This is a genomic window from Neisseria chenwenguii (genome assembly GCF_002216145.1).
Lineage (GTDB): Bacteria > Pseudomonadota > Gammaproteobacteria > Burkholderiales > Neisseriaceae > Neisseria > Neisseria chenwenguii.
In genome coordinates this window covers 113018-228360 of the sequence record NZ_CP022278.1, presented here as the reverse complement: position 1 = coordinate 228360, position 115343 = coordinate 113018, and the positions used below count along the sequence as shown (strand labels likewise).

Sequence of the window (115343 nt, the reverse complement as noted above, 5' to 3'; positions counted from 1 at the left end):
TCCGCGAAAAAGGGGTTGTGGCCGGCGAGTTTGAGTGCTTGGGCGTAGGCGGGCAGGGGGCGGTTTTCGGAAATCGGGTCGTGGAGCAGATAAACGTGTTCGACGCGGCATTCGGCCATGAGGTCGAGGAAGTTTTGCTGTACGGTGCCGATGTGGTCGGCGGGCGAGAGTGTCCAAGCGTAAACCAGCGGCTCGACTTCGAATGCGCCGTCGGCGGCGTTGAAGCCGAACAGGATTTTTCCGCCCTGCTGTGCGGCGGCAACCACGCCGACGCGCGGGCTTTGCAGGCGGACGGCGCGGATGGCGTTGGCGGCGAATACGTCCATCGCCATGCGCTGGCGCATGTGGCTGCCTTCGGTCAGGGCGTGCAGCGGCGCGTCGGGGGAGAGGGGATTGACGAACAGGGTAACGCTTTGTTTGGACAGACTTTCCTGCCAAATCTGCATCAGCGGCAGGCCGGCATCGAGCAGGTTGCGGCCGAGCGCTTCGCGGATTTCGGCGCCGCCGTAGCCGAGCGCGTAAACGACGTGTACGGATTGTCCGTCTGGCAGGGATAATTCAGACGGCCTGAAGCGCCGGGCAAACGCCTGCGCGGCTTCGATATTCTGTTTGGCGGCAAACCACGCGCCGGCGTCGATGTCGCTCAAATCGGCGGAGGGAACGAGAAACGGCAGCCATTGGGCGCGGTTGAGCGCGCGCAGGTGGGGATGTTGTTCCAAACAGGTTCGCAGCGCGGCGGCGGGAACGCCCAATCCGAGCGGCTGCGCCTGATTGCAGCCGGCGACCAACACCAGCGGCATGGCAAACCATTGGATTTCTTCGTCTTTTTCGGCGTTTAACACGTCGGTCAAATTTTCCAGTAAAACGCGGTAAACGGCGGCGCTTTCAGCCATGCTCATGGCGACGGAGAGGCCGAGAAAATAGTTTTGCTGCAACATGCCGCAGATTTCGGCGTGCAGCGATTCCTGCGAGAGCTTGCGCTGCGCAGGCGATGCGCCCTCGGCCAGCGCTTTGGCGTGGATCAGCAGATTGTTTTTGACGGGGGTTTCGGGGTAGGGGCGGGTATCGGGGAAGATGAATGCGCTCATATTTCACCTTGTGTCGTTTTGTGCGGAACAGGCGCCGATTATAGCCTGCCCGCAGGAATAATTGGAACGTTTGCACCCGATTTATCAAAACCCGCAACTCGGGTACAATACCTGCTTTCCGAAAGCCTTTTTCAGACGGCCTGTGATGCCGTCTGAAAACCAATTATCCAGTCATCCGCAGGCTCAAACCATGCTCAACAAAGACCAATTCGCCGACAACCATTTCATCCGTACCATCATTGAAGAAGACCTCGAAAGCGGCCGCTATTCTGCCATCCAAACCCGTTTCCCGCCCGAGCCGAACGGCTATCTGCACATCGGTCACGCCAAATCCATCTGCCTGAATTTCGGTTTGGCCTATGTTTACGACGGCAAATGCAACCTGCGTTTCGACGACACCAACCCCGAAAAAGAAAATCAGGAATACGTTGATTCCATTAAAGAAGACGTGAAATGGCTGGGCTTCGAATGGAGCGGCGAGCCGCGTTATGCCTCGGATTATTTCGACCAACTGTTTGATTACGCGGTGGATTTGATTAAAGCGGGTAAGGCGTATGTGGACGACCTGACGCCCGAAGAAATGCGCGAATACCGCGGCACGCTCACCGAGCCGGGCAAAAACAGCCCCTACCGCGAGCGCAGCATCGAAGAAAACCTTGATTTGTTTTACAAAATGCGCGACGGCGAATTTCCCGACGGCAGCAAAACCCTGCGCCTGAAAATCGACATGGCCTCGGGCAACATCAACCTGCGTGATCCGGTGATTTACCGCATCCGCCGCGCCCACCACCATAACACCGGCGACAAATGGTGCATCTATCCGATGTACGACTACACCCACGCCATTTCCGATGCCATTGAAAACATTACCCATTCTTTGTGTACGCTCGAATTTGAGGCGCACCGCCCGCTGTACGATTGGGTGGTTGAAAACGTTGCCGCGCCGAGCAAGCCGCACCAATACGAGTTTTCCCGTTTGGAACTGCTGTATTCGATTACGTCAAAACGTAAATTAAACCAACTGGTTTCAGACGGCCACGTTTCTGGCTGGGACGACCCGCGCATGCCCACCATCTCCGGCATGCGCCGCCGCGGCTACACACCCGAAGGGCTGCGCCTGTTTGCCAAGCGCGTCGGCATTTCTAAGTCTGAAAACATCGTCGACATGAGCGTGCTCGAAGGCGCCGTGCGCGAGGATTTGGAAACCGCCGCCCCGCGCCTGATGGCGGTGTTGAACCCGCTCAAAGTGACGCTGACCAACTTCGACGAAGCCCGAACCGAAAGCCGTTTCGCGCCGTACCACCCCAACCGCGAAGACTTCGGCGGCCGCGACGTGCGCATCGGCCAAACCGTTTACATCGAGCAGGACGATTTCGCCGAAATCCCGCCCAAAGGCTTCAAACGCCTGACCCTCGGCGGCGAAGTGCGCCTGCGGCACGGCTATGTAATCCGTTGCGACGAAGCGGTGAAAAATTCAGACGGCCAAGTGGTCGAACTCAAATGCAGCATCGACTACGACACGTTAGGCAAAAACCCCGAAGGACGAAAAGTCAAAGGCGTGATTCACTGGGTGGCCGCCGAACACGCCGCGCCGATTACCGTGCGCCTGTATGACCGCCTGTTCACCGAACCGCGCCCCGATGCCGTGCGCGGCGAAGACGGCGAATACCTGCCGTTTACCGATTTCCTCAACCCCGAATCGGTGAAAGAAATCCGTGCCTACGCCGAAGACGTGGTTAACACGCTGCCCGCCGAAAGCCGCTGGCAGTTTGAGCGTACTGGCTATTTCGTCACCGACCGCAAAGACCATGCCGAGGGCAAACCGGTGTTCAACCGCACCGTGTCGCTGAAAGATACTTGGCAGGCGAAAGCGTAAAATCAGGCCGTCTGAAATGCTAAGCAAAGCCAAAGCATTGCAGACGGCCTCAAAACCAAACAAAAAATCCAACCGAAACGGAATTTCATCATGAGTAAAAAACGCGTCCTTACCGGCGTTACCACCACCGGCATCCCGCATCTGGGCAACTACGTCGGCGCCATCCGCCCTGCCGTCCGTGCCGCGCAGGCAGACGGTACCGAGTCGTTTCTGTTTCTTGCCGACTACCACGGCATCATCAAATGCCATGACCCCGAGATGATCCACACCTCGACCCAAGCCGTCGCCGCCACATGGCTCGCCTGCGGACTCGACCCCGAGCGCACCACGTTTTACCGCCAGAGCGACATTCCCGAAATTATGGAGCTGAACTGGATTTTGGGCTGCATCACTGCAAAAGGTCTGATGAACCGCGCCCACGCCTACAAAGCCGCGGTGCAGGAAAATCTCGACAAGGGGCAGGAAGACCAAGACCACGGCATTGAAATGGGTTTGTACAGCTACCCGATTCTGATGAGCGCCGATATTTTGATGTTTAAAGCCAACGAAGTCCCTGTCGGCCGCGACCAAATCCAACATGTCGAAATGGCGCGCGACATTGCGGGGCGGTTTAACCACCGCTTCAAAGAAGTGTTTACTCTGCCCGAAGTGAAAATCGATGAAAACATCGAACTCTTGGTCGGCCTCGACGGTCGTAAAATGAGCAAAAGCTACGGCAACACCATCCCGCTGTTTGAAACCGAGAAAAAACTGCAAAAATCGGTGAACAAAATCATCACCAACCTCAAAGAGCCGGGCGAACCCAAAGGCACCGACGAAAGCCCGCTGTTTGAAATCTACAAAGCCTTCGCCACCGCCGACGAAACCGCCGCCTTCGCCCAAGCCCTTTCAGACGGCCTCGCCTGGGGAGAAGCCAAAAAGCTGTTGTCCGCCAAAATCAACGCCGAATTGTCCGACAAACGCGAGCGCTACAACGAGCTGACCGCCAACCCCGCGCAAATCGAAGACATCCTGCAAGCCGGCGCCGCCAAAGCGCGCAAAGAAGCGCGGGTGTTGCTCGACGAAGTGCGCGATGCGGTCGGGATTCGGGCTTTGCGCTGACCAAACCGACAAAACACGTCTCTCAAGGGAAGTGTCTTGTTTTGTATGGTATTCCGGTGTCGGAAACCGCCGTATGCCGCCCGAAAAACAGTTGGCAGGCTCTCGGGGATTAACTAGGCGTTCCCCATCACGGTTTCAGACGGCCTTTCCATCTATAAGGAACACAAAATGCTTACCCCCGCCAGCTGCGACTTATTCAATATTCCGTTTTTCCAGTTTGCCCAGCTCAAAAAATACCAACCCGAAGCCATTCCGCAGATTAAGGCCGATTACAAAGCGCATTGGCAGGTTTGGCAGGCGCTGGTGTCGGAAGTGGCGGCGGATTTGGGCGAACCGTTTGCCCCGCCGCACATCGAGCGCTGGTGCAACGGCTGGCAGGTCAGGGCGCATTTTTTTGCTTATTTCAAATACGCGCAGTATCGGGATTCCGCCGCGATTATTTCGTTGCTGCTCAACCGCCGCCGCCTCACCGTCAGCCTCGACTGGCATTGCTACAAAGCCGGTGTTTCGCCGATTGCGCTGCCCGAATACAACCAATGGCTCGACGGTTTGGACACTAAAAAATACGCGGACTTCGACGTTTGGCACGGCTCTGAAAGCGAATACGCCGATTACCAAACCCTTGCAGAACAGGGTTCAGACAGCCTCAAATTGCAGTCGCCCGACGATTTTTTCTGCATCGGCAAACACATAGAGCGCGACGATTTGGGCAGGCAGAACGAAGCCCTTTGGATTGCCGACACCGTGCGCGCGCTGATTCCGCTTTACGAGGCTTGTTACCGCTGAAGTCTGTCGGTATAGCCTGTTTCATTCGAATAACACGTTTTTTAACAGAAGGCTGTCTGAAAACTGAAGACCGTAGGTCGGGCTAAGGCCCGGCCTGCTGCATGACAATCCGGTTGCTGAGCATGGTCGAAATATTCAGACGGCCTCAAGAAAGACCCCGAAAAAATGACCGAAACCGCCTCACTCAACCTCGCCAAACAACTCATCGCCCAAGCCTCGGTAACGCCCGATGACCAAAACTGCCAGCAGATTCTGGCCGAACGCCTGCAAAAAATCGGTTTCACCGTCGAAACCCTAAACTTCGGTGAAACCAAAAACATTTGGGCGCGGCGCGGCACGCAGTCGCCCGTGTTCTGTTTTGCCGGACACACCGACGTCGTGCCGCCCGGGCCGTCTGAAAAATGGGATACGCCGCCGTTTGAGCCGACCGAGCGAAACGGCCGGCTGTACGGGCGCGGTGCGGCGGACATGAAAACCAGCATTGCCTGTTTCGTGACCGCCTGCGAGCGTTTTGTCGCCGAAAATCCGAATCACGCGGGCAGCATTGCTCTGCTGATTACTTCCGACGAAGAGGGCGATGCGCACGACGGCACGACCAAAGTGGTGGACGCATTAAAAGCGCGCGGCGAGTTGATTGATTACTGCATTGTCGGCGAACCGACTGCGACCAAAACCTTGGGCGACATGTTGAAAAACGGCCGCCGCGGCTCGCTGTCGGGCAACCTTACCGTCAAGGGCAAGCAGGGGCATATCGCCTATCCGCATCTGGCGGTCAACCCCGTGCACACGTTTGCTCCTGCGCTGCTCGCGTTGACGCAGGAAGTTTGGGACAACGGCAACGATTATTTTCCGCCCACCAGCTTCCAGATTTCCAATATCGGCGGCGGCACGGGCGCGACCAACGTGATTCCGGGCGAACTCAACGTCAAATTCAATTTCCGTTTTTCCACCGAATCCACCGAAGAAAGCCTGAAACAGCGCGTACACGGCATTCTCGACCGCTGCGGCGTACACTACGATTTGCAATGGTCTTGCTCCGGCCAGCCGTTTCTGACCCAAGCAGGCCGCCTGACCGATGTCGCGCGCGCGGCGATTCAAAAGGTTTGCGGCGTGGAAGCCGAACTTTCCACCAGCGGCGGCACTTCAGACGGCCGTTTCATCAAAGTCATCGCCGCCGAACTGATTGAACTGGGGCCAAGCAACGCGACGATTCATCAGATTAACGAAAACGTATTGCTCGACGATATTCCCAAGTTATCAGCCGTTTACGAAGGCATGATGGCTCAGTTGCTGAAATAGGAAGTTGAGGCCGTCTGAAAACCAATCGGGCGGAAAGCTTGTTTTTAAACCATCAGCACCCTGTTCCCCGTCCCGCCGGCGGGAAGGGGTTAGGGGAAGGGTGGCTTTGGGCGGTTAAAGCCATTGATCCATCACCGCCACAAGAAAAAAAGCAGCAATGATTGCGTCCTGCAACTTAAAACAAACCGCATATACCGTTGAAAACAGATAAAAAAGGCCGTCTGAAATGAATCCGACCGATTTGCGTTTCCCCCATAACGACGGCTTTCCCGCCGTTTTGAACGTAGCGCGGCTGGACACGCCTGTCGGCACAATGCTGGCAGTATTCGGCAGCGAAGGCTTGAGTTTGCTTGAATTTGCCGACCAGAAACATCTGCAAAGGGAAGTCAATCAGCTTCACGCCGCGCTTAAAGCCAATTTCAGTTGGCAGAAAAGCGCGTATCATGATGTTTTGCAAACCGAATTGGCCGAATATTTCGCAGGCCGTCTGAAAACTTTTTCTACGCCGCTGCACATGGTCGGCACTGATTTTCAGAAACAGGTTTGGCAGGTTTTATCGACCATTCCCTACGGCGCAACGCTGAGCTATAAAGAAGAGGCGCGGCAGTTGGGCAACCTTAAAGCCGTCCGAGCCGTTGCCGCCGCCAACGGGCAAAATAAAATTTCGATTCTGATTCCGTGCCACCGCGTCATTGGCAGCGACGGCAAACTGACCGGCTACGCCGGCGGCATCGCGCGCAAAAGGTTTCTGCTCGACTTGGAAAGCGGTATGGAGCAGGGAGTGCTGTTTTAACGTTTCAGACGGCCTTGCCTTTCATCAGGCCGTCTGAAAAAATATTTTGAAATCCATTTGAAAACATGATGACAGAGAGAACGAAATGAACCTCAAAAACCGCCATTTTCTCAAGCTCTTAGATTTTACCCAAGACGAAATCCTGCATTATCTGCAACTGGCCGCCGAACTCAAAGCCGCCAAAAAAGCAGGTAATGAAGTGCAGAAAATGAAAGGCAAAAACATCGCCCTGATTTTTGAAAAAACCTCTACCCGCACGCGTTGCGCGTTTGAAGTGGCCGCGCGCGATCAGGGCGCGGGCGTAACCTATCTCGAACCGACCGGCAGCCAAATCGGGCATAAGGAAAGCATCAAAGACACTGCGCGCGTGTTGGGGCGCATGTACGACGGCATCGAATACCGCGGCTTCGGGCAGGAAGTGGTCGAAGAACTGGCGAAATACGCAGGCGTGCCGGTGTTCAACGGCCTGACCAACGAGTTCCACCCCACCCAGATGCTGGCCGACGCTCTGACCATGCAGGAACACAGCGACAAACCGTTGAACCAAGTAGCCTATGCCTACGTCGGCGACGCGCGCTACAACATGGCCAATTCGCTGCTGATTTTGGGCGCAAAACTGGGCATGGACGTGCGCATCGGTGCGCCGAAAGCCTTGTGGCCGTCTGAAAACATCATCGCCCAAGCGCAGGCCGTGGCCGCCGAAACCGGCGCGAAAATCACGTTGACCGAAAGCGCGGAAGAAGCGGTAAAAGGCGTGGACTTTATCCATACCGACGTGTGGGTCAGCATGGGCGAGCCGAAAGAAGTATGGCAGGAGCGTATCGACTTGCTCAAGGCCTACCGCGTTACCCCCGAACTGATGGCGGCTTCGGGCAATCCCGACGTGAAATTCATGCACTGCCTGCCCGCGTTTCACAACCGCGAGACTACCGTCGGCGAATGGATTTACGAAACCTTCGGCTTAAACGGCGTGGAAGTGACGGAAGAGGTGTTTGAAAGCGGAGCCAGCATTGTGTTCGACCAGGCCGAAAACCGTATGCACACGATTAAAGCGGTGATGGTCGCGGCGCTGGGGAATAAGGCCGGGGCTTTGCAAAATCAAAAGGCCGTCTGAATATTTTCAGACGGCCTTTGCTTTTTAAACGCTTAAATCACATTACTTTTTTGCTTCGCTTGCGTTTTTGCCTTCAGCGGTTTTTTTGTCTTCTTCGGCAAAATATTTGGCGTGAATTTTGTCGTATTCGCCGCTTTCGCGTACTTTTCTCAGCGCATCGTTCAGCATTTTAACCGTGGCCTCATCGCCTTTGCGGGCGGCGATGCCGTAGTTTTCAATGGTGAAATCGGGCAGTGTCAGGAAGTCCATGCCTTTGGTCGGATTGTTTTTCACATAGTTGGCGATGACGGCGCTGTCGCTGACAACGGCATCCAAACCGCCGTTTTCCAGCTCTTTAATCACGAGCGGTACGGTTTCGAAGCGGGCGATTTTCGGGTTGTCGTTGCCCAAAAGTTTGGAAACGGAAAAGTCGCCGGTGTAGCCGGTAACGACGCCGACTTTATTCAGTTTTTTCAAATCTTCCGAAGAGGCGACTTTTTTGCCCTGCGGCACCAAAACCACTTGGGTGATTTCAAAATACGGATCGGTAAAATCTATAGACTGTTTGCGCTCGTCGGTAATGGTGACGCCCGACATGACCAAATCGGCATCGCCGTTTTTCAGCGCGGGAAACAGGCTTTCCCAGGGTTGGTGTTTGTATTCCACTTTGAAGTTGCCCGCTTTGGCCATGGCGTTCATCAAGTCGATGTCGAAGCCTTCGATTTTGCCGGCGGAATCGCGCGATTCAAACGGCGCAAATTCGGCGTTCATCGCCACGCGGTAGGTTTTGCCCGGTTCGGCGGGGGCCGAGGCGTCTTTACTTTGGCCGCCGCAGCCGGCGAGCGCCAGCGCCGAGCAGGCCAAGGCGGCGGTAATCCATTTTTTCATGTTCATAAACAATCCTTTGGAAGTGGAAAAATAAAACACGATTTTAGCATAAGTTAACAAAAAGCCAGCGCTTTTATTGCATCACGGTTAACGTTCTTTTTCGCGGAAAAACGCGTAGGTTACGTCGTGGAACAAATCCGTGTGCGGGCTGTCTTCGTAGCTCAATTCTGCCAGCGCGTCTTCAAAGGCGAATTGGATGGATTCGACCGCGTCGTTGGCAGTTTCCGGCGGCAGCGCGCGAATCAAGCCCTTGAGCGCGGTCGCGAGCACATGGTTCTGCATCCGCAAAACATCGTTGGATTCTTCCAAATATTCGAGGCGCTCTTCGATGCTGTTCATGATAGTTCCTTAGGAATCTGATAAAATGCCGATTATAGCAAACCGAGCGGTTTGCCTGTTTTTTATGGGTCAGAAAATGAGCAACGAACACACCGAATCTTCCGCACAAACCGAAGAAGAAAATTTCGACTGGGAAAGCCGGCTGGAAAAGCTGCGCCAGACCCGCCAAATCAACGCCCCCTACACACACGCCCCGCTGATCAAAGCCTCGCCCGAGCCGAGCGCTCGCGAGCGCGAACGCGAAGCCCGCAAGCTCGACGCGCGCGAGCGTGAAAAAGTGCTGCACGAATACCTGCTCAAATGGCAGGAAGAGCACAACGCCGAGCTGGCTCAGGAAGAAAACGTCGAAACCGACGATATGGTGCTGCTTCAGGAAAACTGGGTTAGCGCGCAAAATTCGCTGCAAATGAGCGCATCGGAAAAACAAATCGAGTCTACGCGCACCGTTTGGTTCAACCCCAAGCGCCAAACCGTCGAATTTCCCGAGCCGCAAAACAGCGAAATCACGTTTGACGAAACCGAGCAAACCCTTTCAGACGGCAGCGACGTGCCCGATATGCCCATCGCCGTTCCGATTAACGTTTTGAATCCGCAGGTTATCGGCCGTAAAGAAGTGTTCTGCCTTTCCGAGCAGGAATTGACCGAGCGCCTCATCAAACGCCTGCGCCCGCACCTGACCGACGCCGTCAACGGCATGATCCGCGTCGCCCTTCAAAAGCAGATGGCGTTGTTTACCTACCAGCTTCAGCAAAATCTCAACGAGCAGGCGCCGCAGTTGGTTGAAGAAGTGTTGGAACACAACCTCAAGCGCGTGATGGCCGACATCAAAAGCGAAATGAAATTCAAGCGTTAAGCCATGAAACAGACTCAAAAATGGATACTGATTGCCGTCGCCGCGCTGGCCGTGTTCGGCTATCAGAAGTTTCTCAGGCCGTCTGAAAACCGCACGCCCGCGCAGCAGACGCAGGCCGTTTCCCAACGACCGGGCGGAAATTCAGACGGCCAAACTGCGCAAAGCGGCGGTTCCGACGGTTTCGAGCAGATTTTGCAGGAAGCGTACGACAAGCAGCGCAGCAACATCCAAATCGAAGGCGAAGGCACGGTTGCCAAAACCCTGCCCGACGACAACAAAGGCTCGCGCCATCAGCGTTTCATCCTCAAACTTTCCGGCGGGCAATCTTTGCTCGTTGCCCACAACATCGACCTCGCCCCCAAAATCAAAGGCTTGAAAAAAGGCGACACAGTCGCGTTTAACGGCGAATACGAATGGTCGCAGCAAGGCGGCGTCATTCATTGGACGCACCACGACCCGCAAGGCCGTCACGCCGACGGCTGGCTGAAACACAACGGGCAGGTTTATCAGTAAAACATCAGGCCGTCTGAAAAATCCGATTACGCGGGTAATCGAATTTCAGACGGCCTTTTATTGCGGCGCAACTGCTCGACAAAATCCGGAGAAGCCTTGAAACCCTGTTCAAACAGGCGCAAAATGTTAACAATTTAATCAGCCGTCGGCGCATTCTGTTTTCAGACGGCCTCCGTATCAAGATTCAGATTGGAACAACGATGACCAAAAAACTCCACCCGCAAACCCTTGCCATCCGCGGCGGCAAAGAGCAGACCGAATACCGCGAACACAATCAGGCGCTGTTTCTGACCAGCAGTTTTATGTTTGACAGCGCGGAACAGGGCGCGGCATTGTTTGCCAAAGAAATCAAAGGCTTTACCTACACCCGTACCGCCAATCCGACGATTGCGGCATTTGAGCAGCGCATTTCGGCACTGGAAGGCGCAGAGCGTTCGGTGGCAACTTCGACGGGGATGTCGGCGATTTTGGCGTCGTTGCTCACTTTTTTGAAAGCAGGAGACCATATCGTTTCCAGCCGCAGCCTGTTCGGCACGACCGTGGGTTTTCTCAACGGTGTGGTGGCGAAATTCGGTATTGAAGTGACCTATGTTTCGCAAACCGATTTGGCCGAATGGCAGGCGGCGTTGAAGAAAAACACCAAGCTGTTTTTCTTGGAAACGCCGTCCAATCCGCTGGGAGAAGTGGCCGATTTGCGCGCGCTGGCGGATATGGCGCACAAAGCCGGCGCACTTTTGGTGGTGGACAACAGCTTTATGTCGCCCTACGGCCAGCAGCCGCTGGCGCTAGGCGCGGATATTTCGGTGCAGTCGGCGACGAAAGCGGTGGACGGTCACGGCCGCGTGATGGGCGGCGTGTTGTCGGGTTCGGACGAACTGATGACGCAGGTTGCGGTGTTCAGCAATGCCTGCGGGCTGGCGATGTCACCGTTTACCGCATGGACGCTGCTGAGCGGCGTGGAAACGCTGTCGGTGCGCATGGAAAAACAGTTTGCCGGCGCGCTGAAAGTGGCGAAATGGTTGCAGGCGCAGCCGCAGGTCAAAGCGGTTTACTATTCCGGCATGCCCGACCATCCGCAGGCGGATTTAGTGAAAACGCAGCAAAACGGCGGCGGCATCGTGGTCGGCTTTGAAGTCGCCGACCAAGCCGCGGCGTGGAAAGTCATCGACCATGTGGAACTGTTTTCCAAAACGGCCAATCTGGGCGACGTGCGCTCCACCATTACCCACCCGTGGACCACTACCCACGGCCGCATGAGCCCCGAAGACAAGCAGGCTTCGGGCATTCAGCCGGGCTTGCTGCGCCTTGCCGTCGGTTTGGAATATACCGATGATTTGATTGCCGATTTGCAGCAGGCGATGGCTTAAGTGGGCAGGCCGTCTGAAAAATGGAAACGGTTTTTCAGACGGCCTTTAAATTATAGTGAAATAAAATAAGAAAGATACAAGGCGGCAAGGTGCAGACAACACGGTTAGTACGGGACAGATGAACTTGGCGCTTCGGCGCCTTAGTGAATCGTCCTCTTTGAGCCCTGCCGCAGCCAACGAAGTGGATTTTTTATTTTAATTCATTAAAAATTCATACACATCAAAAGGATAATGCAATGAGTGAGGCTGAGTTTTCCGATTGGGCGCTGAAAATCTGCCTGACGGGTTTGATTTTGTTTTTGGGTTTTATCGTCTGGAAGCTGGGTAAAGAATCGAAAGCGGGCAAATTCGGGATGTTTATGCTGTTTTTCGTCTTGGGCTTCGGCGTGTTCGGCTTTATTTTTAAGAATGTTTTGATTGAGTTTTTTGTGTTGAACAAATGAAGATTGAGCCCGTCTGAAAAGCCGGGAAACCGGTTTTCAGACGGCTGTTTGTTTGCGGGCTTGGTTGCATTTTTGTGCGGGTTTCCCTGTAAACAATTTTTGTCCGCGTAGAGGTCGTTTTGATAAAGATTTGAAATATAAGGCCGTCTGAAAAGTTTGAACGTTGTTCGTCAAACTTTTCAGACGGCCTTTTGAGATGCCGAAACGACTTAAAAAAACTGTGTAGGCCGGGTTTCAGCCCGGCAAAGTAAGCGGGTACGCCAAGCTGAAGCCCGGCCTATAGTGGTTTGTTTTGCCGGCAATTTTAAGATGAAATCAAATAGTTACTTAGCCGGCTGAAGCGCGGCCGCTTCTTTGGCCAGCTTGGTAATGGTGTTCCAATCGCGATTTTTTACGGCGTCTTTCGGGGTCAGCCATGTGCCGCCGACACACAATACATTAGGCAGGGCGAGGTATTCGGGGGCGGATTGGGGGGTGATGCCGCCGGTCGGGCAGAAGCGCACGTCGGCAAACGGGCCGTAGAGGGCTTTGAGCATGGCTTTGCCGCCGACGACTTCGGCAGGGAACAGTTTCAGGGTGTCGATGCCGTGTTCCAAAGCCAGCATCAGTTCACCCGGGGTGGCGATGCCGGGAATCATGTGGATGCTGCCGGCCATGGTTTGCGCGGCCTGGGCGAGTTTGATGTTGAAACCCGGGCTGATGGCGAATTCGGCGCCGGCGTCGGCCACCTGTTTGAGCTGTTCGCCGTTGACGACGGTACCGGCGCCGACAATCGCGCCTTTGACTTCGCGTTTGATGCGGCGGATGGCTTCGAGGCCGTGTTCGGTGCGCAGGGTAATTTCGAGGGTGGGGATGCCGCCTTCGACGAGGGCGTGTGCCAAATCGACGGCAGTTTCGATGTCGTCAATCGCGATAACGGGAACAACACGGCCTGCTTGCAGGATTTCGCGCGGGGTCAGTTTGGACATATCAATACTCCTGAATAAAGCGGTAAAGTAAAAATGAGGCGGTAAAAAAATTCAGACGACCTGATGTCGATAATGGCCGTCTGAATGTTTGGCATCAGGCAAATTCGCCGCCGAAGCTCATGGCGCCGGTTTCTGCGCTGCTGGTCATGCTGCGGAAATTGGCAAACAGTTCGCGTCCGCAACCTTGCTGGTTGGCGCTCAGGTCGATTTTTTCGGCTTCGCGCGCGTTCCATTCGGCTTCGTTGACCAAGATGTTGAGTTCGCCGGTAATCGAATCGAAACGGATTAAATCGCCGGTGCGGATTTTGGCAATGTTGCCGCCCATCAGGGCTTCAGGGGTCATGTGGATGGCGGCGGGTACTTTGCCGGATGCGCCGGACATACGGCCGTCGGTCAGCAGCGCAACTTTAAAGCCGCGGTCTTGCAGAATACCCAAAGGCGGGGTCAGTTTGTGCAACTCGGGCATACCGTTGGCACGAGGGCCTTGATAGCGGACGACGCAGACGAAGTCTTTTTCCAGCTCACCGCGTTCGAATGCGGCCAATACTTCGCGCTGGTCGTTGAACACGATGGCAGGCGCTTCAATCACGCGGCAGCCTTCGCGCACGGCGGACACTTTAATCACGCCGCGGCCGATGTTGCCTTTCATCAGGCGCAAACCACCGTCGGGCGAGAACGGATTGTCGGCTTTGCGCAGAATGTCGTCGTTGCCGCTTTCTGCGGGCGCTTCGCGCCATTCGAGTTTGCCGTCAATAAGGAACGGCTCTTTGGTGTAGTGGTGCATACCGCGGCCGACCACGGTTTCGACGTCGTTATGCAACAGGCCGGCATTGAGCAGCTCGCGGATGACAAACGGCAAACCGCCCGCCGCAGTAAAGTGGTTGACGTCGGCTTTGCCGTTGGGGTAAACGCGGATGAGCAGCGGAATGATGGCTGAGATTTCATCGAAGTCATCCCAGTTGAGAATCACGCCGGCTGCGCGCGCCATGGCGACGAGGTGCATGGTGTGGTTGGTCGAGCCTCCGGTGGACATCAGGCCGATCAGGGCGTTGATGAAGGATTTTTCAGTCAGCATTTCGCCGAGCGGCACGGCGGTGCCGTTGCGGATGCCTTGCGCCAAATGGGCGGCGCCGTAGCGGGTTAGCGCTTCGCGCAGGTCGGTGTAGGGATGGACAAACGCGGCGGCAGGCAGGTGTACGCCCATCATTTCCATCATCATTTGGTTAGAGTTTGCCGTGCCGTAGAAAGTGCAGGTGCCGGGGCTGTGGTAAGAACCCATTTCGCTTTCCAACAGCGCATCGCGGCCGACTTTGCCTTCGGCAAACAGCTGGCGGGTGCGGGCTTTTTCTTTGTTGCCGATGCCACTGGACATCGGGCCGGCGGGCAGAAAAACGGCAGGAATATGGCCGAACGACAATGCACCGATCATCAAGCCCGGTACGATTTTGTCGCACACGCCCATATACAGGCCGCCGTCGAACATTTGGTGCGACATACCGACGGCGGTACTCATGGCGATTACGTCGCGGGAAAACAGCGAAAGCTCCATGCCGGCATAGCCTTGCGTGATGCCGTCGCACATGGCGGGTGTGCCGCCGGCGACTTGGGCGGTGGCGCCGTTTTTGTGCGCTTCGTCTTTAATCCAGTCGGGAAAATCTTTAAACGGCTGGTGGGCGGAAACCATGTCGTTGTAGGCGGTAATGATGCCTAAATTGGGTACGGTTTCCTGCAACATTTCGATTTTGATGGTTTTGGGCATGGAAGCGTAGCCGTGCGCCAAGTTGCTGCAACCGAGCTGGTTGCGCTCCAAGCGGCCGACCTGTTTGGCGCTGTGGATTTTGGCGAGGTATTTCTCGCGGGTTGGGCGGCTGCGCTCGATGATACGCTCGGTAATTTCGGCCAGTTTAGGATGGATAGACGGAAAATTCATGATGGCATTCCTTTCGGAAGGTAGCAGGTTTGTGGCGGCTTAAGGCCGTCTGAAAATTAGTTTACCAATATTATAGTCCCAATTTTGTAATTTAGTTACATGGAAAACAAAATAAAAACACATTATTTGATTTAAATCGTGGTTTGATGTTTTTTCAAAAAATGCGTCAGACAAAACCCACGGAAACTTTAAACTAAGTCAAATAATTTCCCCAAAAGCGCATAGACAAAAAGAGTAGCCGTGTGTAGGATTACTACCAATTTTCGTGTCGCAAGATTTTGTGCCGCAGCAGCCAAAATATTAATAAGAGAATCAAACCGTTCGGGTCTGCATGCTGCGGTTGAAAATATTGATAAACATTTTGATAACAAATGATTAATCCGGCGCAAGCCGCTTTTGATGGAAGATGAAATATGAGTACCCAGACTAATTTTGATTTGGTTTTGTTTGGCGCCACCGGCGACTTGGCAATGCGAAAACTGCTGCCCTGCCTCTATCAGGCGCACGTTGCCGGCCTGCTGCACCCGCAGGGCCGCATTTTGGGCGTGAGCCGCAGCCAGTTGGATGCCGAGGGCTTTTTGTCCAAGGTGGAAACCAATTCTAAAATCCACGTCAAACAAAATTTTTCAGACGACCAATGGGCATCTTTCATCAAGCGTCTCCATTATCTGACGGTGGACGTTACCAATGCTGCGGATTTTGATGCGCTGGCAGCAACCGTCAAAGCGCGTACTGAAACCGAAAACGTGATTGTCTATCTCTCGACCGCGCCGAAATTCTTCGCCCAAGCCTGTGAAAACCTTGCCAACGTTGGCCTGAATGCCGCTAACGTTCGCGTGGTTTTGGAAAAGCCGCTGGGTACGGATTTGGCGTCTTCGCAGCAAATCAATACCGACGTGGCGCGTTACTTTAAAGAAGAACAGATTTACCGCATCGACCATTATCTGGGTAAAGAGAGCCTGCAAAACCTGCTGGCGCTGCGTTTTGCCAATGTGATGTTCGAGCCGCTGTGGAACAACAAATACATCAAAAGCGTACAGCTGACCATTGCCGAACAGCTTGGTGTCGAAGAGCGCGGCGAGTTTTACGATATCACCGGCGCCCTGCGCGACATGATTCAAAACCACTTGATGCAGATGCTGTGTATGACCGCGATGGAAGCACCGGCGAGCTTGGATGCCGACGATGTGCGCGATGAAAAAGTCAAAGTCATCAAATCGCTGAAACCGCTGACCGTCGAATCCGTCAACGAAAACGTCGTCCGCGGCCAATATACCGCCGCCGCAGGCATGAACGGCTATCTGGAAGAATTGAACGTCCCCGCCGGCAGCTTTACCGAAACCTACGTCGCCATCAAGGCCGAAATCGAAAACGAGCGCTGGAAAGGCGTGCCTTTCTACCTGCGCACCGGCAAACGCATGGCGGGCAAAGTGGCCGAAATCGTGTTGAATTTCCGCGACTTAGGTGACCATATTTTTGAAAACAGCCAAGCCGCGCCCAACCGCCTTGTTATCGAATTACAGCCCAACGAATCCGTGCGCCTTTACACTCAGGTGAAAACCCCGGGCGCGGGTTTCAAAGTCGAAACCGCCGCATTGGGCATAGACTTGGGCAAAGCCGTTGCAGGCCGCCGCCAAGAGGCTTACGAGCGCCTGCTTCTGGATGTGATCAACGGCAAACTGGGCTTGTTCAACCGCCGCGACGAGCTCGAAGCCGCATGGGAATATGTGATGCCGATTTTGGAAAACTGGGCAGACAACACCCAAGCGCCGCACGGCTATGCTGCCCATTCCTGGGGGCCCGAAGCCGCCCGCGAACTCTTAGCACGCGACGGCAACAAGTGGCACGAAGAGCAGTAATCTGTTTTTCAGACGGCCTGTGTGGCAACACGACAGGCTGTCTGAAAAATATAGTGAAATAAAATAAAAAATCTACTTCGTTGGCAGCGGCCGGGCCCAAAGAGGATGATTCACTAAGGCGCTGAAGCGCCAAGTTCATCTGTCCCGTACTGTCCGCGCCTTGCCGCCTTGTATTTTTTTATTTTCTTTCCCTATATCCAGCGCGCCAATGCAGCGGTATTGTTTGAACCTGATTTTCAGACGGCCTGAAACCCATCAGGCCGTCTGAAAAAAACGAAAGGAATCCATCCATGTTTACCTGGCACGAAAACGAAAATGCGGCGGTTGCCGCGCAAAATTTGGCCGATGCCGTTGCCGCAGCGCTGCAAACCGCGCTGAACCAAAAAGGCCATGCGGTTTTGGCGGTATCCGGCGGGCGCTCGCCGATTGCATTTTTTGAGGCGCTGTCGCAAAAGGATTTGGATTGGGCAAACATCAGCATCGCATTGGTGGACGAGCGCATCGTGCCGACCGACCATGCAGACAGCAATACCGGTTTGGTGCGTGAATACCTGCTGAAAAACAAAGCGCGTTCTGCAACGTGGATTCCGATGGTGGAAGACGGTAAGACCGCAGAAGTGCTGACTCCGGAAGCAACGTTGGCTTATGCGCTGGCGCATTACCGGCAGCCCGATGCGCTGGTATTGGGCATGGGGGGCGACGGGCATACCGCGTCGCTGTTCCCTCGGGCGCCGCAGCTTTCAGACGGCATCGACTTGGCGCGCCGCGAGCCACTGCTGCATACCACGCCCGTTACCGCGTCGCACGAGCGCATCAGTATGAGTTTGGCGGCGATTGTGAAAACGCCGGCGGTTTTTCTGGCGATTCAGGGCGCAGAGAAAAAAGCCGTGTTCGACAAGGCCGCCGCAGCCGCAACATTAGAATATCCGACCAGCCTGGTTCTCAATAATGAAAGAGCAAACTGTCATGTCTTCTACGCAAACTAAAGCCAAAGCCGTAAAAACCGAATCCGCCGAATGGCCGCGCCTGATTGCCGACATCGGCGGTACGAATGCGCGTTTCGCATTGGAAACCGCCTCCCACGTTATCGAACAGGCGGAAGTTTTGCCCTGCGCCGATTACGATACCATCGTCGATGCCATGCGCGAATACCTCAAGCGCGTCGGCAATCCGAAAATCAGCCATGCGGGCGTAGCCATCGCCAATCCGATTTTGGGTGACTGGGTACAGATGACCAACCACCATTGGGCGTTTTCCATCGAAACCACCCGCCAGTCGTTGGGTTTCGATACGCTGGTGTTTATGAACGACTTTACCGCGCAGGCATTAGCGATTACGCGCGTGGACGAAGCGGATTTGGTGCAGGTTGGCGGGCATGAGCCGGTGGCGAATGCGCCTAAAGCCGTTATCGGCCCGGGTACGGGCTTGGGCGTGAGCGGCTTGATTCCGAGCAATTCCGGCTGGGTGCCGCTGGCAGGCGAGGGCGGTCATGTGAGCTTTCCGCCGTTTGACGATGCAGAAGTGATGATTTGGCAATATGCCAAGAAAAAATACGGCCACGTTTCGGCCGAGCGTTTTTTGAGCGGCGCGGGGCTGGCCTTGATTTATGAAGCGCTTGCCACCAAGGAAGGCATCAAGCCGAAAAAACTCAGCCCGGCGGAAATCAGCGAAAGCGCGCTGAGCGGCTCTTCGCCCTTGTGCCGCCTGACTTTGGACATTTTCTGCGCCATGCTGGGTACGGTCGCTTCCAATCTGGCGCTGACGCTGGGCGCGAGCGGCGGCGTGTATCTCTGCGGCGGTATTATTCCGCGCTTTATCGAATACTTCAAACACTCGCCGTTCCGTAACCGCTTTGAAAACAAAGGCCGTTTTGATGCTTATCTGGCGGCGATTCCGGTGTATGTGGTGTTGAGCAAATACCCGGGTCTGACCGGCGCGGCGGTGGCTTTGAACAACCACCTGCTCAATGCCTGCAACAATGTCAATGCATTGGGCGGGGCAGGGCGGAAAGCCTGATTGCGGCGCGGTTTGGTTTTTCAGACGGCCTGTTTGCAGACGGCATTTGTTTCGGGCGGACTGTCTTTCAGACGGCCTCGCGGTGTTCGCGTGATGCAGCACAAATAAAATGGGAAAATTATCATGTTAAGCAAAATCAGTGAATCTTTGTCGGGCCTTTCGGGCGCGGAGCGCAAGGTGGCGGAATCGGCGCTGGCCGAGCCGAAATGGTTTGTCCATGCCGCTGTGGCGGAAATTGCCGAAAAGGCGTCGGTGAGCCAGCCGACGGTTATCCGTTTCTGCCGCAGTCTGGGTTATAAGGGGCTGCCCGAATTCAAGCTTGCACTGTCGGCCAGCATCGGCCACGAAGGCATGCCGTATGTACACGAAGAGCTGAACGCCGATGACGACATGGGCGTGGTGGTGGAAAAAGTGTTGTCCAACGCCGCCGCTTCCATTTTGGGCGAACGCCGTTTCCTCAAAGAAGACGAGCTGGAAAACGCCATCGCCAAGCTGATGCACGCCCGCCGCGTCGAGTTTTACGGCGTGGGCAATTCGGGCATTGTCGCGCAAGATGCGCAGCATAAGTTTTTCCGTTTCGGCATTTCCACCGTCGCCTACGTTGATCCGCATACCCAATTGATGGCGGCTTCGGTGTTGAGCAATCAAGACGTTTTGGTGGCGATTTCCAATACCGGCTCTTCTATCGAGCTTTTAGACGCCGCCAGCATCGCCAAAGAAAACGGCGCGTCTGTGATTGCCGTAACCCGCGCCGATTCGCCGCTGGCACAGCTTGCCGACTGCGTTTTGAGCGTGGCCACGCAGGAAAACGCTGAGCTTTACACGCCTATGGTTTCCCGTCTGCTCCAGCTTGCCGTCATCGACATTCTCGCTATTGGTCTGGCGCTGCGCTTGGGCGACGAAGCCAGCCTGCAACTGCAAAAGAGCAAGAAAAGTATTCACAACAAACATATTGGTTTTAACAAGGATTGAACGCCATGAAACATCTTCACGACCTCCCGACATGGTCGAAACTGTGGAAACACTTCGACGAAACCAAAACCAACCATATGCGCAAAATGTTCGAGCAAGATCCCGATCGTGCCAAGCGCTACTGGCTGGAAGTCGGCGGACTGACTTTGGATTATTCCAAAAACCGCATTACCGACGAAACCTTGTCGCTGCTGACTGATTTGGCGCGCGAAGCCGGTTTGCCCGAGCGTATGCAGCAGATGTTTCATGGTGAAAAAATCAATACCACAGAAAACCGCGCCGTTTTACACGTCGCCCTGCGCAACCGCACCAATTCCCCGATTATGGTCGATGGCGAAGACGTCATGCCCAAAGTCAACCATGTGCTGCACCGCATGGGCGAGTTTGCCCACGAAGTGCGCAGCGGCAACTGGCTGGGTTATACCAACCAAGTGATTACCGACGTCGTGAATATCGGCATCGGCGGCTCCGATTTGGGTCCGCTGATGATGTGCACCGCGCTGCGCCCGTTCGGCCATCCGCGCCTGAATATGCACTTCGTTTCCAATGTTGACGGCTCGCAGCTGCGCAGCGTGTTGGAAAAAGTCCACCCCGAAACTACGCTGTTCATCATCGCCTCCAAAACCTTCACCACCCAAGAAACCCTGACCAATGCCCTGACCGCGCGCCAATGGTTTTTGAGCCATGCCGACGACGAAGCCGCCGTCGCCAAACACTTCGTCGCCGTTTCCACCAACAAAAAAGCCGTGTCCGAATTCGGCATCGACACCGCCAATATGTTTGAATTTTGGGACTGGGTCGGCGGCCGTTACAGCCTCTGGTCTGCCATCGGCCTGCCGATTATGCTGTATCTGGGCGAAGAAAACTTCATCGAAATGCTCAACGGCGCCCACCTGATGGACCAACACTTCATCAACACCCCGCTCGAGCGCAATATGCCCGTCATCCTCGCGCTGATCGGTATTTGGTACATCAACTACTACGGCGGCGGCAGCCACGTTATTGCCCCCTACGACCAAAACCTCCACCGCCTGCCCAAATTCATCCAACAACTCGACATGGAAAGCAACGGCAAACAGGTAACGCTCGACGGCCAGCCCGTGCAGCACGAAACCTCGCCGATTATCTGGGGTGAAACCGGCATCAACGGCCAGCACGCCTTCTTCCAACTGCTGCATCAGGGCACGCACATCACCCCCATCGACCTGATTGCTTCCCTGCAAAAACGTAGCAACCTCAAAGGCCACCACGAAATCCTGCTCGCCAACGTGTTCGCGCAGGCCGAAGCTTTCATGCGCGGCAAAACGCCCGAAGAAGCCCGTGCCGAACTCAAAGCGCAAGGTCTTGACGACGCACGCGTCGAAGAGCTTGTGCCGCACAAAACCTTCTCCGGCAACCGCCCGACCAATCTCATCCTCATGGACGAAGTCAACCCCCGCAACATGGGTAGCCTGATTGCCCTGTACGAACACAAAACTTTCGTACAAGGCACCATTTGGGACATCAACAGCTTCGACCAATGGGGTGTCGAACTCGGCAAACAGCTCGCCAAAACTATCTTGGCCGAACTGACCGGCGAAACCGAACCGCAGAAACACGACAGCTCCACCGAGCGTCTGATTAGTACTTATCTCAACGCCAATAAATGAGGCAACGGATAAGCAAAGGCCGTCTGAAATTCAGACGGCCTTTTGTTTTTTCGTTTTGGCGCGGACAGAAAAAATGGGTGCCACCATTTTTTGAGCAGCAAACAGCAGTTAAATCTATTATTCCAGCCTGTGAGAATGATGGATTTGGCATTTCAGGCGGCCTTTAGTCAGTATTTGCGAATTTTGCAAAGGTCTCGGTTTAATGCAGAGGCCGTCTGAAAAAATTCAGACGGCCTCTGCTTAGTACGGATGCAAACGGCACTTAAGCCGGAATCGCATCACGGCTTTCCAAAACCTGATCGATCAAGCCGTATTCTTTTGCGTCTTCGGCAGACATGAAATTGTCGCGGTCGGTATCGCGCTCGAGGTCGGCGAGGTCGCGGTTACAGTGTTTGGCCAGCAGCTTGTTGAGTTTTTCCTTGATTTTCAACAGCTCTTTGGCATGAATTTCAATGTCCGAAGCTTGGCCGGACAGGCCGCCGCTGATGAGCGGTTGGTGAATCATGATGCGGCTGTTGGGCAGGGCGAAGCGTTTGCCTTTTTCGCCGGCGGAAAGCAGAAACGCGCCCATGCTGGCGGCTTGGCCGAGGCAGAGGGTGGAGACGTTGGGCTTGATGAAATTCATGGTGTCGTAAATCGACATACCGGCCGTTACCGAGCCGCCGGGGGAATTGATGTAGAAGAAGATGTCTTTATCGGGGTTTTCGCTTTCCAAAAACAGCAGTTGCGCCACGACAAGATTGGCGGATTCGTCGGTCACGGGGCCGACGAGAAAGACGATGCGCTCTTTGAGCAGGCGGGAATAGATGTCGAATGCACGCTCGCCGCGACCGCTTTGTTCGATAACGGTAGGAACGAGATAGTTTTGAATGTCGGTCATGATGTTTTCCTTTTAAAAACAAAGCACCAAAGCACGCTTTGCGCCGCTTCGGTGCTTATCGGTCTTTCAGACGGCCTTAAGCCTGTGCGCCCATAACTTCGTCAAACGACAGTGCTTTTTCGGTTACTTTGGCTTTGCCCAAAACAAAGTCAACGACATTGCTTTCAACAGCCAAAGAAGTCGGGCCTTGCAGACGGCTTTCGTCGGCGTAGTACCAGTCGATCACTTCTTGCGGATCTTCGTAGCTTTCGGCAAAGTTGGCAACGACGGCTTTGATTTGCTCGGGTGTCGGCTCGAGTTTGTGCTCTTCGACCAGTTTGGCCAGAATCAGACCCAGAGAAACGCGGCGTTCGGCCTGGTCTTTAAACATATCGGCCGGCAGATCCAGATTGGCGGCGTCAGCCATCCCCTGATTGACGAAATTCTGTTTCATTTCGTTGGACAGGCGGGCGGCTTCTTCGTTGACCAAAGCAGCGGGCAGTTGCAGCTCTGCGGCTTTGAGCAGGGCTTCCATTACAGAATCTTTGGTTTGGTCTTGGATGCGGCGCTCGACTTCGCGGCCGACGTTTTTCTTCACTTCTTCGCGCATTTTGGCAACGTCGCCGTCTTCAATGCCCAAAGCTTTGGCAAACTGGTCGTCCACTTCCGGCAGGGTGGGCTCGGATACGTTGATCAGGTTGATGGTGAAAACGGCGGTTTTACCGGCAACATCTTTACCGTGGTAGTCTTCGGGGAAGTTGACTTCCACGTCTTTGCTTTCGCCTGCTTTCAAACCGGCAACGCCTGCTTCGAATTCGGGCAGCATTTGGCCTGCACCCAAAACAAACGCGTAGTTTTTGGCAGAGCCGCCGGCAAACGGTTCGCCGTCGATTTTGCCTTCAAAGTCGATGATGACGCGGTCGTCGTTTTTCGCTTCGCGCTCGACGTGGTTATAGCGGGTGCGCTGTTTGCGCAGGATTTCGACGGTTTTATCGACTTCCGCATCGCCCACGGTTGCGGTCACTTTTTCTACTTCTTGGGCAGACAGATCGCCGATGACAACTTCGGGGAATACTTCAAAAACGGCGGCGATTTTTACGGTATCTTTATCATCTTGCTCTTCCACGGCATCAAAACGCGGGAAGCCGGCTACTTTCAGGTTTTCGCTTACGGCAACGTCGTAGAATGCGCGCTGTACCAACTCGTTGATGACTTCGTTTTGCACGCTTGCACCGTACATGGACGCAACCATTTTCAGCGGCGCTTTGCCCGGACGGAAGCCGTCGATTTTGACGCGGCGTTGGGTTTGCTGCAAACGCTTGTCGGTTTCAGCGTTGATATCTGCCCATGGCAGAGACAATACTACTTTGCGTTCCAGATTTTCTAAAGTTTCTACAGTTACGCTCATCGTAAGCCCTTAAATATGGTGTTTGGGGTGTTTAATGGAAACCCGTTGCAAAAGTGTTGGAAACGGCTTTTCTACGGGGATAAATTAGTCGGTAAGTATAGCACAGTTTGCCTTATATAAGGAAAGGCCGTTTGAAAGATTGTGTATGCGCTGGGTGTTGTTTTCAGACGGCCTGACTACTTGTAAAGATTCGGAAACTGATTCTGCGGCTGTTATGGCCGTCTGAAAACAAAGGCCGTCTGAAAATTCCCTGCACAGATGCACACGGAATGTTCAGACGGTCTTGATCGGCGCAAACCCGTTTTACGCGCTGTCTTTCTGCAAGAGGATTTTGCGGCTGCCGCTGACATCGGCAGCGCTGACGATGCCGGCGTTTTCCAGCGCTTCCATCAGGTTGGCGGCGCGGTTGTAGCCGATGCGCAGTTGGCGTTGCAGGGCGGAAATCGAGGTTTTTTTGCTTTCTAAAACGAAGGCGGCGGCCTGGTCGAAAAGCTCGTCGCTTTCGGCGTTCGGATTGACGATATTCGTCGTTTCCAGCGCCGCTTCGCCGCTGAGCAGACCTTCCACATAATTGGTCGGCGCCTGCGCTTTGACGTGGTTGACGACGTGGTGGACTTCGTCGTCGGAAACAAACGCGCCCTGCAAACGGGTCGGTTCGGCATTGCCCGGTTGGAGGAAGAGGGAATCGCCGTATTTCAGCAGCTCGTCCGCGCCCATTTGGTCGAGGATGGTGCGGCTGTCGATTTTGCTCTGTACGGTAAAGGCCATACGCGTCGGAATATTGGCTTTAATCAGGCCGGTGACGACATCCACACTCGGGCGCTGGGTGGCGACAATCATGTGGATGCCGGCAGCGCGGGCTTTTTGCGCGAGGCGGGCGATTTGCTGTTCAACGGCTTTGCGCTCGGTCATCATCAGGTCGGCCAACTCGTCGATAACCACCACAATCAGTGGCAGTTTTTCCAACGGCTCGGGGTCGTCGGGGTTGAGGCTGAACGGGTTGAGCAGCGGCTTGCCGGCGGCTTTGGCGTCTTCGACTTTTTTATTGAAACCGTCCAAATTGCGCACGCCCGCGTGCGAGAGCAGGCGGTAGCGTTTTTCCATCTCGGCCACACACCAGTTCAGCGCCTGACCGGCTTCGCGCATATCGGTGACGACGGGGCAGAGCAGGTGCGGAATACCGTCGTAAATGCTCAATTCCAGCATTTTCGGGTCGATCATGATGAAGCGCACTTCGTCGGGCGTGGCTTTGTAGAGAATCGACATAATCATGCCGTTCACACCCACCGATTTGCCCGAGCCGGTCATGCCGGCGACCAAAAGGTGAGGCATTTTCGCCAGGTCGCCGACCACGGGCGTACCCGCGATATCTTTGCCCAGCGCAACGGTCAGCTTGGATTTGGCTTCGGTGAACACGGGCGAAGAGAGGATTTCGCTCAACATCACGTCTTGGCGTTTGTCGTTGGGCAGTTCGATGCCCATCGTGTTTTTGCCCGCAATCGTTTCCACGATACGCACGGCTTGCATCGACATCGAGCGCGCCAAGTCTTTGGAAAGTGCGACAATCTGGCTGCCTTTCACGCCTTGTGCGGGTTCGATTTCAAAGCGGGTAATCACAGGGCCAGTGGTGGCGGAAACCACTTGCGCGCCGATGCCGAATTCGGAAAGTTTGGACTCGATACGCTCGGCGGTACGCTGCAAAACGGCGGGGTCGATAACCGGCGGTTCGTCCTGGGGCAGGCGCAGCAGGCTCATAGACGGCTTGTGGTATACGCCCGCAACGCGCGGTTCTTCTTCACGGTCAAACAGCGAAGGCTGGATTTTCGGCGGCGGCGCAACTTTGACCTGCACGGCCTTGCGGTTGCTGCTGCTGCCTTCCAAAACAGGCGCAGGTGTGGCGGTAATGCTTTGCGCTTCTTTGGCGGTGCGGCGGGCGTTTTTTGCATCGGGCAGGTCGGCAACGCCTTTGGCCTGTTTGTTTTCCATTTTCCGTTTGACGCCCAACAGCGCGCTGCCGGTGCCGCGGCCGGTTTTCGCCATGATTTCCAGCCATGAAACCTGCGCCAGCAGCGAAACGGCCAACAGCAAAACGACCAGCATAATCAGCAGGCTGCCTGATTTGCCCAGCAGCCAGCTCAAGCCCGCGCCGGCAACGGCACCGACCAAACCGCCTGCGCCGACGGGCAGTGATTCCAACAGGAAATCGGAAAACGCGACGTGTTCCAAAATCGGACTGCAAATCAGCAGCAGAAACAGAGCCAGCGCGGCAACGCCGTGGTTGTAGGGTTTGTGGTGCTCTTTGTCTTGAAACGGGCGGAAGTTTTTATAGAGAAATACGCAGGAAGCAGCAATCCACCACCAAAACGACACGCCGAACAGGTAGTAGCCGATGTCGGAAAAATACGCGCCAAACAGGCCGCCGAAGTTTTTCACGTCGCCGCTGTCGGGTACGCTGCGCGACCATGCGGGGTCGGTCATGTCGAAGCTCAACAGCGAGATGGCGGCATAGACGGTTGCGACCAGCCCCAGCAGCCACAAAGTGTCGTTAATCAGGTTGGCGACGTGCTCGGGGCGCGCTTTTTTTTCCTCGTTTTTTTGCAGCATTTTTGCTGCTTTGAGGTTTTCGGAGAGTTTGTTGGGCTGGGATTTGGCTGCGCGGCGGGCAGCGGGTTTGGCCGTATCCGCTTTGGTTTTATCGGATTTGGAAACGGGGCGGGTAGATTTGGAAGCCATAAAATTCTAGTGTGGAGGCCGTCTGAAAGCAGCGGAACGATAATGTGTGAAGCTTGCGATTATACAGGATATTCAAGGTGGCAGAAATGCAGAGGCCGTCTGAAAAAACGATGGAATTTCAGACGGCCTCTGTTTGATCGGGCGGTTTAAAACAGGTTGCCGGCAAAAATCAGCAGAATCACCAGCGGCACCAGATATTTCACATAGTTAAACCAAATATTGACCGTGGTGTGGTTGCCTTTATACAGCAGCTCGTCTTTGGCTTCGTCTTTCATCACAAAACCGACAAACAGAGCCGAACCCAGCGCAGTCAGCATAAAGAGGATGTTGCCGCTGACGTAGTCAAACGCATCGAAAATGTTTTTGCCGAACACCGAAACGTCTTTCCACGGGCCGTAGCTCAAAATCGAAGGGACGTTGCCGAGCAGGAAAATACCGCCCAAAACCAGCGTAATCGCCGCAGTACGGCGGATTTTGGTCTTTTCCTGAAGCGTGGTAATCAACACTTCGTAAATTGTCAGCGAAGTGGTCAGCGCCGCAATCAGCAAAAGTCCGAAGAAAATCACCGCAAACACCGGCCCCGCCCACATATTTGAAAACACAATCGGCAAGCTTTGGAATACCAGAGTCGGCCCCGAATTCGGCGCAACGCCGAAACTGAACAGCGACGGGAAGATCATAAAACCCGCCAATACGGCAATGACGGTATTGGTAATCGCGGTAATCACGGCCGTCTGAACGAGGTTTTCGTTTTTATCCAAATAGCTCGACAGCGTAATCATTACGCCGAAGCCCAAACTCAGCGCGAAGAAGACTTGCCCTAATACAAATACAAACAGTCCGGCGGTGATTTTGCTGAAATCGGGCTTCAGGTAGAACGTGATTCCTTCCATTGCTCCCGGTAGGGTCACGTTGCGCGCGACCATCGCAATCAGAAAAATAAACAGCAGCGGCATCAAATATTTGGCCGCTTTTTCAATGCCGCCGATAACGCCTTTGACCAAAATCCATTGGTTTACGATAACAAACAGCAGGGTGTAAAACGCGATTTCCCACGGGCTGTTTTCAATGTGTTCCACAAAAAAAGTTTTGGTCAGTTCGCCGTTGACGGGTTGGGAAATGTCCAAGCCGCCGCTGATGATGTTAACGATGTAGCTGATCACCCAGCCGCCCAACACCATATAGTAGGCCATGATGCCGAACGCGCCGAGCAGTCCCATCCAGCCGATCACCTTCCAGATTTTCGGCACGGGCTTGCCGTTCAAACTGCCGCCGAAAGCGTCCAGCGCATTCACGCCTTTGCGGCGGCCGATGACGTTTTCGACCAGTATCATCGGAATGCCGATGACAATCATGGCAATGCAGAACAAAAATACATAAGCGCCGCCGCCGTTTTCGCCGACCAAATAGGGGAAACGCCAAGTGGCGCCGAAACCGACGGTCGCGCCGGCAACGGTCAGGATGTAGGTCAGGCGGCTGGACCAGGTTTGACGGGGGGGGGGTGCAGACATTTTTAGTAATATCGAAATGGAAAAACGGGATTATACGATAAGGCAGGAAGGCTTGCAGGCCGTCTGAAAAATAAAAAGAAACAAGGCGGAACGAGTTTGAGCAGTTTATCTGATAACTTCGGTGATTAAAAATCGGAGATAAAAAAAACCATCTATACTAAAGGGGAAAGTATAGATGGCCAAACACATTACGGGGAAAACGTCTTACTCACTTACTCACTCCTTGCGGAGCAAGTGTTACTCAGACAACCGAATTATATAATAGTTCACGGTTCGTAGTGTTAAGTTAGGTTAAGAAAATACATTATTTTACATCTTGATGATTTTAAAGAATTTTAAAACCCAAAATATGTATTATTTTGCTGAAAATTTTTAGAAATTTCATCCGTCGAGAGAAATTTCCATTCACCGGCGTTTAAATTCTGCGTATCCAAGCTGCCGAAACGGTCGCGGTGGAGTTTTCCCACGCGGTTGCCGGCGGCAGCGACCATGCGTTTGACCTGATGGTATTTGCCTTCGGTAATCGTCATTAAGAGCGTGGTCGGGTTTTCCAAAACCGCGTCGGCAGCGCGGACGGTTTCGTTGCCGTCGTGCAGCAAAACACCGTTTTTCAGGGTTTCGCACAAACTTTCGCCGGCCGGATGTTTCAGTGTGACGCGGTAGCGTTTGGCAACTTTGTGTTTCGGCGAGGTCACGCGGTGGTTGAACTGCCCGTCGTTGGTAATCAGCAAAACGCCTGTGGTGTCCGCGTCCAAACGCCCGACCGCCTGCATTTCGATATTGCGCATATGGTCGGGAAACAGGCTGAACACGCTCGGATACTGCTGCGGTTTGTGCGAGGTTTCGTAATCGGTAGGTTTGTTGAGCAGAATGTAGAAGTAGGGCATGGGCACGACGGTAACGGGTTCGCCGTCGATCAGCAGCGTTTTGACGTCATCAGGCTCGATGTTGCTTTTGGCGTTGTTTTGCAGCGCGCTGTTGATTTCGACACAGTCGTTGTCAATCAGCCATTGGCATTGTTTGCGGCTGCCGAGTCCTTGCGATTGGAGGTATTTGAGCAGTTGCATGGATTTGCTCGGATAAGGGGTTTTCAGACGGCCTTATTTTAATGGAAAACGCGCGAGGCCGTCTGAAAACGTGTCCAAAAAAAATCGCCCCTTATTTCAGGGGCGCAAAAGGAACACAAACCACTACCAAAACTGTTACGGGGCAAACTCTCCTAATTTATATTTATATGTAGCCGGATAAAGGGCTTTTGCCAAATCGTTGGGCGAAAGCGATAAATCTCTGTTGTTGGTGGTCAGGCGGCCTTGTCGGGGCGTCAGCTCCAAAAGGTAATTTGTTGCTGCCTGATGAAATCTGTTTTTCGTACGCTGCATTTTTTGCTGCAAGGCTGCGGTGGCGCGCCGGTAAAGCGAATCTTTGCGTTTTACTTCGCGGGTTTCGGCGACCCAGCTCAGCCGCGCCTGCGTTTCCTCGTCTTCAATCAGAAGGATGCCGGTATGTGTCGGGTTTTCAGACGGCATACAAGGCAGCCAGACGTAGTAGCGTCCTTCGACGGTAACGAAAACCGCATCATGAACTTCGCATTCCGTGCAGCCTTGCGTGGCGATTAACGAGCGGACGGCGCGTTGGTGCAGTCTCAGAATATCGAGAGAAACTTGCTTGAAAATACTTTCCGGCATTTTTTTCTCCTTCCGTTTTCTGTTTGGCCTGCGTTGTTTCGTTGGATTGGATTATACAGATTTTTGCCTGGTTTGCAAATGATAATTGTTACTGTTTTGAATTTAGTTAATAACTATTTGATTTTAAAAGAAATAAAATTTATGAAAAAGGCTGTTTGGCGGAAAATCAGTTTGATATTTTCAGACGGCCTTATTTGAAGGAAAACAAACCGCCCAGGCCGTCTGAAAAATATCTGCCTCAACCGGCAAACCGCCGCCGTTTTCAGACGGCCTTCATTCCCCGTTTTGCCGCCTATACTTTCGCGCCGCCATTTAGTATGATTCATGCCATTCCAACAGGACGACACACATGACCGACCGCCAGATTTTCCTTGATACCGAAACCACCGGCCTTTATCCCGACAGCGGCGACCGTTTGGTCGAATTTGCCGGTTTGGAGATGTCCAACCGCCAGCTTACCGGCAACAGCCTGCATTTATATGTGCACCCCGAGCGCGATATGCCCGAAGAAGCCGCGCGGGTACACGGCCTGACGATTGCGGTTTTGGAGGAGAAAAACGCCCCGCCGTTTGCCGAAGTCGGGCGCGAGATTGCCGATTTTCTGCGCGGCGCGGAACTGATTATCCACAATGCCAAGTTCGACGTCGGCTTCTTAAACATGGAATTCACGCGCATGGGGCTGCCGACCATCGAAGAACTCGGCTGCACCGTTACCGATACACTGGCGATGGCGCGGGATATGTTTCCCGGCCAGAAAGCCAGTCTCGACGCGCTTTGCAACCGTTTTTCCGTTGACCGCAGCAAGCGCGTTTTGCACGGCGCTTTAATCGACTGCGAACTGCTCGGCGAAGTTTATCTGGCCATGACGCGCCAACAGTTCGACCTGATGGGCGGTGCGGAAGAGGAAGTAGAAAAAACCGGCAAACCCGCAGCCGTCGCGGAAACCAAGCGCTCCGCACATTTGAAAGTCATCAAAGCCGATGCGGAGGAATCGGCCGCACACGAAGCCTATCTCGACGCCTTGGGTGACGATTGCGTGTGGCGGAAAGAGGAAGCGGAGGCGTAATGCTGGTATTGAAAATCAACAGAGAAACCGCATCCCCCACGTTTTCAGACGGCCTCACGCAATGTACCGGCTTGAATATCGACAACTTAGCCGCCCGTTTTTTCCCGACGCTGCCGCCGTCGGAACAGCATTGGGAAAACGCTATTATGACCGTAGAAGACGCGCTCGCCCCGTTTTCCGAAGCCGCGCGCAGCGAACAGGTTTTGCGGATTGAAGCGGGCAGTTTGCAGAACTTGGCCGCAAACCGCAAAATTTTCCGCGCGTCGGTCGAACAGATTTCCCAGCAGCTCAGCCGTTATGGCAGGGCGGCGGAGCTTGCGGAAAATGCTGAAATTTATGCGGAATTTCTGATTGTGCGCGAATTTTTGCACCACATGGATTTCAGCGGAGCAGAATGGGCGGATAGCAAATGAGCCGCAACATCGCCCTGATTCCCGCCGCCGGCGTCGGCAGCCGTTTCGGCGCGGGCAAGCCCAAACAATATGTCGAAATCGGCGGCAAAACCGTGTTGTGCCACACGGTAGAAATCTTTGCGCAACATGCGCAGATTGATTTTACCGCCGTGATTGTTTCGCCCGACGACGGATTTTTTCAGACGGCCTTAAACCTTGATGCTGCCGATTCGGCCAAAATCCGCGTATTTAAAGTCGGCGGCGAAACGCGGGCAGAGACGGTGCGCAACGGTATAAATGTTCTTTTGGAACAAGGTATTGCTGCCGAAAGCGACAATATTCTGGTGCACGACGCTGCCCGCTGCTGCCTGCCGTCTGAAGCGCTGACGCGGCTGATTGCCGAAGCGGGCAATGCAGCGCAGGGAGGGATTTTGGCCGTACCCGTTGCCGACACGCTCAAGCGCGAGGATGCGGACGGCGGCATCGCCGAAACCGTTTCCCGCAGCGGTTTGTGGCAGGCGCAAACCCCGCAGCTTTTTCAGACGGCCTTACTGCGCCGCGCGCTGGCGGCAGGTTTGGACGGTATTACCGACGAAGCCTCGGCGGTCGAGCGTTTGGGCGTGAAACCGCTGCTGGTTCAGGGCGATACGCGCAATCTGAAGCTGACGCTGCCGCAGGACGAATTTATCGTGCGGCTGTTGTTGGGTAATGAGGCCGTCTGAAATTCTGAATGAAGGCGGACTTGACTGTCTGTCATTTGAACGGCGGCACAATAATAAATGCCGTCTGAAAAACCTTTCCTCAAGTTTTGAGACGGCCTGTGGTCTAACCGCCAATTAGGCCGGTTTAACCATAAATCCGATGCTGCTACTTGTATTGCCGGGCTGAAGCCCAGCCTACGCAGTTCGGTCGCTTTACTATTTAAACGGCGCATACTAAATATAATGCCGTCTGAAAAACCGTCCCCAAAATTTTTCAGACGGCCTGAATCCGCTAAGGAACCCCCATGAATATCCGTATCGGACAAGGTTACGACGTCCACCAACTGACCGAAGGCCGCGATTTAATCCTCGGCGGCGTGAAGATTCCGTTTGAAAAAGGGCTGCTCGGCCATTCCGACGCCGATGCGCTGCTGCATGCGCTGACCGATGCGCTGCTGGGTGCGGCGGGTTTGGGCGACATCGGCAGCCATTTTCCCGACACGGCGGCGGAGTTTAAAGACGCCGACAGCCGCGTTTTGCTGCGCAAAGCGTATGAGGGCGTGCGGGCGTTGGGCTGGCGGGTGGTGAACGTCGATACGACCGTGATTGCGCAACAGCCCAAGCTTGCGCCGCATATTTCGGCGATGCGCGCCAACATCGCGGCGGATTTGGAATTGCCTGAAAATTGTGTCAACATTAAAGGCAAGACCAACGAAAAGCTCGGCTACCTCGGCCGCATGGAAGCGATTGAGGCGCAGGCGGCGGTGCTGTTGCAGGCCGTCTGAAAAGGCACATTTATGTCCTGCCGTATTTGGCGGCAGGGCAGACGCGCAAGCCGCGTTGATTTTCCGGCGGTCTGTCCGGGCTTGCCCCGTTTTTCAGACGGCCTTTCATTTTCCACAGGAGAAACTTATGAATCAAAACGATTTGAAACGCCTTGCGGCGGAAAAAGCCGTTGAATTTGTTCCCGAAAACGAATACATCGGCATCGGTACCGGCTCGACCGTCAACTTTTTCATCGAAGCTTTAGGCAAAAGCGGCAAACAGATCAAAGGAGCGGTCTCGACCTCGAAAGAATCCAGCGCACTGATGGCGCAATACGGCATTCCCGAAGTCACTTTGGGCGACGTGACCAAGCTCGCGGTTTATGTGGACGGCGCGGACGAAGTCAACCACATGCTGCAAATGATCAAAGGCGGCGGCGGCGCGCTGCTTAACGAAAAAATCGTCGCCAGCGCGTCGGAAAAATTCGTCTGCATCGCCGACGAGAGCAAATACGTCGCACGTTTGGGCAAATTCCCGCTGCCCGTCGAAGTGATTCCGCACGCCCGTTCGCTGGTGTCGCGCAAACTTCTGGCCATGGGCGGACAGCCCGAGCTGCGCGTCGGTTTCGCCACGTTTAACGGCAACCAAATCGTCGATGTCCACAATTTCCCCATCGACCGCCCCGTGACCACCGAAGACGAAATCAACAAAATCTCCGGCGTCGTCGAAAACGGCATCTTCGGCCATGCCGCCGCACACGTTTTGGTGTTGGGCACAGCCGAGGGCGTGAAAGTGATAACGCCCGGGCATTAAGCGGGTTGAGCGTGTTCAGGCCGTCTGAAAAAATCCAGTCAGATTTCAAACGGCCTGAACACGCGCAAGCCAATCAAAAGGGCGGGTTTCCATACCCGCCCAAAAATATGGAAACACATGATGAACCTTAAACACCTCGCCGCCGCCGTTTTCCTCGCCGCCGCAAGCGCATACGGCGCAGGCAGAACGGACTGGCTGCAAACGGGCTTGGACGTTGCCAAACAGGTCGGCGGCAAAGAAGTTTTGCAGAATATTTCGCCCGATTGGGGCAGGCTGGCCGATTCGTTGCTGAACAGCCAGAAATCAGACGGCAGCAAGCGCCGCCAAAGCGCGAATGCCTATACCGGCCGCGTCAGCAAGGTTTCAGACGGCGATACGCTGCACGTTACCGACGGCAACGGCCGCAAACACAAAATCCGTCTGGCCTATATCGACGTGCCGGAATTGCAGCAGCTCTACGGCACGCGCTCGCGCGACAGCCTGCGCGCAGCAGCAGAGGGCGAAACCGTGCAGGTCAGGGTGTTCGAACACGACCGCTACAAGCGCGAAGTGGCGCGGGTGTCGAAAGACGGCACGGATTTGAACCTGATGCAGCTTCGCAACGGTGCGGCGTGGCATTATGGAAGTTATGCCAAAAAACAGCAGGAAAAATCCGCTTACGCCGCCTATGCCGCCGCCCAACGGCAGGCACGGCAGGCGCGGGAAGGGCTGTGGCGCGCCAATAACCCCCAAGCGCCGTGGGATTACCGCAAAGCGCAACGCGAGGCGCAGGGCGGACAAAACCGGCAGGGAAATGTTTGGGATTTGTTCGGGTTGTGGTAGAAAATGATAAAGGCCGTCTGAAAGTTTTCAGACGGCCTTCGACAGATTCAAAGACTCATTTACCGGACGCAGCTTGAAATCCAGATTTGGCGTTGTTGCGGGGTAAGCAGATGGTAGAAACGGTATTGGATGGAGAGTTCGTCCACTGCAAAATCCATGCTGGAGAGATAGCGGTCTTCAACATAGTCGCGCGCTCTGTTTTGATCGAAACTGTCGTCGGAGAGGATACGCATGATATTTTGACGGCGGGTCCGGTCGGTGCGCTGCGCCTTACGGTAGGCTTTTTCAGTGGCAGCGCGGTAATCCGAGCGGATGCGGCGCAGGGCGTTGTGCTGGGACTGGCTCAGATTGAGCTGGCGGATGTCGCAGTTGGGGTAGAAGTCGTCCAATGTATTGGGCGCGGCAGATACGGTGCCGCTGCCTGCGGCAAACAGCAGGGGCAGTAAAAATACGGCGGTAAGGCGGGATTTTGATGCGGCTGACACTTTATTGTTTTCCTGATACTCGGCACGGGGCTGAATATAGCGGATAAGCATGTCAACGGCGGTATCGGCATGGTTAACTTTAGTTAACTGTCGCAACGGGTATGTTATCTAGCATATTATTTACATACATAACTGATTGTATTTAAATGGTGAAAACAGAGTTTTTCAAACGGTACCGGTTTTGCGCTAGAATAAGTTCCCTTCTTTATTCTGGCCGTTTTGGCCTATAGGAGCAGCCATGACCGCCTACCGCATCGCCCCCAGTATTTTATCCGCCGACTTTGCCCGCTTGGGCGAGGAAGTTTCAAATGTTGTCGCGGCGGGAGCCGATTTGATTCACTTTGACGTGATGGATAACCATTATGTGCCCAATCTGACTTTCGGGCCCATGGTCTGCGCGGCGCTGAAGCCTTATGCGGCGGTGCCGGTGGACGTGCATCTGATGGTCGAACCGGTTGATGATTTGATTCAGTCGTTTGCCAACGCGGGGGCGGACATCATTACTTTCCACCCTGAGGCCGGCCGTCACGTTGACCGCAGCCTGAGCCTGATTAAAGATGCGGGTTGTCAGGCGGGCTTGGTTTTGAATCCGGCGACGCCTGCAAACGTCTTGGAAAACGTGTTGCACCGCTTGGACATGGTGCTGCTGATGTCGGTCAATCCCGGTTTCGGCGGGCAGAGCTTTATTCCGCACACGCTGACGAAAATCCGCCAAGTGCGGGCGTTGCTGGACGCTTTTGAAGCGCAGACGGGCAAACGGATTGCGCTGGAAGTCGATGGCGGCATCAAGGTTGAGAATATCGCCGAAGTGGCGGCGGCGGGCGCGGATACGTTTGTGGCGGGTTCGGCGGTGTTCGGGCAACCGGACTACAAGGCCGTAATCGACAAGATGCGTGCAGAACTGGCGCGGGTTTAATCAGGATAAGAAACAGGCCGTCTGAATTTTCAGACGGCCTGTTTTGTATAGTGAAATAAAATAAGAAAGATACGAGGCGGCAAGGCGCGGACAGTACGGGTAGTGCGGGACAGATGAACTTGGCGCTTCGGCGCCTTAGTGAATCGTCCTCTTTGAGCCCGGCCGCAGCCAACGAAGTGGATTTTTTATTTTAATTCACTAAAAAAACAGAAATTCAGGCGGTTTCAGACGGCCTCGAAAAAATCAGCGTTTCAACGCCTGCGCCTGATGCTGCACCAATTCGGCGATGCCTTTTTGCGCCAGTGCAATCAGTTTGGTCAGTTCGTCCACCGAAAACGACTCGCCTTCGGCGGTGCCCTGAATTTCAATCAGCTTGCCCGAAGCGGTCATCACGATGTTCACATCGCTGTCGCAGCCTGAATCTTCGGGATAATCCAAATCCAGCAGCGGCACACCGCCGACGATGCCGGCGGAAACGGCGGCGACGGCTTCGCGGATAGGATTTTCGGCGACGCGGCCGTCTGAAAGCAGTTTGCCCACAGCAAGCTGCAAGGCGACGAAGGCGCCGGTAATCGAGGCCGTGCGCGTGCCGCCGTCGGCTTGGATAACGTCGCAGTCAATCAGAATCTGGCGTTCGCCCAGTTTGCCCATATCGACCACGGCGCGCAGCGAGCGTCCGATTAAGCGCTGGATTTCCTGCGTACGCCCCGACTGTTTGCCGGCGGCGGCTTCGCGGCGCATCCGCGAGGCGGTGGAGGCGGGCAGCATGCCGTATTCCGCCGTTACCCAGCCCTGCGCTTTGCCGCGCAGAAAGGGCGGAACGTTTTCGTCGATGCTGGCGGTGCAGATGACTTTGGTGTTGCCGCACTCGATTAGGGCCGAGCCGTCGGCGCGGGGCAGGAAATTCGGGGTGATGCGGATGTCGCGCAGGCTGTCGGCGGGGCGGGAGGTGCGGATATAGGCGGTCATGGCGTGCTTTCTGGGAAATATTCGGAACTCGGATTATAACGGGTTTCGGCGGAGAGGGCCGTCTGAAAATGTTCAGACGGCCTCGCGCCCAATCCGCTATAATTGCAAATATTTTATTTCAAGGACATCAAATGAACCGTTCGTATCCGCACCCGATTATCGCCCGCGAAGGCTGGCCGTTGATCGCCGGCGGCCTGATTGTCAGCCTTTTGGTCTGCAAACTCAGCGGCTGGTGGTCGCTGCCGTTTTGGCTGTTTACCGTGTTTGCCTTGCAGTTTTTCCGCGACCCCGCGCGCGAAATTCCGCAAGACGCCGATGCGGTGTTGAGCCCCGTTGACGGCAGAGTCGTGGTGGTGGAAAAGGCCGAAGACCCTTACCGCAAGGTCGAGGCGCTGAAAATCAGTGTGTTTATGAACGTGTTTAACGTGCACTCGCAAAAATCGCCGGTTGACTGCCGTGTCGATAAAGTCGAATACAGCGCGGGCAAATTTCTCAACGCGGATTTGGACAAAGCCAGCACGGAAAACGAGCGCAACGCCGTCTTGGCGACCACCGTGTCAGGCCGCGAGATTACTTTCGTACAGGTGGCAGGTTTGGTGGCGCGACGGATTTTGTGCTACACCGCTGAGGGCGCCAAACTCGCACGCGGCGAGCGTTACGGCTTTATCCGCTTCGGTTCGCGCGTCGATATTTACCTGCCTTTGGACGCGCAGCCGCAAGTGGCCATCGGCGACAAAGTAACCGGCGTGCGTACCATTCTGGCGCGCCTGTCTGCTGCGTCAAATGATGCTGCCGAACCGGTTCAAACCGTTGAAACGCAGGCTGTTTCCGCTGCTGAAGCGAAGTCGGAAACGCAGGCCGCAGAAGTTGTTACCGGCGCCGATGTGGCGCAGGCCGACATTGAAGCCGCTGCGGAAAAAGTCCGTGAGGCAGCGGCAAAGGAATTTCGTTAACCGCTGCGGCGGAGCGTTTTTCAGACGGCCTTACGCGGTGAGGCCGTCTGAAAATTTATGGGAAAAACAAAAGCAGGGGTTTTCACGAAAGTAGGGAGGTCGGGGGCTTTGGCGAAAACCTGTCGGAAGGCCGTCTGAAACGGTTAATTTCTCAAACGACGTTATTCCCTCCTGCGCGGGAATAACGTCCGTGAAAGTCTGGTTGCTGGGCGTAGCCGAAGCGCTTGGACTGGGCGTAGTCGAAGTGTCAGACGGCCTTCAGGCCGTTTTGAAAAATCTCAGGCCGTCTGAAAAAAAAAGGAATCGAATTGGCTAAACAAACCATGTTCCGCGTTGATAAATCGCTGGAAAAACCCGAGCGCGTGATGCTGGTCGGTGTGATGCTGGCGGCGGATTTTTCGGGGGCGAACGAAACGCGCGAGCGCGCGTTTCAGACGGCATTGGCGGAAGCGGCGGATTTGGTGTGCTCGGCAGGCGGCGATTTGGTGCATACCGAAACCGCCAAGCGCGACAAGGCGCAGACGGCGCTGTTTGTCGGTACAGGTAAAACCGAGGAGCTGGCCGAGGCGGTGAAGCAGCACGGCATTGAGCTGGCGGTGTTCAACCACGAATTGACGCCGACGCAGGAGCGCAACCTCGAGCGCGCGCTGCAATGCCGCGTGCTCGACCGCGTCGGGCTGATTCTGGCGATTTTCGCCAAGCGCGCGCAGTCGCAGGAGGGTAAGCTGCAAGTCGAGCTGGCGCAGCTTTCGCATCTGAGCGGACGGCTGGTGCGCGGTTACGGGCATTTGCAGAGCCAGAAAGGCGGCATCGGCCTGAAAGGGCCGGGCGAAACCCAGCTGGAAACCGACCGCCGCCTGATTAACCAAAAAATCACGGCGTTGAAAAAACAGCTTCAAAACGTGCACAAACAGCGCATGACCCGCCGCAAAGCGCGTATGGACGGCCGTCTGAAAACTTTTGCGATTGTCGGTTATACCAACGCGGGAAAATCCAGCCTGTTCAATCGGTTAACCAAAGCCGATGTCTTGGCCGAAAACCAGCTTTTCGCCACGCTCGACACCACCGCGCGCAAGCTCTACCTCTCGCCCGAGGCAAGCGTGATTCTGACCGATACGGTCGGCTTCGTGCGCGATTTGCCGCACAAACTGGTGTCGGCGTTTTCCGCGACTTTGGAGGAAACCGCGCTGGCGGATGTTTTACTGCACGTCGTCGATGCGTCCAATCCCGATTTCGAGCGGCAGATGGACGATGTGGACGAGGTTTTGGAAGAAATCGGTGCGCATGAAATTCCGCAATTGGTGGTATACAACAAAACCGATCTGCTGCCCGGGGGCGGGCGCAAACCCGGCATTTTGCGCGATGCGGCGGGTAGGGCGGTGGCGGTGAATATTTCGGTTACAAAGAATTTGGGTTTGGATGCTTTACGTGAGGCGATGATCGAGCGGGCAGCGGAGGCCGTCTGAAAGTCGGTTTACGGTATCGGATTTTTAGACGGCCTTTAGACGGACGCTTCTGATTTTTGCAAAGGTCTTAGCCTTCAGGCCGATGTTTCTTCAAAATCCGCATCAAAATCCCGACGCAAAAAACAGTTCGGCCGTCCGAAAACAGCGGCAAACCAGGGAGAAAGTTTGCAGGTATTTCAGACGGCCTGAAGACTAAAATCCGGCGGATGTGTTTAAAACTGAAAACATCAAAATCCGAAAAAAAACCGAAATCAAAAAGACGGGCAGGATTTACGCGGAAACGTGTTTGCCTGTTGCGTCTTTCTTTTTGGAATGGACGAAATTATCGTAGATCATCCAAGCGGCCATGCCTAAATAAGCGGCGCTGGATAGGAGGCCGATAACGGCAAAGATGGGCATAATGCGGTCTAACATAAGTTGTTTCCCCGTAGAAGGTTTTGGTTAATCGTAATGTGGATTTAAGGTATTTAGCGTGAGTATTTGGGTGCGGTGTTACCGCCGTTTTTTCCGTCTGTGCGGAATGTGTGTGTAGTATGCGGCAGGGTTGGGAAACGGTCAACGGCGGTGTAAGATTGCATCGAAAAAAGTTCAAAAGTTTACATAAAAATACGAACAAAAGGTCTCAAAATAATTATTTTGAGATTTATCATTAGTAAAATTATTTTATTTATATATTGATATAAAACAAGATTTATTAAAAATTTCTAAAATTTATTCGGGTTTAAATTTATCCAATCAGGGTATTGTAAGTTTGTTGTAAAGCGGCATCACTTTTGCCGCAGCTTTTTATACATAAATTTCAGACGGCCGCAAAATGCCGTCTGAAAATTAAAAAAAACGGTCTGTTATGACGAAAAAAACCTGTTTCCATTGCGGCTTGGATGTGCCGGAAAACATTCATCTGCCCGTGGTTTACGAAGACGAACCGCGCGAGACCTGCTGCGCGGGCTGTCAGGCGGTGGCGCAGAGCATTATTGATGCGGGTTTGGGCAGCTATTACAAGCAGCGCACCGCTGATGCGCAGAAAGCGGCGCTGCCGTCCGATGAGGTGTTGGCGCAGTTGAAGCTGTACGATTTGCCCGAGGTGCAGGCGGATTTTGTCGAGGCGGATTCAGGCGGCCGCCGCGAGGCGGTTCTGATGCTGGGCGGGATTACCTGCGCGGCCTGCATTTGGCTGATCGAGCAGCAGCTTTTGCGCCTCAAAGGCGTGATCCGCGTGGATTTGAACTATTCCACCCACCGCGCCCGCGTGGTTTGGGACGACAACGCCGTCGCGCTTTCGGATATTCTGCTGCGGATCCAGTCAACGGGTTATACCGCCGCGCCGTATGACGCGCAAAAGGTCGAGGCGCAGCATCAGAAAGAGCGCAAACAGTTTATCGTACGCCTTGCAGTGGCGGGGCTGGCGATGATGCAGACGATGATGTTTGCCGTGCCGACTTATTTTTACGGCGGCGACATCGAGCCGCTTTATCTGGAAATCCTGCATTGGGGCGGCTTTCTGATGGTGCTGCCGGTGGTGTTTTACGCCGCGATGCCGTTTTACAGGGGCGCACTGCGTGATTTGAAAAACCGCCGCGTCGGCATGGATACGCCGATTGCGCTGGCGGTTGTGATGACGTTTGCCGCGGGCATTTACAGCCTGATTTCCAATGCGGATCAGGGGATGTATTTCGAGTCGATCGCGATGCTGGTATTTTTCCTGCTCGCGGGGCGGTTTATGGAACAGACCGCGCGGCGCAAGGCGGGCGATGCGGCGGAACGGCTGGTCAAGCTTGTTCCCGCGTTTTGCCATGTATTGAAAAATTATCCGGCTGACGAAACGGCGGAAGAGGGCGTGGTGGCGAAGCTGCAACGCGGCGATGTCGTGCTGGTGAAAGCAGGCGAAGTGATTCCTGTGGACGGCACGGTGTTGGCGGGCGAGAGCGAAGCCAACGAAGCCATGCTCACGGGCGAGAGCCTGCCCGTCGCCAAGAGCGCTGGCGCGAAAGTGACGGCGGGAACGCTCAATGCCGCCGGCCCGCTGATTGTACGCACCGAGCAAACAGGCGGCGAAACGCGCCTGTCGCACATCGTCAAACTGCTCGACCGCGCGCTGGCGCAGAAACCGCGTGCGGCGGAATTGGCGGAACGCTACGCCTCGTCGTTTGTCGTCGGCGAGCTGGTGCTGGCCGTGCCCGTATTTATCGGTTGGACGCTTTACGCCGATATGCAGACCGCGCTGTGGATTACCGTGGCGCTTTTGGTGATTACCTGCCCGTGTGCGCTTTCGCTGGCCACGCCGACCGCGCTGGCAGCGGCGACGGGCGCGCTGGCGGGTAAAGGCGTGTTGGTCGGCGGGCGGCAAAGTTTGGAGACGCTGGCGCAGATTAACGATGTCGTGTTCGACAAAACCGGCACGCTGACCCGTGGCGAGCCGGGCGTTTTCCGCATCGTGCCCTTAGGCCGTCTGAACATTTCAGACGGCCTTGCAACGGCGCAGGCGCTGGAGCAGCAGTCGGAACACCCGCTTGCCAAAGCCATTTTGCGCCACGAAATTCCAGACGGCCCCAAGCCCGAAATTACCGTCGCGCAGCGGATAAACCGCATCGGCCACGGCGTCAGCGCCAGCCTGACCGTCAACGGCGAAAGCCAAATCTGGTCGCTCGGGCGCGCTGAATTTGTTGCCGAAATTGCAGGCCGTCTGGAAGAAACCGCCGTCCCCGAACACGACGGCACGGTCATTTATCTTGGCAACCAACAAGGTTTTCAGACGGCCTTTCTGCTCGCCGACGAAATCAAAGACAGCGCCGCCGATGCCGTTGCCGCCCTCAAAGCGCAGGGCTTGCGGCTGCACCTTTTGAGCGGCGACCGCCAAGTTGCCGCCCAAACCGTTGCCGACACGCTGGGTTTGGACGAATGCCGCGCCGAAGCTGCGCCCGAAGACAAACTCGCCTATGTCGAAGCCTTGCAGCGGCAAGGGCGAAAAGTGTTGATGGTCGGCGACGGCATCAACGACGCGCCCGTATTGGCTAAGGCCGACGTTTCCGCTGCCGTCGCAGGCGGTGCCGACGTCGCTCGCGACGGCGCCGATGTCGTGCTGCTCAACGACGACTTGCGCATCCTGCCCGAAATGCTCGCAAAAGCCGTGCAAACCCGCCGCGTCATCCGCCAAAATTTAAGTTGGGCCGGCGCCTACAACCTCATCGCCGTACCGTTGGCCGTATTCGGCTTCGTCACCCCGTGGATCGCCGCGCTGGGCATGAGCCTCAGTTCGCTGGTGGTGGTGGGCAACGCCGTGCGTTTGGCGAAGCGGCGGTAGGGTTGTTTAGGAATTGGGGGATATAGAAAAAGGCCATCCGGAAACCGCGTTCTTCAGAATTTTCAGACGGCATCGAAAGGAAAAATATGCACAAAACTACCACCGCCCTTGCCGCCGTTTGGCTGGGGATGCAGATTATGGCCGGCTATATCGCCGTACCGGTACTGTTTCACAATCTGCCGAAAATGCGGGCGGGCGCGATTGCGGGGCAGTAGCCGCAGGCCGGATGCTTGAATCCGACATTCAAAAAGATCTAACCGTATGGTAAAGACAAAGCAGAGGCCGTCTGAAAATATTTCAGACGGCCTCTGCTTTGTTTGCAAAACCTAAATCTTTTTTTAAAACATAAGGTTAGAAATAACCCGCTTTTTTGCGTTCTTCCATCGCCGCTTCGGAAACGCGGTCGTCCATGCGGGTGGCGCTGCGTTCGGAGATGGTGGCTGCGGCGGTTTCGGCGATGATGTCTTCGGGCGTGGCGGCGGTGCTGGCGACGGGGCAGGTGCAGGAAATGTCGCCGACGGTGCGGAAGCGCACGTCGCGGATTTCGGAAACGTCGCCGTCGCGTTTGGGCGTGAGCGGGGTCACGGGAACGAGCAGGCCGTTGCGCTCGACCACTTCGCGTTTGTGGGTGTAGTAAATCGGCGGCAGGGCGAGTTTTTCACGGGCGATGTATTGCCAGATGTCGAGTTCCGTCCAGTTGGAAATCGGGAACACGCGCATATTTTCGCCTTGGAACAGGCGGGTGTTATACAGCGACCACAGTTCGGGGCGCTGGTTTTTCGGATCCCATTGGCCGAATTCGTCGCGGAACGAGAAAATGCGCTCTTTGGCGCGCGCTTTTTCCTCGTCGCGGCGCGCACCGCCCATCAGCGCATCGAAGCCCTGTTCTTCGATGGTTTCGACAAGAGTCACGGCCTGCGCGGCGTTGCGCGAATCGGTTTCGCGGCGCAACACGACGGTGCCGCGTTTGATGGAATCTTCAACGCTGCCGACCACCAGCTCGACGCCGGTGCGCGCCACGGTTTCGTCTCGGAACTGAATCACTTCGGGATAGTTGTGCCCCGTATCGACGTGCAGCAGTTTGAACGGCAAAACCAGCGGGCGGCCTTCGATTTTGAAGGCTTTGACGGCGAGGGAAAGCAGCGCCACGGAATCTTTGCCGCCGGAAAACAGCAGCGCGGGATTTTTGGCTTCGGCAATCACTTCGCGGATGATGTAGATGGATTCGGCTTCGAGCCAGTCGAGGTGGCGGTTTTGAATGGACATGGTTGCTCTTTGCGGTAGTAGGGATTTTGATGCAGGTACTATAAAGAGGCCGTCTGAAAAAGGGAAAGAATGGTTGGTTTGGTGTAAAGATGTTTTCGTTATATGTTGGCAGGCCGTCTGAAAATTTTGTTTTCAGACGGCCTTAACCTTTTCGGTTTTTGCAGATTTCAAACGGCCTCAGCCGCTGATTTTCTTCATCCAGTCAAACAGCTCGTCCAAGTCGTAATCGCCGCCGTGGCCGACGCCCCACGGCAGGGCGTAATCGACGGTATAGCCGTTGTTTTGCAGTTTGGCGGCCAGAACGGCAGAGACGGCAAGTGAAGTGTCGCGGTCGTCGGTGCCGGCGCGGATGCGCCAGTTTTGCGGGATTTTGACGTCGGAACGGCCGATGTAGTGCAGCGGGTTCATCAGATTGACGGTTTCGGCGTCGGCGCTTCGGGCGTTTCTAAAGGTGCTGCTTCGGGCGGAAAACGCGGTGAAATGGCGTTTGTCGTCGGTCGCGCTTCCAAAAAGCTGGTTTTCGCCCGTACTTAAATCCACTCCGTCAAAGGCGGGCGGGGTTTTCTGGCGGCCGGCGGCGCGGGCGTATTTCCGAAAGTCGGCCGATGCGGCTTTGCCGTTTTTCACGGTCAGCCAGTCCGGTTTGCCCAAGTCTTTGCCCTCGTCGAGCCGGCGCTGCGCCGACTGTACCAAAAGGCTTTCGATGTGGCGTTTGAAACTGCCGTTGCCGTCTGAATCCAGCGTCAGCGCTCGGCCTTGCGCGTCTTTGAGTTTGAGGCTGTTGAGGTAGGCGGGATAGAGCGGTTTGAGGCGGTCGGAAAGGTTTTTTTCGGCGTCGGTCAGCGTTCCTGGTACCAGCTCGCGTTTGACGTTGTAGTCGAGCATGGTGATGTTCATTTTTTTGTAGTCGTTGACGCCGTTAAACTGCCATTCGTAAGCCATATCGGCGTGTTCCAAATCGGTAATCGGACAGTAGGCGGAAACGGCGAAAATACTGTCGTCGGCTTCGGCTGCGCCCAATGCTTTCAGACGGCCTTCGTAATCGCGGCTGCTGCCGCTGGCGCCCAAAAGCGCGGAGAGTGCGCCGCCGGCGCTGGTGCCGTTGGAGATGATTTTCTGTGCGTTGCCCGCCATCACTTTATCGTTGGCTTTCAGATAGCGCACGGCGGCTTTCAAATCCACAATCGCAGCCGGTGCTTTGCCGTCGGCTGTGGTGCGGCCGCGGGCGCCGGGCGAGGCGACGACGTAGCCTTTGGAAAGGGCGAGCAGCGCGGCGTTGGGTGATTTGGGGCCGTTCGGATCGCCGCGCTTGCCTTCGAGCGCGGGTTTGCCCGGTTCGGCGGGCATATAGCCGCCGATTTTGTTGGGAAAGAATACCGGCGCGGTTTCTGCGGTGTAGCCGTTGATGCTGCCGCCGTTGTAATAGGCTTCGGGTATGTAGATATTGATGGTTTCGTAGCGGGTATCGGTAGGACGTGCGACGTAAACGATGCCTTCGAAAGCGCGGAATTTCACGGTTTGGCCGTTGGCTTCGATACTTTGCGAAGTAGATTTCTGTTTGGAAAAATCCAAGTCGTAGGATTTTCCGGTTTTGGGCGCGGCGCAGGCGCATAATGCGGCTGCGGAGGCGGTCAGCAGAAAGCGGGCGGGGCGGTTCATGACAATTCTTTCAAACGGAAAGATAACGGGAAACGAAGTTACGCCGGCTGCGGTGGGCTGTCAAATGTGAGGCCGTCTGAAAAGTAGTGAACACATTTCAGACGGCCTGTGGATTTTAAAACGAGGTTTAGCGGATGCGGCAGGTGGTTTCTACAAAATTACCGTAAGGGTCGGTCAGACTGAGGATGCCGCTGCCGCCTTTTTGGTGCCATTCGGTGCGCTTGCCGTAGAAGCCGTTGCCGGCGGTGTAAAGCTCGCCGGAGGCAGCACGGCTGCGGTTCAGCGTGATTTCTTGGCCGACGGTATCGACGAAGAGGTTGATGCGGTCGATGCCGGCGCTGTATTTCACGGTGGCGGTCATGCCGTTGCGGCATTCAAAACGGCGGTCGGGCGTTTCGCGGCGGTCCTGGCGGCGTTGTTCGCGTTCGCGCACGCGGTCGTAATCGCGGTCACGCTTGTAATCTTGGTCGTAACTGCCGTTGCCGTTGTAGTCGCGATCGTAATAATCGTCGTAGGCGCAGGCGGAAAGGGAAACGGCCAATGCGGCGGCTAATGCCAATAATTTTACGGTTTTCATCGCAAGCTCCTTGCTTAGCTGTTGGAAAGGGCTTTCATTGTAAGAGAGGGCGGCAGCGGCGTATTTCCGATTAATCAGATTTTGCATACGGTTGGAAAAAGTTTTCACAAAATATACGGATTTGTTGTTTGGGTGAGACGCTTACCGGGACTTTTTGGCAATTTATCCGCAAAGCACGGTTTGAAGCGGAAAAATGCCGGGCAAGGCGGAAAGTGCAGCGAGGCCGGATCCCTGCCGGTATTTCCGATGCAGCAGCCGTGTTTTTTCCGCACGAATTTTGCCTCGTGATGGAATGACAATAGCCTTAAGGTGTAAACGATGCGGCGCAGCGGTATAATGCCGTTTTCCATTTTTCAGACGGCCCGATGCCATGCCCGCGCCTTTCCAAACCCGCCGTGTTTACCGCGCCGTTTCAGACGGCCTTAGCGGGGAAACCGATTTCATCGCCGAAGAAACCGCCGTTGCGCTGGTTTACAACGGTATTTCCCACGTCGTTTTGATGGCGACGCCGCAGGATTTGGATGTACTGGCGCTGGGCTTCAGTCTGAGCGAGGGAATCTTAAGCAGCCCCGCCGAACTTTACGGTCTTGAAACCGTGGAAACTTGCGACGGCATCGAAATCCAGATGGAAATCGCCTCCGCGCGTTTTCAAAACCTGAAACAGCGCCGCCGCAACCTCGCGGGGCGCACGGGCTGCGGCCTTTGCGGTATCGACAGCCTTGCGGCGGCCAAACCGCGGGTCAGCCCGCTGGCGCGTTCCCAGACAATCAAAGCCGCCGACGTGCGCGCTGCGTTGGCCGAACTCGGCAGCCGCCAGCCGATACGCAACCAAACCGGCGCCTCACACAGCGCGGCGTGGGTGGAAAACGGCAAAATCGCCGCCGCTTTTGAAGACATCGGCCGCCACAACGCGCTTGACAAACTCATCGGCTACGGTGCGAAAAACGGCCTAGACTGGGCGCAGGGCTTTGCGCTGGTGTCCAGCCGCGCCAGCTACGAAATGGCCGCCAAAGCCGCCGCCGTCGGCATCGGCTGCCTCGCCGCCGTCTCCGCCCCGACCGCGCTGGCCGTGCGGCTGGCGGAAGACGCAGACATGACTTTGATCGGTTTTGCCAACCCGCAGCGGTTTACCGTGTACAGCGGTGAAGAATGGGTTGAGGCCGTCTGAAAAAAGTGGTGGGTTGGTTGGGCTTCAGTTGTAGGCTGGGCTTCGGCCCAGCAAAATCAAGCGGAAAACTCAATTTCTTGCTGGACCGAAGCCCAGCCTACGCCAGAAGTTCAACCTACAACCGAAGCCACATAACAACGGCTAAAAAACAACCCCAAACCCCGTCCCCAAAATCCTTTTCAGACGGCCTTCATGCCGTCTGAAAACAATCACAAGGAACGCCGAATGAACACCCCCGTCAAACCTGCCATTGAAAAAGGTCTGTTTCACACACCGTTTTGGCTCGTGCCCGAGAAAGACGTTTTCGCCGCGCGCGCCGTGCGTTTTCAGGAATTGGCGCAGGCCGAAAAGAGCGAGTGGCGGCTTTATTTGGAACTGCTCGCCGCGCTCTGTAACGCGCAGGCCGTGGTTGCCGCGCGGCACGACATTGCGCTGCCGAAGCTGAACACCGGCGAAACCGTGTTGCCCGAGGCGTTTCAAGGCAATGTGCCGTCTGAATTTTTCGCCGTATTCACCGGCCTCATCGCGGAAATGGACGGCAAAACCAACCATACCGCCGCAGCCGAATTAGGCCGTCTGAAAAAACTCGACCGCAGCGAGGCCGAAGCGCTGGCGCAGCGCGTGCTGACCGAAAACACGGCAGACACCGACCGTGCCGCCGAAATCTGGGTGCAGGCCGCCTTGCAGATTGTATGGACGGCTTGGGCGGCGCAGCTTGGCGAAGACGATGTTCCGCCCGTCGAAGAGCGCGTGCTTTGCCCCTGCTGCGGCACGGAAGCCGTCGGGAGCGTCATCCTAATCCGCGGCGATCTGGCGGGTTTCCGCTATATGCACTGCCCGCTCTGCAACAGCCGCTGGAACGCCCTGCGCGCCAAATGCCCGACCTGCGGCGATGCGGGCAATGTGCGCATCTGGCAGTTCGACCAAAAAGCAACCCCCGACCTTGCGCCCGCTTACACCGCCGCCCACGCGGAAAGCTGCAAATCCTGCCACAGCTACCGCAAACTCTACCGCTTGGACGAGCAACAGTACGCCGACCCCGTTGCCGACGATTTGGCGACGCTGGGGCTGGATATGGCGGTGGGCGAAGAAGGGTTTGGGCGCGGCGGCACGAATCCGTTTTTGCTGCTGGGGGCGTGAGCGGTACAATGTTTGTCGGGTCGGTTTTGGGGTTTTGTCGTGAAATAACTTGAAAATCGAACTGCTGGGTTTCAGCCCCGCAACATGAGCCGGCTTGCCGGGCTGAAGCCCGGCCTACACCGTTGGTTTTGAGGATTTGACTGTATAAAACTCAGGTCGTCTGAAACTTTCAGACGGCCTGAGACCTTTGCAAAATTCACAAATATTGTTCAAAGGTCGTCTGAAACGTCAAATCCGTCATTCCCGCGCAGGCGGGAATCCAGAAGTTTGGGTTGGGTAATGCTTTTAAAACAAGCAGTTGCTAGGGCTTAGCTTTCTGTATTCCCATCTGCGCGGGAATGACGTTTACACATTTACGGATTTGATTTGTTTTTGCAAAAGTCCTAGCCTTTATGCTTTCATCAGTTTTTCATTAAGATTTCACTTGTTTCTTAACGGCTTCTACTACCGCTTCGCCCAAAATCCGGCTGCCCGCTTCGTTGAAATGCAGGCCGTCGTAGACCATCAGCGCGGTTAAATCCTGTTTGTACATCAAACTGTATAAATCATTGACAGAAAAGCCGTATTCCGCCGCCAACGCCTCGGCGGCGAGGTTGCGTCCGTGCAGATCGGCGAGGTAGCGGCGCGAAGGTTTGACGAGGTTGTGTACGCCCTCTAAAAACGGCGTGCTGTTTGCCCAGATGACGTTTGCGCCGGTTTGTTTGAGATGGTCGAAAATCTGCACAAGATTGCGGCGGTAGGCGGCGGGGTCGGTGATGGGGCGGGTTTTGTTGGCATCGATGCGGATGTCGTGCAGGCCGCAGTTGAGGTGGACGGTATCGCCTTTACCTGCGCCCGCCGTCCATGCAGCGATGTTTTGCGCGACTTCGCGCGAGGATTGGCAGTTTTCGGGCGGAGAAACAATGGTTTGTTCGGGAAGTGCGGCGCGGACGTGCGGCTCATAACCGAGCCGCACGGAATCGCCGATGAGGTAAAGCGTCATGTGGATTTCCCTTAGTTACAGTGAAATAAAATAAAAAATCTACTTCGTTGGCTGCGGCCGGGCTCAAAGAGGACGATTCACTAAGGCGCCGAAGTGCCAAGTTCATCTGTCCCGTACTACCCGTATTGTCCGCGCCTTGCCGTCTTGTATCTTTCTTATTTTATTTCACTGTATTTGTCATTTGTCTGTATTTGTTTGGTTTGAACGGCAGGCGTTCTGCAGAACAGAGGCCGTCTGAAAAAGTGATTTTATGAGTTACTTTTTCAGACGGCCTTAATTTGGCTCAAGTTTTGGACGGAAAATCGGCGACGTTCTGCTTACTTTTTGTTTTGTTGATAAAAATCAATTAACTGCTTGGCTTGCAGCATAGGCAGGCCAAAGCGGTCGCTGACAGCTTTGATGTCTTTGATTTCCGTACCCGTCAGGTTTTCGCCGACCCATTTTAGGTTGTCGGGGTTGCTTCTGATTTTTTCGTAATAAGCCTGCTTGCGTTTCCAGTTGCGCGACCAGACCAGAAGCGCGGTAAAAACGACGAGGCCGAGCAGGAGGTAGTTCATGAATTTCATCATTGCCATGAAGAGGGCTTTCTTACGTTAAAGAAGTTGGAGGGGCGGATTATAGTTCATTTTGATTGTTACAAAGACAAAGATTTCCAATGGTGTGCCCAGTGGTTTTTATACGGTCTTTGGGTTTGAAGGAAATTTGCAGGATTCGTACATGTTCGGAAAAGCGTGTTTTGATTCGTTTTTATTTAAATTTGTTCGTTTTGTCAATGTGTGAAGACATTTATTATCTATGCCGAATGTTGTTGCTGATGCCGCACAGGATTTTCTTTCTTTCTTTACTTGGCTTTTGTCATAAAATACCGTTTGTCTGTTTGCCAGCGCCCTGAAATACTGATAGGATTTCAGTTGTGCGGAAAGATGAAGCCGGTGTGGCCTGTTTTGATTTTTAAATGTTATCTAGTTGTTTAAACTTTAAAAAACAGTATTTGCCGGATGAGTAATTTCCAATGTGTTCGTTTTTGAAAATTAAAAATTTAAAAACGAAAAAATATGAATCGGTTTAGACAGGCCGATATTCGCAACCCAACACAAGGATGATGATATGTCCACCCAAATGCACGATGTTGATCCGATTGAAACGCAGGAATGGTTAGACGCGCTGAGCTCCGTTTTGGAAGCGGAAGGCACGGAACGCGCCCACTTCCTGCTTGAACAGCTGGTGAAATATACCCGCCGCCGCGGCGTCCATATGCCGTTTGACGCTACGACTGCTTATTTGAATACGATTCCGGTCGGTAAAGAGCAGCGTTCGCCGGGTAATCACGAGCTGGAGCACCGCATCCGTGCGGCCATCCGCTGGAATGCCGCCGCTATGGTACTGCGTGCCGGTAAGAAAGATTTGGAACTGGGCGGACACATCGCATCCTTCCAATCTGCCGCTACTTTGTATGATGTCGGCTTCAACCACTTCTGGAAAGCCAAAGGTGAAGGCGAAGAAGGTGATTTGATATTTGTACAAGGCCACGCTTCGCCCGGTATTTACTCACGCGCTTATGTGGAAGGCCGTCTGACCGAAGAACAACTCGACCATTTCCGTCAGGAAGTAGATGGTCAGGGTATGCCTTCTTACCCGCATCCGCACCTGATGCCTGATTTCTGGCAGTTCCCGACCGTATCTATGGGCTTGGGCCCGCTGATGGCGATTTATCAGGCACGTTTCCTGAAATATTTGGATTCGCGCGGGTTGAGTAAAACCAAAGGCCGTAAAGTCTGGGTATTCTGCGGCGACGGCGAGATGGATGAGCCCGAAAGCCAAGGCGCGATTGCATTGGCTGCGCGCGAGGGTTTGGACAACCTGATTTTCGTCATTAACTGTAACCTGCAACGCCTCGACGGTCCGGTTCGCGGCAACGGCAAAATCATCCAAGAATTGGAAGGTAACTTCCGCGGTGCCGGTTGGAACGTGTTGAAAGTCATCTGGGGCCGCCGTTGGGACGCACTGTTGGCAAAAGACACCGACAATCTGCTGAAACAGCGTATGGCCGAAGTGTTGGACGGCGATTACCAAACCTACAAATCCAAAGACGGCGCGTATGTCCGCGAACATTTCTTCAATACGCCCGAACTGAAGGCTTTGGTTGCCGATATGTCCGACGACGAAATCTGGGCGTTGAACCGCGGTGGTCACGATCCGCACAAAGTGTACGCGGCTTATTATGAAGCTGTGAACAATCCGGACGGCCGTCCGACCGTGATTTTGGCGAAAACCATTAAAGGCTACGGCATGGGCGCTTCCGGCGAAGGCCAAAACGTTGCCCACCAAGCCAAGAAAATGGATGTGAACTCGCTGAAACAGTTCCGCGACCGCTTCAGTATCCCTGTTACCGACGAACAAATCGACAGCGGTAACCTGCCTTACTACCGTTTCCCCGAAGACAGCGAGGAAATGAAATACCTGCGTGAGCGTCGCAACGCTTTGGGCGGTTATCTGCCGCAGCGTAATCCGAACAACGAGCCGCTGCCCGTTCCTGCGCTGGAAGTATTCGATACCCAACTGCAATCCAGCGGCGAGCGCGAGTTCTCAACCACCATGGTGTTTGTGCGCATCCTTTCTACCTTGTTGAAAGACAAACAAATCGGCAAACGCATCGTTCCGATCGTTCCCGACGAAAGCCGTACTTTCGGCATGGAAGGCATGTTCCGCCAATACGGTATTTGGAACCCGAAAGGCCAGCAATACACCCCGCAAGACAAAGATCAACTGATGTTCTACAAAGAATCTGTCGACGGTCAGATTCTGCAGGAAGGTATTAACGAGCCGGGCGCGATGGCCGACTGGATTGCCGCAGCGACTTCGTATGCAAACAACCGCTACGCTATGATTCCGTTCTACATCTACTACTCAATGTTCGGTTTCCAACGCATCGGCGACTTGGCTTGGGCGGCAGGCGATATGCACGCACGCGGCTTCCTGATCGGCGGTACTGCAGGCCGCACTACGCTCAACGGCGAAGGTCTGCAACACGAAGACGGCCATAGCCAAATCCAGGCCGACCTGATCCCAAACTGCGTTTCTTACGATCCGACTTTCCAATACGAGCTGGCAGTCATCATTCAAGACGGTCTGCGACGCATGTATGCCGAAGATGAAGACGTGTTCTACTACCTGACCGTAATGAACGAAAACTACGTTCACCCGGCCATGCCGCAACGCAAAGGCATCGAGCAGGAAATCATCAAAGGTATGTACCTCTTGAAAGAAGGCGGCAAAGGTGACAAGAAAGTGCAACTGATGGGTTCGGGCACCATTCTGCAAGAAGTCATTGCCGGCGCCGAACTGCTGAAAGCCGATTTCGGTGTGGAAGCCGACGTTTGGTCTTGTCCGTCATTCAACCAGCTTCACCGTGATGCGATTGAAGTCGAACGCTACAACCGTCTGCACCCGTTGGCCGAGAAAAAAGTACCGTTTGTTACTGCCCAGTTGCAAGGTCACGAAGGCCCTGTAGTCGCGGCTACCGACTACATCCGCAGCTTCGCCGACCGCATCCGTGCCTACATCCCCAACGATTACCACGTTTTGGGTACCGACGGTTTCGGCCGTTCCGACAGCCGTGCCAACCTGCGCCGCTTCTTCGAAGTTGACCGCTACAACGTCGCCGTTGCCGCATTGAGCGCGCTGGCAGACCAAGGCAAAATCAGCAAAGAAACCGTTCAGCAGGCTATTGAGAAATACGGCATTGCGACCGAAGTTGCACCGAGCTGGAAACGCTGATGTGTTTTTCAGACGGCCCAAGCGTGATAAAGGCCGTCTGAATATTCATCTAAGCGAAAGACAAAACCGCTTTTCAGACGGCCTATCTAAAGGCCGTCTGAAAAGGCAGACTTGAAAAAACCTTAATGCAATCATCAGATTGAAAATAACTAAGGAACAAAACGATGAGTCAGATTGTAGAAATCAAAGTCCCCGACATTGGCGGCCACGAAAACGTGGACATCATTGCCGTCGAAGTCAAAGCAGGCGATACCATCGCTGTTGACGATACCTTGATCACTTTGGAAACCGACAAAGCGACGATGGACGTGCCCGCGACCGAAGCAGGCGTTGTGAAAGAAGTCAAAGTCAAAGTCGGCGACAAAATCTCCGAAGGCGGCGTAATTCTGCTGGTTGAAACCGGCGCAGCCGCCCAAGCGCCTGCTGCCGCGCCCGCACAAGAAGCCGCACCTGCTGTGCCCGCAGCATCTGTACCTGCAGCCGCTCCTGCAGCGTCCAGCGGTGTCGTAACCGTTGCCGTTCCCGACATCGGCGGCCATGAAAATGTAGACGTTATCGCCGTAGAAATCAAAGTCGGCGACACCGTTGCCGAAGATGATACCCTGATTACTTTGGAAACCGACAAAGCTACGATGGACGTGCCTTCTACCGCCGCCGGCGTAGTCAAAGCCGTGCTGGTTAAAGTGGGCGACAAAGTATCCGAAGGTACGGCTATCATTGAAGTGGAAACCGCAGGTTTTGAAGTGGAAACCGCAGGTTCGGCCGCTGCCGCACCGGCTCCTGCTGCCGAAGCGCCTAAAGCTGCCCCCGCGCCTGCTGCGGCACCTACTCCCGCCGCACCAGCCTCGGCTGCTGCGCCTGCACCTGCTGCGGCATTCGGTAACATGCCGGTTAACGAAGCCGCATTTGCCAAAGCGCACGCCGGCCCGTCCGCACGCAAACTTGCGCGCGAGTTGGGCGTGGATTTGGGCTTGGTCAAAGGTACCGGCCTGAAAGGCCGCATCATGGGCGACGACATCAAAGCCTTCGTGAAAGCCGCCATGCAGGGCGGTGCGGGCAAAGGTGTGCCGGTTGCGGCTGCTGCTTCTCTGGGCGGCGGTTTAAACTTACTGCCGTGGCCGAAAGTCGATTTCAGCAAATTCGGCGAAGTCGAAGTCAAAGAGCTGTCACGCATCAAGAAAATTTCCGGTCAGAACCTGTCGCGCAACTGGGTGATGATTCCCCACGTTACCGTCAACGATGAAGCCGACATGACCGATTTAGAAGAGTTCCGCAAACAGCTCAACAAAGAATGGGAACGCGAAGGCGTGAAACTTTCTCCGCTGGCGTTTATCATCAAAGCATCAGTTACCGCACTGAAACAGTTCCCTGAGTTTAATTCTTCACTCGACGGCGAAAACCTGATTCTGAAGAAATACTACAACATCGGCTTTGCGGCGGATACGCCCAACGGTTTGGTTGTGCCCGTGATTAAAGATGTTGACAAAAAAGGTCTCAAAGAAATCAGCATCGAGCTTGGCGAATTGAGCAAAAAAGCTCGCGAAGGCAAGCTCAAACCGGGCGAAATGCAGGGCGCCTGCTTTACCATTTCCAGCTTGGGCGGTATCGGCGGCACAGGCTTTACGCCGATTGTCAACGCGCCTGAAGTGGCGATTTTGGGTGTGTGCAAATCACAGATCAAACCGGTATGGAACGGCAAAGAATTTACGCCGCGCCTGATGTGTCCGCTGTCGCTGTCGTTTGACCACCGCGTCATCGATGGTGCGGCCGGTATGCGCTTTACTGTGTTCCTAGCCAATCTGTTGAAAGACTTCCGCCGCATTACCCTGTAAGCGTTTTCAGACGGCCTGAAAAATATCCAAAGGCCGTCTGAAAATATAGGGAACAGATACAGGGTGGGTGTAAACCCACCATCCGGCTTAATGACTTGAATGGTGGGTTTCCCCCACCCTACAAAACCTGTTTCCATACAACAATACGGATTTTTCAGACGGCCTGTTCTATTTAAGGCTAAGGCCGTCTGAAACGGAACAATCAAAGAAAGATTCAAAATGAGCTTAATCGAATTGAAAGTGCCCGACATCGGCGGGCATGAAAATGTTGACATTATCGCGGTAGAAATCAAAGCCGGCGACACCGTTGCCGTTGACGATACCCTGATTACGCTGGAAACCGACAAAGCTACGATGGACGTACCTGCCGAAGCGGCCGGTGTGATTAAAGAAGTTAAAGTCAAAGTCGGCGACAAAATTTCCGAAGGCGGTGTCATTGCCGTTATCGAAGCTGCCGGCGCGGCCGAAGCGCCGAAAGCGGAAGCCGCACCTGCCGCCGCTCCTGCCCAGGAAGCCCCGAAAGCCGCTGCGCCCGCACCGCAGGCCGGCAGTTTTTCCGGCAAGGCCGATGCAGAATACGACGTTGTGGTATTGGGCGGCGGCCCGGGCGGTTATTCCGCCGCATTTGCCGCAGCCGACCAAGGCTTGAAAGTCGCCATCGTCGAGCAGTACAAAACATTGGGCGGCGTTTGTCTGAACGTCGGCTGCATTCCCTCTAAAGCCTTGTTGCACAACGCCAATGTGATGGACGAAGTAAAACACCTGGCTGCAAACGGCATCAGCTATCCCGAGCCTAAAGTCGATATCGACATGCTGCGCACCTACAAAGGTAACGTCGTCGGCCGTCTGACCGGCGGCTTGGCCGGCATGGCGAAATCGCGCAAAGTCGATGTGATTCAGGGTAACGGCCAGTTTGTCGATCCGCACCATATGGAAGTTTCCCTGACCAGCGGCGACGAATACGAATACGCGCAGCCGACCGGCGAGAAAAAAACCGTTGCCTTCAAAAACTGTATCATCGCCGCGGGCAGCCGCGTGATGAACCTGCCGTTTATCCCGCAAGATCCGCGCATCATCGATTCCAGCGGCGCATTGGCGTTGAAAGAAGTGCCGGGCAATATGCTGATTATCGGCGGCGGTATTATCGGTTTGGAAATGGGTACCGTGTACAGCACATTGGGCACACGCTTGGACGTCGTTGAAATGATGGACGGCCTGATGCAGGGCGCCGACCGCGATTTGGTCAAAGTTTGGCAGAAGCTCAATGCCCACCGCTTCGACAACATCATGGTCAACACCAAAACCGTTGCCGTAGAGCCGAAAGAAGACGGCGTTTACGTCACTTTTGAAGGCGAAAACGCGCCGAAAGAGCCGCTGCGCTACGACTGCGTTTTGGTTGCCGCCGGCCGTGCGCCGAACGGCAAACTGATCAGTGCCGAAAAAGCGGGTGTGATTGTTACCGACCGCGGCTTTATCGAAGTTGATAAACAGCAGCGCACCAACGTTCCGCACATCTACGCCATCGGCGACATCGTCGGCCAGCCCATGCTGGCGCACAAAGCCGTACATGAAGGGCACGTCGCCGCCGAAAACTGCGCCGGCCACAAAGCCTTCTTCGATGCGCGCGTGATTCCGGGCGTTGCCTTTACCTCGCCCGAAGTGGCTTGGGTCGGCGTAACCGAAGCCTCAGCCAAAGCGCAAGGTATCAAAATTACCAAAGCCAACTTCCCGTGGGCCGCTTCAGGCCGCGCGATTGCCAACGGCTGCGACGAAGGCTTTACCAAACTGATTTTTGACGCCGAAACCGGCCGCATTATCGGCGGCGGCATTGTCGGCCCGAACGGCGGCGACATGATCGGCGAAATCTGTTTGGCCATCGAGATGGGTTGCGATGCGGAAGACATCGGCAAAACCATCCACCCGCACCCGACCCTCGGCGAATCCATCGGTTTGGCTGCGGAAGTAGCGCTGGGCGTATGTACCGACCTGCCGCCGCAAAAGAAAAAATAATGCGCTCTGTCTGATGCATTGTTGAAACAAGGCCGTCTGAAACCTCAGGTTTTCAGACGGCCTTGTTTGTATGGAGAGCTGATCCGTACTCCGCAAAAGCCACTTTTGTTTTGAAAAATTCTTAAATTCCGCCCGAATTCTAAGTTTCCGGATTTCTGTACGATGCAGGAAAGAGGGGCATCAATGGCGGAAACTGTATCGGATTAAATACAAAACCGGTGGCTGAATAAGAAATCCTGGCAATATGCCAAACGTCTATGTTAAAATTTTATCATTTATGTTAAAGATGCCGTTTGAAAAAAGAATGGCTGTTTGAATTTCACATTACCTATATTTTACGGAAAGCATCATATCCATGAGTACAACCTCCCTACGCAAGCCTTTGAAAGCCAAACCGCTGGTTTACAGTATCCTTGCCGCTTTCTCACTGATGGGCAGCGCCGGCGCATCGGCCGCGTTTTCCGATATGCCGTTTTATTTGGACAACAGTAAGAAAACAAACAGCAGCGAGAATAAAGTCAAGCCGAATGTGATGTTGTTTATCGACGATTCAGGCAGTATGCAACAGCCAATTTCCAAAAAATCTCCCGAAATACGCCTTGACGTTACCAAAACCGCATTAGGCAGAGTATTGGATAAATATACGGACAAGATTAACTGGGGACTAAAAACGTTACATAACAACAATAACTCAAATTTATTGGGTTATACAGATAATTGGAAAACTGTAAAAAACAGTGTTGCTAGAATTACCGCATTAAATGGAACCCCTACCACCCGCCGTTATTATGAACTGTCGAAAGAGGTAATGGCGGCTGCAAAATACCGCTGTCAGAAAAACTTTATTGTTTTGATGTCTGACGGTGATGCCAATACAAGTTGTTGGCGAGAGCCAAGATGGGGAGAATCTCGCTTTGCTAAATGGAAGACGTTTGATTATTATGGAGATGACTATTTTGGCCGAAAAAATTCTGGCATATGCCAATATGCAGAAGGCGGTTTGTATGATACGGTTTGGGATAGGGATAACGGCCTGCGTTTCTTCAGCCAGACTTTTGCAACCAAAGATTTTAAAACCGAAGGCAATGATGCAACGGGAAAAAGCTGGAACGGCGCGCCGGGCGATCCTGTAGGCAGCGACGGTAAAAGCCGTTATTGGAAACAGACTGTAGATACCTTTACCATCGGTTTTGGAGACAGCATTTCCTCTTCAGGTGAGACTTATCTGAAGAATGGTGCGAGCAAGCCGGGATACTATCTGGCTGCCCAAGCTCCGGACGAGCTGGTCAGTGCGTTTGCCAAAATCTTTGATACGGTTGAATCGGAAAGTAAAAACAATACGCCCGTCAGCCCGGGGCCGGCCGCTCCTGCACTCTCTTCAACGGATACACCCAACGGTGCGGCTGTTGTCCGTCTCGATCCGGTTTCATGGAGCAGCCGTATCCTGTTTTATGATATTAACAGTAACGGCATGGTAAAAAGCACTTTTAAAGAACCCTCGTTTACAAATAGAAAAACGCTAATCAACATCAATGGAAAAGCCGAGTTTACCAATGATGCTTCAGGAACTAATGCTGTATTCGGTATCAGCGGCGGCCAACCTGCAGACATATATGAATGGAAAAATGTCTTATTGCCGTGGACGGCACGCATCGGTGATGACAAACAGCTGAATACATTGGCAAAAGATAAACGTTACAGCCAACAATACCGCGACCGTACCATTGATCCGCGCACGAATGCGCAGGCTGACGAAGACAAACGCAGCCTCGGCGATATTATCGGTGCCCCGATTACCGCGTTCGGCAAGCGTGTTCACGGCCGGCAGGATTTTCTGATTACCGCTGCCAATGACGGCATGGTGCATTTATTCCGCAGTTCTGCTGCAAAAGAAGAGCATCCCTATGATTTGAAGCTGAGCTATATCCCCGCCGATATGGAACGTGATGTGGGAACGGGGGGCGATACGGTCGGTAAAACTCTGAAGGAGCTGGCCGATCCCGAATACGGCAAAACCAAACCGCACCGCTATATGGTCAACGGCGGCTTTGTCGTGCGCCAAACAGCGGAAATCGAGGGCAGTAAGGATTTGCAGCAGACCTTTATGTTCGGCGGTATGGGACAGGGCGGACGCGGCGCGTATGCGCTCAACGTCGGCGGTAAAAACCGCGCCACCGGCAATTCTACCGGCTTGGATGCTGCCGAGAGTACATGGAATACCAGCGTGCCGCTGTTTGAAACGGCAAAAGGAGAGGGCAATAAATTGGGCTATACCGTCGGATCGCCGCAAATCGGCCGCGTTTCCGTCAAGCGCCTTTCAGACGGCAGCAAACCTGCCAGCCTGACCGAGGGTGTGCGCTATGCGGGCTTTCTTTCCAGCGGTTTCCGAAACAGTAAAAATTATGCGGATACCGAAACCGCGCTGTATGTTTACGATATGCTGGGCCAGGAAGCAGCGACGGGCAAGAGTGTGTCAGGATCTTCTGCGGGGCAGTTGATTAAGAAAATTACCGTTTCAGACGGCATCGGCGGTTTGGCCGAACCGACGCTGCTCGATACCGATTTCGACGGCGTGGTTGATTTGGCCTATGCCGGCGACTACGGCGGCAATATGTACCGCTTCGATCTGCGTGGAGAATCGCCGGATAAATGGACAGTCAGCAGGATTTACAAGGGTTTGTCCACTCAGCCGATTACTTCCGCCCCTGCCGTTTCCCGTTCGGCGACAAACCAATACGTTGTGATTTTCGGTACGGGTAGCGAGCTGTATGACGATGATTTGGTTGTCGGCCAACAGTCGGTTTACGGTATTTTTGACGATGTCGCGGTAAAAGATGTCAAAGAGGATGCTTCTAAAACGCTGTTGGAACAGACATTCGAAACAAAAAACTATGATGGCAAAACTTACCGTTTTCTGAGCAATAAAGCGATAGACAAAACGCAGCACAAAGGCTGGAAAATCAATCTGGCAAACGACGGTGAACGTGTAACGGTTAAACCGACCATGGTTCTGCGCACGGCACTTTTGACCACCCATACTTACAAGCGCGAAGTGACCAGTAATGTAGGTTCGGCCGATGTGTGTATTCCTGAGACAACAGAGACCAAATCGTCTGTTACAAGCTGGCTGATGAATATCAATGCGGAGACGGGCGGGGCAATTAAAAGCAATCTGGACGGACGGGTTGATTTCATGCAGAAAAACAGCAGTCTGCCTGCCGACATATATGCCTCTGCCCTGAAGCTGAACGGATTGATTAATTTTACTTTCATTGATCCGGGCCGGAAAAAAGTGGATGCAGACGGCAATCCGGTTATCGACGACAATCCCGTTACTGCCGACGGCGACAGCGGCGGCAGCGGCACGGACGGCGCGTTGACCCAATCGCCGAAAATTCCGAAAAACACCTGCTTCTCCGGCGGTAAAAACATTTCGAGAAAAATTTATACCAATGATGCCCAAGATTTCGACATCGGCGGTAAAAACTGCAGCAGCGTCCGCCGCATCAGTTGGCGCGAAATTTTTTAAAAGAGTAGGGCAGAACAAAGGCCGTCTGAAAATTCAGACGGCCTTTTCGCTAATAATCAAGGAAATGTTTTCAGACGGCCTCTGTTGCCTGCAAAAACCAACTTCATTTTCCCAACTTCTTCAATATTGCCTTCACCGTATTTATCCGCGTTTCCACATCTTCCATCACCGCTTCCACGCGCAGTTTGTCGGCGCCGGAGAAGCGGTAGTTTTTGTTGCTCTGCATCAGCAAAATGATGTCGGCGGGTTCGACGCTGGTATGTTTGCCGAAGGTAAACGTGGCGGCTTCGCTTGAGGCATCGATGCCGGAAATGCCCAGCGCTTTGGCGGAGAGGCGGAGACGGTGGCTTTCGATGAGGGTTTTGACGGGCTGTTCGGGCAGGCCGAAGCGGTCGACGAGTTCTTCGTGTACGGCGTTGATTTGCGCTTCGGTGTCGGCGGCGGCGAGGCGTTTGTAGAGTACGAGGCGCTCGTGGATGTCTGGGCAGTAGCTTTCGGGCAGCAGGGCGGGGCTGTGCAGCTTGATTTCGGTAGTCACGCCCAGCGGCGCGTCGAGGTCGGGCACGCGGCCTTTTTTGAGATCGCGCACGGCCTGTTTGAGCATTTCGGTGTAGAGCGTGAAGCCGACCTGCATCATTTCGCCGCTTTGGCCTTCGCCGAGGATTTCGCCGGCACCGCGGATTTCCAAATCCTGCATGGCGAGCGTGAAGCCTGCGCCCAAATCGTCGGCGGCGGCGATGGCGTCGAGGCGTTTTTCGGCGTCTTTGGTGATGAATTCGGGCGTGAGCAGGTAGGCGTAGGCCTGGTGGTGGCTGCGGCCGACGCGTCCGCGCAGCTGATGCAGTTGGGCGAGGCCGAATTTGTCGGCGCGGTTGATGATAATGGTGTTGGCATTGGGGATGTCGATGCCGGTTTCGATGATGGTGGAACAGAGCAACACATTGAATTTCTGCTGCAAAAAGTCGCGCATCACCTGCTCGAGTTCGCGCTCGCGCAACTGGCCGTGGGCGATGCCGATGCGCGCTTCGGGCAGCAGGGTTTCGAGGCGTTTGCGCATATTTTCGACGGTATCCACTTCATTATGCAGGAAAAAAACCTGACCGCCGCGTTTCAGTTCGCGCAAAACAGCCTCGCGGATGTGCGCTTCGCTGAACGGCTTTACAAAAGTTTTCACGGCCAAACGGCGGCTCGGCGCGGTGGTAATCAGAGAGAAATCGCGCAGCCCTTCCAGCGCCATGCTGAGCGTGCGCGGAATCGGCGTGGCGGTGAGCGTGAGAATATCGACGTTGGCGCGCAGGCGTTTGAGCTGCTCTTTCTGGCGCACGCCGAAACGGTGTTCCTCGTCGATGATTACCAAGCCTAAGTTTTTGAATTTTATATCGTCCTGCACCAATTTATGCGTGCCGATAACAATATCCACCGTGCCGTTTTCCATGCCTTCCAGCGCGGCACGGGTTTCCTTGCTGCTGTTGAAACGCGAAAGCTGGGCGACTTTGACGGGGAAATCGGCGAAACGGTCGGCAAAATTTTGCGCGTGCTGCTCCACCAAGAGCGTGGTCGGCGCCAGCACCGCCACCTGCCGCCCACCCATCACGGCCACAAACGCCGCCCGCAGCGCCACTTCGGTTTTGCCGAAGCCTACATCGCCGCACACCAGTCTGTCCATCGGCTTGCCCTGCGTTAAGTCTTTGATTACAGACGCAATCGCCGCCGCCTGGTCTTCCGTTTCCTCGTAGCCGAAACCGTCGGCAAACGCCTGATAATCGCTTTCGGAAAACTCGAATTTGAAGCCCTGCTGCGCCGCGCGTTGGGCATAGAGATTGAGCAGCTCGGCAGCCGTGTCGCGCGCCTTTTCCGCCGCCTTGCGCTTGGCTTTGTTCCACGCTGCCGCGCCGAGTTTGTGCAGCTGTACATTTTCCCGTGCCGCGCCCGAGTAGCGGCTGATTAAATGCAGTTGCGAAACAGGCACATAAAGCTGCGCCTCGCCCGCGTATTCGAGCAGCATCATCTCTGCCGCCTCGCCGCCCAAATCCATGTTCACCAAGCCCATGTAGCGGCCGATGCCGTGTTCCTCGTGCACAACCGGATCGCCGATACTGATTTCCGCCAAATCGCGCAACAGGCCGTCTGAAACCTGCGCGTGCTTCCTGCGCCGCGTGGTGCGCGACTTGGCGATGTATTGGTAGAGGTCGGATTCGGTAATGACGGCGAGGGGCGGTGTAGGTCGGGCATTGATGCCCGACGTGGGGGGGGATGCACCGTCGGTGTCGGGTATGAATGCCCGGCCTGCTGTGCCTGTCTGAAAACCATAAGCCAACGGTGTTACGGTAATTGCCAGCGGCGCATCGCTGTCCAAAAACGCCTGCCAGCCGTCCACGCTTTTGGGTTTCAGGCCGTGTTGGACGAAAAAGCCGAGCATGGTTTCGCGCCGCCCCGCGCTTTCGGCGCAGAGCAGGACCCGTCCGCCGAAGGCCGTCTGAAAATTTTGCAGCGCGGCCAGCGGCGTTTCAGACTGGCGGTTCACCGCCACATCGGGCAGATCGTGGGTTGCGTCCAAGTCCGGCAGGATTTGCGGATAGTTTTTCAGACGGCCTGCAAACTGATCGGCAGAGAGGTACAAATGCTGTGGATGCAACGGCGGGTAGGTTTCGTCGCCCTGCGCCATTGTAAAGCGCGACTTCACGTCCGCCGCAAAGCGCGCCGCCGCCGCGTGTACGTCGCCCATGCACACCGCCAGCGCGTCGCCGCCGATGTAGTCGAACAGCGTCGCGCATTCGTCTTCAAAAAACAGCGGCAGATAATATTCCACCCCCGCGCCGAACCGCGCGCTGCTCACGGCCTTGTAAACCGCGGCCTGATTGGGATTGGCGTCGATTTCGTCGCGGAAACGCGCGCGGAAAATCTTCTGCGCCTCGCCGTCGGTCGGAAACTCGTGCGCCGGCAGCAGGCGGATTTCGGAAACCGGCGCGAGCGTGCGCTGCGTGTCGGGGTCGAAAGTTTTGATGCTGTCGATTTCATCGTCAAACAAATCAATACGATACGGCGTATCCGCCCCCATCGGAAACAGATCCACAATCCCGCCGCGCACGGCAAACTCGCCCGCCGCGACCACATTCGACACCGCGCTGTAACCTGCGTCCACCATGCTTTTGCGCAGCGCATCCACATCCAGCGTCTGCCCCGTTTTCAGCCAAAACGTGCGTCCCGCCAGAAACGACACCGGCGCAAGCCGCTGCATCGCCGTCGCCACAGGCACAAACAGCACGTCCGCCGCGCCGCTTTTCACCAGCCACAAGGCCGAAAGCCGCTCGGAAACCAAGTCCTGATGCGGCGAAAAACGCTCATACGGCAGCGTTTCCCAATCGGGCAGGAACACGGCGGTATCTTGCGGGCGGAAAAACTGCCAGGCCGTCTGAAGCCGCAACGCTTGTTCTGCATCTTGGGTGAACACGACTTTGAGGTTTTTTTCAGGCAGCTTTTCGGCAAGCACCAGCGGCAGCGAACCACGCGAAAGGTGCAGCCAACGGGATTTTTGGGCGGGGGCGGGGATGGGGTAGGTCATGGCGGATGTTTTCGGAGAACGCGGGTGAGGCCGGCCGTCTGAAATGCGCTTGCGGGCGCAGCCGAAGTTTTTCAGACGGCAGGGGTTTAAAAAACGGTATTTTAGCAAAATCTGCCCGGCCGGGCTGACGGAGAACTTTTCAGACGGCCTGAAGCTGCGTCTGCTAATTATCTTTCGCTTTAACCGAACCCAGATAAATCGCCAGCAGCGTCAGCGCAGCGCCGCCCCATTGAACAGCGTTGATGGGTTTGTCGAGCCAAAAGTAGTCGATAACGAGGGCGGCGACGGGTTCGGTGAGCAGCAGCAGGCCGGTTACGGCGAGGGAGAGCAGGGGGATGGTGTAGGCAATCAGCCCCCACGCGAAGCACTGCATCACGGCGCCGTACACCAATAGAAGCGCAATGTCGGTCGGAGTGGCGGGAAGGATGCGGCCGGCGTCGAAAAACAGGGTCGGAATGAGGGCGAGCGCGCCGCCGGTGCTGACGAGCAGCATCAGCGGGAACAGCGCAGTTTGTTCGATTTGGTGGGTTTTGCGGATAAAAACCATAGAAAGTGCCAACATCGCGCCCGAGGCGATGCCGCTGACAAAGCCCCAAACGGCGCGGCTGTTGTGGCCGAATTCGGGGCTGCCGATGAGGGCGACGCCGCCGGTTGCAAGCAGCAGGCTGAGGGCTTGGCGCGCGCAGATACGTCCGCCGAAAAAGAAAATGTCGGTGGCGGTGAGGAAGAAGATTTGCAGGCTGTTGAGCAGGGTGGAAATGCCCGGGCCGACGGCGTGTATGCTTTCGTGCCACAGGGCGAGGTCGAAGCCGAGAAACGCGCCGGAGAGCAGGGCGGTTTGCACGGCTTTTTTGTTTTTGGGCAGTTTTTGTGCGAAAAAGCGCGACAGCAGCCAGAAAATCACGGCGGCGACGGTCAAACGCCAAAAGGCGACGGCATAAGAGCCGACGTTGACGGATTTGACGATCAGGCTGCCCAACCCGAAGATGATGCAGCCGACCACCAAAAGCGGCGCCGCGTGGCGGTTGGCGGAGTGGGGCATGGGTTTTCCTTTTGTGATGCGGCCGTCTGGAAACGGATTGGGTTTTCAGACGGCCTTTTGGGTGTTTTGTTGGTTAGATTGAGACCTTTACAAATAAAAACAACTGCTTAAAGGCCATCTGACACTTCGACTGCGCTCAGTGTGTAAGAACTTTTCACGGACATTTGATTTTTGCAAAGGTCTGAGGCCGCCCGAAAAGCAAGTTCCCGCAACTTTTCAGACGGCCTCAACCGCTCATTCCGGCAGCGTTTCAAAGCCCGCCACTTCCAGGCCGAAGCCGGTCAGGCCGTTCATTGACGAGGGTTTGCCCATCACGCGCATTTTCTGCACATTCAAACCCGCGAGGATTTGCGCGCCGGTGCCGTAGGTTTTTCTGTCCCATTTTTTCACTTGGAAACTGTTTTTCGGCAGCGTGCGGTCGAGCAGGGCGGCGCCGTCTTCGGTGCGGTGCAGCAGAATAACCACGCCGCAGCCGGCGTTTTGGATGTGTTGCAGCGCTTTGGGCAGCGGCCAGGTGTGGTTGGGATCGGTTTGGATGAAGTCCATCGCGCTAAACGGCTCGTGTACGCGCACCAACACTTCTTTTTCGGGCGAAATGTCGCCTTTGACCAGCGCGAGGTGGGTTTCGCCCGAGAGTTTGTCCACATAAACGTGTTGGCGGAAATCGCCCCACGGGGTTTGCACGGGGGTGTCGCCCATTTCTTCCAGCAGGCTTTCGGTGCGGCTGCGGTATTCGATAAGGTCGGCGATGGTGCCGATTTTGAGGCCGTGTTCTTCGGCAAACTTCAACAGCTCGGGCATACGCGCCATCGTACCGTCGTCGTTGAGGATTTCGCAAATCACGCCGGCGGGAATCAGACCGCTCATCTGCGCCAGATCGACGGCGGCTTCGGTGTGCCCCGCGCGCACGAGTACGCCGCCTTTTTGCGAGCGCAGCGGAAAAATATGGCCGGGTTGGACAATATCTTCGGGTTTGACGCCCGGCGAAACGGCCGTCTGAATCGTCAGCGCGCGGTCGGCGGCGGAAATGCCGGTGGAAATGCCGTGCGCCGCTTCGATGGAAACAGTGAAGTTGGTGCCGTATTGCGCACCGTTTTTCTGCGTCATCTGCGGCAGGGCGAGGCGGTCGACCAATTCGTCGTTCATCGGCAGGCAGACGAGGCCGCGGGCGTGTTTGATCATAAAATTAATCGCCTGCGGGGTCACAAACTGCGCCGCCATAACAATATCGCCTTCGTTTTCGCGGTCTTCGGCGTCGGTAATAATGACCATTTTGCCGGCTTTGATGTCGGCGAGGATTTCGGGAATGGTGGAAACGGCGGTCATGGATTGGCTCTCTTTCTCAACGGTTTCGGCGCGGTGGTCGGTATCCAGCCACAGCGCGGGCATGGTGGCGGCCAGCTCGAGTTTGCGGGCTTTTTTCTCGCCGAAGGATTTGTTTTTCAACAGCGCAGACAATTCGCCCTGATTAATAGCAACCGCTGCAATAAAGCGCGACTGGCGGCCGCCGTAGTGGCGGTCTATCCAGAGGCGTAAATTGCGGCGGCGCAGTTCGGTAATGTCCATAGCGGGTTGCTTTGCGGAACAGATAGGGCGGATTGTATGCCTGCGGTGCTCGGAACGCAAATTTGGTAATGTTTTTTTAAAATTGCTTTTTGGTAATGTTTTTTTGAATTGAGGCCGTCTGAAAATAAAACAGGTTTTCAGGCGGCCTTTCATTTATAGGTTAATATTGCTTAATCCGTTGAAATTCCTGTAAAACGCTCCATATCGACGTTACTTTTGATTTCAGAGGCAACGCCCACCATGAAAACATTTTTCCGTCTGCTTTTTGTTTTACTGCTTTGCGCCGCAGCCGCAGCGGGCGGCTGGTTTTACCATCGGCAAAACAGCGTGCCGAAAGAAGAAGTTTTGTCGCGCGAAGGCGTATTGATGCAGATTAAGCGCATGAACCGGCTGGAAAGCACGGCGTTTTACATCGACACCATTATCCGCACCGAGAAAAAAGGCGACTGGCGCAAACTCTGGCAGGATTCGCAAAGCGGGCTGTTTGTCGTGCGCGGCAGGGTTTTGGCGGGTTTGGATTTGGACAAACTCACCGCCGACAACGTAAACATCGTGGACGGCAAAGTCATCATCAGCCTGCCGAAAGTGGAAATTTTGAGCGTGGATTTGGAAAACATCGAGGTTTACGACATCCGCACCGGCGCCTTCAACCTCCTGCCGCCTGACCGCGAAGTGTTCAAAACCGTGCAGCAGGAAGCGCGCAAACAGGTACTCGCCAGCGCGTGTAAGGCCGAAATCCTGCAACACGCCAACCGTCAGGCGCAGGGGCAGCTTGAAAATCTGTTTGCGCTGACGAAAACGAATGTGTCGGTGTATCCGGATGCGGTGCCGGTTTGCAAGTAAGGGCGGGAACAGGCCGTCTGAAAATTTCAGCATTGCATAATATAAGGCCGTCTGAATCTTTCAGACGGCCTTATCCGTTATCCCCAAACCCTCCTTACTGCCCGCGCAAAAACAGTGCGTCTAATTCTTTCAGCGTCAGTTTCACCCAGGTCGGGCGGCCGTGGTTGCATTGGTTGCTGCGCGGGGTACGTTCCATGTCGCGCAGGAGGGCGTTCATTTCGGGAATGGTCAGTTGGCGGCCGGCGCGGACGGAGCCGTGGCACGACATGGTGGCGAGGATTTGGTTTTCGCGCGCTTCGACGGTTTGGCTGCTGCCGGTTTGGGCGAGTTCGTGCAGTACATCGCGGGCGAGGGCGGCAACGTCGGATTTGCCGAGCATGGCGGGAACGGCGCGTACGGCGAGGGTGTTGCCGCCCATGTCGGACACTTCGAGGCCGTAGGTTTTGAGGGCGTCGGCGTGGTCGGCGAGGGCGGCGCATTCTTCGTGGGTGGCGGCGAAGGTCACGGGAATGAGCAGGTGCTGGCTTTGCAGGCTGCCCAGATGTTTGCGCTGGTTTTTCATTTTTTCGTAGTTCACGCGTTCGGCGGCGGCGTGCATATCGACGAGCAGCAGGCTGCCTTCGGCTTGGGCGAGGATGTAGATGCCTAAAAGTTGGGCGATGGCGAAGCCCAGCGGCGGGGTTTCGGTTTCATTATTCGGGTGGTCGCTGAGCGTAGTCGAAGCATCAGACGGCAGCTGAACGCTGCCGAAACGCGCCTGTTCAAACTGTTTCAATTCCAAATCTTCGCCGTCGGTTTTCTGATACAGCGCGGCGTAGGTTTCCAGCGCGGCGCGGCTTTCGCGCAGGGTCAGGCTGCGCTGTTGCGGGGCGCGGGCGGCAGCGTAGGGTGCGGGCGCGGTTTTGCCGTAGGGGTTGGCGCTTTGGGCGAAACCGCCGAAGCTGCTTTGTGCAGGCGCCGGCGTGGGGATTAGGCCATCTGAAACCGCTTCGGTTGTGGGCACGGGTTCATCATTATTCAAACCATCATTCCCCGCGTTTTCAGACGGCCTGATGCCCATCATTTCATGCAACACGCCGCCGGCATTGCTGACGCTTTCGGTCCGGTCGGCGCGGGTGGCGGCCAGCGCTTTGTTGAGCGTGTGGAATACGAGCTGGTGTACCTGTTGGCTGTCGCGGAAGCGGATTTCGGTTTTGGTGGGGTGGACGTTCACATCCACCGCTTCGGGCGGAAGGTCGAGGAATAATACAAACGCAGGCGTGAGCGCGTTGTGCAACACGTCGCGGTAGGCCTGTTTGACCGCGTGCAGCATCACTTTGTCGCGCACAAAGCGATGATTCACAAAACAAAACTGCTTGTCGGTCTTACCTTTGGCAAAAGTCGGTTTGGCAATCGCGCCGTAGAGCCGCAGCGTGCCGTTGCCGCTGTCGATTTCCAGCGAGGCCGTCTGAAAATCCGCGCCGACCACCGCCGCGATGCGCTCGTCCAGACTCTGCACGGGATATTTGAACACGGTTTTACCGTCGCGTTTGAGCGAAAACGCAATCTGCGGATGCGCCAGCGCCAGCCGCTCGAGCATGGTGGCGCAATGGGCGTATTCGGTGTTTTCCGATTTGAGAAACTTGCGCCGCGCGGGCGTGTTGAAAAACAGTTCGGCCACTTCCACCGTCGTGCCGACAGGATGAGCGGCGGCGGCGGGCGCACTGAGTTTGCCGTCTTCTGCTTTCACGCAATAGCCGTGCGCGCTGCCGTCTTGGCGGCTGGTCAGCGTCAGGCGGCTGACCGAGGCGATGCTGGCCAAACCCTCGCCGCGAAAGCCCATGCTGGCGACGTGTTCCAAATCGTTTAAGGTCTTGATTTTGCTGGTGGCGTGGCGGTGTAACGCCAATTCGATGTCGTCGGCGTGTATGCCTGCGCCGTTGTCGGCCACGCGCAAAAAGCGGATGCCGCCGCCTTCGAGCTCGACATCAATCTGCGTCGCGCCCGCGTCTATGCTGTTTTCAACGATTTCCTTCAGCGCATTGGCGGGGCGTTCCACCACTTCGCCGGCGGCGATTTGGTTGACGAGATGGTCGGGCAGGGCGGCAATACGGGGCATGGCGGGCTTTCGGTCAGATGGCTTAAATGAGAACGGATATTATAGCAAAAGGCCGTCTGAAAAAGCTTTGCGGCTTTTCAGACGGCCTTTGCGGCGGATAAGCGTCAGTCTTTCCACCAAACGCCGTAAATCGGGCGGCCGAAGTGCGCCAAGACGGCAATCATGCAGATTTCAATCGACACCGACCAATAGATATGGCCGAGGAATTCGCTCCACAATTCGGCGGCGTTTAAGTTCCATATCCAGCCGGTCAGGCCGTCGGCGTATTTCGGGTTGCGGAAGCCGAACATCGGAATCAGCAGGCCGTGCATCACGACGGTAATCAGAATGCCGTAAAACGCGCCGTACCAAAGGCGCATTTTCGACCAATACATCGATCCGACGACGTAAACGAGGGCAAAAACGAAGCTGAAGCCCCAATGGTAAAGCGTAACCGCGCCGAGAATGCTGTTGCCCTGAAACATATAATCCAAAGAATGCTGGTTGAAGCCCAGCCAGCCCAGCCATGCGTCGATGTTTGCCCCCGGCGGGGAAATTTCGCCCGGCATGCGCGGCGGCATATTGACTTCCGAACCCCATTTCACCAGCGAGCTGATGAAGCCGCCGACCAGTGTCGTCCATAAAATGACTTTGCAGTTGCTGCTGTTTTTTGTACTCATATTACATCTCTGGTTTGAAGTTTTTGAAACTATATTTCAGACAGATTAAATCAAGATAAGTTCAATATAATATTTTGATATATATTAAACGAAACGTTAGGATAATCGGTTTTTTGTAAACGGAAGATGCCGAGGTGCAGACAGTGAATTCAAAAAATGCGTAATTTTCCTACCTGTCGGTATAGATAAAGGCCGCCTGAAAGAGTGTGCCACTTTTCAGACGGCCTCGCGGACAGCTTTTCAGCTCCTCGCTTCTGCTGTTTACAATCCCAGCGCATCGGCATGAAATTCGATATGCGCGTCGATAAAACTGGCGATGTGATGGTAGCTGTGACCGTAGCCTCGGCGGATTTTGTATTGCACGTCGAATCCGTGGGCTCGGGCGGCGTTGACGAAGGTTTTGGGCTGGAGTATTTCGGGGTAGAGTTCGTCGGTGTCGCCCTGTTCGATAAAAATCGGCAGTTTGGCGGCTGTGGCCGTCTGAACGAGCAGGGTTGGGTCGTAGGCCGCCCAAGTTTCAGGATTGTTGCCGAGGTAGGCGGTAAAGGCGTAGCGGCCGATTTCGGTATTCGTCGGGTGGGAGAGCGGGGCGAAGGCGGAAACGGCGGCGTAGCGGCCTGGATTTTTGAGGGCGATCTGCAAGGCGCCCATGCCGCCCATGCTGTGGCCGAAAATGCTGCGCTGATCGGTAACGGGGAAGTTGGCTTCGATGAGCGCGGGAAGCTCTTCGGCGACGTAGCGGTACATTTGGTAATGTTCCGCCCACGGCACTTGGGTGGCGTTGACGTAAAATCCGGCGCCGTGGCCGAGCTCGATGCCGTCTGAATCGGGCGTATCTCCGCGCGGGGAGGTATCGGGCGTGACGAGGGCGATGCCCCAATGGGCGGCGAAACGCTGTGCACCGGCGCGGATGGAGAAGTTTTCGTCGTCGTCGGTCAGGCCGGAGAGCCAGTAAAGCGTGGGCACTTGATAACTTTGCAGCGCCTGCGGCGGCAGGTAGATGCTGAAGGTCATGCCGGTTTGGCAGCTTGCGGAAAAATGGCGGTAGCGCGCTTGGCTGCCGTTGAACATTTTGTCTTCGGCGATGGGTGTGATGGCGGTCATGCTTGATGCTTTCTTGATTTTTTCGGGAAACGGCAGGCATTTTAGCAAGGAGGCCGTCTGAAAGAAATATTATGCCGACGGGCTGGTTTTTCAGACGGCATGAAATCTATACACAAACTCTGTGGATAACTTTGTGGGTAAACTCGGCATAATTTGAAAAACTTCTTTGCCGACAAACGGCCTGTTAGGCTGATTAAAAAATAGTCAAATAAAATTCTTTAAAATCAATAACTTGAAATTGAGATGAAAAAGTTTCGGCCGTCTGAATTAAATTTCCAAGTAAAACAAAGCGGTGTGGGGCTGTGTACAAAAATCCGTTGACACCCGAAAAATTATCAAAAATCTGCGCTCGGCGGTACAATACGCGCTTATTCCTTATATAGAACCAAATATCATGAAAGCCTCTCAATTTTTCATCTCCACATTAAAAGAAGCCCCCGCCGAAGCCGCACTCGCCAGCCACAAGCTGATGCTGCGTGCGGGGCTGGTCAAGGCCAACGCTTCCGGCCTCTACACTTGGATGCCGATGGGTTTGCGCGTGTTGCGCAAAGTGGAAAACATCATCCGCGAAGAGATGAACCGCTCCGGAGCGGTCGAACTGCTGATGCCGGTGGTGCAGCCGGCGGAGTTGTGGCAGGAGAGCGGGCGCTGGGAGTTTTACGGCAAAGAGCTGTTGCGCTTCAAAGACCGCAAAGACGCCGATTTCTGCATGGGCCCGACCTGCGAAGAAGTCATTACCGACATCGTGCGCCGCGAAATCACCAGCTATAAGCAGCTTCCGAAAAATTTTTACCACATCCAAACCAAATTCCGCGACGAGGTACGCCCGCGTTTCGGCGTGATGCGCGCGCGCGAATTTATCATGAAAGATGCCTACTCGTTCCACGCCGATTATGAATCGCTGGTGCGCGACGGCTATCAGCCGATGTACGACGCCTACTGCCGCATTTTCGACCGCTTGGGGCTGAACTACCGCCCCGTTGCCGCGGATACCGGCAGTATCGGCGGCACCGGTTCGCACGAGTTTCAAGTGTTGGCCGAGAGCGGCGAAGACGTGATTGCATACAGCGATGCGTCGGATTACGCCGCCAACGTCGAATTGGCGCCGACCCTGCCGCTTTCAGGCAGCCGCGCCGAAGCCCGTGCTGCGCTGGAAAAAGTGCATACGCCGAACGTAAAAACCATCGCCGCACTGGTGGAATTTCTGGACATCCCCGTGGAAACCACTATGAAATCCATCGTCGTCGAAGGCGAAGAAGAGGGCGGAATCGTGCTGCTGCTGTTGCGCGGCGACCATGAGTTCAACGACATCAAAGCCGAAAAACTCGCCGGCGTGAAAGCCCCGCTGACCATGGCCGCGCCCGAGCTGATCCGCGCCCAGTTCGGCGCCGACGGCGGTTCGCTCGGCCCCGTCGGTTTCGCAGGAAAAGTTTATGCCGATTTCGCGCTGGAAAAAGGGGCGGACTGGGTCATCGGCGCCAACGAAGACGACTACCACTTCACCGGCTTCAACTTCGGCCGCGACGCCGTCGAGCCGGAATTTGTCGATTTGCGCAACGTCGTCGAAGGTGATGCCAGCCCCGACGGCAAAGGCCGTCTGAAACTGGCGCGCGGCATCGAAGTCGGCCACGTTTTCCAACTGCGCGACAAATATTCCAAAGCCCTGAACGCCTCGTTTTTGGACAACAACGGCAAAGCACAAATCATGGAAATGGGCTGCTACGGCATCGGCGTCACCCGCATCGTAGCCGCCGCCATCGAGCAGAATAATGATGAGTGCGGCATCATCTGGACCGACGCCATGGCGCCGTTCACTGCCGTCATCGTGCCGATGAACTATAAAAAATCCGAAGCTGTCAAAGCCGCCGCCGACAAAATCTACGCCGAACTCTCAGCCGCCGGCGTGGACGTGTTGCTTGATGACCGCGACGAGCGCGCCGGCGTGTTGCTCAACGACTCCGAGCTTCTCGGCATCCCGCACCGCATCGTCATCGGCGACCGCGGTTTGAAAGAAGGCACGGTCGAATACGCACGCCGCACGGATAGCGAAGCGCAGAGCGTGGCAGCGGATGAGGCGGTGGCGCAGTTGCTTGCCGCATTGAAAAGCTGATTGTCAGGAAGCCCTGGCGCTTTAATCTTGCAGAGGCCGTCTGAAAACCTTAAAGTTTTCAGACGGCCTCTGCTATGATGAGGCTGCCGAATCTGTTTCTATATTTAATAAGGGGTTGCCATGAGCCATGTTTTGCTGGAAAACGCGCAAAAGCGTGTGAACAACATTTTCTGCATCGGACGCAATTATGCCGCCCATATCGAAGAATTGAAAAACGAAATGCCGTCTGAAACCGTTTTGTTTACCAAGCCGAACAGCGCAATATTGCGCAGCGGCGGCGAAATCCGCCTGCCGGCGTTTGGCGGGGATGTGCATTTTGAAACCGAGCTGGTGTTGCTGGTCGGCAAAGATTCAGACGGTCTTGCCGAAGGAGAAAGCTGGCAGACGCTGATTGCGGGTTACGGCGTCGGTTTGGATTTGACCGCACGCGATGTGCAGGGCCGTCTGAAAGAAAAGGGGCTGCCGTGGCTGAAGGCCAAAGGTTTCCGCGGTTCGGCCTGCGTGTCGGATTTTGTGGCGGCGGATAAGCTGCCAAATCCCGACAACTGCACGTTTACGCTCCACATCGACGGCGGTTTGCGCCAAAAAGGCGAAACGGTGCTGATGATTCATCCGCCGGCTGAATTGGTGGGCGAACTGGCGGCGGTTTTCGGTCTGCGCGAGGGCGATTTGATTTTTACCGGAACGCCCGAAGGCGTGGGAAAGCTGTCGTCGGGCAGCCGCCTGCAACTGGATTTGGCAGGCTTGGTCAAGGCCGAATTTACCGTTGTCTGATACGGCTGTTTGCGAAAAGCGCCGTTTATACCTTTTCAGTTGCGCCCTTAGGTAGAAATCGGTATTTTCGGATTCTATTTGATTTAGATAATGAAAGGCCGTCTGAAAAATGCCAACGCTTCTGATTGTCCGCCCCGAAGCACGCGCCCGCGAGGATAGGGAAACCTGCCGCCGCGCAGGGTGGGACGCACTCGTATTCAGTCCGGTTGAAATCGAAAAAGACGAAGCCTCGACAGGCCGTCTGAAAAATCTTTATGCCAATGCGGACGTAGTGTTTTGGGTCAGCCCGACCGCCGTCGAAACCGCTGCGCCGCATCTGGATTTTTCAGACGGCCGCAAAGTGCAGGTAACGGTCGGTCAGGCCAGCCGCAGAACGCTGGCCAAATACTGCAAACACGAAATCGTCGCCCCCGAAGACGGCCACGACAGCGAAGCCGTTTTGCGCCTGCCGGTGTGGAAAAATATGCCGCAGGGCACGAAAATCCTGATTGTGCGCGGACACGGCGGGCGCAATTATCTGGGCGAACAGTTGCGCAAAAAAGGCTTTGCCACAGGCTTGGCGGAAGTTTACTACCGTCAGGATAAGAAATTGAATTGGCAGGGTTTTAAAACCGACGACGTCAAAGCTGCCTATATTACGTCGGCCGAACTCGTGCAGCTCTTTTTCAAACAGATTCCGAGCGAATTCGCCCGATTCTTCAAAACCTTGCTATACTTCACCCATCATCCGCGCGTTGCCTCGGCATTGCGGGCAGCAGGCGCGGAAAACGTTAAAGTGGTCGCCGCACTCGATGCGGCCGTTTTGGCGGATGCGGTGCAGCCCGCTACCCCGCGCCAAACCGCCGACCAATCTTCTGAAAAACCGGTGCCGCAGCAAACGGCAGCCTCCGATACCGACAAACAGGCTGTGCCGTCTGAAAAAGCACCGGACAACCCCCATGTTGCCGTTCAACCTCTTTTAAAACAAGAGGCGGCGGACGGGGCCGGACATACAGGAAAAACCATGGCAGAACCGAAACAGCCCTCCAAACCTACCCCGCAACCCGAACGGAAACCCGAGGCGAAAACCGCGCCGCAGCCCGCGCCCGTCGTGCAAAACGCGCCTGCGCCCGTCATCATCAAGCAGTCCGGCAGCAAAGGCTTGGCAGTCGGTGCGCTGGTGTTGGCGCTTTTGGGCTTGGGTGCAAGCGGATTTTTGTTTGTTCAGGGACAAAATCTGTTGAAAAACCAAGAGTTGTCGTTTGCGCAAAAACTCGATAAAGCTGCGTTGGGCGAATCCGAAAACGCCTTGGTGCTTAAAGATGCGATCCACCGCCAAACTTTGATTCAGGCCGAGATGCAGCGGTTGGGCACCGGTCAGACAACTAATGCCGAACAAATCAAACTCACGCAGCGCGCCTATCAGGATTTGGTCAAAGGCCGCGCCAACTGGCTGGTTGATGAAGCTGAAAGTATGCTGAATCTGGCGTCTCAACAGCTGTTGCTGGCGGGCAACGTGCAGGGCGCTATCGGCGTTTTAGAGCATATCCAAAGCCGCCTGAGCCGTTTCGACCAACCTGAATTGCTGCCGATCAAGCAGGCGGTCAGCCGTGATTTGACAGCGTTGAAAAACCGCCCGTATGTCGATATTTCCGGTACGGCGCTGCGAATCGACCGCTTGGAAGCCGCTGCAACCGGTCTGCCGCTGCTGGTGGACGGTACGCTGACGCCGAGCGAGCGCGAAGCCGCGAAACAGGCTGCCGGCCGGTCTTGGTGGGAAAATGCCTGGGATAAATCTTTGGAAGCGCTCAAAGGCTTGGTCGAACTGCGCCGTTTGGACAGCAGCGATGCCATGCTGATTGCGCCTGATCAGATTTATTTCGTGCGTGAAAACCTGCGTCTGCGCCTTTTGGATGCGCGTATCGCGCTGATGCAGCACAACGGTGAAGCCTATCAGAGCGATTTGAACAATGCTGAAGCCGCGGTAAAACAGTATTTCGACCCCCGTTCGCCGGCGACGCAGTCTTGGCTGAAAGAATTGGCCGAACTCAAAGCGCTGGATGTGCGTATGGTTTCCGACGAATCGCTGAAAGCCAGTCTTACTGCCGTCGCGGTTTATCAAGACGGCGGCCGTCCGCAGGCGGACATTGCCGCAGTTGCCGCTCAGGCGGCGTCTGCGCCGGCCATCACCGCGCCTGCGGTAGTTCCGGCTTCTGCGGCCTCAGCCGCCTCCGCAGGTACCAGGGCGGCAGCTGCTTCTTCTGTTGCTGTGCCGTCTGAAAAACCGAAAGCCGCTGCGTCCGCACCGGCACGCCCGGCCGCTGCACCGAAAAAACCGGTTCAACAGGCACCGCGTCCGGCCGCCCAACCGCCGCGCGCCCCCCAATCTCAGGAATCGCAAATCGACCCGCAATTCCGTAAACCGCAGGTTCCGCAAATCCAGCAGATTCAGCCGTCTCCCGTGCAACCCCAAGCTCCGGGCGTTGAGCGCGTCATCATCAGAGGGGACGAAGAATGAAAAGTGTAATTTGGATTGTCATCCTGTTTGCCGTCGCCGTCGGCATGGCGCTGATTTCGGGCGTGTATAACGGCAATGTTTATGTGGTGGCAGGGCAGACCATGCTGCGCGTCAACCTTCATGCCTTTATTTTCGGGCTGATTGTTACCGTTGTTTTGCTGTATTTTCTCGTGCGGCTTTTGGCGGGTATTATAAACGTACCCGGCCGTATGCAGCGCTTCGGTACCGCCCGCAAAGGCCGTCAGGCTGCGGCGGCGCTCAACAGCGCGGGTTTGTCGTATTTTGAAGGCCGCTTTGAAAAAGCCGAAGAAGAGGCTGCGAAAGTGTTGGCCAACCGCGAGGCGGGCGACAACCGCATGCTGGCGCTGATGCTGGGTGCGCACGCCGCCGACCAAATGGACGATCTTGCCTTGCGTGACCGCTATTTGAGCGATATTTCCATGTTGCCGCAAAAACAGCAGCTTTCCCGCTATCTGCTTTTGACTGAATCCGCTTTGGGACGCCGCGATTATCCGACTGCCGAGCAAAACCTTCAGGCCGCCGCGCAGCTAAACCCCAATCTGACCCGCCTGGTGCGTCTGCAACTGCGTTATGCGTTTGATAACGGCAATGCGCTGGAAGTGTTGAACAAAGCCGAGAAGCTGGCAAAAGCGGGCGCCATCAGCGATTTTGAGGCCGCGCAATACCAAACTTGGGCATACCGCCGCCTGTTGGCACTGGCTTCCGATGCAAACGGCCTGAAATCCTGTTTGAAACGTATTCCCGAAAACCTCAAAGCCGGTGAACTTTGCGTGGAAATCGCCGGCAAATACGAACGCTTGGGTCTGTATGCGCAGGCGGTGAAATGGGTGAACCAGTATTATCCGCAAAACCAACAGGTTGAACTGCTCGAACCGTTTGTGGACAGCGTGCGCTACCTGAGCGACCGCGACCAGCAGAAAGCTATCGACACCGCCGATTCATGGCTGAAAGCCCGTCCGGATAATGCGCAGCTTCTGATGTATCTCGGCCAGCTCGCCTACGGTAAAAAACTGTGGGGCAAGGCGCAGGGCTATTTGGAAGCCAGCATCGCCATCAAGCCTGCCGTTGCCGCCCATCTGGCTTTGGCACGCGTGTTCGACGAAACCGAGCAGCCGCAAAAAGCCGAAGCCCAACGCAAACTGGCTTTGGAAATTGTGGCCGACGAGGAAGAAACGCCGCTTTTGGAAAAGAAATAAATCTTGAAGCATCAGGCCGTCTGAAAATAAATTTAAGGTTTTCAGACGGCCTTTTTCTTTGCTATGCTCACGTTTTCCAAACGCAACTGCCGTGGCCGTTTTGCAAACAGGCTGTCTGAAAATCCCGTTGGAAGGTGGGCTTAATCAATCCGCACTATGCTCAGTATAGTCAAACTCCTATAAAACCGAAGCAATGTAGGTCGGATACTTGTATCCGACAAACTGATGCAGCCTGAAATATCGGATTCAAGAATCCGACCTACGCTTTAAATAAGATTTTTGATTTTTAGGAATTCACTATAACCGGAAACCGGGATTTTAGACAGCCTCACTAAGAAAGACTGATCATGACCGCTTTAAAAAACGATACCTTTTTACGCGCCCTGTTGAAACAGCCGGTCGAATACACGCCGGTTTGGATGATGCGTCAGGCAGGCCGTTATCTGCCCGAATACAAAGCCACGCGCGCACAGGCGGGCAGTTTTCTCGATTTGTGCAAAAATACCGAACTGGCGACGGAAGTCACCATCCAGCCTTTGGAACGCTTTGATTTAGACGCAGCGATTTTGTTTTCCGATATTCTGACCGTGCCCGATGCGATGGGCTTGGGACTGTATTTCGCCGAGGGCGAAGGGCCGAAATTCGAGCGTCCGCTGCAACACGAAACTGATATTGCCAAGCTCGACGTTCCCGATATGGCACGTTTGGACTATGTGTTCGATGCGGTGCGCTCTATCCGTAAGGCTTTAAACGGCCGTGTGCCGCTGATCGGTTTTTCCGGCAGCCCGTTCACGCTGGCCTGCTATATGGTTGAGGGCGGCAGCAGCAAAGAATTCCGCACCATCAAAACCATGATGTATTCGCGCCCCGATTTGCTGCACAAAATTTTAGACGTCAACGCCCGCGCCGTAACCTCATACCTCAATACCCAAATCGACGCGGGCGCGCAGGCCGTGCAGATTTTCGACACTTGGGGCGGCGTGTTAAGCGACGCGGCGTTTAAAGAATTCAGCCTGCGCTATATGCAGCAGATTGTCGGCGGTTTGAAACGCGAAAGCGAAGGCCGCCGCGTGCCCGTGATTGTGTTCGCCAAAGGCGGCGGTTTGTGGCTGGAAGCGATGGCCGATATCGGCGCAGACGCGCTGGGTTTGGACTGGACGTGCAGCATCGGCGAAGCCCGCCGCCGCGTGGGTGGGAAAGTTGCGCTGCAAGGCAATTTCGACCCGTTTGCACTGTTCGGCACACCCGAATCCATCCGCGCCGAAGCCGCGCGGATTTTGGCGGATTTCGGCAGCGGCAGCGGCCATGTGTTCAATCTCGGCCACGGCATCAACCAACACGCCGACCCCGAACACGCCAAAATTCTGGTCGATGCGGTGCACGAATTGTCCCGCCGGTATCACCGTTGATGCGGAACAAGGCCGTCTGAAAAAACCTTTGCCGGCAGTAAAGCCGCCGCGGCCTTTTGTCGTAATCGCCGTTTAAAGCTGTTAAAATACCGGCTTCCCTAAACCGCAACACCACCAAATATGAATGCCGATTTGCAAATCCGCGCCCATACCCGTTATGCGTTTGCCGCAATTGTTTTGATGCTGCTGGCGTTTGCCTCTTTTGTAGCGCTGAAACTGCTGCCGCTGGGTTTGAGCCCGAAAGTGCAGAAAACCGCCGTCGAAACATCGCTGTATGCGCTGGTATTGTTTACTGTGGCGGGCGGCGCGTTTTCCATGCGCGTGGCGGTTTTGCGCAAACGGCTCGGAAAATAATCATGACAACCGAAATGCACATCCCCGAAGAAATCCGCTTGCAGCCGGGCCGGGTAGGGCTGACGCTGGTTTACGGCGGCGAGGCGAAAAGCCTGAGCGCCGAATTTCTGCGCGTTTATTCGCCCAGCGCCGAAGTGCGCGGCCATGCACCCGGTCAGGAAGTTTTGCAGACCGGCAAAGCGGGCGTTACCGTTATGGGCTTGGAACCCGTCGGCCAATATGCGCTCAAAATCACGTTTTCAGACGGCCACGACAGTGGTTTGTACGATTGGCCGTATCTCTACAAACTGGCGCATCATCACGACGAAATGTGGGCGGACTATATGCGCCGCATGGAATTGGCGGGCGCATCGCGAATCTCCACGGCGGCCGATGCCGCACCGAAAAAATCAGGTCATGCCTGCGGCAGCGGCGGTTGCAGCGGCCATCATTAAAGTATTCAATTTCAAGAAAGCAGGTTTATGAGCGATCACAAAACCCACTTCGGTTTCAGCACCGTTGACGAAAACGAAAAAGCCGGAAAAGTCGCCGAAGTGTTTCATTCGGTTGCGAAAAACTATGACATTATGAACGACGTCATGTCGGGCGGCCTGCACCGCGTATGGAAACATTTCACCATCAACACCGCGCGCCTGAAAAAAGGCGACAAAGTGCTCGACATTGCCGGCGGTACCGGCGATTTGTCGCGCGGCTGGGCGAAACGCGTGGGTAAAGAGGGCGAAGTCTGGCTGACCGACATCAATTCTTCCATGCTGACCGTAGGCCGCGACCGCCTGCTCAACGAAGGGCTGATCCTGCCCGTGTCGCTGGCGGACGCGGAAAAACTGCCGTTTCCCGACAATTATTTCAACCTCGTCTCCGTCGCGTTCGGCCTGCGCAACATGACCCACAAAGACACCGCGCTCAAAGAAATGCACCGTGTTTTGAAACCGGGCGGCACGCTGTTGGTGTTGGAATTTTCCAAAGTCTATAAACCGCTGGAAGGCGCATACGACCTGTATTCCTTCAAACTGTTGCCGCTGATGGGCAAGCTGATTGCCAAAGATGCGGACAGTTACCAATATCTTGCCGAGTCGATCCGCATGCATCCCGATCAGGAAACGCTCAAGCAGATGATGCTCGACGCGGGCTTTGACAGCGTGGGCTACCACAACATGAGCGCGGGCATTGTGGCGCTGCATAAAGGCGTGAAATACTGATTTTTAGTTTTGCAATGTTAATAAAAGGCGGCTAACGTAGCTTTACGTTACCGCCTTTAATGTTGTGTTAGCGAGACACATTACGCGGAACATATGATGTTTCAGCGGGTCTCAAAGGCCGTCTGAAGTTCTGTTGCAACGGTAAACCGGATTTTCAGACGGCTGTTTTATGCAATATCCATGCCAAAACGACGTTTATCCGCAAAAACTACTGCTTGTCATTTATTTTGGTCTTCGCCAATACAAATGCATACAATGGCGCGAAAATCAATCCGCGAGAGACTCCCCATGGACAACCAAGTCGAATCTTTCTACCAACAGGCGCAGGTGTTGCTGCTGCGCGACCCGCCTGATTACGAAAACGCCGTGCCGCTGTTGAAACGCGCCGTTCAGGCAGGTCATGCCGAAGCCGCGTTCCAGCTTGCCGCCTGCATGTTTGCGGGTAACGGCATCGAAGCTGATTTCGCCCACGGCGTGAAATTGCTCGAATTGGCCGCGCTCAAAGGCCATCTCTACGCGCGTTACAACCTGCTGCAAATCCAAGCGCAGCAGGGCGCGCAGACGAAAGACCAGTTTGCCCGCTATCTTGATCTGGCGCGGCAGGGTTTGGCCGAAGCGCAGCTTTGGGTAATGCGCGCATACAGCGACGGCGGCGCCGAAAACGAAGCGCTGGCGTGGGCGGAAAAAGCCGCTGCACAAGGCCATCCGCAGGCGTTTTATTTTCTGGCGCACCACTACCAATACGCAGCCCAACCCGCTTTGCAGAAAGCGCGCGAGTTGTACCACCAAGCTGCCGAACGCGGTCTGACCGCCGCCCATTGGCAGCTCGGCCTGCAATACCGCTACGGGCAGGGCGTTGCCCAAGATGCGCAACGCGCCGCGTTCCATCTCAAAGCCGCCGCCGAAAACGGCCTGCCACAGGCACAGACCGCGCTGGCGGAAATTCTGCTGCCAAACGATGCCGAACAGGCGCTGCATTGGTTTCAGACGGCCTCTGATGCGGGCAGCAGCGATGCCGATGCTGCATTGGCCGAAATTTATCTCTTGGGTAAACACGTGCCGCGCGACGCGGAAAAAGCCCGCCTGCTGGCCGAGCGCGCCGCCGAAAGCGGTCATTCAGACGGTCTGCGGCTGTTGGGCGACATTTACCGCTACGGATTGGGCGTTGAAACCGATGCCGAAAAAGCGCGTCAGTATTACCGCAAAGCCGCCGATGCGGGCAACATCGCCGCCTATCAAAAGCTGCTGTCCGACAGCGCTTTAAACAACCAAAGCGACTACAGCGAAACCAAAGCCGCCGCGCTGAAACTCCAGCAGGCAGAAGCTCTTTACCAGCAGGCCAACGCCGCCCATTACGGCCTGATGCAGCAGCAGAATTACGCCGAAGCGCTGTCGTTTTACCGCAAAGCCGCGCAGTTGGGGCACCGCAAAGCGCAAACCAACCTCGGCATGATGTATTACAGCGCACAAGGCGTGGCGCAGGATTACGCACAGGCCGCACAATGGTTTGAAGCCGCCGCGCTGCAAGGCGATACCATGGCGCAATATAACCTCGCCTGCCTGCATTTTCACGGTATGGGCGTGCCCCGCAATGCCGAAACCGCCTGCACATGGCTGCAACGCGCCATCAACGGCGGCCACAGCGAACGCGATACGCTGGGCGCGCTACTGGCCGAATGGAAAAAGGCCGTCTGAAAAAGTGCCGTCTGAAAACGGTGTTATGCAAATCAAAAAACCGAATCCCGCCGCCGCTCAGATTCGGTTTTTCTGCATTTTCACGTTATAATCCCCACAGTTTTCAGACGGCCTGAGACCATTACAAAAATCAGAAACACCAGCTTGTAGGGGCGGGTTTTACACCCGCCCGAACGCTAACAATTCTGAAATATTAAATCTTTTCAGTAATTTAAAGGTTTGCGGGCGAGTGTAAAACCCGCCCGTACAAGCGTTTCTTGAGAATTTCAGCTTTTTTGCAGAGGTCCCGGCCTATGCCCAATCCAATCCGTTCCAAGACCATGACAGAAACCGATCAAAACTATTCCCAAAACGACCACCAAACGCCTGAACACCACCGCAGCATCCGCAGTTTTGTCTTGCGGCAAGGCCACATGACCGCCGCACAGCAGCGCGCCATCGACACCCTCTGGCCGCAGTTCGGCATCGACTATCAAAACAGCCCGGTCGATTTAAACCGACGCTTCGGGCGCAGCAATCCCAAAGTGCTGGAAATCGGCTTCGGCATGGGAGGGGCAACCGTAGAAATCGCCAAACGCCTGCCCGGGCACGATTTTCTCGCCATCGACGTCCACGGCCCGGGTGTCGGCAATATTTTGAAACTGATTGGAGAAGAGCAGGTCGGTAACATCCGCGTCATGCGCCACGATGCGGTGGAAGTGGTCGAAAACATGGTTGCCGACGGCGCACTCGACGGCATCCACATTTTCTTTCCCGATCCGTGGCACAAAAAACGCCACAACAAACGCCGCCTCGTGCAAACCCCGTTTGTCGCCAAACTCCTGCCCAAGCTGAAAACCGGCGGTTATATCCATCTGGCGACCGACTGGGAAGAATACGCCGTGCAGATGCTGGAAGTGTTGAGCGGTTTCGACAGCCTGCAAAACACTGCCGACGGTTACGCCTCCACGCCCGCCTACCGCCCCGAAACCAAATTCGAAGCCCGCGGCAAACGCTTGGGGCACGGCGTATGGGATTTGGTATTCAAGCGTGTGAAGTAGGTCGAAATAAAATGGAAACAGGCCGTCTGAATTTTTCAGACGGCCTTCTGTTTATTTCAACCCTTTCGCCGGTAAATCCTGATAACCGCCGTGGTTTTTCACATTGGTATAACCCAGTTTTTCAGCGTTTCCAGCGCGGCTTCTGCACGCTTGCCGCTGCGGCAGTAGAGGTTGATCGGTGTATTTTTGTTCGGGCTGACGCTTTGGATTTTCTGCGCAATTTGGTCGTGCGGAATATTGACGGCGCTGTTCAGATGGCCTGTTTGAAACTCCTGCGGCGTGCGCACGTCGATCCAGATGCCTTTGCCGGCTTGGGACGCTGTCGCAGGGGCGGGTTGGGCGGCGGCAGCGAAACCGGATAGGCTGAGCGCAGCGGCGCAGATGATGGCGGAAAAGACGGATTTCATTCGGATGGTCCTTTCAGGTTTGGTGATGATGGTAGGCCGTCTGAAAATCGTCGCGCATTTTCAGACGGCCTGATGTGTTTTACCGGTGCCGGATTTCCCAACATTGGTGGATTTTTTTATTGCGGAAATCTTCGGGAACCGATTGTTTGGAAACGTCTTTTACGCGGTATTGTTCGCAGACGGCCTCATCGAGGGTAAAACTGCGCAGGTTGTTGGAAAAATAGAGCAGGCCGTCCGAAGCGAGCAGGCGCATGGCGCCGGTGATGAGCTTTTGCTGGTCGAGCTGGATGTCGAGAATGCCGGGCATTTTTTTGCTGTTTGAGAAGCTGGGCGGATCCATCACGATCAGGTCGAATTGTTTTCCTTCGCTTGAGGCCATCTGAAAATATTGGAACACGTCGGCGCGGACGATTTTATGCGCGGCTTCGTCTATGCCGTTGAGTGCGAAATTGCGCCGTGCCCAATCGAGGTAGGTGTTTGACAAATCGACGGTTTCGCTGCAAACCGCACCGCCGGTGGCCGCGTAAACGGTGAAGCTGCCGGTATAGGAAAACAGGTTGAGGAAGCGTTTGCCCGCGGCGGTTTCGCCAACTTTTTTGCGGGTGTTGCGGTGGTCGAGAAACAGGCCGGTGTCGAGGTATTTGTCGAGGTTGACCCAGAATTTGCGCCCGTTTTCGACGATGACGAAATCTTCGCCCTGCCGGCCGGTTTTTTCATACTGCTGCACGCCCTTTTGGCGTTTGCGGCGTTTGAGGTGGATGTGTTCGGACGGAAATCCAGTAACAAAAACAACGGCTTCCAATACTTCGGCGAGCCAGGCTTCGTATTCTTCGGACTGCATCAGCCAGCCGGTGTCGTATTCCTGAAGATGGATTTGGCCGCCGTACACATCGACGGCAAAGGGAAACTGCGGGATGTCGCGGTCGTAAACGCGCCAGGCTTCGATGCCGTTGCGCTTGGCCCATTTCATGAGGTGTTTGATGTTTTTGCCCAAACGGTTGGCAAACGGGGTAATGTCGGTCATTTTTCAGACGGCCTGAGTGAGGAAACACAGGCATTTTACCGCAGTTAACGCCGAAACGCTTGACCGCACGGGCGGGAATCTATAATATCCGCGTTTCGTCTGCGAAACTCCGAAAGCGTTCGGGGGTTTCTTTTTTTGAAGCCATCGTCTTCAACCTACCGCGTCTCAAAGGGCGCGTTCTCCTGATTGCTTTTTCAAGCGTATTTGTGCAGGTTGCCGCGATGAAGTTATAGCCGAAACGGCTTGCGACACCTTGTAACTCTTTATTTTCCTGTTACTTTTTCCTTGCTTCAGGCCGTCTGAAAACTTCAGGCGGGCGGTGTTGCCGTGTTTTCAGGATAATCATGTCTATCAAGTTCGCCGATTTAAACCTCGATAAAAACATTCTTTCCGCACTCAAAAGCGCAGGCTATGAATCTCCGACCCCGATTCAGGCGCAATCCGTGCCCGTCGCGCTGGAAGGCCGCGATATTATGGCTTCGGCGCAAACCGGTTCGGGCAAAACCGCTGCGTTTCTGCTGCCGACCCTGCAACGGCTGATCCGCCGCAGCGAGAAAAACGGCAAAGGCCCGCGCGCGCTGGTGCTCACACCGACCCGCGAGCTGGCGGCGCAGGTGGAAAAAAACGCGCTGACTTACGCGCAGAATATGAAATGGTTCCGCACCGTCAGCATCGTCGGCGGCGCATCGTTCGGCTACCAAACCCGCGCGTTGGGCAAGCCCGTCGATTTAATCGTCGCCACGCCCGGCCGTCTGATGGATTTGATGAACAGCGGCAAAGTCGATTTCGAGCGCTTGGAAGTGCTGATTCTCGACGAAGCCGACCGTATGCTGGACATGGGTTTTATCGACGACATCGAAACCATCGTTGAAGCTACCCCCGAAGACCGCCAAACCCTGCTGTTTTCCGCCACTTGGGATGGTGCGGTAGGTAAATTGGCGCGCAAACTGACCAAAAATCCCGAAGTGATTGAAGTGGAGCGTGTGGACGACCAAGGCAAAATCGAAGAGCAATTATTGTATTGCGACGACATGCGCCACAAAAACCGCCTGCTCGACCATATTTTGCGCGATGCCAACATCGACCAATGCGTGATTTTCACCTCAACCAAAGCCATGACCGAAGTTTTGGCCGACGATTTGTATGAAAAAGGCTTTGCCGCCAACTGTTTGCACGGCGATATGCCGCAGGGCTGGCGCAACCGCACGCTGATGGATTTGCGCAAAGGCCGTTGCAAAATCCTAGTCGCCACCGACGTCGCCGCGCGCGGAATCGACGTGCCGACCATTACCCATGTGATCAACTACGACCTGCCGAAACAGGCCGAAGACTACGTCCACCGCATCGGCCGCACCGGCCGCGCCGGCCGCACGGGTATTGCGATTACCTTTGCCGAGGTCAACGAATACGTCAAAGTGCACAAAATCGAAAAATACATCAACCGCAAGCTGAACGAAGTCATCGTCGAAGGCATGGAACCGACCCGCAAACGCAAAGCCGCAGGCGGCAAGCCCAAAGGCAAAGGCGGTTGGAGCGGCAAAGGCGGCTGGGGCGACCGTAAATTCGGAGACAAAAAAGACGGCAAAAAATTCGGCGGAAAACGCGAAGGCGGTTTCGGCGGAAAATCCGAAGGCTTCAAGAAACGCAGCGACGGATTCAAAGGCAAGCGCAAAAGCGACGGCGGCAAAGGCGGTTTCCAAAAACCGGCCCGCAAAGCCTGATCGGGGCTGACGAATCAAACAGGCCGTCTGAAAGTTTATGGCTTTCAGACGGCCTGTTATATTTAATGGTGCAACGGTTCCGGCTATGGAATCGGCAGCACCCGGTTTCCGTGATAGCGGTAATACGGGCGCGGCGGATAAGGTCGCGGATAGCCGACCGGCATGCTGTCTTGGAGGATGACGGTGGTGCCCGGCGGGGCATTGACGGTAACGGTTTTGTTGATGGTGGTTTGGTTGTGCAGCGGCAGGTCGATGGCGGCGGTGCGGCCGAACGGGGTTTCTTGATAGAGGCAGCCGCCAAGCAGGAGTGTGCTTGCAATGAGGAGTTTGTTCATGGGATTTCCTTTTTCAGACGGCCTTATATCAGCTGTTCGCCCCAATGCAGCTTTTGGCGCAGGGTTTTGAAATATTGGTAGTCGTTCGGATGCAGGACGCGCAGCGGGTTGTGGTAGCGGCGGATACGGATGCGGTCGAAGTTTTGGATGTCGAGGAACAACTGCCCGTCGAAATGGACGCGGGCGTCGCCGCTTTTGGTCACTAAAATTTCGATTTCGGATGTGTCGGCGACGGCAATCGGGCGGTTGGTCATGGATTGCGGGCAGATGGGCACGAGCGTGAAAATGCGCAGACCGGGTTGGAGGATGGGGCCGCCGGCGGCCAGCGAGTAGGCGGTGGAGCCGGTGGGGGTGGAGACGATCAAGCCGTCCGAACGCTGGGTGTACACAAATTGGCCGTTGATAAATACTTCAAATTCAATCATTTGTCCTGCGCCGCCGCGCGAGAGGACGGTGTCGTTGAGCGCGAGCGAACGTCCGCATTCTTCGCCGTCGCGCATCAGGAAAACTTCCAGCAGAATCCGCTCTTCGGGCAGGTATTGGCCTTCTAAAACGGGTGTCAGCCCTTCGGCCATGTTTTCGCGCGAAATTTGGGTGAGGAAGCCGAGTCGGCCTTGGTTGATGCCGATAACGGGCACGGCGCGGGGGGCGACTTCGCGGGCTGCGGAAAGGAAAGTGCCGTCGCCGCCGAGGACGACGACCAAATCGCAGTTTTTCCCCAAATCGGTTTTGCTGGCGACGCAGCAGCGCGGCACGTCTTCGGGGTAAACCGACTGCTCTTCGGCGGCGGCTTCGTCGAGATAGACGGTAAGTCCTTTGCCGAGCAGAAAATCAATCAGGGCACGGGCGGTGTCTTGGATGTTCGGCGTGTCGGGACGGGCGACGATGCCGATGTTTTGGAAAGGGCTTTTCATGGTGTTTTTTATGCTTCGGGGTGGTGATGCCGTCTGATGCTTCGACTTCGCTCAGCAACCGATTTTCAGACGGCCTCTTTGCGGGTTGTTTGGTTGCGGGTAACAGTTTGTATCTAAACAGCGTTTTTTAGGTAACAGGCCGTCTGAAAAGCCAAAACGGTTTTTCAGACGGCCTGCGGTTTTACAGCCAAATATCTTTTTCCAAACGGTCGAGCCGCGCGTTGAGGCGGGCGACGTCGTCGCGCAGTTTGTCCACTTCGTCCAGCCATTCCAATAAAGTGGCCTGATCAACGACGGGGGATTCGGGTTCGCGGGCGAATTCGCCGATTTGCTCGGCAATGCTGCGGCCGATCTGTTTGATCGTGTGGCCGATGGCGGCGGCGCGTTCGCCGATGTTTTCCGCCGCGTTGCTGCCGAACAGCCGCGCCAAATCGTTGCCCGCATCGTAGCGCAGGCCGCCGAACGCGGTCAGCACCGCCATGCCGAGCATCAAATCGCCCTCGACGGCAATGTCGCCGACGCCGGGTTTGTGGCCTTGCAGGATTTTCTGCACGGCGCTGTTGTGAAACGTCAGCGCGGTATCGGGCGCGGTGTTGGCGGTTTCCAGAAAACCCTGCGCACCGATGCGGCCTTGCAGGCGCAGGCCGGCGGCGTTGATTTGCACGGTTTTTCCGGCAAATTTCGCAAGCGCGCGCTGCTGCTCGGGGTTTTGCTGAATCAGGTGGTTGATGATGGGGAGGAGGGGGGCGGACATGATGGTTCTCGCAGGCCGTCTGAAAAATGGTTCAAACGGATTTTACAGGCTTAATCCGCCCGCGCCTATACTGCCGACTACTTTCCCGCCGCTTGTGTCCGCAGGGTCGAAACCGGGCGCGGCCAGGCCGAGTTTGGCGGCTTCGCGGGTATAAAATTCCGCACGCCCCGGATGGTCGGGTTCGACCGCGTTTCCCAGCCGCCGCCCCTGTGGGTTTGAGGCCGTCTGAAACAGGATTTCAACCGCCAAATCGCGGCGTATCACATTAACAGGGCGGCTGCCGCCTTTGATGTTCTGCCGCCCGCTCAAACGGCTGACAGGGTGGCGCTCGGCACAGTAAAGCCCGCCCAAACGCAGAATGTCGATATGGGGAATACGGCTTTCCAACAGCAGCTTTTCGGCGGCAAGCAGCATTTTCGCATTGTCGGTCTGCGGGTCGGGCGGCGCGGTTTCGTCGCAAAAACGCGGCGCATCGCCGTAAACGGAAGTACTGGAAGTAAAGATAAGGTGTTGAACTTGAAAAGATTCTGCCAATTTCAGCCATTGCGACAAAACGCCGCAATAATCCTTCAACGCGGAGGGCGGCAGCAGCCAGAACCAGGTCGGGTAGTCCGCCCATTCCTGCCAAAAGGCCGTCTGAAAAACACCGGCTTGATTCAAATCGGTAATGTCGAGGCGCAACGGCAGATTAATATCGTCGGAAGTCAGACTGCGCTTGAGCGCAACAACGCGGCTGCCGTGTTCGTACAGCTTCAGCGCCAGCGGACGGCCGAGATAGCCGAAGCCGTGAATGGCGCAGTCGGGGAGGGTAGGAGTGGGGTTTTCAGACGGCATGGACGGATTTTTTGCAAAAGGCGGAACTCTTTTCATGTTCAGACAGTCTTTGAAAAGTATCGGTTACGAAAGGTATCATCATGCAGGATCATCTTGAAATGCTGACAGACGCGGCTAAAAGGGCGCAGGCGCGCTTGTTGGCGGTGTTGGCGGGCTTGAGTCTGGAACAAATTAATGCCCTGCCGGTTCGGGAATTTGCGCCTTCGGTCAAATCGGTGGGCTGGCTGGTTTGGCACACCGCCCGTGAGCAGGATTTGCAGATTGCTGATTTGGCCGGACGGGAACCGCTGTGGACGGCGCAGGGTTGGAATAAGCGCTTTGGTTTCGATTTGCCCGATGATACGCAGGATTGGCGCCACACGCCGCAAGAGGCGGCAAAGGTGGTAATCCGCGACGAGGCGGTGCTGACCGGCTATCTGGATACGGCGACGCAGGCGGTGGTTGATTACCTGCGTCAACCCGATTCTGCTTCGCTTGCGGAGATTATCGACCGGAACTGGAATCCGCCCGTAACCCGCGCGCAGCGTTTGGTTTCCATTATTGACGATGCGGCGATGCACTCGGGGCAGGCGGTTTATGCGCGCCGTTTGATGGGGTTGGCCGATTGATGCGGCGTTGTGTTTTTTATCCGCTTTAAGCGGTTTTGCTGTTTGAAAAAAGGCCGTTTGAAAACTTTTGATGTTTTCAGACGGCCTGACCTTTGCAAAAATAAGAAATGTCTGCCTGTATGCCGTCTGAAACGGCCAATTCAACCGACGTCACTCCCGCGCAGGCGGAAATCCGGAAGTTTGAGATGAGTAACGTTTTTAAAACAAACAGTTGCTTGGATTTTGATTTCTGGATTCCCGCCTGTGCAGGAATGACGTCCGTGAAAGGTTCAGACGGCCATTCTGATTTTTGCAACGGTCCCGGCCTTTTTCAGACGGCCTTACAGCCGCACTTTCTCGACACCGCCGTTTTTGGCTTTGGCGACAAATTCATCCAGCCAGTTTTCGCCGAGGATGTACTTCGCCATTTCGATGACGATGTAGTCGGCGGGTATGTCGTTGTCGTCGCGGTAGCGGCTCAGACCTTGCAGACAGGCCGGGCAGGAGGTGAGCATTTTCACCGGCTGGCCTTGCGGCAGCTCTTTGAGGTTTTTCTCGATTTCTTCCTGTTTGCGGAATTTGACCTGTGAGGCGATGTCGGGTCGTTTGACGGCGAACATGCCCGATTCGCCGCAGCAGCGGTCGCTCAAGACGACTTTTTGTCCCATCAGTTCGCTCGCCATTTGGGTGGCGTTCATGGTTTTAATCGGGCTGTGGCACGGATCGTGATAAAGGTATTGCTGGCCTTCCACACCGTCGAGTTTCACGCCTTTTTCCAACAGGTATTCGTGGATGTCGATGATGCGGCAGCCGGGGAAGATTTCCTCGAAACGGTATTTTTCGAGTTGGTCGTAACACGTTCCGCAGCTGACGACGACGGTTTTGATGTCGAGGTAGTTCAGCGTGTTGGCCATGCGGTGGAAAGCGACGCGGTTGTCGGTGCTCATCTGTTCGGCTTTGGCTTTGTTGCCGCCTGCGTCCTGCGGATAGCCGCAGCACATATAGCCCGGTGGCAATACGGTCTGCACGCCGACATGCCAGAGCATGGCTTGGGTGGCGAGGCCGACTTGGCTGAACAGGCGTTCCGAGCCGCAGCCGGGGAAGTAGAACACGGCTTCGCTGTCTTCGGGAGTTTGCGGGTTGCGGATAATCGGGATGTTTTTATTGTCTTCGATGCCGAGCAGCGAACGCGGCGTTTTGGCGGGTACGCCTTTGGGCAGCGGACGGTTGATGAAGTGAATGACCTGCTCTTTAATGGAAGGCTTGTCGACTGTGGCGGCAGGGGCGGCTTTTTCTTTTTTCACAATCGGGAACATTTTGCCCAATTTGTAGGCAAAGTTTTGCGCCGGAAAGCCGGTTTGAATCATTGCGCCGCGCAGGGCTTTGATGGCTTTCGGATTGGTGGCGTTCAGAAACGCCATGCCCATAGCCGCGGCAGGAACGACGGTATCATGACCGGTTTCGTTCAGATAGTTGCGGATGGCAACGGTAACGTCGCCGAAATCGATGTTGACCGGACACGGTTTGACGCAGCGGTGGCACACGGTGCAGTGGTCGCCGATGTTGGTCAGTTCGTCGAAGTGTTTTAAGGAAACGCCGCGGCGGGTTTGCTCTTCGTATAAAAACGCTTCGGTCAGCAGGCCGACGCCGAGGATTTTGTTGCGCGGGCTGTAAAGCAGGTTGGCGCGCGGCACATGAGTCGAGCAGACGGGTTTGCATTTGCCGCAGCGCAGGCAGTCTTTCACCGATTCGGCAATCGTACCCAAAGACGATTTTTCCATAATCAGCGATTCCGCGCCCAGCAGCTCGAACGACGGCGTGTAGGCGTTGCGCAAATCCGAATTTTTCATCAGCTTGTGGCGGTTGAAGCGGCCTTCGGGGTCGATTTTGGCTTTGTAATCCCAAAACGGCTGCATTTCTTCGTCGGTCAGAAATTCCATTTTGGTAATGCCGATGCCGTGTTCGCCGGAAATCACGCCGTTTAAGCTGCGCGCGATTTTCATGATGCGGTCAACCGAATGGTAGGCCGTCTGAAGCATTTCGGCATCGTCGGAATTGACGGGGATATTGGTGTGGACGTTGCCGTCGCCCGCGTGCATATGCAGCGCGACGAACACACGGCCGCGCACGATTTTGCCGTGGATTTTGGCCAAATCTTCCAGAATTTTGATGTCGGTCTGGCCGCTGAAAATCTCGGCCAGCGGTTTCATCACATCGGCCTTGACCGATACGCGCAAACGGAAATCGCGGAACGCGATGAAGCAGCTTTCGTCGTCGCGCGCTTCGGGTTCGGCGAATACGGCTTTGCCGTAACGGGCTTTGTATTCGCCCAAAGGTGCGTCGAGATTGGCCAAGAGCCATTCCCAACGTTCTTTGACGGCGGTAACGTGGTTCAGCGCATGGGTGGCGCGGTCGCCCAACAATTCTTTGCTCGGCAGATCCGTACCCATCGCGTCCACCGGCAGGCGGCCTTGCAGGTAGTCGAGCAGGGCGGCGCACAAGGCCAGCTTGTTTTTAATCGACAATTCGATGTTGATGCGTTCGATGCCGTCTGAATACTCGCCCAAACGTTCGAGCGGAATCACCACGTCTTCGTTGATTTTAAACGCGTTGGTGTGTTTGGCGATGGCGGCGGTGCGGCTGCGGTCGAGCCAGAAGGTTTTGCGCGCTTCGGGTGTCACGGCGATAAAGCCTTCGCCGTCGCGCTTGCGCGTCATCTCGACCATGTGTTCGGCCACTTGCTGTACGGCTTCTTCGTCATCGGAAACCACGTCGGCCAGCAGCACCATTTTCGGACGGCCTTTGCCCGCCGCTTTGGTGGCATAACCGACCGCGCGGACATAACGCCAGTCCAAATGCTCCAAACCGGCCAGTTTCACTTTTTCATGACCGAGCAGGTAGTCGCGGATTTCCACGATAGAAGGGGTGGCGTTGGCGACCGTGCCGAAAAATTCCATACACACCGTGCGCGTGTGCTTCGGCATTTTGTGCAGCACAAACGCCACGTTGGTAATGATGCCGTCTGTACCTTCTTTTTGGATGCCCGGCAGGCCGCTCAAGAATTTGTCGGTAACGTCTTTGCCCAAACCGACTTTGCGGAATTTGTGGCCGGGGATTTCCAAACGTTCGGTTTTCACGACCTTGAGGCCGTCTGAATCCAATGTGTGGACATCGAAAATCGCGGTTTCTTCATCGTGGATTTTGCCGAAATTGTGGCGGACGCGCTCGATGCGCAGCCATTCGCCTTTCGGGTTGACCATCTGCCAGTAGGCCAGATTGTCGAGTGCGGTTCCCCACAATACGGCTTTTTTGCCGCCCGCATTCATGGCTGCATTGCCGCCGACGGTAGAAGCATCGGCGGAAGTCGGGTCAACGGCGAATACGAGGCCGGCTTTGTGCGCGGTTTCTTCCACACGGCGCGTAACCACGCCCGCACCGCAATGGATAATCGGATGTTTGCCCTCCAAACCGGGCAGTTCGACAAACTGAACGCCGTTGTGAATATCTAATTTTTCCGTATTGATGACCGCGCTGTCGGCATCCAGCGGCACGGCGCCGCCGGTATAACCCGTACCGCCGCCGCGCGGGATAATTACCAAATCCAGTTCGATTAAGGCTTTGACCAGTGGTGCCACTTCGCTTTCGCGGTCGGGATTGACTACCACAAACGGCAGTTCCACGCGCCAGTCGGTCGCGTCGGTAACGTGGCTGACACGGGCGAGGCCGTCAAACATAATATTGTGCGGCTTGGTGATTTTGCTCAAGCGCGCCAAAATCCGCGCGCGCTTCTGTTTGGTCGCCTCGAAGCTCTCGTCAAACCGCGTCACCGCCGCCTGCGCTGCGTCGACCAAAATTTCCACTTGCGGATTATCGTCGCGGCGTTTTTCGATTTCGCTCAAACGATGGCGCATTTCCTGCACCAGCGCAGCGCGGCGTTTCGGGTGTTCGAGCAAATCATCGACCAGATACGGATTGCGCACCACCACCCAAATATCGCCCAATACTTCGAACAGCATACGCGCCGAACGTCCGGTGCGGCGTTGGCTGCGCAAATCCTGCAGAATGTGCCAGGCTTCTTCGCCCAGAAGACGGATGACGATTTCTCGGTCGGTGTAGGAAGTATAGTTGTAGGGAATTTCGCGGATGCGCTGCGGGGCGGTGGTGGTCATGGTGTGTTCCGTTTTTTGAATTTTCAGGCCGTCTGAAAACAGTGCGGCTGTTTTTGGAAAGCCGTTAATGTAGTTTAATTTCCGTTGTTTTTCAATGCAGAAAAGAGAGTAGTTTGCATCGGGTACTTGTTTTTATGAAGGAAATTTTGTCAACAATCTGCGCGGGCGTAATCACACGGCAGCATGATGCGCCGCAGATTTTTCATGACGCCCCCACACCGTCATGCCGTCTGAAAAACCATGCGCGGCAGCAGGGCAGGAAAATCGCGCTTGCCGACGGCGGAAAATCGGTTATAATCACGTTCTCTTACGGCGGGTCTCCCCGCATGGTAATTCGGAACACCGGGTCAGGGGCGGAAGCCAGCAGCCCACTCCGATGCGTCAGTGCCGGGGGTCGGGCTCGCCGCCCGAATTTTTGAAAGCCTGTTTGCTTGTGCAAACGGGCTTTTTTCATACCCGCCTTTTTCAGACGGCCTTTTCCCCGCTGTCTTTCGACCCCGAATTCTTTTAAAATACCGCCCTACGATTATTTTGAGAACTTCTATGAATTTACACCATACCGTCGCCCTCGAAGCCGAAAAAGCCTTTGCCGCCGCGGGCATCGCCGCTGCGCCTGTTGTTTTGCAACCCGCGAAAAACGCCGATTTCGGCGATTTCCAAATCAACGGCGTGATGGGCGCGGCGAAAAAAGCCGGGCAAAATCCGCGCGAGCTGGCGCAGAAAGTTGCCGGCGTGCTGGCGGGAAATGCCGTTATCGAATCGGCAGAAGTTGCAGGCCCGGGCTTTATCAACCTGCGTTTGCGCGCCGACTTTTTGGCGCAAAATATTCAGACGGCCTTGAACGACGCGCGTTTGGGCGTGGCTAAAAACGCTGCGCCGAAAACCGTTGTCATCGATTATTCTTCGCCGAATTTGGCTAAAGAAATGCATGTCGGCCATTTGCGTTCCAGCATTATCGGTGACAGCATTTCGCGCGTTTTAGAATTTTTAGGCGATAAAGTTATCCGCCAAAACCACGTCGGCGACTGGGGTACGCAGTTCGGCATGTTGGTCGCCTATATGGTTGAACAGCAAAAAGAAAATGCGCAATTTGAGCTGGCGGATTTAGAGCAGTTTTACCGCAACGCCAAAGTGCGCTTCGACGAAGACCCCGCATTTGCCGACACCGCGCGCGAATATGTGGTCAAACTTCAAGGCGGTGATGCGCAAGTGCTTGAATTGTGGAAACAGTTTGTTGAAATTTCCTTGAGTCACGCGCAAGCAGTTTACCAAACTCTGGGCTTGAAACTTCACCCCGAAGATGTGGCCGGCGAATCGCTCTACAACGACGATTTACAGCCCGTTATCGACGATTTGACCGCCAAAGGTCTGGCGGTCGAAGACGACGGCGCGAAGGTCGTGTTTTTGGAAGAATTTAAAAACAAAGAAGGCGAGCCGGCGGCGTTTATCGTGCAGAAAAAAGGCGGCGGATTTTTATACGCTTCCACCGATTTGGCCTGTATGCGCTACCGCGTAGGCTGTCTGAAAGGTGACCGTTTGCTGTATGTGGTCGATCACCGCCAAGGTTTGCATTTCGAGCAATTGTTTACCACTTCGCGCAAAGCAGGCTATCTTCCGGAAAACGTTTCCGCTGAATTTATCGGTTTCGGCACGATGATGGGCAAAGACGGCAAGCCGTTTAAAACCCGTTCGGGCGATACCGTGAAGCTGGTGGATTTGCTCGATGAAGCGGTGGAACGCGCGACTGAATTGGTTCAAACCAAAAATCCTGATTTGGGCGCGGAAGAAGTGGCGCAAATCTCCAAAACGGTCGGCATCGGTGCAGTCAAATACGCCGATTTGAGTAAAAACCGTACCAGCGCTTATGTCTTCGACTGGGATGCGATGTTGAGCTTCGAAGGCAACACCGCGCCCTACCTGCAATACGCCTATACCCGCGTGCAATCCGTCTTCCGCAAAGCGGGCAAATGGAATGTTCAGACGGCCTTAAGCCTCACCGAGCCGCTGGAAAAACAGCTTGCCGTTGAGCTGCTGAAATTTGAAGACGTCTTGCAAAGCGTGGCGGAAACGTCTTATCCGCACTATCTGGCCGCCTATCTTTACCAGGTTGCCACGCTGTTTTCCCGTTTCTACGAAGCCTGCCCGATTCTTAAAGCCGAAGGCCAAACCCGCAACACCCGTCTGCAACTGGCCAAACTGACCGGCGGCACGCTGAAGCAGGGCTTGGAACTGCTCGGCATCGAAACGCTGGAAGTGATGTAAGGCCGTCTGAAAATGGCCGTTTGAAATTTGATTACTGATGTTTTACAGCCCGAACGGCGACACCGTGCGGGCTGTTTTTTTGTCTGAAAATTTCAAAAAACCTCAAAAATATACCGTTAAAACTGTTTTTATACCGACTATCCGATATCCAAAATTCACTATTTCATATGACATCAATACTCTTGGTAACAATTTTGCATCAATATAAATTCTAAAATAAAACAATGCAATATTTAAAAAGGGTATAAAAATTATTGCGTCATTATTTCCGTTTACATAACATTGCAGTAAATCTTAAGTGAATATGCAAATAGCTTTGTTAATTTTCGTTTAACTTTTTATATTTTAAAAAATATAAAACAGACAAAATATAACAAAATAAAATATGCAATAGAGCTTAAAAGATTTTTACAAAAGAGCGGATAAATCCGCAACACTTAAAACACTTACGGGACTTTCAAAATGCAAAAAACCAACCAGACTGCACAAGCGGCAGTCAAACAGACTTCGTCTGTCCAAAATCTGCACATTCAAAACGAGCCGCCCCTCGACGAAGCCGTTCTGAATGCCGAAAACGCGCAAAATGCCGTGCTCTCCGACGTTTTAACCGATGGTTCTGCCCCACGCGAATGGCTGCCCCTGCCTGAAGAAGAAGCTTCGGCAGAAGCCGGCAAAACCGCAAAAGCCGCCGCACCGAAATCTGCAGCCAATCAAACTTACGACATTGCGCTGAACACTCCTGAATCTTATCTGGACACCCCCGCCTCCTACCTCGCCGAACAGATAGAAGTTGCCGCCCAATCCGGTATCGGCCGCAACCTACTGTACACACTCGGCGGACTCGGCGGTGCAGGCTTGGCCGGTGCAGCCGCTGGTGGTGGCGGTGGCGGTTCAGACAGCCAAAGCACAGACGATGCCGCTGCCGAGAAAGCCGCTGCCGAGAAAGCCGCTGCCGAGAAAGCCGCTGCCGAGAAAGCCGCTGCCGAGAAAGCCGCTGCCGAGAAAGCCGCTGCCGAGAAAGCCGCTGCCGAGAAAGCCGCTGCCGAGAAAGCCGCTGCCGAGAAAGCCGCTGCCGAGAAAGCCGCTGCCGAGAAAGCCGCTGCCGAGAAAGCCGCTGCCGAGAAAGCCGCTGCCGAGAAAGCCGCTGCCGAGAAAGCCGCTGCCGAGAAAGCCGCTGCCGAGAAAGCCGCTGCCGAGAAAGCCGCTGCCGAGAAAGCCGCTGCCGAGAAAGCCGCTGCCGAGAAAGCCGCTGCCGAGAAAGCCGCTGCCGAGAAAGCCGCTGCCGAGAAAGCCGCTGCTGAAAAAGCCGCTGCCGAGAAAGCTGCTGCCGAGAAAGTTGCTGCCGAGAAAGCTGGCACCACTGAAAAAACTGATGGAACAACTGAATCAACTGACAAAAAAGTTGCTCATGTGATTGAAAAATCCGACGTTGACTATTCCGCCGATTCCACCGTTACCGACCACAAAACATTTATCGCAGCCGACGGAAAAACCATCGCTTATAAAATCCACCACACCGAAAAATACGGCAAATACATCGACGCTGCTGATTTCGGTACCGACCAAAGCGGCAAAACCGACAGCCTCGCTGCGATTAAAAATGCGCTGGCGGCGGCTCATGCCGAAAATGCGGCGGTTTATCTCGGCGGCAAGCTGTATATTTCCGACCAAATCGTTATCAATAAATCGTTAAACGGTGTTACCGCGCTCTTCGGCGACGGTATGGGCGAGACTGAAATTTCGTTCGACAAAGCGCAAACCGGTGTGTTCAACTCCAATTCCAACGAAGACGACATCCGCGCGTTTGCCGGCATTCTGGTGGACGGCGTCAACGGTGTAACCGTTGCCGATTTGTCGGTTGAATATACCAACAATGATTTTTACCGCAAAGGCCAAAGCTACTTCGGCAAAGTCAGCGGCATTTTGGTCAACGATGCCGGCGACACCTTGATTAGCGGCGTCGAAGTATCCGGTGTCAACCGTGCCGGCGTGATTTTCACTTCAACGGAAACGTTAACCCGCGATCCGCGCAGTGTACAAGGCCGTACCTACAAAGCCCGTCTGATTCGCAACGAAATCGACGAAGACGATGCCAATCTGCCTTGGGGTGAAAACAACCGCATCGAGAACAGCTACCTGCACAACAACCGCGTTGCCGGCGCACTGGTTTCCTACCAGAAAAACTTTACCGCAGACGGCAACACCCTGTCGTGGAACGGCCATGAAGCCGACGGCGGCACCGGTTACGGCATTGCCACTATGGCCGGCAGCTACAACAAAGGTATTACCTTTACCAATAACTATACCGACCATAACTACCGCAAAGGCTTGGATTCGCACGACGGTACCGACATCACCATCGTCGGCAATGTCTCCAACGGCGACCGTCTCTACGGCATTGCCGTGTACAACCGCCAATTTGCCATGGACAAAGTCAAAATCGCTGACAACACCGTTATTCAAGATGCCGCGTTTCGTTTGATCAACGACGACGACTTGGGTACCCGTTACCAAGGCTATTCCGCCATCCAACTGCAAACCAACACCCAGCGCCGTGATCTGCATACTGATGATGCTGTTTACGAAATTACCGGTAACAAAATCAGCGGATTAGATGTACTCAACAAAGCCATGCAGACCTACGCTATCGAGTTCCGCAACTACGAGCACAGCATCGACTACACCGCCAACATTACCGGCAATACCATCACAGGCGAAGCAACACGCTATCTGATTGCCGTATTGAACGATACTTCGCTCAATAAAGTAGCCGGCGCCGGTTCAGGCACTATCAACATTAGCGGCAACACCGCTGAAATCGGCGAAATCCTGAACGGTTCGGTTGCAGTCTATGTACAGGAAAGCGGTATGACCGATACCCTGCGCGGCAGTGTAACCGTCAGCGACAACAACCTGACCATCGGCAAATCCAACGGTACGGTCGAGGCCATCCAATTAATCGGCAACGCCGAAACCTACACCGTAACCGACAACACGCTGACCCTGCACGGTACGATGGACAAATCCATCATCAGCATTCTCGGCCGTTCCGGCAGCGAAAACGTCAGCGCGACAGTTAGCGACAACACCATCAACAGCGATGTTGTGAACGCAAAAACGCTGTATAAAGGTTGGATTGAAACCAGCAAAGCTTCTTTCATCGCCGTGGACAATACTTACAACGGCAAAGCCGTCGATGTCCGCTCCAACGTAGAAAGCGACGACTTAGAAGCCTTCCAAGCCGCCAAAGCCGCTGCCGATGCAAAAGACCCTGAACTGACCACCGTCTTCGACCTCGAGGCTGATTCGTTCAACATCAGTTCGCTCTTTACCGCCTACGATGCCGCCCATATCAATGCCGACACAGAGCATTACGAATATGCCGGCCTCAACGATACCTTTACCATCAATACCGAAGAACATGCGGCAGTGATTTGATGATTTGGTAAGAGGCCGTCTGAAAACAGCAAACCGCAGGTCGGGCATCTGAATCCGGCGAGTTTGAAAGTCCTGTACCGGATTGGATGCTCAACCTACGGCTCTGTCGGGAGGACGCTCCCAACCCCAAAGGCCGTCTGAAAACAAAACAGTTTTCAGACGGCCTTTTCCCGTATTATCATGTAAACGGAACACCGCTATCCCGTTCACGCAAAAGGAGATTTCAAAATGAATACATACAACGACATCGGCTGGATAGGCTTGGGCCAGATGGGCGTCCCGATGGTCAACCGCCTGTTGGAACACGGCTTTAAGGTCGGCGTTTACAACCGCTCGCCCGACAAAGCGCAGGCCTTTGCCGAAAAAGGCGCGAAAATTTTCAATTCTACCGCAGAGCTGGTGCAAAATTTTCCCGTGATTTTCCTGATGATTTCTGATTACACTGCCGTCTGCGACATCTTAAACGCCGACATCCAAGCACTGCTCAAAGACAAAATCATCGTCAACATGAGTACCATTGCGCCGTCTGAAAACCTTGCCGTCAAAGCATTGGTCGAAAATGCCGGCGGCCGTTTTGCCGAAGCGCCCGTTTCCGGTTCCGTCGGCCCCGCCACCAACGGCACGCTGCTGATTTTGTTCGGCGGCGACAACGATTTGCTGTCGCCGCTGCAAAAAGCCTTTGATGCGCTCGGCAAAAAAACCTTCCATTTCGGCGCCGTCGGCAAAGGTTCGGGCGCGAAACTCGTGCTCAATTCGCTCTTGGGCATTTTCGGCGAAGCATACAGCGAAGCCATGCTGATGGCGCGCCAATTCGGCGTCGATACCGCCGCCATTGTTGACGCCATAGGCAATTCCGCCATGGATTCGCCTATGTTCCAAACCAAAAAATCCCTGTGGGCCGAACAGAAATTCCCGCCCGCCTTCATGCTCAAACACGCAAGCAAAGATTTAAACCTCGCCTGCGCCGAGTTGAAAGCCGCCGGCAAAACTCTGCCCGCCGTTGAAACCGTTGCCGAAAGCTACCGCCGGGCCGTCGCCGAAGGATACGGCGGCGAAGACGTTTCCGGTGTTTATTTACATTTGGCGGAAGATTAAGGCTGTTAAGATACGCTGAGGCCGTCCGAAAACTTTGTTTGTCAACAACATCAAAGTTTTCAGACGGCCTGAGTGTTTTTCCCTTTTACTTCGAATTGTGTTCCAACAGCCAGGCCTGCGCTTTGGCGGTATCCTCGAAATATTTCGGGTGTTGGTTGGTCAAAAGACTGGAAAGGCGCGCGCCGAGCTTGATCCAGATGTCGTCGGTAACGACGGCGACACGGCCGAAATCGTTGTCGTGCTCATTGAGAAACTTGACCTGTTCCACCGCCATATCGATGGTAAAGTCTTTCAGCATCGACATGTCGAGCAGAATGTCGGGCAGGTGGATTTTGCCTTTTTCAGCCAGTAGCGCCCGCTCGAGCTCTTGGAAATCTTCCAGCGTAAATTCGTTGTAAATCGCCACGTTGAGGCCGTAAGACTGCTCGCGGATGGAAATCATGACACACTCCTTGTTGTTATCGGATAAACAGTTTTTTGATTTGTACGGGTTTGATACCGCTCAGAATGCCGCTCAAGACGATAATTATCATACCCGCCGCTTCCTGCCAAGTGATTTTATCGCCCAAGATTATCATGCCGGCAAGTGCGGAAAAGACGACGGTCAGGTAAGACAATGATGCGACGGTAAATTTGTTGCCGACTTTGTAGGCGCGGGTCATGCAGAGCTGCGCCACCATCGCGGTCAAGCCGATAGCTGAAAGATACGGCAGCGCCGCCCATGAAAGCGCGTGCCAGCCGGTCAGCGTGGCCCAAACGGCAGCCATCAGCGTGCCGACGACGGAAAAGTAAAACACCACGCGCCAGCCGGGTTCGCTCAAAAGGGATAGTTCGCGCACCTGCAAATACGCCCAGCCCGACATCGCACCGCCCGCCAAACCGACCAGCGCGGCGGTTTCCTGCCCGCCGCCGAAGGAAGGGTTGAGCAGAAGCATCACGCCGCCGAAACCGATCAGCAGCACGGCTTGGGTATAAGGCGCAATCCGTTCTTTAAAAACGAAAAACGAAAATACCGCCAGAAAAATCGACGAGGTATAGCTCAAGGTAATGCTGGTCGCCAGCGGCAGATGGGTAATCGAATAAAACAGGCACAGCATCGCCGCCGAGCCGACCACGCTGCGGTTGAGATGGCTTTTCCAATGCGGTGTGGCAAAGGTATCGCCGCGCGCTTTGGCGGTAATGCCCAAAAACAGCGCGGCAAAACTCATGCGCCAAAACACCAGCTCGCCGCTGGTAAACGCAAATTCTTTTGCCGCCGCTTTGATGGCGAGGTTCATCAGTGTAAAACACACCGCTGCCACAATCATCCAACCCGAGCCGAGCGGGTCTTTATTTTCCTGCGTTGTCATTTTCCGTGCCCAAAACAATCTCTTAACATATAACAAAGACGGCGGTTTACGCTGCCGGAGCGGATTTGCCGTTAAAACAGCCAATATACTTTATTTGAAAACTCCGACATAGCCATACCTGGCATTGTTTGGTCAGACAGGTAATGATATTTGTTGCGAAGAAGTAACAAATCTTGCAACCGTTTATCCAAAATAAATACCGTTAAATTAAATTTCGTCATGGATTTTCAAAAAAATGATATTTTCAATAACTGAAGAATATTTGCATAAGACCGTGTTTTATAAGGTTGTAAGACGGAATGGGAACGATGCGGCGTAAGTTTTCTCTGCTTTTACTGTTTGCTGTCGCGACCGCCGGTTTCTACTACGAAATTTTCCGCCTGTGTTTGGAAAATAAATGCAGATGTTTTCAAAATTTTCGTTTAAAATATACCAAATAATTATTTCAAGACTAAAATCATGCGCTATTACGGAACCATTATCCGCTGGAACGAAGACCGTGGCTTTGGGGCGGTTTGCGTGGACAATACCCAAATTGAAGTATTTGCCCAAATTTCCGCTTTTGCAACACCGCTCGAACTGCCGTCTGAAGGGCAGCGTGTTTCGTTTGAAATCGAAAAAGGCCGCCGCGGCCGTGATGAAGCCCGCAACATCTGCCTGGCTGCCGAGGGGGAGGGACGTCAGCCGCCGGCTGAAGAAGACGACATTGAAGATGCCGATTCTAAAAAATCCGGCATCATTCCTGCGCTTCTAATCGGATTCTGTATCGTGGGCGCCGCCGGTTACTTCGGTTTCCAATATTGGCAGGAAGCCCATTCCGAAGCCATCGCTGCACGCAACAGGCTGATTGTCGATGAAGTGCATGAAAAAATCACTGCCGAGCGCAAGGCTTGGCAGGATGCTGTCGAGGGGAAAACGCAAAAAACGAAACCTGCCCGCGTTCCTCCCGCTGAAAATTCTGCGTCCGAACCGGTTGGTGCGCAATAATTTATGTTTTTGATTTTTTGCGCCATGTAGAAAACAAAAGGCTGTCCGAAATGTTCGGACAGCCTTTTGTTTTGAAAAACATTCTGTTTTCTAAAAACGGTTCGTCAATCCGCCCAGTTTTTCTTCTTGGACGTTTTACCGATGCCCGGGTTGAAGCTGTTGGTCGGGTCGAGCTTGCGGTAAAACGCTTTGAGTTCGGGCTTGGCTTCGTAAAGGTGGCCGACGTTGTGTTCGGCCGGGTATTGCGCGCCGCGTTGGTCGAGCAGCGCGAGCATTTCGTGTTCCAAATCCATGCAGTCGTGGCCTTTTTTGACGATGTAGTCTTGGTGGAATACATGACACATAAAATGGCCGTAATAGAGTTTGTGGCTGATTTTATTGTCGATTTCAGACGGCAGGTGTTCAAACCAGTCGCGGTCGTCGCGGCGCAGGGCAATGTCGAGGGCGACGATGTCTTCGACTTCTTTGTCGTGCACGGCGCGGTAGCGTACGGCGGCGGAAGCGACGGCGAAGCGGTGCAGCATGGCGGCTTGGGCTTCTTCGGCGCTGCATTCGAAATAGGCCCCGCTTTTGCCGTCGAAATAGTTTTTCAGAAATGCGCGTGCTTCGTCCACGCCGTTGCCGCCCATTTTCAGAATCAGGTGGTGCTCGTATTTGTCGCGGTAGTTACGCATGGATTTGGGCAGGTGGTCGGGCAGGATTTTGCTGACCTGTTGCAGGGCTTTGTCGGCGAAGTGTTTGGGCAGGAAGCTGATTTTTCTGCTCCAGCGGTCAACTTTGGCTTTGATGTCGAACAGTTTGGGAAGTTGGTGCGTACCGATTTTTTTAATCACATAAAACGTGTCTTTGCCGTAGATGTCGGCAATATCGAAGGCATCGCGGTGGATGTATTCGCCGGACACGGGCAGGGTTTCAAACTCGGAAAGCGCGGCGCGGCGGATGTCGGTCAGCTCGTTGATGTCGTTGGTGCCGATATAGAACACAGCAGTCTGTTTTTCCTGCGGAAAGGTGTCGAGGCGCACGGCAAACACCATCAGTTTGCCCGCGCAGCCCGAGGCTTCGTAATGGCGCGCAGGGTCGGCATTGAAACGTGCGGCGGTCGGTTCATCGATTTGGCGCACATGGTCGCAATAAGCGTGGTCATGGCCTTTGCCCGCGTTTTGGGTGATGTCTTTGCGTTGGTAGTGCCAACCTTGTAAATTCGTCAAAATCTCTTCGGGGTCGTCGCCCAAATCAATGCCCAAGTGGTTGACGAGTTTCAGACGGCCTTCGGCGTCGATTTCGGCAAACAGCGCCATTTCCGTGTAAGCCGGCCCGCGCTGCACCAACGCGCCGCCGGAATTGTTGCACACGCCGCCCAATACCGATGCGCCGATACACGACGAACCGATCACGGAATGCGGCTCGCGCCCCAAAGGTTTGAGCAGCAGCTCGAGCTGGTTTAAGGTCGAACCGGGCAGGCAGACGACTTGTTCGTTGTTGTTGATCAGCTGGATAATCGCGATGCGCATGGTGTTCACAATCACAATATCGCGGTCGTAACCGTCCGCATCCGGGGTCGAACCGCCCGTCAGCCCCGTGTTGGCCGCCTGCGAAATCACAATCACATCGGCTTCCACGCATTCCTGCAAAATCTTCCACATTTCCAACAGCGAACCCGGCCGCACCACCGCCAGCGCCTTGCCCTCGCCGAAACGGTAGCCCTGACGGTAAGGCTCGGTTTTGGCCGGGTCGGTTATGATGAATTTCTCACCCACAATCTGCGTGAGGTTTTGGATAAGCTGCGAAGCGGTCATGGCGGTTTCTCCTTTCGGGTTGGTGCAGAACTTAAAAATAACCGGAAACATCTGCCGGGCCTTGCTTTTGGCATCTTCCGGCCTGCTTTGTTTCGTTTCCGTCCGTTTCATTATATTTGAAAAGAAACGGAGGATGGGGTTTTGAAAACCTCAAGCCGTCTGAAAAATATTTTTCAGACGGCTTGAGGTTTCATATAACGCGCGCAGGGTGCGGAATCCGCTTTGGATTGAACTTTGCGGAAAAATCAAATTATCCACCCCTTAAGCGCCCGGAAAGTGTGCGGATTCCGTAGATTGCACCTGCCTGTTTGGGATTCGAAAACCTTCCGGCCGCCCCAGCCCATAAATTACCCCAATCAGTCTTCGCCCCAAACTTCTGCGGCGATTTCTTCGACCAGGCGGACTTTTGCCCATTGTTCGGCTTCGGTCATGATGTTGCCTTCCTCGGTGGAGGCGAAGCCGCATTGAGGACTGAGGGCGAGTTGGTTGAGGGGAACAATTTTGGCGGCTTCTTTGATGCGCGCTTTAACCGCGGCTTTGTCTTCGAGCTCGGGGAATTTGGAAGTGACCAAGCCTAAGACGATGCGGCCTTTGTGCGGGTTGTTGTTGAAGTATTTCAGGGGCTCGAAACCGCCGCTGCGCTCGTTGTCGTATTCGAGGAAATAGCCGTCGTAGGCGGTTTGGCCGAAGAGTTCGGGGGCGACGGGATCGTAGGCGCCGGTGAGCAGGTAGGTGGAACGGAAGTTGCCGCGGCAGACGTGGGTGGTGATGGTCATGCCGGCGGGTTTTTGCGCGAGGATGACCTGGATGTTTTCCAGCGCTTGGGCTTTGTCGGCGGCAAATTCGGGTTTTTCGTGGTTGTTGCAGAGCGAACCCCAATAAACGTCGTCGAATTGCAGGTAGCGGCAGCCGGCGTCGTAGAAGGCTTTGATGCAGTCGATATAGGCTTGTTGGACGTCTTTGGCAAACTCGGCGCGGGTGGCGTAAACGCCGGTATCCCATTGAACGGGATACATTAATTGGTTGGGGCTGGGGATGGTGTATTTGACGGTGCCGCGTCCGGCGACGGCTTTATCGAGTTTTTTAAAGTGCTCGATAAAGGGGTGGTCGGGATTCCATGAGACTTTGCCGCAGCAGCGGGTGTTGTAGGCTTTGGTTTCAACGCCGTTGAATTTGTAGCCGTGTTCGGGGATGTAACCTTCGATGCCGTTGAGGTTTTCGAGGAAGTCGATGTGCCAGAACGCGCGGCGGAATTCACCGTCGGTAATGACTTGGATACCGGCGTCGAGCTGGGCTTGGATGAGTTTGGCGATTTCTTCGTCTTCGACGCGGGTCAGCTCGCCGCGGCTGATGAGGCCGTCTGAAAATTTGGCACGGGCTTGTTTGAGCGGTTCGGTACGCAGGTAGCTGCCGACGGTATCGGCGTGCAGGGGAATGGTTTTGCTCATGGTGTTTTCCTTTGTTTTCGGGGATGGTGGACCGAATAAAGTATAAATGAACGCGATGGAGGGAAACAGCGCAGGCGCATGAAAAATTTGCGGCTTTGTGTGCGCGAAATTTATAAAAGGCCGTCTGAAAAAATGGATGCTGTTTGGCTTGACGGCTTGATTGCGAAAATATCGGCGGGAGTAGAGATTTCAGACGGTCTTTGTTCGGGATTTTTAACAGGTCAAACGGATAAAATAAGGCCGTCTGAAAATTTCAGACGGCCTCGGTTTCCGGTATTTCCGCTTCTTCCAAATGCCCGTCTTTGGCATGGATTTCGATTTCGGCGAAATGGTCGGGTTGGATGATTCTGACCAAGCCTTCTTTGGCGAGCTCGAGTAGGGCGATGAAGTTGACGACGACGTAGGCTGCACCTTGTTCGGGATTGAACAGTTCGGAAAAACGGCTGAAGCCGTGTTCGTTGAGACGGCGTAAAATGGCGGTCATCTGCGCGCGCACGGAAACGGCTTCTTTGACGACGGCGTGGCTGCGCGTGTGTTTGGCGCGGGAGAGGATGTTGAGCCAAGCTTGGGTGAGGTCGGCAACGTAAACTTCGGGCAGTTTGGCTTCGACGGCGATTTCCAGCGGCAGATACGCCCACGCAAAATCGCGGCCGGCGCGGGGCAGGGCGTCGAGACCTTGTGCGGCGAGTTTCATCTGTTCGTAGGCCAAAAGTCGGCGGACGAGCTCGGCGCGCGGGTCGGCTTCTTCCTCTTCGACTTCTTCGGGATGCGGCAGCAGCAGGCGCGATTTGATTTCGATGAGCATGGCGGCCATCAGCAGATATTCTGCTGCCAAATCAAACTGATAGGCTTCCATCTGGGCGATGTAGTGCAGATACTGCTCGGTAATCTTAACCATCGGAATGTCAAGCACGTCGATGTTTTGCTTGCGGATAAGGTAAAGCAGCAAATCCAGCGGCCCCTGAAAACTGCCCAAAACGATTTTCAGTGCGTCGGGCGGAATAAAGAGGTCTTGCGGAATGTCGGTAACGGGCTGGCCGAACACCCATGCAATGGTGTTTTCAGACGGCTTTTCAGACGGCATCGTGGTTTCGGCGCTCATTTTTTTCCCGCAATATGGTCAACGGCGGCCTGCGCGCAATACAGGCCGAAGGTAGCGGTGACGAGCATACTCGCACCGTAACCCGCGCACGACAAACCTTGCGGCGCGGCATCGGCGGCGCAGGCATCGGCGGTTTGCGGCGGGATGATGTTTTCGGTGGAAAACACGCAGGGAACGTGCATTTTGGCTTTGGTGTCGCGGGAAAAACCGTAGCGTTTGCGCAGGGTGTAGCGCAAGTTGGCAAGCAGCGGGTCATGGGTGACGCGGCTCAAATCGGCCGTCTGAATCAGGGCGGGATTTTTCTGCCCGCCCGCACCGCCGCTGAGGATGAAGGGCTGTTTGTGTCTGACGAAATAATCGGCCATCGCGGCTTTGACGCGGATTTGGTCGATGGCGTCGATGACGAAATCGAAAGGCCGTCTGAAAAGTTCGGACAGGTTTTCTTCGGTCGCGAAGTCCTCGATTTCGGTTACGCGGCATTGCGGATTGATTTGCAGGATGCGCTCGTGCAGCGCGGTCACTTTGGCCTTGCCGAATTCGTCGGTCAGCGCGTGGAGTTGGCGGTTGACGTTGGATTCGGCGACATTGTCCAAATCAATCAGGGTCAAATGGCCGATGCCGCTGCGCGCGAGCGCTTCCACCGCCCACGAGCCGACGCCGCCGACGCCGACCACGCAGATGTGCGCTTCGGAAAAGCGTTGCAGTGCATCGCTGCCGTAGAGTCGGGCGATGCCGCCGAATCGGCGGGAAGAGGTCAGGTCGGTATCGGTCATGGCTTTGCGTAAAATCAAAAACGGGTCAAACAGCGGTCGCGGAAGCCCGTATTATACTGGAAAGCGGTTGAATGAAGCAGTGGGAACAGTCTATAATCAAAACGTATCCTCTGTTGATACAACCTCAAATACAGCGTGCCGGACTGCGGCAGACAAGGAGATGAAGATGTACAAACATTTGGTAGTGGCTGTTGACGGCAGCGAAACTTCTTTGAACGCATTGAAACACGCCGCCGATCTGGCTATGGTAAACAATTCCCGCCTGACTTTGGTGCACGTCGCCAATCCGGCCGAATACATGGCGCTCGCGCCCGAATTCCTGCAACACGAAAGCTATGAAGCCGCCGCCGTTGCGCAGGGCACGGAAATTTTGGACGACGCCGAAAAAATCGCCCGCGAATGCGGCGTGAAAGACATCGTCCGCCACCTGCTCGTCGCCAACAAAGGCGCGCGCGAAATGGCGCAGGAATTGGTGGATTACGCCGATGAAAACGGCGCGGATCTCTTGGTATTGGGTACGCACGGCCGCACCGGCCTGATGCACCTCTTGATGGGCAGCTTCGCCGAAACCGTGATGCGCCAAAGCCACCTGCCGCTGCTGATTATCCGCAGTCAGGGCGAGGAAGAAAACGCATAAACCTGTTTCTGCCGAAAATACGGATAAGGCCGTCTGAAAATATTTTTTCAGACGGCCTATTGGCTTTTGGGATCCGGATTTGGTCCGGCTGCCGTTCAAACGCTTAAATCAGCTCTAAATCCGGGCCGGCGTTTTGGGCGCGGCGGCTGCGCAGTTGGATGTCGAGGCGCAGGTCGTGGGCGGAGTCGGCGTTTTTTATGGCGTCTTGGAAACTGATGTCGCCGTTTTCAAACAGTTGGTACAGCGCCTGGTCGAAGGTCTGCATACCCATTGAGGTGGATTTTTTCATCAGCTCTTTGATGTTGTGGACGTCGCCTTTATGGATCATTTCGGCAATCAGCGGCGAATTGAGCAGGATTTCGACGGCGGCGACTCGTCCTTTGCCGCCGTCGCGCGGGATCAGGCGTTGGGAAATGAAGGCCTGAAGGTTGAGCGAGAGGTCGGTCAGAAGTTGGGTGCGGCGCTCTTCGGGGAAGAAGTTGATGATACGGTCGAGCGCCTGGTTGGTGCTGTTGGCGTGTAGGGTGGCCATGCAGAGGTGGCCGGTTTCGGCAAACGCCAGCGCGTAATCCATGGTTTCACGGTCGCGGATTTCTCCGATGAGAATCACGTCGGGCGCTTGGCGCAGGGTGTTTTTCAGCGCGGCAAACCAGTTTTCGGTATCGACGCCGACTTCGCGCTGGGTGATGATGCAGTTTTTGTGTTCGTGAACAAATTCGATCGGGTCTTCGATGGTGATGATGTGGCCGTTGCTGTTTTCGTTGCGGTAGTCGATCATCGAGGCCAGCGAGGTGGATTTGCCCGAACCGGTGCCGCCGACGAAAATGACGAGGCCGCGTTTTTTCATGGCGACTTCTTTCAAAACGGGTGGCAGGTTGAGGGTTTCGAATTTCGGGATGTTGCTGGTAATCGAGCGGAACACCATAGCGGTCGCACCGCGCTGCACCATTGCGTTGACGCGGAAGCGGCTGGTGTCGGGCAGGCTGATGGCGAAATTGCATTCGTTGGTGGTGGAAAATTCCTCAATCTGCTTGGTGCTCATGATGGAAAATGCGATTTCCATGCAGCGCTCGGCGGTGAGCGGCTCTTCGGTAATCGGCGTGATTTTGCCGTCCACTTTCATGGCGGGCGGGAATTTGGCGGTGATGAAGAGATCCGAACCTTTGTATTTGTTCATGTGGCGCAGCCAAGTATAGAGTTCGTCTTTCGCGCCGGGGGGATTGGTGTTGTCGTACATGGTATTTTTATGATGTGAAATTATCGGGGCGTATTATTATAACAAGGATAACGGCATTGCGCTCGGTTTGGAAACGGTTGTGTGGCGCAAATGCTATAATGCAGCGGATTATCTGGTTTTCGAGGTGGAAAATGGATTTTAATACAGTTGCCGTCATCGGCGCGATGGAACAGGAAATCGAGCTTTTGCGTGCGTCTATGAGCGATGTAAAAGAAGTGAAGTTCGGCAGATTTACCGCTTACGAGGGCGGTTTGGCGGGCAAACGCGCGGTGTTGGTGTTGAGCGGCATCGGCAAAACCAACGCGGCGGCGGCGGCGGCTTGGGCCATCAGCTGCTTTGCGCCCGATTGTGTGGTAAACACCGGCAGCGCGGGCGGTTTGGGCAAGGGCTTGAAAGTCGGCGACGTGGTTATCGGCACGCGCGTGGCGCATCATGATGTGGACGTGACCGCGTTCGGCTACGAATGGGGGCAGATTCCGCAACTGCCTGCCGCGTTTGAAAGCGATGAGGTGTTGACCGAAGCGGCGGAACGCGCGGCGGCGGCCTTTACGGGTGCGGCGGTTACGCGCGGGCTGATTGTCAGCGGCGATCAGTTTGTCCACAGCAGCGAGGGCGTAGCCGCCATCCGCAGCCGTTTTGCCGATGTGAAAGCGGTGGAAATGGAAGCGGCGTCAATTGCGCAAACCTGCCACCAGCTTGAAACGCCGTTTGTCGTGATCCGCGCGGTTTCGGATTCGGCAGACGAAAAAGCCGATATGAGCTTTGAGGAATTTTTGAAAACGGCGGCGGTAAGCTCGGCCGAAATGGTGATGGCGCTTTGCGAGGCCGTCTGAAAATTTTTTCAGACGGCATGATGTGCCGCCAACAAACCCATGCAAAACAGACGGTTTTCCGTTAAAATGCGGGGCTGATTTTTATCGGAAGGCCGTCTGAAAAATCTGTTTGGGAATTTTCAGACGGCCTTTTGAAACAACCGATTCTACCTTTATCCAAATCTATGAAAAATATCCGAAATTTCTCTATTATCGCCCATATCGACCACGGCAAATCCACGCTGGCCGACCGCTTCATCCAATATTGCGGCGGCTTGGATTTGCGCGAAATGAGTACGCAGGTGCTCGATTCGATGGACATCGAAAAAGAGCGCGGCATCACCATCAAAGCGCAAACCGCGGCCTTGAGCTATAAAGCGCGCGACGGACAAACCTACCAGCTCAATCTGATCGACACGCCGGGACACGTTGACTTTTCCTACGAAGTTTCCCGCAGCCTCTCGGCCTGTGAAGGCGCGCTGTTGGTTGTCGATGCCTCGCAGGGCGTGGAAGCGCAGACGGTGGCCAACTGCTACACCGCGATTGATTTGGGCGTGGAAGTCGTGCCCGTGTTGAACAAAATCGACCTGCCCGCCGCCGACCCCAAGCGCGTGGCGCAGGAAATTGAAGACATCATCGGCATTGATGCGGTGGGCGCGGTAACGTGTTCCGCCAAATCGGGTTTGGGCGTGGAAGACGTTTTGGAAGAAATCGTCGCCAAAATCCCCGCACCCGAGGGTGATGAAGACGCGCCTTTGCAGGCGATGATTATTGACTCGTGGTTTGACAACTACGTCGGCGTGGTGATGCTCATCCGCGTGAAACAAGGCCGTCTGGAAATCAAAGACAAAGTGCGGTTTATGAGCACCAAAGCGGAAACGCAGGTCGAGCAGCTTGGGATTTTTACTCCGAAATCAGTTAAGAAACAAGAGCTTAAGGCGGGTGAGGTCGGCTTTTTGATTACCGGCATCAAAGAACTGGGTTCGGCCAAAGTCGGCGATACCGTCACGCTGGCGGCTAATCCCGCCGCCACGCCGCTGCCCGGTTTTCAGGAAGTGCAGAGCCAGGTATTTGCCGGTCTCTATCCCGTCGAAAGCCACGACTACGAAGCCTTGCGCGACGCGCTGGAAAAATTGCAGCTCAACGATGCCTCGCTGAAATTCGAGCCGGAAGTTTCCCAAGCGCTGGGCTTCGGTTTCCGCTGCGGCTTCTTGGGTTTGCTGCACTTGGAAATCGTGCAAGAACGCCTTGAGCGCGAATTCGACATGGATTTGATTACCACCGCGCCGACGGTGGTGTATGAAGTCGTGATGAAAAACGGTGAAAAAATCGAGGTGGAAAATCCATCCAAACTGCCCGACATCGGCAGCATCGAAATCATCCTCGAGCCGATTATTACGGCGACGATTCTAGTGCCGCAAGAGTATGTCGGCAACGTGATGACGCTGTGCAACCAAAAGCGCGGCGTGCAGGTGAATATGCAGTACATGGGGCGGCAAGTCATGCTGACTTACGATTTGCCGATGAACGAAGTGGTGATGGATTTCTTCGACAAACTCAAATCCACCTCGCGCGGCTACGCCTCGCTGGATTACCATTTCAAAGAGTTTCAGGCCTCCGACCTGATCAAGCTCGACATCATGGTCAACGGTGAAAAAGTCGATGCCTTAAGCCTGATTGTGCACCGTCAAAGCGCCGTCCACCGCGGCCGCGAGCTGGCGGCGAAAATGCGCGAACTGATTCCGCGCCAGATGTTCGACATCGCCGTACAGGCCGCCATCGGCAGTCAGATTATCGCCCGCGAAAACGTCAAAGCCCTGCGCAAAAACGTGTTGGCAAAATGTTACGGCGGCGATATTACCCGTAAGAAAAAACTGTTGGAAAAACAAAAGGCCGGTAAGAAACGTATGAAACAGGTGGGCAATGTGGAAATCCCGCAAAGCGCGTTTCTGGCGATTTTGCAGGTGGGTGATAAGTAAGCAGAGGCCGTCTGAAAAACGTGCCCGACTTTCAGACAGCCTGATTAAAAGACAAAACATGGAAACCAGCCCTCAAAAAACCGAGCGTTTAATCCGCGAAATCAACCGCATCCACGTGCAGTATTCGCAGGATTATTTTGAAACCGGCAAAGTGGCGAAAGTCAATTTGTCGCATACGCTCGCGCGCGTGCCGTTGGAACATATTTTGTCTTACCGCCTCAATCTGCACGAAGCGGTCAACGATTATCTGGCTTTTGCCGATACGCGCGGCATCGACTTTTTCTACCGCGTCAAAACGGGCGAAAGCATACGCGATAAAATCGCCCGCTATGCGGCGCGGGAAAACCAGTATCCCGTAAACAATATCCTCAACGATATTTTCGGCGCGCGCGTGATTCTGCCTTCTGCCGATGTGGTGCAGATTTTGGAAAAGCTGGACGACTGGAAAACGCAATACGGCCTGAAAAACTGGTATTTACGCGATTCAGACGGCTATATCGGCGTACACGTTTACTTTAAAAACGCGAGCAATTTCTACTATCCGTGGGAATTGCAGATTTGGGACGAAAATGATGCGGCGGAAAATATCCGCAACCATATCGCCTATAAGCGTACATTTTTTCAGACGGCCTCAGAGATGCCGTCTGAAAAACACAGTGAACTAAAATAAAAAATCTACTTTTCTATTTTATTTCACTGTAAAAAACGGTGGAAATACAGTTTTACCAATTCTTCAAGTGAGTGATAAATAATGAGTTTAAACATTTTATACGCCGCGATTGCGGCATTTGTTGCCGGTTTGGTGCTTTACGCTGTCAGCAGCAAAGAGCGCAATGAAAACGGGGAATGGGGTTCGGGCCTGCAATGGGGCTACCTGATGATGATGGTCGGTGTGTTCGGCGTGTTGTCTTACTTTATGAGCTTTACCGCCGTTTTGCTGGTGTTCGTCGCCTTTACCGGCGTGGTCTGGCTGGTGCACAAAGGCCGTCTGAAAAAAGACCCGAACCATATCGACCGCGGGCATTTTACCGATTACATGAGCGGTTTTTTTCCGATTATTCTGGTGGTGTTTGTGTTGCGCACGTTTGTCGCCGAGCCGTTTCAGATTCCCTCAAGTTCTATGCGACCGGGTTTGGTGGTCGGCGATTTTATTCTGGTCAACAAATTCGCCTACGGCATCCGCACGCCGGTGATTAATAACGTATTGATTGAAACCGGAAAAATCGAACACGGCGATGTGGTGGTGTTCAACTATCCCGAAAACCCGAGCATCAACTACATCAAACGTGCCGTCGGCCTGCCGGGCGATGTGGTTGAATATAAAAACAAAATTTTGAGCATCAACGGCCAAGCGGTCGGCGACCAAGCGGAAGGGGCGCAAAGTTATGCGGAAAACACCCGCCAATACGGCACGGTGGAAATCAAAACCGAAGCGTTTCGCGAGCAAATCGGCAGCCATAGTTTTCAAGTGTTGAAAATGGCCGACCAGCCTTCGTTTATCCCGCAGGCCGTGCGCCCCGCGTTTCCTTATCGTGAAAACTGCGAATACGCCGCCGACGGTTCGTCGTTTAAATGCACCGTGCCCGAAGGTCAGTATTTCATGATGGGCGATAACCGCGACAACAGCGAAGATTCACGCTATTGGGGCTTCGTCAGCGACAAGCTGGTTGTTGGCAAAGCGTTTTTCGTGTGGATGAACTTCGGCGATTTCAGCCGCATCGGTAAGAGTATTCAGTAATTCCAAAAGCACATCTGAAAGCGTTTCCGACCGTATTTTTAGGTAAGGTGCAGGGTAGTCTTTTGGATTGTGGGAAAATTAAATGAATCGGACAGTGTTTCGGGAGTCCGACATTTCTTGGGATGGTTGAGGGTAACCTCGACCGCTTGCGTTTTTTG

Annotated in this window: 92 protein-coding genes, 1 other RNA gene and 4 pseudogenes (1 of these 97 cut by a window edge); 56 read left to right on the top strand and 41 right to left on the bottom strand. The window is 54.8% G+C overall.

Going from position 1 to position 115343, the window contains the following annotated elements; all coding sequences use genetic code 11:
- Nucleotides 1-1088: the 5' portion of a conjugal transfer protein gene (locus BG910_RS01040; protein ID WP_089035244.1), read on the bottom strand. The gene continues 10 nt to the left of window position 1, outside the view; 1088 of the gene's 1098 nt are visible here — the first part of the coding sequence; the start codon lies at nucleotides 1086-1088; the stop codon falls past the left edge of the window.
- A gap of 190 nt (nucleotides 1089-1278) precedes the next feature.
- Between BG910_RS01040 and BG910_RS01035 the strand changes: the two genes are divergently transcribed.
- The 6 genes and pseudogenes from BG910_RS01035 (at nucleotide 1279) to BG910_RS01010 (ending at nucleotide 8057) form a co-directional block, all read left to right on the top strand.
- Entirely contained in the window at nucleotides 1279-2964 is a 1686-nt protein-coding gene (locus BG910_RS01035; protein WP_089035243.1) for a glutamine--tRNA ligase/YqeY domain fusion protein, read from the top strand.
- A gap of 90 nt (nucleotides 2965-3054) precedes the next feature.
- Nucleotides 3055-4065, top strand: a complete 1011-nt coding sequence (trpS, locus tag BG910_RS01030) for a tryptophan--tRNA ligase (RefSeq protein WP_089035242.1) — start codon at nucleotides 3055-3057, stop codon at nucleotides 4063-4065.
- Between the two features lie 168 nt (nucleotides 4066-4233).
- Nucleotides 4234-4851: an HI_0552 family protein gene (locus BG910_RS01025; RefSeq protein ID WP_089035241.1), complete on the top strand. Its 618-nt coding sequence runs from the start codon at nucleotides 4234-4236 to the stop codon at nucleotides 4849-4851.
- 165 nt (nucleotides 4852-5016) lie between these two features.
- Nucleotides 5017-6150, top strand: a complete 1134-nt coding sequence (dapE, locus tag BG910_RS01020) for a succinyl-diaminopimelate desuccinylase (protein ID WP_089035240.1) — start codon at nucleotides 5017-5019, stop codon at nucleotides 6148-6150.
- 265 nt (nucleotides 6151-6415) lie between these two features.
- Nucleotides 6416-6943 (top strand): annotated as a pseudogene (locus BG910_RS01015) (methylated-DNA--[protein]-cysteine S-methyltransferase); the annotation flags it as partial.
- Between the two features lie 85 nt (nucleotides 6944-7028).
- Nucleotides 7029-8057: an ornithine carbamoyltransferase gene (locus tag BG910_RS01010; RefSeq protein WP_089035238.1), complete on the top strand. Its 1029-nt coding sequence runs from the start codon at nucleotides 7029-7031 to the stop codon at nucleotides 8055-8057.
- Between the two features lie 42 nt (nucleotides 8058-8099).
- Here the strand turns inward: BG910_RS01010 and BG910_RS01005 are convergent, their stop codons facing one another.
- Nucleotides 8100-8930, bottom strand: a complete 831-nt coding sequence (locus BG910_RS01005; RefSeq protein WP_089035237.1) for a basic amino acid ABC transporter substrate-binding protein — start codon at nucleotides 8928-8930, stop codon at nucleotides 8100-8102.
- Between the two features lie 81 nt (nucleotides 8931-9011).
- The gene (locus BG910_RS01000; RefSeq protein WP_089035236.1) at nucleotides 9012-9263 is read right to left on the bottom strand and encodes an NGO1151 family protein; all 252 of its coding nucleotides are present in this window, start codon (nucleotides 9261-9263) and stop codon (nucleotides 9012-9014) included.
- Between the two features lie 76 nt (nucleotides 9264-9339).
- On the opposite strand from BG910_RS01000, the gene BG910_RS00995 reads away from it, so the two are divergent.
- The 4 genes from BG910_RS00995 (at nucleotide 9340) to BG910_RS00980 (ending at nucleotide 12439) form a co-directional block, all read left to right on the top strand.
- Nucleotides 9340-10116, top strand: coding sequence for a hypothetical protein (locus tag BG910_RS00995; RefSeq protein ID WP_089035235.1), 777 nt, complete (start codon nucleotides 9340-9342; stop codon nucleotides 10114-10116).
- A 3-nt stretch (nucleotides 10117-10119) separates the two neighbouring features.
- Nucleotides 10120-10629 carry a DUF3465 domain-containing protein gene (locus tag BG910_RS00990; RefSeq protein ID WP_089035234.1) on the top strand — a complete coding sequence of 170 codons (510 nt, stop codon included), beginning with the start codon at nucleotides 10120-10122 and terminating at the stop codon, nucleotides 10627-10629.
- 200 nt (nucleotides 10630-10829) lie between these two features.
- The gene (gene metZ / locus BG910_RS00985; protein ID WP_089035233.1) at nucleotides 10830-11996 is read left to right on the top strand and encodes an O-succinylhomoserine sulfhydrylase; all 1167 of its coding nucleotides are present in this window, start codon (nucleotides 10830-10832) and stop codon (nucleotides 11994-11996) included.
- Nucleotides 11997-12232: 236 nt separating this feature from the next.
- Nucleotides 12233-12439: a DUF2788 domain-containing protein gene (locus BG910_RS00980; protein ID WP_089035232.1), complete on the top strand. Its 207-nt coding sequence runs from the start codon at nucleotides 12233-12235 to the stop codon at nucleotides 12437-12439.
- Nucleotides 12440-12762: 323 nt separating this feature from the next.
- Here BG910_RS00980 and BG910_RS00975 read toward each other — a convergent pair whose 3' ends face one another.
- Both BG910_RS00975 and edd read right to left on the bottom strand, forming a co-directional pair.
- Nucleotides 12763-13407, bottom strand: coding sequence for a bifunctional 4-hydroxy-2-oxoglutarate aldolase/2-dehydro-3-deoxy-phosphogluconate aldolase (locus BG910_RS00975; RefSeq protein ID WP_089035231.1), 645 nt, complete (start codon nucleotides 13405-13407; stop codon nucleotides 12763-12765).
- A gap of 94 nt (nucleotides 13408-13501) precedes the next feature.
- Nucleotides 13502-15337 (bottom strand): phosphogluconate dehydratase, encoded by a 1836-nt coding sequence (edd, locus tag BG910_RS00970; RefSeq protein WP_089035230.1) that lies wholly within the window; start codon nucleotides 15335-15337, stop codon nucleotides 13502-13504.
- A 413-nt stretch (nucleotides 15338-15750) separates the two neighbouring features.
- Between edd and zwf the strand changes: the two genes are divergently transcribed.
- The 5 genes from zwf to pgi all read left to right on the top strand — a co-directional run bounded on the left by zwf (nucleotide 15751) and on the right by pgi (nucleotide 21833).
- Nucleotides 15751-17196, top strand: a complete 1446-nt coding sequence (zwf, locus tag BG910_RS00965) for a glucose-6-phosphate dehydrogenase (RefSeq protein ID WP_089035229.1) — start codon at nucleotides 15751-15753, stop codon at nucleotides 17194-17196.
- 290 nt (nucleotides 17197-17486) lie between these two features.
- Nucleotides 17487-18182, top strand: a complete 696-nt coding sequence (gene pgl / locus BG910_RS00960; RefSeq protein WP_089035228.1) for a 6-phosphogluconolactonase — start codon at nucleotides 17487-17489, stop codon at nucleotides 18180-18182.
- Nucleotides 18163-19212 (top strand): glucokinase, encoded by a 1050-nt coding sequence (locus BG910_RS00955; RefSeq protein ID WP_089035227.1) that lies wholly within the window; start codon nucleotides 18163-18165, stop codon nucleotides 19210-19212. The genes pgl and BG910_RS00955 overlap by 20 nt, the downstream gene beginning before the upstream one ends.
- A gap of 123 nt (nucleotides 19213-19335) precedes the next feature.
- Entirely contained in the window at nucleotides 19336-20184 is an 849-nt protein-coding gene (locus BG910_RS00950; protein ID WP_089035226.1) for a MurR/RpiR family transcriptional regulator, read from the top strand.
- Between the two features lie 5 nt (nucleotides 20185-20189).
- Nucleotides 20190-21833 (top strand): glucose-6-phosphate isomerase, encoded by a 1644-nt coding sequence (gene pgi / locus BG910_RS00945; protein WP_089035225.1) that lies wholly within the window; start codon nucleotides 20190-20192, stop codon nucleotides 21831-21833.
- Between the two features lie 262 nt (nucleotides 21834-22095).
- Here pgi and clpP read toward each other — a convergent pair whose 3' ends face one another.
- The 6 genes from clpP to BG910_RS00915 form a co-directional block, all read right to left on the bottom strand.
- Entirely contained in the window at nucleotides 22096-22713 is a 618-nt protein-coding gene (clpP, locus tag BG910_RS00940; protein ID WP_089035224.1) for an ATP-dependent Clp endopeptidase proteolytic subunit ClpP, read from the bottom strand.
- Between the two features lie 76 nt (nucleotides 22714-22789).
- The gene (gene tig / locus BG910_RS00935) at nucleotides 22790-24100 is read right to left on the bottom strand and encodes a trigger factor (protein WP_089035223.1); all 1311 of its coding nucleotides are present in this window, start codon (nucleotides 24098-24100) and stop codon (nucleotides 22790-22792) included.
- Nucleotides 24101-24403: 303 nt separating this feature from the next.
- Nucleotides 24404-26833, bottom strand: a complete 2430-nt coding sequence (locus BG910_RS00930; protein ID WP_089035222.1) for a DNA translocase FtsK — start codon at nucleotides 26831-26833, stop codon at nucleotides 24404-24406.
- Between the two features lie 146 nt (nucleotides 26834-26979).
- The gene (locus BG910_RS00925) at nucleotides 26980-28344 is read right to left on the bottom strand and encodes a sodium-dependent transporter (RefSeq protein WP_089035221.1); all 1365 of its coding nucleotides are present in this window, start codon (nucleotides 28342-28344) and stop codon (nucleotides 26980-26982) included.
- Between the two features lie 335 nt (nucleotides 28345-28679).
- Nucleotides 28680-29411: a 16S rRNA pseudouridine(516) synthase gene (locus BG910_RS00920; protein ID WP_089035220.1), complete on the bottom strand. Its 732-nt coding sequence runs from the start codon at nucleotides 29409-29411 to the stop codon at nucleotides 28680-28682.
- A gap of 135 nt (nucleotides 29412-29546) precedes the next feature.
- Nucleotides 29547-30029, bottom strand: coding sequence for a hypothetical protein (locus tag BG910_RS00915; RefSeq protein WP_089035219.1), 483 nt, complete (start codon nucleotides 30027-30029; stop codon nucleotides 29547-29549).
- A gap of 349 nt (nucleotides 30030-30378) precedes the next feature.
- On the opposite strand from BG910_RS00915, the gene dnaQ reads away from it, so the two are divergent.
- The 6 genes from dnaQ (at nucleotide 30379) to BG910_RS00885 (ending at nucleotide 34588) form a co-directional block, all read left to right on the top strand.
- Nucleotides 30379-31095, top strand: coding sequence for a DNA polymerase III subunit epsilon (gene dnaQ, locus BG910_RS00910; RefSeq protein ID WP_089035218.1), 717 nt, complete (start codon nucleotides 30379-30381; stop codon nucleotides 31093-31095).
- A complete protein-coding gene (locus BG910_RS00905; protein ID WP_089035217.1) occupies nucleotides 31095-31508 on the top strand; it encodes a hypothetical protein in 414 nt (137 codons plus the stop codon). Before dnaQ ends, BG910_RS00905 begins: the two co-directional genes overlap by 1 nt.
- Nucleotides 31505-32209, top strand: coding sequence for a 2-C-methyl-D-erythritol 4-phosphate cytidylyltransferase (gene ispD, locus BG910_RS00900; protein WP_089035216.1), 705 nt, complete (start codon nucleotides 31505-31507; stop codon nucleotides 32207-32209). The genes BG910_RS00905 and ispD overlap by 4 nt, the downstream gene beginning before the upstream one ends.
- A 284-nt stretch (nucleotides 32210-32493) precedes the next feature.
- The gene (gene ispF, locus BG910_RS00895) at nucleotides 32494-32973 is read left to right on the top strand and encodes a 2-C-methyl-D-erythritol 2,4-cyclodiphosphate synthase (RefSeq protein WP_089035215.1); all 480 of its coding nucleotides are present in this window, start codon (nucleotides 32494-32496) and stop codon (nucleotides 32971-32973) included.
- Nucleotides 32974-33100: 127 nt separating this feature from the next.
- Nucleotides 33101-33766, top strand: a complete 666-nt coding sequence (gene rpiA, locus BG910_RS00890; protein WP_089035214.1) for a ribose-5-phosphate isomerase RpiA — start codon at nucleotides 33101-33103, stop codon at nucleotides 33764-33766.
- A 117-nt stretch (nucleotides 33767-33883) separates the two neighbouring features.
- On the top strand, nucleotides 33884-34588 hold the full coding sequence (locus BG910_RS00885; RefSeq protein WP_232462212.1) for a thermonuclease family protein: 705 nt from the start codon (nucleotides 33884-33886) through the stop codon (nucleotides 34586-34588).
- 59 nt (nucleotides 34589-34647) lie between these two features.
- On the opposite strand, the gene BG910_RS00880 is transcribed toward BG910_RS00885, so the two are convergent.
- Complete coding sequence (locus BG910_RS00880) at nucleotides 34648-35124, bottom strand: Spy/CpxP family protein refolding chaperone (RefSeq protein ID WP_089035213.1); 477 nt, start codon at nucleotides 35122-35124, stop codon at nucleotides 34648-34650.
- Nucleotides 35125-35311: 187 nt separating this feature from the next.
- On the opposite strand from BG910_RS00880, the gene rpe reads away from it, so the two are divergent.
- Nucleotides 35312-35989 carry a ribulose-phosphate 3-epimerase gene (gene rpe, locus BG910_RS00875; RefSeq protein WP_089035212.1) on the top strand — a complete coding sequence of 226 codons (678 nt, stop codon included), beginning with the start codon at nucleotides 35312-35314 and terminating at the stop codon, nucleotides 35987-35989.
- Nucleotides 35990-36232: 243 nt separating this feature from the next.
- On the opposite strand, the gene rph is transcribed toward rpe, so the two are convergent.
- On the bottom strand, nucleotides 36233-36958 hold the full coding sequence (rph, locus tag BG910_RS00870; protein ID WP_089035211.1) for a ribonuclease PH: 726 nt from the start codon (nucleotides 36956-36958) through the stop codon (nucleotides 36233-36235).
- Between the two features lie 131 nt (nucleotides 36959-37089).
- Here rph and BG910_RS00865 point away from each other — a divergent pair, with 131 nt between their 5' ends.
- Complete coding sequence (locus BG910_RS00865) at nucleotides 37090-37911, top strand: phosphatidylserine decarboxylase (protein WP_089035210.1); 822 nt, start codon at nucleotides 37090-37092, stop codon at nucleotides 37909-37911.
- Between the two features lie 323 nt (nucleotides 37912-38234).
- Nucleotides 38235-39377 (top strand): GTPase HflX, encoded by a 1143-nt coding sequence (gene hflX, locus BG910_RS00860; protein ID WP_408633788.1) that lies wholly within the window; start codon nucleotides 38235-38237, stop codon nucleotides 39375-39377.
- A gap of 270 nt (nucleotides 39378-39647) precedes the next feature.
- On the opposite strand, the gene BG910_RS12495 is transcribed toward hflX, so the two are convergent.
- Entirely contained in the window at nucleotides 39648-39791 is a 144-nt protein-coding gene (locus tag BG910_RS12495; protein ID WP_198344807.1) for a hypothetical protein, read from the bottom strand.
- Between the two features lie 433 nt (nucleotides 39792-40224).
- Here BG910_RS12495 and BG910_RS00855 point away from each other — a divergent pair, with 433 nt between their 5' ends.
- On the top strand, nucleotides 40225-42678 hold the full coding sequence (locus BG910_RS00855; protein WP_089035208.1) for a heavy metal translocating P-type ATPase: 2454 nt from the start codon (nucleotides 40225-40227) through the stop codon (nucleotides 42676-42678).
- 86 nt (nucleotides 42679-42764) lie between these two features.
- Nucleotides 42765-42887, top strand: a pseudogene (locus BG910_RS00850) (DUF4149 domain-containing protein); the annotation flags it as partial.
- 142 nt (nucleotides 42888-43029) lie between these two features.
- Here BG910_RS00850 and cysD read toward each other — a convergent pair.
- From cysD to BG910_RS12045, 4 genes are all read right to left on the bottom strand, one after another.
- Nucleotides 43030-43944, bottom strand: a complete 915-nt coding sequence (gene cysD / locus BG910_RS00845; protein ID WP_089035206.1) for a sulfate adenylyltransferase subunit CysD — start codon at nucleotides 43942-43944, stop codon at nucleotides 43030-43032.
- A gap of 177 nt (nucleotides 43945-44121) precedes the next feature.
- Nucleotides 44122-45603: a subtype B tannase gene (locus BG910_RS00840; protein WP_089035205.1), complete on the bottom strand. Its 1482-nt coding sequence runs from the start codon at nucleotides 45601-45603 to the stop codon at nucleotides 44122-44124.
- Between the two features lie 127 nt (nucleotides 45604-45730).
- Complete coding sequence (locus tag BG910_RS00835) at nucleotides 45731-46180, bottom strand: MliC family protein (protein WP_123805841.1); 450 nt, start codon at nucleotides 46178-46180, stop codon at nucleotides 45731-45733.
- Nucleotides 46181-46342: 162 nt separating this feature from the next.
- The gene (locus tag BG910_RS12045; protein WP_123805840.1) at nucleotides 46343-46552 is read right to left on the bottom strand and encodes a hypothetical protein; all 210 of its coding nucleotides are present in this window, start codon (nucleotides 46550-46552) and stop codon (nucleotides 46343-46345) included.
- Between BG910_RS12045 and fdhD the strand changes: the two genes are divergently transcribed.
- On the top strand, nucleotides 46551-47348 hold the full coding sequence (gene fdhD, locus BG910_RS00830) for a formate dehydrogenase accessory sulfurtransferase FdhD (RefSeq protein ID WP_089035203.1): 798 nt from the start codon (nucleotides 46551-46553) through the stop codon (nucleotides 47346-47348). The two genes, BG910_RS12045 and fdhD, sit on opposite strands and share 2 nt — an antisense overlap.
- 225 nt (nucleotides 47349-47573) lie before the next feature.
- Nucleotides 47574-48488, top strand: a complete 915-nt coding sequence (locus BG910_RS00825) for a formate dehydrogenase accessory protein FdhE (RefSeq protein WP_157693995.1) — start codon at nucleotides 47574-47576, stop codon at nucleotides 48486-48488.
- A gap of 412 nt (nucleotides 48489-48900) precedes the next feature.
- Here BG910_RS00825 and BG910_RS00820 read toward each other — a convergent pair whose 3' ends face one another.
- Together BG910_RS00820 and BG910_RS00815 are read right to left on the bottom strand one after the other, a co-directional pair.
- Nucleotides 48901-49470, bottom strand: a complete 570-nt coding sequence (locus tag BG910_RS00820; protein WP_089035201.1) for an SGNH/GDSL hydrolase family protein — start codon at nucleotides 49468-49470, stop codon at nucleotides 48901-48903.
- A 317-nt stretch (nucleotides 49471-49787) separates the two neighbouring features.
- Nucleotides 49788-50045: a hypothetical protein gene (locus tag BG910_RS00815; protein ID WP_089035200.1), complete on the bottom strand. Its 258-nt coding sequence runs from the start codon at nucleotides 50043-50045 to the stop codon at nucleotides 49788-49790.
- 532 nt (nucleotides 50046-50577) lie between these two features.
- Here BG910_RS00815 and aceE point away from each other — a divergent pair.
- The 4 genes from aceE to pilC all read left to right on the top strand — a co-directional run bounded on the left by aceE (nucleotide 50578) and on the right by pilC (nucleotide 60618).
- Complete coding sequence (gene aceE / locus BG910_RS00810) at nucleotides 50578-53247, top strand: pyruvate dehydrogenase (acetyl-transferring), homodimeric type (RefSeq protein WP_089035199.1); 2670 nt, start codon at nucleotides 50578-50580, stop codon at nucleotides 53245-53247.
- A 164-nt stretch (nucleotides 53248-53411) separates the two neighbouring features.
- Nucleotides 53412-55079 carry a dihydrolipoyllysine-residue acetyltransferase gene (aceF, locus tag BG910_RS00805; RefSeq protein WP_089035198.1) on the top strand — a complete coding sequence of 556 codons (1668 nt, stop codon included), beginning with the start codon at nucleotides 53412-53414 and terminating at the stop codon, nucleotides 55077-55079.
- 219 nt (nucleotides 55080-55298) lie between these two features.
- The gene (gene lpdA, locus BG910_RS00800; RefSeq protein WP_089035197.1) at nucleotides 55299-57089 is read left to right on the top strand and encodes a dihydrolipoyl dehydrogenase; all 1791 of its coding nucleotides are present in this window, start codon (nucleotides 55299-55301) and stop codon (nucleotides 57087-57089) included.
- 1000 nt (nucleotides 57090-58089) lie between these two features.
- Complete coding sequence (pilC, locus tag BG910_RS00795) at nucleotides 58090-60618, top strand: PilC family type IV pilus tip adhesin (protein ID WP_232462211.1); 2529 nt, start codon at nucleotides 58090-58092, stop codon at nucleotides 60616-60618.
- 103 nt (nucleotides 60619-60721) lie between these two features.
- Here pilC and mfd read toward each other — a convergent pair whose 3' ends face one another.
- The 3 genes from mfd to ribBA form a co-directional block, all read right to left on the bottom strand.
- Complete coding sequence (gene mfd / locus BG910_RS00790) at nucleotides 60722-64180, bottom strand: transcription-repair coupling factor (RefSeq protein ID WP_089037071.1); 3459 nt, start codon at nucleotides 64178-64180, stop codon at nucleotides 60722-60724.
- Between the two features lie 163 nt (nucleotides 64181-64343).
- The gene (locus BG910_RS00785; RefSeq protein ID WP_089035195.1) at nucleotides 64344-65222 is read right to left on the bottom strand and encodes a DMT family transporter; all 879 of its coding nucleotides are present in this window, start codon (nucleotides 65220-65222) and stop codon (nucleotides 64344-64346) included.
- 234 nt (nucleotides 65223-65456) lie between these two features.
- Nucleotides 65457-66788: a bifunctional 3,4-dihydroxy-2-butanone-4-phosphate synthase/GTP cyclohydrolase II gene (gene ribBA / locus BG910_RS00780; protein WP_089037070.1), complete on the bottom strand. Its 1332-nt coding sequence runs from the start codon at nucleotides 66786-66788 to the stop codon at nucleotides 65457-65459.
- A gap of 240 nt (nucleotides 66789-67028) precedes the next feature.
- On the opposite strand from ribBA, the gene BG910_RS00775 reads away from it, so the two are divergent.
- Complete coding sequence (locus tag BG910_RS00775; RefSeq protein ID WP_089035194.1) at nucleotides 67029-67631, top strand: DUF4230 domain-containing protein; 603 nt, start codon at nucleotides 67029-67031, stop codon at nucleotides 67629-67631.
- A gap of 94 nt (nucleotides 67632-67725) precedes the next feature.
- On the opposite strand, the gene mutL is transcribed toward BG910_RS00775, so the two are convergent.
- The 3 genes from mutL to fghA form a co-directional block, all read right to left on the bottom strand.
- A complete protein-coding gene (gene mutL, locus BG910_RS00770) occupies nucleotides 67726-69729 on the bottom strand; it encodes a DNA mismatch repair endonuclease MutL (protein WP_089035193.1) in 2004 nt (667 codons plus the stop codon).
- A gap of 104 nt (nucleotides 69730-69833) precedes the next feature.
- Complete coding sequence (locus tag BG910_RS00765; protein ID WP_089035192.1) at nucleotides 69834-70388, bottom strand: YagU family protein; 555 nt, start codon at nucleotides 70386-70388, stop codon at nucleotides 69834-69836.
- 261 nt (nucleotides 70389-70649) lie between these two features.
- Nucleotides 70650-71492, bottom strand: a complete 843-nt coding sequence (fghA, locus tag BG910_RS00760; RefSeq protein ID WP_089035191.1) for an S-formylglutathione hydrolase — start codon at nucleotides 71490-71492, stop codon at nucleotides 70650-70652.
- Nucleotides 71493-71886: 394 nt separating this feature from the next.
- On the opposite strand from fghA, the gene BG910_RS00755 reads away from it, so the two are divergent.
- The 11 genes and pseudogenes from BG910_RS00755 (at nucleotide 71887) to trmB (ending at nucleotide 83787) form a co-directional block, all read left to right on the top strand.
- Complete coding sequence (locus tag BG910_RS00755) at nucleotides 71887-73602, top strand: proline--tRNA ligase (RefSeq protein WP_089037069.1); 1716 nt, start codon at nucleotides 71887-71889, stop codon at nucleotides 73600-73602.
- A 120-nt stretch (nucleotides 73603-73722) separates the two neighbouring features.
- On the top strand, nucleotides 73723-74376 hold the full coding sequence (locus tag BG910_RS00750; protein WP_089035190.1) for a fumarylacetoacetate hydrolase family protein: 654 nt from the start codon (nucleotides 73723-73725) through the stop codon (nucleotides 74374-74376).
- Nucleotides 74377-74485: 109 nt separating this feature from the next.
- Nucleotides 74486-75178, top strand: a pseudogene (locus BG910_RS12665) (uroporphyrinogen-III synthase); the annotation flags it as partial.
- Nucleotides 75179-75379: 201 nt separating this feature from the next.
- On the top strand, nucleotides 75380-76873 hold the full coding sequence (locus BG910_RS12660) for a uroporphyrinogen-III C-methyltransferase (protein ID WP_232462252.1): 1494 nt from the start codon (nucleotides 75380-75382) through the stop codon (nucleotides 76871-76873).
- A complete protein-coding gene (locus tag BG910_RS00740) occupies nucleotides 76870-78090 on the top strand; it encodes a heme biosynthesis HemY N-terminal domain-containing protein (RefSeq protein WP_089035188.1) in 1221 nt (406 codons plus the stop codon). Before BG910_RS12660 ends, BG910_RS00740 begins: the two co-directional genes overlap by 4 nt.
- A gap of 347 nt (nucleotides 78091-78437) precedes the next feature.
- On the top strand, nucleotides 78438-79499 hold the full coding sequence (gene hemE, locus BG910_RS00735) for a uroporphyrinogen decarboxylase (RefSeq protein ID WP_089035187.1): 1062 nt from the start codon (nucleotides 78438-78440) through the stop codon (nucleotides 79497-79499).
- A 120-nt stretch (nucleotides 79500-79619) separates the two neighbouring features.
- Complete coding sequence (locus tag BG910_RS00730; protein ID WP_089035186.1) at nucleotides 79620-79853, top strand: cytochrome b6; 234 nt, start codon at nucleotides 79620-79622, stop codon at nucleotides 79851-79853.
- 2 nt (nucleotides 79854-79855) lie between these two features.
- Nucleotides 79856-80287: a gamma-butyrobetaine hydroxylase-like domain-containing protein gene (locus BG910_RS00725; RefSeq protein ID WP_089035185.1), complete on the top strand. Its 432-nt coding sequence runs from the start codon at nucleotides 79856-79858 to the stop codon at nucleotides 80285-80287.
- A gap of 27 nt (nucleotides 80288-80314) precedes the next feature.
- Nucleotides 80315-81052, top strand: a complete 738-nt coding sequence (ubiE, locus tag BG910_RS00720) for a bifunctional demethylmenaquinone methyltransferase/2-methoxy-6-polyprenyl-1,4-benzoquinol methylase UbiE (RefSeq protein ID WP_089035184.1) — start codon at nucleotides 80315-80317, stop codon at nucleotides 81050-81052.
- A 288-nt stretch (nucleotides 81053-81340) separates the two neighbouring features.
- A complete protein-coding gene (locus BG910_RS00715; RefSeq protein WP_089035183.1) occupies nucleotides 81341-82747 on the top strand; it encodes a tetratricopeptide repeat protein in 1407 nt (468 codons plus the stop codon).
- Between the two features lie 320 nt (nucleotides 82748-83067).
- Nucleotides 83068-83787, top strand: a complete 720-nt coding sequence (gene trmB / locus BG910_RS00710) for a tRNA (guanosine(46)-N7)-methyltransferase TrmB (protein WP_089037068.1) — start codon at nucleotides 83068-83070, stop codon at nucleotides 83785-83787.
- A gap of 51 nt (nucleotides 83788-83838) precedes the next feature.
- On the opposite strand, the pseudogene BG910_RS00705 reads toward trmB, so the two are convergent.
- Nucleotides 83839-84194, bottom strand: a pseudogene (locus BG910_RS00705) (rhodanese-like domain-containing protein).
- A 79-nt stretch (nucleotides 84195-84273) separates the two neighbouring features.
- Nucleotides 84274-85218 carry a class I SAM-dependent methyltransferase gene (locus BG910_RS00700; RefSeq protein ID WP_089035182.1) on the bottom strand — a complete coding sequence of 315 codons (945 nt, stop codon included), beginning with the start codon at nucleotides 85216-85218 and terminating at the stop codon, nucleotides 84274-84276.
- Between the two features lie 344 nt (nucleotides 85219-85562).
- On the opposite strand from BG910_RS00700, the gene BG910_RS00695 reads away from it, so the two are divergent.
- Nucleotides 85563-86939, top strand: coding sequence for a DEAD/DEAH box helicase (locus BG910_RS00695; protein WP_089035181.1), 1377 nt, complete (start codon nucleotides 85563-85565; stop codon nucleotides 86937-86939).
- 83 nt (nucleotides 86940-87022) lie between these two features.
- Here BG910_RS00695 and BG910_RS00690 read toward each other — a convergent pair whose 3' ends face one another.
- From BG910_RS00690 to BG910_RS00675, 4 genes are all read right to left on the bottom strand, one after another.
- Nucleotides 87023-87274 carry a methionine-binding protein gene (locus BG910_RS00690; RefSeq protein ID WP_089035180.1) on the bottom strand — a complete coding sequence of 84 codons (252 nt, stop codon included), beginning with the start codon at nucleotides 87272-87274 and terminating at the stop codon, nucleotides 87023-87025.
- Between the two features lie 23 nt (nucleotides 87275-87297).
- Nucleotides 87298-88188 (bottom strand): NAD(+) kinase, encoded by an 891-nt coding sequence (locus tag BG910_RS00685; protein WP_089035179.1) that lies wholly within the window; start codon nucleotides 88186-88188, stop codon nucleotides 87298-87300.
- 181 nt (nucleotides 88189-88369) lie between these two features.
- Nucleotides 88370-88942: a ubiquinone biosynthesis accessory factor UbiJ gene (locus tag BG910_RS00680; protein WP_089035178.1), complete on the bottom strand. Its 573-nt coding sequence runs from the start codon at nucleotides 88940-88942 to the stop codon at nucleotides 88370-88372.
- Nucleotides 88943-88984: 42 nt separating this feature from the next.
- Entirely contained in the window at nucleotides 88985-89776 is a 792-nt protein-coding gene (locus BG910_RS00675) for a Rossmann-fold NAD(P)-binding domain-containing protein (RefSeq protein WP_089037067.1), read from the bottom strand.
- Between the two features lie 80 nt (nucleotides 89777-89856).
- On the opposite strand from BG910_RS00675, the gene BG910_RS00670 reads away from it, so the two are divergent.
- Entirely contained in the window at nucleotides 89857-90384 is a 528-nt protein-coding gene (locus BG910_RS00670; protein ID WP_089035177.1) for a DinB family protein, read from the top strand.
- Between the two features lie 76 nt (nucleotides 90385-90460).
- On the opposite strand, the gene BG910_RS00665 is transcribed toward BG910_RS00670, so the two are convergent.
- Both BG910_RS00665 and BG910_RS00660 read right to left on the bottom strand, forming a co-directional pair.
- Complete coding sequence (locus tag BG910_RS00665) at nucleotides 90461-90679, bottom strand: hypothetical protein (protein ID WP_089035176.1); 219 nt, start codon at nucleotides 90677-90679, stop codon at nucleotides 90461-90463.
- Between the two features lie 25 nt (nucleotides 90680-90704).
- Entirely contained in the window at nucleotides 90705-94532 is a 3828-nt protein-coding gene (locus tag BG910_RS00660; protein ID WP_089035175.1) for a DUF3683 domain-containing protein, read from the bottom strand.
- A 311-nt stretch (nucleotides 94533-94843) separates the two neighbouring features.
- Between BG910_RS00660 and ffs the strand changes: the two genes are divergently transcribed.
- The 4 genes from ffs to BG910_RS00635 all read left to right on the top strand — a co-directional run bounded on the left by ffs (nucleotide 94844) and on the right by BG910_RS00635 (nucleotide 101327).
- Nucleotides 94844-94940: signal recognition particle sRNA small type (gene ffs, locus BG910_RS00655), an RNA gene on the top strand.
- 135 nt (nucleotides 94941-95075) lie between these two features.
- The gene (gene argS / locus BG910_RS00650; RefSeq protein WP_089035174.1) at nucleotides 95076-96794 is read left to right on the top strand and encodes an arginine--tRNA ligase; all 1719 of its coding nucleotides are present in this window, start codon (nucleotides 95076-95078) and stop codon (nucleotides 96792-96794) included.
- 462 nt (nucleotides 96795-97256) lie between these two features.
- Nucleotides 97257-100232, top strand: coding sequence for a right-handed parallel beta-helix repeat-containing protein (locus tag BG910_RS12655; protein ID WP_232462210.1), 2976 nt, complete (start codon nucleotides 97257-97259; stop codon nucleotides 100230-100232).
- A gap of 228 nt (nucleotides 100233-100460) precedes the next feature.
- A complete protein-coding gene (locus BG910_RS00635; protein ID WP_089035173.1) occupies nucleotides 100461-101327 on the top strand; it encodes an NAD(P)-dependent oxidoreductase in 867 nt (288 codons plus the stop codon).
- An 85-nt stretch (nucleotides 101328-101412) separates the two neighbouring features.
- Here BG910_RS00635 and BG910_RS00630 read toward each other — a convergent pair whose 3' ends face one another.
- Complete coding sequence (locus BG910_RS00630; RefSeq protein ID WP_089035172.1) at nucleotides 101413-101769, bottom strand: SpoIIAA family protein; 357 nt, start codon at nucleotides 101767-101769, stop codon at nucleotides 101413-101415.
- A 16-nt stretch (nucleotides 101770-101785) separates the two neighbouring features.
- Nucleotides 101786-102676 carry a DMT family transporter gene (locus tag BG910_RS00625; protein WP_089035171.1) on the bottom strand — a complete coding sequence of 297 codons (891 nt, stop codon included), beginning with the start codon at nucleotides 102674-102676 and terminating at the stop codon, nucleotides 101786-101788.
- Between the two features lie 459 nt (nucleotides 102677-103135).
- Between BG910_RS00625 and BG910_RS00620 the strand changes: the two genes are divergently transcribed.
- A complete protein-coding gene (locus BG910_RS00620; RefSeq protein WP_089035170.1) occupies nucleotides 103136-103663 on the top strand; it encodes a cold-shock protein in 528 nt (175 codons plus the stop codon).
- 104 nt (nucleotides 103664-103767) lie between these two features.
- On the opposite strand, the gene dld is transcribed toward BG910_RS00620, so the two are convergent.
- The 4 genes from dld to BG910_RS00600 all read right to left on the bottom strand — a co-directional run bounded on the left by dld (nucleotide 103768) and on the right by BG910_RS00600 (nucleotide 108782).
- Nucleotides 103768-105459 (bottom strand): D-lactate dehydrogenase, encoded by a 1692-nt coding sequence (dld, locus tag BG910_RS00615; RefSeq protein ID WP_089037065.1) that lies wholly within the window; start codon nucleotides 105457-105459, stop codon nucleotides 103768-103770.
- A gap of 356 nt (nucleotides 105460-105815) precedes the next feature.
- The gene (locus BG910_RS00610; RefSeq protein WP_089035169.1) at nucleotides 105816-106907 is read right to left on the bottom strand and encodes a 5-methyltetrahydropteroyltriglutamate--homocysteine S-methyltransferase; all 1092 of its coding nucleotides are present in this window, start codon (nucleotides 106905-106907) and stop codon (nucleotides 105816-105818) included.
- A gap of 253 nt (nucleotides 106908-107160) precedes the next feature.
- The gene (locus tag BG910_RS00605) at nucleotides 107161-107991 is read right to left on the bottom strand and encodes a segregation and condensation protein A (protein ID WP_089037064.1); all 831 of its coding nucleotides are present in this window, start codon (nucleotides 107989-107991) and stop codon (nucleotides 107161-107163) included.
- Between the two features lie 14 nt (nucleotides 107992-108005).
- A complete protein-coding gene (locus BG910_RS00600) occupies nucleotides 108006-108782 on the bottom strand; it encodes a tRNA threonylcarbamoyladenosine dehydratase (RefSeq protein ID WP_089035168.1) in 777 nt (258 codons plus the stop codon).
- 166 nt (nucleotides 108783-108948) lie between these two features.
- Between BG910_RS00600 and BG910_RS00595 the strand changes: the two genes are divergently transcribed.
- Nucleotides 108949-109419 carry a universal stress protein gene (locus BG910_RS00595; protein ID WP_089035167.1) on the top strand — a complete coding sequence of 157 codons (471 nt, stop codon included), beginning with the start codon at nucleotides 108949-108951 and terminating at the stop codon, nucleotides 109417-109419.
- A 103-nt stretch (nucleotides 109420-109522) separates the two neighbouring features.
- Here the strand turns inward: BG910_RS00595 and BG910_RS00590 are convergent, their stop codons facing one another.
- A complete protein-coding gene (locus tag BG910_RS00590) occupies nucleotides 109523-110656 on the bottom strand; it encodes a PilT/PilU family type 4a pilus ATPase (RefSeq protein ID WP_089035166.1) in 1134 nt (377 codons plus the stop codon).
- A 131-nt stretch (nucleotides 110657-110787) separates the two neighbouring features.
- On the opposite strand from BG910_RS00590, the gene BG910_RS00585 reads away from it, so the two are divergent.
- From BG910_RS00585 to lepB, 4 genes are all read left to right on the top strand, one after another.
- Nucleotides 110788-111489, top strand: a complete 702-nt coding sequence (locus BG910_RS00585; RefSeq protein ID WP_089035165.1) for a 5'-methylthioadenosine/adenosylhomocysteine nucleosidase — start codon at nucleotides 110788-110790, stop codon at nucleotides 111487-111489.
- Between the two features lie 164 nt (nucleotides 111490-111653).
- Nucleotides 111654-113447, top strand: a complete 1794-nt coding sequence (lepA, locus tag BG910_RS00580; RefSeq protein ID WP_089035164.1) for a translation elongation factor 4 — start codon at nucleotides 111654-111656, stop codon at nucleotides 113445-113447.
- A gap of 58 nt (nucleotides 113448-113505) precedes the next feature.
- Nucleotides 113506-114117, top strand: coding sequence for a nucleotidyltransferase family protein (locus BG910_RS00575; protein ID WP_089035163.1), 612 nt, complete (start codon nucleotides 113506-113508; stop codon nucleotides 114115-114117).
- Nucleotides 114118-114198: 81 nt separating this feature from the next.
- Nucleotides 114199-115185, top strand: a complete 987-nt coding sequence (gene lepB, locus BG910_RS00570; RefSeq protein WP_089035162.1) for a signal peptidase I — start codon at nucleotides 114199-114201, stop codon at nucleotides 115183-115185.
- Nucleotides 115186-115343 lie beyond the last annotated feature (158 nt).

Excerpts from the sequence above, each read along its gene's own strand:
- BG910_RS01035 (WP_089035243.1), top strand. The coding sequence starts at position 1,279 with ATGCTCAACAAAGACCAATTCGCCGACAACCATTTCATCCGTACCATC.
- trpS (WP_089035242.1), top strand. The coding sequence starts at position 3,055 with ATGAGTAAAAAACGCGTCCTTACCGGCGTTACCACCACCGGCATCCCG.
- BG910_RS01025 (WP_089035241.1), top strand. The coding sequence starts at position 4,234 with ATGCTTACCCCCGCCAGCTGCGACTTATTCAATATTCCGTTTTTCCAG.
- dapE (WP_089035240.1), top strand. The coding sequence starts at position 5,017 with ATGACCGAAACCGCCTCACTCAACCTCGCCAAACAACTCATCGCCCAA.
- BG910_RS01010 (WP_089035238.1), top strand. The coding sequence starts at position 7,029 with ATGAACCTCAAAAACCGCCATTTTCTCAAGCTCTTAGATTTTACCCAA.
- BG910_RS01005 (WP_089035237.1), bottom strand. The coding sequence starts at position 8,930 with ATGAACATGAAAAAATGGATTACCGCCGCCTTGGCCTGCTCGGCGCTG.
- BG910_RS01000 (WP_089035236.1), bottom strand. The coding sequence starts at position 9,263 with ATGAACAGCATCGAAGAGCGCCTCGAATATTTGGAAGAATCCAACGAT.
- BG910_RS00995 (WP_089035235.1), top strand. The coding sequence starts at position 9,340 with ATGAGCAACGAACACACCGAATCTTCCGCACAAACCGAAGAAGAAAAT.
- BG910_RS00990 (WP_089035234.1), top strand. The coding sequence starts at position 10,120 with ATGAAACAGACTCAAAAATGGATACTGATTGCCGTCGCCGCGCTGGCC.
- metZ (WP_089035233.1), top strand. The coding sequence starts at position 10,830 with ATGACCAAAAAACTCCACCCGCAAACCCTTGCCATCCGCGGCGGCAAA.
- BG910_RS00980 (WP_089035232.1), top strand. The coding sequence starts at position 12,233 with ATGAGTGAGGCTGAGTTTTCCGATTGGGCGCTGAAAATCTGCCTGACG.
- BG910_RS00975 (WP_089035231.1), bottom strand. The coding sequence starts at position 13,407 with ATGTCCAAACTGACCCCGCGCGAAATCCTGCAAGCAGGCCGTGTTGTT.
- edd (WP_089035230.1), bottom strand. The coding sequence starts at position 15,337 with ATGAATTTTCCGTCTATCCATCCTAAACTGGCCGAAATTACCGAGCGT.
- zwf (WP_089035229.1), top strand. The coding sequence starts at position 15,751 with ATGAGTACCCAGACTAATTTTGATTTGGTTTTGTTTGGCGCCACCGGC.
- pgl (WP_089035228.1), top strand. The coding sequence starts at position 17,487 with ATGTTTACCTGGCACGAAAACGAAAATGCGGCGGTTGCCGCGCAAAAT.
- BG910_RS00955 (WP_089035227.1), top strand. The coding sequence starts at position 18,163 with ATGTCTTCTACGCAAACTAAAGCCAAAGCCGTAAAAACCGAATCCGCC.
- BG910_RS00950 (WP_089035226.1), top strand. The coding sequence starts at position 19,336 with ATGTTAAGCAAAATCAGTGAATCTTTGTCGGGCCTTTCGGGCGCGGAG.
- pgi (WP_089035225.1), top strand. The coding sequence starts at position 20,190 with ATGAAACATCTTCACGACCTCCCGACATGGTCGAAACTGTGGAAACAC.
- clpP (WP_089035224.1), bottom strand. The coding sequence starts at position 22,713 with ATGACCGACATTCAAAACTATCTCGTTCCTACCGTTATCGAACAAAGC.
- tig (WP_089035223.1), bottom strand. The coding sequence starts at position 24,100 with ATGAGCGTAACTGTAGAAACTTTAGAAAATCTGGAACGCAAAGTAGTA.
- BG910_RS00930 (WP_089035222.1), bottom strand. The coding sequence starts at position 26,833 with ATGGCTTCCAAATCTACCCGCCCCGTTTCCAAATCCGATAAAACCAAA.
- BG910_RS00925 (WP_089035221.1), bottom strand. The coding sequence starts at position 28,344 with ATGTCTGCACCCCCCCCCCGTCAAACCTGGTCCAGCCGCCTGACCTAC.
- BG910_RS00920 (WP_089035220.1), bottom strand. The coding sequence starts at position 29,411 with ATGCAACTGCTCAAATACCTCCAATCGCAAGGACTCGGCAGCCGCAAA.
- BG910_RS00915 (WP_089035219.1), bottom strand. The coding sequence starts at position 30,029 with ATGCCGGAAAGTATTTTCAAGCAAGTTTCTCTCGATATTCTGAGACTG.
- dnaQ (WP_089035218.1), top strand. The coding sequence starts at position 30,379 with ATGACCGACCGCCAGATTTTCCTTGATACCGAAACCACCGGCCTTTAT.
- BG910_RS00905 (WP_089035217.1), top strand. The coding sequence starts at position 31,095 with ATGCTGGTATTGAAAATCAACAGAGAAACCGCATCCCCCACGTTTTCA.
- ispD (WP_089035216.1), top strand. The coding sequence starts at position 31,505 with ATGAGCCGCAACATCGCCCTGATTCCCGCCGCCGGCGTCGGCAGCCGT.
- ispF (WP_089035215.1), top strand. The coding sequence starts at position 32,494 with ATGAATATCCGTATCGGACAAGGTTACGACGTCCACCAACTGACCGAA.
- rpiA (WP_089035214.1), top strand. The coding sequence starts at position 33,101 with ATGAATCAAAACGATTTGAAACGCCTTGCGGCGGAAAAAGCCGTTGAA.
- BG910_RS00885 (WP_232462212.1), top strand. The coding sequence starts at position 33,884 with ATGATGAACCTTAAACACCTCGCCGCCGCCGTTTTCCTCGCCGCCGCA.
- BG910_RS00880 (WP_089035213.1), bottom strand. The coding sequence starts at position 35,124 with ATGCTTATCCGCTATATTCAGCCCCGTGCCGAGTATCAGGAAAACAAT.
- rpe (WP_089035212.1), top strand. The coding sequence starts at position 35,312 with ATGACCGCCTACCGCATCGCCCCCAGTATTTTATCCGCCGACTTTGCC.
- rph (WP_089035211.1), bottom strand. The coding sequence starts at position 36,958 with ATGACCGCCTATATCCGCACCTCCCGCCCCGCCGACAGCCTGCGCGAC.
- BG910_RS00865 (WP_089035210.1), top strand. The coding sequence starts at position 37,090 with ATGAACCGTTCGTATCCGCACCCGATTATCGCCCGCGAAGGCTGGCCG.
- hflX (WP_408633788.1), top strand. The coding sequence starts at position 38,235 with ATGTTCCGCGTTGATAAATCGCTGGAAAAACCCGAGCGCGTGATGCTG.
- BG910_RS12495 (WP_198344807.1), bottom strand. The coding sequence starts at position 39,791 with ATGTTAGACCGCATTATGCCCATCTTTGCCGTTATCGGCCTCCTATCC.
- BG910_RS00855 (WP_089035208.1), top strand. The coding sequence starts at position 40,225 with ATGACGAAAAAAACCTGTTTCCATTGCGGCTTGGATGTGCCGGAAAAC.
- cysD (WP_089035206.1), bottom strand. The coding sequence starts at position 43,944 with ATGTCCATTCAAAACCGCCACCTCGACTGGCTCGAAGCCGAATCCATC.
- BG910_RS00840 (WP_089035205.1), bottom strand. The coding sequence starts at position 45,603 with ATGAACCGCCCCGCCCGCTTTCTGCTGACCGCCTCCGCAGCCGCATTA.
- BG910_RS00835 (WP_123805841.1), bottom strand. The coding sequence starts at position 46,180 with ATGAAAACCGTAAAATTATTGGCATTAGCCGCCGCATTGGCCGTTTCC.
- fdhD (WP_089035203.1), top strand. The coding sequence starts at position 46,551 with ATGCCCGCGCCTTTCCAAACCCGCCGTGTTTACCGCGCCGTTTCAGAC.
- BG910_RS12045 (WP_123805840.1), bottom strand. The coding sequence starts at position 46,552 with ATGGCATCGGGCCGTCTGAAAAATGGAAAACGGCATTATACCGCTGCG.
- BG910_RS00825 (WP_157693995.1), top strand. The coding sequence starts at position 47,574 with ATGAACACCCCCGTCAAACCTGCCATTGAAAAAGGTCTGTTTCACACA.
- BG910_RS00820 (WP_089035201.1), bottom strand. The coding sequence starts at position 49,470 with ATGACGCTTTACCTCATCGGCGATTCCGTGCGGCTCGGTTATGAGCCG.
- BG910_RS00815 (WP_089035200.1), bottom strand. The coding sequence starts at position 50,045 with ATGGCAATGATGAAATTCATGAACTACCTCCTGCTCGGCCTCGTCGTT.
- aceE (WP_089035199.1), top strand. The coding sequence starts at position 50,578 with ATGTCCACCCAAATGCACGATGTTGATCCGATTGAAACGCAGGAATGG.
- aceF (WP_089035198.1), top strand. The coding sequence starts at position 53,412 with ATGAGTCAGATTGTAGAAATCAAAGTCCCCGACATTGGCGGCCACGAA.
- lpdA (WP_089035197.1), top strand. The coding sequence starts at position 55,299 with ATGAGCTTAATCGAATTGAAAGTGCCCGACATCGGCGGGCATGAAAAT.
- mfd (WP_089037071.1), bottom strand. The coding sequence starts at position 64,180 with ATGACCTACCCCATCCCCGCCCCCGCCCAAAAATCCCGTTGGCTGCAC.
- BG910_RS00785 (WP_089035195.1), bottom strand. The coding sequence starts at position 65,222 with ATGCCCCACTCCGCCAACCGCCACGCGGCGCCGCTTTTGGTGGTCGGC.
- ribBA (WP_089037070.1), bottom strand. The coding sequence starts at position 66,788 with ATGGACATTACCGAACTGCGCCGCCGCAATTTACGCCTCTGGATAGAC.
- BG910_RS00775 (WP_089035194.1), top strand. The coding sequence starts at position 67,029 with ATGAAAACATTTTTCCGTCTGCTTTTTGTTTTACTGCTTTGCGCCGCA.
- mutL (WP_089035193.1), bottom strand. The coding sequence starts at position 69,729 with ATGCCCCGTATTGCCGCCCTGCCCGACCATCTCGTCAACCAAATCGCC.
- BG910_RS00765 (WP_089035192.1), bottom strand. The coding sequence starts at position 70,388 with ATGAGTACAAAAAACAGCAGCAACTGCAAAGTCATTTTATGGACGACA.
- fghA (WP_089035191.1), bottom strand. The coding sequence starts at position 71,492 with ATGACCGCCATCACACCCATCGCCGAAGACAAAATGTTCAACGGCAGC.
- BG910_RS00755 (WP_089037069.1), top strand. The coding sequence starts at position 71,887 with ATGAAAGCCTCTCAATTTTTCATCTCCACATTAAAAGAAGCCCCCGCC.
- BG910_RS00750 (WP_089035190.1), top strand. The coding sequence starts at position 73,723 with ATGAGCCATGTTTTGCTGGAAAACGCGCAAAAGCGTGTGAACAACATT.
- BG910_RS12660 (WP_232462252.1), top strand. The coding sequence starts at position 75,380 with ATGGCAGAACCGAAACAGCCCTCCAAACCTACCCCGCAACCCGAACGG.
- BG910_RS00740 (WP_089035188.1), top strand. The coding sequence starts at position 76,870 with ATGAAAAGTGTAATTTGGATTGTCATCCTGTTTGCCGTCGCCGTCGGC.
- hemE (WP_089035187.1), top strand. The coding sequence starts at position 78,438 with ATGACCGCTTTAAAAAACGATACCTTTTTACGCGCCCTGTTGAAACAG.
- BG910_RS00730 (WP_089035186.1), top strand. The coding sequence starts at position 79,620 with ATGAATGCCGATTTGCAAATCCGCGCCCATACCCGTTATGCGTTTGCC.
- BG910_RS00725 (WP_089035185.1), top strand. The coding sequence starts at position 79,856 with ATGACAACCGAAATGCACATCCCCGAAGAAATCCGCTTGCAGCCGGGC.
- ubiE (WP_089035184.1), top strand. The coding sequence starts at position 80,315 with ATGAGCGATCACAAAACCCACTTCGGTTTCAGCACCGTTGACGAAAAC.
- BG910_RS00715 (WP_089035183.1), top strand. The coding sequence starts at position 81,341 with ATGGACAACCAAGTCGAATCTTTCTACCAACAGGCGCAGGTGTTGCTG.
- trmB (WP_089037068.1), top strand. The coding sequence starts at position 83,068 with ATGACAGAAACCGATCAAAACTATTCCCAAAACGACCACCAAACGCCT.
- BG910_RS00700 (WP_089035182.1), bottom strand. The coding sequence starts at position 85,218 with ATGACCGACATTACCCCGTTTGCCAACCGTTTGGGCAAAAACATCAAA.
- BG910_RS00695 (WP_089035181.1), top strand. The coding sequence starts at position 85,563 with ATGTCTATCAAGTTCGCCGATTTAAACCTCGATAAAAACATTCTTTCC.
- BG910_RS00690 (WP_089035180.1), bottom strand. The coding sequence starts at position 87,274 with ATGAACAAACTCCTCATTGCAAGCACACTCCTGCTTGGCGGCTGCCTC.
- BG910_RS00685 (WP_089035179.1), bottom strand. The coding sequence starts at position 88,188 with ATGAAAAGCCCTTTCCAAAACATCGGCATCGTCGCCCGTCCCGACACG.
- BG910_RS00680 (WP_089035178.1), bottom strand. The coding sequence starts at position 88,942 with ATGTCCGCCCCCCTCCTCCCCATCATCAACCACCTGATTCAGCAAAAC.
- BG910_RS00675 (WP_089037067.1), bottom strand. The coding sequence starts at position 89,776 with ATGCCGTCTGAAAACCCCACTCCTACCCTCCCCGACTGCGCCATTCAC.
- BG910_RS00670 (WP_089035177.1), top strand. The coding sequence starts at position 89,857 with ATGCAGGATCATCTTGAAATGCTGACAGACGCGGCTAAAAGGGCGCAG.
- BG910_RS00660 (WP_089035175.1), bottom strand. The coding sequence starts at position 94,532 with ATGACCACCACCGCCCCGCAGCGCATCCGCGAAATTCCCTACAACTAT.
- argS (WP_089035174.1), top strand. The coding sequence starts at position 95,076 with ATGAATTTACACCATACCGTCGCCCTCGAAGCCGAAAAAGCCTTTGCC.
- BG910_RS12655 (WP_232462210.1), top strand. The coding sequence starts at position 97,257 with ATGCAAAAAACCAACCAGACTGCACAAGCGGCAGTCAAACAGACTTCG.
- BG910_RS00635 (WP_089035173.1), top strand. The coding sequence starts at position 100,461 with ATGAATACATACAACGACATCGGCTGGATAGGCTTGGGCCAGATGGGC.
- BG910_RS00630 (WP_089035172.1), bottom strand. The coding sequence starts at position 101,769 with ATGATTTCCATCCGCGAGCAGTCTTACGGCCTCAACGTGGCGATTTAC.
- BG910_RS00625 (WP_089035171.1), bottom strand. The coding sequence starts at position 102,676 with ATGACAACGCAGGAAAATAAAGACCCGCTCGGCTCGGGTTGGATGATT.
- BG910_RS00620 (WP_089035170.1), top strand. The coding sequence starts at position 103,136 with ATGCGCTATTACGGAACCATTATCCGCTGGAACGAAGACCGTGGCTTT.
- dld (WP_089037065.1), bottom strand. The coding sequence starts at position 105,459 with ATGACCGCTTCGCAGCTTATCCAAAACCTCACGCAGATTGTGGGTGAG.
- BG910_RS00610 (WP_089035169.1), bottom strand. The coding sequence starts at position 106,907 with ATGAGCAAAACCATTCCCCTGCACGCCGATACCGTCGGCAGCTACCTG.
- BG910_RS00605 (WP_089037064.1), bottom strand. The coding sequence starts at position 107,991 with ATGCCGTCTGAAAAGCCGTCTGAAAACACCATTGCATGGGTGTTCGGC.
- BG910_RS00600 (WP_089035168.1), bottom strand. The coding sequence starts at position 108,782 with ATGACCGATACCGACCTGACCTCTTCCCGCCGATTCGGCGGCATCGCC.
- BG910_RS00595 (WP_089035167.1), top strand. The coding sequence starts at position 108,949 with ATGTACAAACATTTGGTAGTGGCTGTTGACGGCAGCGAAACTTCTTTG.
- BG910_RS00590 (WP_089035166.1), bottom strand. The coding sequence starts at position 110,656 with ATGTACGACAACACCAATCCCCCCGGCGCGAAAGACGAACTCTATACT.
- BG910_RS00585 (WP_089035165.1), top strand. The coding sequence starts at position 110,788 with ATGGATTTTAATACAGTTGCCGTCATCGGCGCGATGGAACAGGAAATC.
- lepA (WP_089035164.1), top strand. The coding sequence starts at position 111,654 with ATGAAAAATATCCGAAATTTCTCTATTATCGCCCATATCGACCACGGC.
- BG910_RS00575 (WP_089035163.1), top strand. The coding sequence starts at position 113,506 with ATGGAAACCAGCCCTCAAAAAACCGAGCGTTTAATCCGCGAAATCAAC.
- lepB (WP_089035162.1), top strand. The coding sequence starts at position 114,199 with ATGAGTTTAAACATTTTATACGCCGCGATTGCGGCATTTGTTGCCGGT.